We start from the raw sequence: 112,203 nt of genomic DNA, 5'->3' as shown, positions 1-112,203 counted from the left end.
ACTGGTCGGCGCCGGCTTCTCGCACCCGCACATCCGGATGCTGCTCGGCCAGGCCGGCCTCGGCCTCCCCGACCCGGACACCCTCGCCGTCCAGCTGACCAGCGCGCTCGACGGCCCCGCCCTGCTCTTCCTGACCGCCGACCGGCTGCCGCCCGAACCGTCCGGGCCCTGCGGCGGCGGCGAGCTCGACACCCGGCTCGGCGACAGCTGGCAGACGCTGGTCGAACGGCTCGCCCGGCGCTGAACGCGCGCCGCGGGGCGGGCGGGCACGCGAGAGGGGGACGGCCCGCAGGCCGTCCCCCTCTCGTCCCTCGTCCGTGCGCGGCTCAGGCGCCGGTCACCCAGATCATCTTGCGGCCGGTCTCGGCCGGGGCGGTGGGCTCCGCCAGGTCGATCCGGTCCAGCGCGTAGCCGAGCCGGCGCGGCACGGCGGCGCTGGCGGCGTTCGACTCGTCGCAGTGGATCTCGGCCCGGGTGATCCCGGGCAGGGCCAGCGCCGCGTCGGTCAGCGCGCGGGCGGCGGCGGTGGCCAGGCCGCGGCCGGTGTGCTCCCGGTGCACCCAGTAGCCGATCTCCAGCGCGCCGGGGCCGATCCGGCCGTGCAGGCCGAAGCCGCCGATCACCAGGGCCGGTTCCGCGTCCAGACCGAGCAGGTACATGAAGTCGGTGCCCCGGTCCCAGACCTGCTCGCCGCTGGCCGAGAGCTGCTCGCTCTCGGCCAGCGTCGGCACCGTGCGGGCCCAGGGCATCCACGGCCGCAGGTGGTCGAGGTTGGCGATCACCGCGGCGTTCAGCGCCGCGGCGTCCGCCAGCCGGCGGCGGCGCAGGTGCGCGCCGTTGCCGAGGGGCAGCAGCTCGGGCGGGCGGCCGGTGCTGACCGGGCGCACGGCGGTGTCAGGAGCGTCGGCGGAGTGGCTCATGAACGGAGTATGCGCCATGCACGAACCCGCCGACCAGCGGATATCCGGACCACCACCCGGCCGGTCGGTCGGTCAGAGCCGCACCATCACCTCGTCCAGCGGCTTGCGGACCAGGTCCGGCACCCGGGCGTCCTCGGCCGGGTAGCCGACCGGGATGACGTACGCCGCGCGCTCCTCCGCCGGGCGGTCGCAGACCTCGTTCAGGAAGCGCATCGGACTGGGGGTGTGGGTCAGCGTGGCCAGGCCCGCCTGGTGCAGCGCGGAGAGCAGGAAGCCGACCGCGATGCCCACCGACTCCTTGGTGTAGTACGGGCGCGGCGAGTTCGGGCCCTTGTGCACCTCGAACACCACGATCACGGCCGGCGCGTCCTCCAGGAACGGCTTGCGCCAGTCGGTGCCGATCGGGGCCAGCGCCGCCAGCCACTCCTCGGAGGCCCGGTGGTCGTAGAACTCGCGCTCCTCCGCCTCCGCGGCCTCCCGCAGCCGCCGCTTGCGCTCCGGATCGGTGATCACCACGAACCGCCACGGCTGCACGTGCGCGCCGCTCGGCGCCGTCGCCGCCGTCCGCACCGCCCACTCCAGCACCCCCTCGGGCAGCGGGCGGGTCGAGTAGTCGCGCACGGTGCGGCGCTGGTCCATCACGCGGTGGAAGTCCCGGCAGCGGTCGGTCGCCTCGTGGGCGGGGACGTGCATCGGGAGCAGCGGCGTCGTCGGGTGGGACGGCGCCGGGGAGGGGTCGAGGTCAGCCATGGGCGCCAGCACAGCACACCGCCGCCCCCGGCGGAAGACGGCCGGGGGCGGTTGGCGATCATCGGCAAGTACCGGCCCGGGCCGGGCTCCGGGCCCGGCCTCGCGCCGAACCCCGCGCCGGGGTTCGGCTCAGACCTCGCCGACCTTGCCGTCCGCGACCACCAGCCGGCGGTTGACCTGCACCGCCTCCAGCATCCGCCGGTCGTGGGTGACCAGCAGCAGGGTGCCGGTGTACGAGGCCAGCGCGGCCTCCAACTGCTCGATCGCGGGCAGGTCCAGGTGGTTGGTCGGCTCGTCCAGCACCAGCAGGTTCACCCCGCGGGCCTGCAGCAGCGCCAGCGCCGCCCTGGTCCGCTCGCCCGGCGAGAGCGTCCCGGCCGGGCGCAGCACGTGCACCGCCTTCAGGCCGAACTTGGCCAGCAGGGTGCGGACGTCCTCCGGGTTCAGCTCCGGCACGGCCGCCGAGAACGCCTCCAGCAGCGGACGCCCGGCGTCGCCGCCGAACAGGTGCCCGCGGGCCTGCTCCACCTCGCCGACCCGCACGCCCGAACCCAGCGCCGCCGAGCCCGAGTCCAGCTCCAGCCGGCCCAGCAGCGCCGCCAGCAGCGTCGACTTGCCCGCGCCGTTCGCGCCGGTGATCGCCACCCGGTCCGCCCAGTCGACCTGCAGGTCGACCGGGCCGAACGCGAACCCGCCGCGCTTCACCGCGGCCCCCCGCAGGGTGGCCACCACCGAGCCGGAGCGCGGCGCGGCGGCGATCTCCATCCGCAGCTCCCACTCCTTGCGGGGCTCCTCCACCACGTCGAGGCGCTCGATCATCCGCTGGGTCTGCCGGGCCTTCGCGGCCTGCTTCTCGGTCGACTCGGCGCGCTGCGCGCGGGCCTTCTTGTCGTTGTCGCCGCCCTTGCGGCGGGCGTTGCGGACGCCGTTCTCCATCCAGTTGCGCTGCATCTGGGCGCGGGCCTCCAGGCCCGCCTTGGTGTCCGCGTAGTCCTCGTACTGCTCGCGGGCGTGCCGGCGGGAGATCGCCCGCTCCTCCAGGTACGCCTCGTAGCCGCCGCCGTACACGTTCACCTGGCCCTGGTGCAGGTCGAGTTCGAGGACCCGGGTGACGGTGCGGGCCAGGAACTCGCGGTCGTGGCTGATCAGCACGGTGCCCGCGCGCAGGCCCTTCACGAACGCCTCCAGCCGCTCCAGGCCGTCCAGGTCCAGGTCGTTGGTGGGCTCGTCCAGCAGGAACACGTCGTAGCGCGACAGCAGCAGCGAGGCCAGGCCCGCGCGGGCCGCCTGGCCGCCGGACAGCGCCGTCATCGGCAGGTCGAGCGAGACCTTCAGGCCCAGCGAGCCGGCCACCTCCTCGGCGCGCTCCTCCAGGTCCGCGCCGCCCAGCTCCAGCCAGCGGTCCAGGCTCTCCGCGTACGCGTCGTCCGCGCCCGGGCGGCCCTCGACCAGGCCCTCGGTGGCCTCGTCCAGCGCGGCCTGGGCGGCCGCGACGCCGGTGCGGCGGGCCAGGAAGTCGCGCACCGACTCGCCCTCCCGGCGCTCCGGCTCCTGCGGCAGGTGGCCGACGTTCGCGGTCGGCGGGCTCAGCTTGAGGCTGCCGCCCTCCGGGGCGTCCAGCCCGGCGAGCAGGCGCAGCAGGGTGGACTTGCCCGCGCCGTTCACCCCGACCAGGCCGATCACGTCCCCGGGGGCGACGACCAGGTCCAGCCCGGAGAACAGCGTGCGCTCGCCGTGGCCGGCGGCGAGGTCCTTGACGACGAGAGTGGCAGTCATGATGACCACGATTCTAGGCGGCGGCGCGCGGCCCTCCGGACGGGCCCGGCGGGCGCCCCGCCAGGCGGGCCGGGCGGTCGGGACCTAATTCCGTTGCGGCGGCCGCCGGGGGTTCCGTACCCTCGAAGACGTCACAACCCCGCACGTCTGGAGAAGGCCGTTGCTCGTCTGAGGTCATGAGACACCGCGCCACGCCACACCCGTGTCCTTTCCGGGTCAGTAGGCGTGCGGGCGCGAGTGCGACCTCGGCTGGGCGGCGATCCACGGCTCCCGTGCGGGTTTTCTGCGTTCCCCCCGCGACGGCCCTTCTCGCTCCCGCGTCCCCGGTGTCTCCCGTGTTGCTCCCCCTTCCCTACGCGGCGACCTCCAGGAGGCCCCCATGGCGCAACCCACCACCTCGATCCTCTGCACCGACCTCGGCTTCGAGTGGCCCGACGGCCGCCCGGTGCTGAGCGGTTTCCACCTCGCCGTGGGCCCGGGCCGCACCGGCCTGGTCGGCCTCAACGGCGCCGGCAAGTCCACGCTGCTGCGGCTGATCGCCGGCGAGCTCACCCCCACCGCCGGCACCGTCCGGGTCGCGGGCGAACTCGCCTACCTGCCACAGGACCTGACGGTCGCCGCCGACCGCCGGGTCGACGAGACGCTCGGCATCCGCGCCCAGCGCGAGGCCCTGCACGCCATCGAGTCCGGAGACGTGGACGAGCGCCACTTCACCGCGGTCGGCGACGACTGGGACGTCGAGGAGCGCGCCCGCGCCACCCTCGACCGGCTCGGCCTCGACCAGCTCGACCTCGACCGCACCACCGGCGAACTCTCCGGCGGCCAGGCCGTCCTGCTGCACCTCGCCGCCCTGCTGCTGCGCCGCCCCGACGTCCTGCTGCTCGACGAGCCCACCAACAACCTGGACGGCCAGGCCCGGGCCCGGCTGTACGACGCGGTGGCCGGCTTCCCCGGCGTGCTGCTGCTGGTCAGCCACGACCGCGAACTGCTGGAGCGGGTCGACCAGATCGCCGACCTGCGGGACGGCGGGGTCACCTGGTACGGCGGCAACTTCAGCGCCTACCAGGAGGCGCTGGAGAACGCCCAGGAGACCGCCGAACGCCTGGTCCGCAACGCCGAGGCCGACGTCAAGCGCCAGAAGCGCGACCTGGTCGAGGCCAGTCAGCGGCTCGCCAAGTCCGCCGCCTACGGCAAGCAGCGCTCGGTCCGGCGCAACGACCCCAAGGCGCTGGCCGACAAGCTCCAGGGCAAGGGCGAGGAGACCGCCGGCCGGCTGCGCGGCATGCACACCGAACGCCTCAACGAGGCCAAGGAACGCCTCGCCACCGCCGAGGAGGCCGTCCGCGACGACGCCGAGATCCGGATCGACCTGCCCCGCACCGCCGTCCCGCCCGGCCGCACCGTCCTCACCCTGGACGGCGTCCGGCTGGCCCACGGCGGCCGCGGCCGGATCGACCTGGAACTGCGCGGCCCCGAGCGGATCGCCCTGGTCGGCCGCAACGGCTCCGGCAAGACCACCCTGCTGCGCACCATCGCCGGCGACCTCGCCCCCGCCGAGGGCCTGGTCGCCACCCCGGTCCAACTCCGCCACCTCCCGCAGCGGCTGGACGTGCTGGACGACGGGCGGACGGTCTTCCAGAACGTCAAGGCGCACGCCCCCGCCGCCACCGACAACGAGGTCCGGGCCCGGCTGGCGCGCTTCCTGTTCCGCGGCGCCCGGGCCGACCAGCCGGCCGGCACCCTCTCCGGCGGCGAGCGCTTCCGGGCCACCCTGGCCGCCCTGCTGCTGGCCGACCCGCCGCCGCAGCTGCTGCTGCTCGACGAGCCGACCAACAACCTCGACCTGGCCAGCGTCCGCCAGCTCACCCAGGCCCTGGCCGGCTATCGCGGCACCCTGATCGTCGCCAGCCACGACCGCCCCTTCCTCCGGGAGATCGGCATCACCCGCTGGCTGGAGTGGGACGGGGGTGAACTGCGCCCGACCGACCCGAGCTGACATTCCCGACCCGAGCTGACACTCCCGCTCCGAGCTGACACGCCCGCCCCGGCCGGGCCGACCGTCCCACCCCGGTGTCCGTACCGTGGGACGGTAGGCCCTCCGGGGCCGCCGGGAGGGCAGGATCAGGAACGGGCCCGGCCGCACCGCCGCCGCCCGCTCCCGTTCCGCCGCGCCCCCGTTCCACCCCGCTGTGCCCGCTGTGCCCGCTGTGTCCCGTTCTGCCGTTCCGCCCCGCTGTGCCGTTCCACCGCTGCCGTTTCCGTCGTTGCTCCCTGGAGGGTGCGCCGTGTCGCTGGTCGAGATCCCCGGTTCGAAGTCGGTCACGGCGCGCGCGCTGTTCCTGGCCGCCGCGGCGGACGGGGTCACCACCCTGGTGCGGCCGCTGGCGTCGGACGACACCGAGGGCTTCACCGAGGGCCTGCGCGCCCTCGGCTACCAGGTGGAGCGCGCCGAGCGGGAGTGGCGGATCACCGGCCGCCCGCAGGGCCCCGGCGTCGACGGCGCCTCGGTGTTCTGCCGGGACGGCGCGACCACCGCCCGCTTCCTGCCGACGCTGGCCGCCGCCGGGCACGGCACCTTCCACTTCGACGCCTCCGAGCAGATGCGCCGCCGCCCGCTCGGCCCGCTCACCACCGCGCTGCGCGACCTCGGCGTCCGGCTGGAGCACCGCGGCGCCGAGGGCCACCACCCGCTGAGCATCGAGGCGTCCGGCGTCGAGGGCGGCGAGGTCACGCTCGACGCCGGGCTGTCCTCGCAGTACCTGACGGCGCTGCTGCTGCTCGGCCCGCTGACCCGCACCGGCCTGCGGATCCACGTCACCGACCTGGTCTCCGCGCCGTACATCGAGATCACCCTGGCGATGATGCGCAGCTTCGGCGTCGAGGTCGCCCGCGAGGGGAACGTGTTCGACGTCCCGGCCGGCGGCTACACCGCCGCCCGGTACCCGGTCGAGCCGGACGCCTCCACCGCCTCGTACTTCTTCGCCGCCGCCGCGCTGACCGGCCGCGAGGTGACCGTCCCCGGCCTCGGGCGCGGCGCGCTCCAGGGCGACCTGAAGTTCGTCGAGGTGCTGGAGCGGCTCGGCGCGAAGGTCGAGATCGGCACTGACGCCACCACCGTCACCGGCGGCACCCTGACCGGCGGCACCGTCAACATGCGCGACATCTCCGACACCATGCCGACGCTCGCCGCGATCGCCCCGTTCGCCTCCGGCCCGATCCGGATCGAGGACGTCTACAACACCCGGGTCAAGGAGTGCGACCGGCTGGACGCCTGCGCCGACAACCTGCGCCGCCAGGGCATCGACGTCGCCACCGGCCGGGACTGGATCGAGATCCGCCCCGGCAGCCCGAAGCCGGTCGAGATCGAGACCCACGGCGACCACCGGATCGTGATGTCCTTCGCGGTGGCCGGCCTGCGCACCCCCGGCACCAGCTACGACGACCCGGGCTGCGTCCGCAAGACCTTCCCCGGCTTCCACGACGCGTTCGCCGCCTGGGCCGCCCAGCCCGAGGGCTGAGCCGCCCAGACGGCGGAGGGGGTGCGGGAGGGGCGGCGGGCGGGATCAGTCCTTCACCGCGCCGCCCAGGCCCGACACCATGTGCCGCTGGACCAGCACGAAGAAGACCAGCACCGGCACGGTCATCAGGGTCGAGGCGGCCATGATGCCGCCCCAGTCGTTCTCGTCCGGCTTGAAGAACACCATCAGCGCGGCCGGCAGCGTCTGGTGGTCGGTGTCCAGGATCAGCGTCTTCGCGAACACGAAGTCGTTCCACGCCGTGATGAAGGAGAACACGCTGGTCGCCGCCAGGCCGGGGGCGACCAGCGGGAACAGGATCCGCCACAGGATGGTGAACCGGCTCGCCCCGTCGATCCGGGCCGCCTCCTCCAGCGACTCCGGCACCGCCGCGACGAAGCCGCGCAGCATCCACACCGCGAACGGCAGCGAGAACGCCAGGTTCACCAGCATCAGCGAGCCCAGCGAGGACAGGCCGAACCCCGGTGCCACCGACCCGATGTCGCGCACCAGGAAGAACAGCGGGATGGTCAGCGCCTCCACCGGCACCATCTGCGCCACCAGGAACATGATCAGGATGGTGGTCCTGAACCTGAACCTGAACCGGGACAGCGCCACCGCCGCCAGGAACGCGATCGCGGCCGACACCACCACCACGACCACCGCCACCGCCAGGCTGTTCAGGAAGTACCGCCCGAACCCGGACACCCCCAGCGCGTTGCGGAAGTTCTCCAGCGTCGGCGCGAACGTCCACGGCCGCGGGTGCGCCGAGGTGATCTCGCCCTTCGGCTTCAGCGCCGACAGCACCATCCAGTACAGCGGGAACACCGTCAGCAGCGCCAGCACCACGGCGACCGCGTTGGCGCCCTGCCGCAGCACCCGGTTGTCGCGGCGCCTGGCCGCGAAGGGCTTGGTGGAAGGGGACGTGCTGCTCACAGTTCCTCCCCGGAGCGGCGCAGGCTGCGGATGTAGACGGCGGTGACGGCCAGCAGGATCAGCGTCATCAGGACGCCGATCGCCGCGCCGAGGCTGTAGTTCTCGGCGACGAACGCCTTCTGGTAGGCGTAGACGTTGAGGACCAGGTTCTGGCCGGCGATGCCGCCGCCGCCGGTCATCACGTAGATCTGGGTGAAGACCTTGAAGTCCCAGATGATCGACTGGATGACCACGATCACCAGCAGCGGGCGCAGCATCGGCAGCATGATCTTCCGGAAGATCGTCACCGTGCCGGCGCCGTCCAGCCGGGCGGCCTCGACCACGGAGTCCGGGATGGCCTGGATGCCCGCGTAGAGGGTGATCATCACGAACGGGAAGCTGTGCCAGACCACGACCACGGCGACCATCGCGAACGCCGACCACTTGTCGTACATCCAGTTGTGGCCCTGGGTGCCGAGCACCTCGTTGACCAGGCCGCTGTTGGTGTCCAGCAGGAACATCCACACCGTGGAGCCGGTCATCGCCGGCGCCGCCCAGGCGCCCAGCGCGCCGAACATCAGCATCAGCCGGGGCCACCGGCCGACCCGGGTCAGCAGCACCGCGCAGGTCGCGCCGACCGCCAGGGTGGTCAGCACGCAGAACGCGGCGAACGCCAGGGTCTGGCCGAGCACCGACCAGAACTGCGCGTCGCCCAGCACGTCGGAGTAGTTGGACAGTCCGACGAACTCGGTCGGCACCCCGCCGGACGCCTGCGGCTGCCCGAACTTGAGCACCGACAGCAGGCCCAGCTGGTACAGCGGGTAGCCGAACAGCGGGATCAGCACCACGGCGGCGGGCAGCAGCAGCCACAGCGGGACGGGGATCCGGGCCAGGAGCCCGGGGCGGCGGCGGGCCCCGGCGGGGGCGCCGCCCGCCGGGCGGACGGGGGAGTCCCCCTGGTCCGCCCGGGCGGTGACGGTCGTGGCAGGCATCGACAACTTCCGGTTCCTCTAAGGGACTTCGACTACGCGCCGACTACTTGCCGCTGAACGAGGCGTTCATCGCGGCCGCGGCCTCCTTGGTGGCACCGGCCACGTCGGACTTGCCGGTGATGACCTTCTGCAGCATGGTCGGCACCACGCTCTGGGCGTCGATCTTGGCCCAGGCGGCGTCCTTCGGGACGAACTTGGTGCCGGCCGCGATGGTGTCCGTGAACGGCTTCAGCCACGGCTGCTTCTGCACCACCTCGGCCCGCGCCGAGGTCAGCGTCGGCAGGTTGCCCATCGCGTCGAACAGCGCCAGCTGGTTCTTCTTCGACGCCAGCTCCTTGATGAAGTCGGCGGCCAGGCTCCGGTGCTGGGTCGACTTCATCACGCCCAGGTCGTTGCCGCCGGAGAACGCCGGGGCGATCTTCCCGGCCGCGGTGCCCGGCAGCGGCACGATCGCGTACTTGCCCTTCGCCGCGCCCGCCTCCACCGCGCTGCGCGAGGAGTTCGGCAGGATCGCCATGCCGGCCTTGCCCGCCGCGAACGCCTCGACGGTCTTGCCGCCGGTCAGGTCGGCGCACTGCTGCGCCGGGCAGATCGCGTCCGTGAACAGGTCGGTGTACTGCTTCACGCCCGCCTGCGACTGCGCCGAGTCGATCGACGAGGTGTACGCCGAACCGCTGCTGGTCGCCAGGTCGCCGCCGTTCGCCCAGACGAACGGCAGCGCGCCGAAGGTGTACTTGCCGCCGACCGCGATGCCCAGCAGGTCGCCGTGCGCGGCCCGGACCTTCTCCGCCGCCGACTTCAGCTCGTCGTACGTGGTCGGCGCCTGCAGGCCCAGCTCGGTGAACACGTCGGTCCGGTAGTACAGCGCGCGCACGCCCAGCCACCAGGGCAGGCCGTACGTCTTGCCGTCGACCACCGCGGTGTCCTTCAGGTCCTGCGGCAGGTCCTTGCCCTCCTCCCAGTTCGCCAGGTCGGAGGTGATGTCGGCCAGGCCGCCCGAGGCGGTGTAGCCGAACAGGTCGGTGTTGCCGAACTCCACCACGTCCGGCGCCGAGGACGGGTCGTTGAACGCGCCCTTCATCTTCTCGGCGCGCGGGCCCGCGTCGGTCGGGATGTACGACACCTCGACCTCGACGCCCGCGTGCTTGGCCTTGAAGTCGGCGACGGCCTGCGCCACCACCTGCTCCTTCGGCGCCCGGTTCGCCTCGTCGTACAGCCAGACCTTCACGGTGCCGGTCTGCTTGTCCGCGGAGGTCGCGGTCTTCGCGGTACCCGGCGCGCAGGCCGTGGCCACGGTGCCGGCCAGCACGGCAAGGGCGGCACCACGGGCCAGCTTCTTCATGCTCAACGTCATCTCCTCGCCGCAGCGGGACGCACCTGCGCACCCCGGGACGAACCGGGACATGCAGTGGGGGATCGGTGTGAGCGGGACGTTAGAAACTCTCCGGGCACGGCGACAAGAGCAGACCGCGAAAGTTCTGCACTGCAAAACGATGTGCTGCGGAACTGGCACCGAGCCCGGCCGGGCCGTAGCGTCACACCCCATGACCAGCACCGCCGCCGAGAGCCGACCCGCCGAGGGCCGGCCGGAACGCAACCAGTCCGCGTCGCTGCGCCGCGCCCTCGCGGTGCTCGAACACGTCCGGGACCACGCGGCGGCCGGCACCGACCTCAGCCTCACCGCGCTCGCCGACGGCCTGGAGATGTCCAAGTCCACCGTGCTGCGACTGGCCGCCCCGCTGGTCGACGCCCAACTCCTCGCCCGCGACCGCGACACCGGCCACTTCCGGCTCGGCCCCGGCGCCCTCCGGCTCGGCCAGGCCTACCTCGCCACCCTCGACCTGCGCACCGCCGCCTCCGAGGAGGCCCACCAGCTGATGCGCGAGGTCGGTGGCACCGTCCACCTCTGCGTCCCGGACGCCCCGTACGTCGTCTACGTCGACAAGGTCGAGAACGAGACCGCCGTCCGGATGGCCTCCCGGATCGGCAGCCGGGCCCCGATGTACTGCACCGCCGTCGGCAAGGCCATGCTCGCCTGGCTCCCCGAGGACGCCTTCGCCACCGTCGTCGCCGACGGCCTCCCCGCCATCACCACCCGCACCCTCACCTCCGCCGCCGCCCTGCGCGCCGACCTCACCCGGATCCGCAGCCGCGGCTACGCCGTCGACGACCGCGAGAACGAACCCGAGGTCCGCTGCATCGCCGCCCCCGTCTTCGACCACAACAACACCGTCATCGGCGCCATCTCCACCTCCGCCCTCACCTCCCGCATCACCGCCGCCCGCGCCCGCGAACTCGGCCCCGTCGTCGCCGCCACCGCCGCCCGCGTCTCCCGCACCATGGGCTCCACCCGCTGACCCGCCGCGCGCGGGCCGGGCTACACGGCGACCAGTCGAACCCGGTCCCCGCAGAGTCTGGCGAGGTCGTCGACGTCCGAGGTCAGCACCACCACCGGCCGCTGCTGCCGGAGGGCGAGCTCGGCCACCGCGGCGTCGATCGCGTACGTGTGGCCGTGCAGGCCGGCCGCGAGCAGCAGGGCGGACGCGGCCTTGGCCTCCTCCTCGCCGACGGGCGCGATCCGCAGGCCGGAGAGCAGCCACCGAAGCCTGGCGCGGTCGGTCCGTTCGTGGACCGCCTCGATGACGGTCAGCGCGCTGATCACCACCTCCAGGCCCCGGGCGCGGGCCTCCGCGACCAGTGCGACCACCGGCTCGCGGTCGGCCAGCAGCAGCGAGAGCCCCTCGGAGTCGAGCACCAGGGTGCCCTCGTGGCTCAGCTTGCGGCGGGCCATTCGCTCTCCCCGGCGAAGACCTCGTCGAACACCGCGCGGGCGCGCTCCTGCGCGGCGGCCGGGATCGGCCCGTTGCGGCGCTCGTAGTCGGCCAGGTACTCGTCCAGTATCCGGCCGCGCAGCTCGCGCTCGACGGCCGCGGCGACGAACGCCGAGAACTCGCGCTTCCCGACCCGGTCGCGGATCGCCGCCGCGGTGCCCTCGGGCAGCGAGAGGCTGACCCGGGTGGCCGGACCGTCGCCGATGCCGTACGTGCTCTCGCTCTCGGTCATGGACCGAGATTATCAAAGCAGTGGGAAATCGTCCCGGCGGCGCTCCGTCAGACCTCGGCGGGGGCCGGGGGCTGGGGGCGGCGGAGCTTGGTGCCGAGGCGGTCGAGGCCGATGACCAGGGCGCCGAGGACGGCGAACTCGGCGACGAGCTGGACCATCTGGAGGCCGACCCAGGCGTAGCCCTGCTCGGTCGGGTCGAGGAAGAAGTACGGGTAGCGGACCGGGAAGTCCGGGAAGAGGATGGCGCGGGTCTCGGTCAGGACCGCGTAGCCGAGCGGGTAGGAGAGCCAGAGCGGCAGGTCGCGCCAGCGGGAGGCGTTGCGCGGGGAGAACACCAGCCACTCGGCGAGGACCAGCAGCGGGGTGGTGTAGTGCAGGAAGAAGCTCGACCAGTGCTGCAGCCGGTCGGGGCCGGAGAACAGGCCGGGCAGCGGGTTCTCGCCGTGGTTGAGCAGCACGTGCGCGACGATGCCGGTGATGGTGATGTACAGGACGGCGGCGCCGCGCAGCCGGGGCGCCGGGGCGTCGGCGGTGTCGCGCCGGGCCGTCCAGTAGACGGCGCCGAGGAAGTAGCCGAGCACGATCACGTTGCTCTGGATGGTGAAGTACACCAGTGAGCTGTTGCTGAGGAAGATCCCCAGGAACGCGGACAGGACGATGGCGCTGCGCCACCAGGTGGCGGGACGGGCCCAGACGGTCATGCGGTTCACCGGACGTTCGTTTCGGCGGTGCCCCCCGTGGGCACGACAGATCGCCGCACTCTACCCGCCGGTTCGACGGTCGGAAAAGATCACCGGTCGGGGCGGTGCGGGCCGCCCGAGCCGCCCCCGGAAGGAAGCCCGGGGGAAGCCCGGCGGGGTTCAGAAGGAGAGCTGCGCCGGGGTGTGGGTGTGGCTCTCGACGCCCCGCGCGGCGTGGCCGATCAGCTGCCGGGCGAGGTCGTCGCAGGCCCGGGCGGCGGCGAGTTCCTCGCCGACGGTGCTGTCGGCCTCGTCGGCCGGGTTGCGGCGGGCGGTGCCGGTGCCGCGGGCGCCCGGGGCGCTGAAGCCGCTGAGCGCGGCGGTGCAGGTGGTGCGGGACTCGTCCTCGTCGAAGGTCAGGTCGACGATCCAGTGGTTCTGCATGGCGGTTCACCTTCCCGGCGCGCACCGGCGCCCGGGCGGCCGGCGCGCCTCGCTCCCTTCCAGCCTCCGTCCGGGGGCGGTCGGGCGTCAACCGGCCGCCGTCAGCGGGAGAAGCGCAGCTCGGGCCCGTCGACGGGCCCGGCGCCGAGCAGTCGGACGTCCTCGCGGTGGCCGGCCGGGGCGCGCCACGGGCCGCGGTCGCCCTGCCGGGGGAGCCGGTCGGCGGCCCGGCGCAGGTAGCCGGCCGCGGAGTCGAGCAGCGGACGCACCGGCATCGCCGGGTCGGCGGGTTCGGGGCGGCAGGACCGGTGGCCGTGCCGGTCCATGTGTGCCAGCAGCCGGCCGAAGTGGGCGCACAGCAGGTCGATCTTGAGCGTCCAGGAGGAGTTGGTGTAGCCCAGCGCGTACACGAAGTTGGGCACGCCGGAGAGCATCACGCCCTTGTAGGCGACGGTCTCGGCGGGCCGCACCGGCCGGCCGTCGACGGTCAGCTCCAGGCCGCCGAAGGCCCGGACGTCCAGGCCGGTCGCGGTGACCACGACGTCCGCCGCGAGCTCCCGGCCGGAGGCGAGCCGGACGCCCGCCTCGGTGAAGTGCTCGATCCGGTCGGTGACCACCGACGCCCGGCCGCTGCGGATCGCGGTGAACAGCTCGCCGTCGGGGGTCGCGCACAGCCGCTGGTCCCACGGGTCGTACGGCGGCCGGAAGTGCTCGTCCACGGGGTAACCGGGCGGCAGCAGGCGGGCGTTGGCCCGGCGGATGATCCGGCGGGCCAACGCCGGGTGGCGCCGGCAGAACGCCCAGGAGGCGCGCTGCCGCAGCAGGTTCCGGCGCCGGGCCAGCGCGTGGCCGCGGCGCTCGCCGAACAGCCGCTTCAGCGCGACGGCGACCGCGTCCCGGCGCGGCACCGGCATCACGTACGTCGGGGTGCGCTGCAGCATCGTCACGTGCCGGGCGGTGGCGGCCAGCGCCGGGACGAGCGTCACCGCGGTCGCGCCGCTGCCCACCACCAGGACGCGCCGGCCGGCGTGGTCGAGCCCGGCGGGCCAGTGCTGCGGGTGGACGACCGGGCCGGCGAACCGCTCCAGGCCGGGCAGCGCCGGGGCGTGGCCGCGGTCGTACCGGAAGTACCCGGCCGCGCAGAACAGCCAGCCGCAGGTCAGCGTGGTGCGCTCGCCGGTGCCGGTGTGCTCGACCACGACCGTCCAGCGCGCCGCCCCGCTCGACCAGGACGCGCCCACCACCCGCCGCCGGTAGCGGATGTGCCGCTCCAGGCCGTACTCGCGGACGGTCTCCCGCAGGTAGGCCAGGATCTGCGGGCCGTCGGCGATCGACTCCTCGCGGCGCCACGGCTTGAACGCGTACCCGAAGGTGTACAGGTCGGAGTCGGAGCGGACGCCCGGGTAGCGGAACAGGTCCCACGTCCCGCCGCAGTCCTCCCGGGCCTCCAGGATCGCGAAGCTCCGCCGCTCGGCCGCGACCGCGAGGTGCCGGCCCGCCCCGATCCCGGAGATCCCGGCCCCGACCACCAGCACGTCCAGGTGCTCGACCCGGCCGCGGGCCCACGGCCCCTCGACGGCGGCGACGGGTGCGGGACGGGCGGCAGGCACGGGGCGGCTCCCAGCGGGACGGGGACGGCGGACGGACCCTCCCATGATCGCCAACGGACCCGGCCGCCGCCCAGACCGGAAGCGGACAACACCGGGCCCGCCCGGCTGTCGGCCCCCGACCAGCCGGGCGGGCCCGGGCGGACGCGCTCAGGGAACGCGGAAGCCGCGGAACACCACGTCGGCCCGCCGGACGAAGCCCAGCCGCTCGTACAGCGCGAGCGCGCCGGTGTTGGCGGCGGCGACGTGCAGGAACGGGCGCTCGCCGCGGGCGCCGATCCGGGCCGCGAGCTCGCCGACCAGGTGCGCGGCCAGGCCGCGGCCGCGTGCCTCCGGAGCGGTGCAGACCGCCGACACCTCGGTGAAGCCCGGCGGGCGCAGGCGCTCGCCGGCCATCGCCAGCAGCGCGCCGCCGCCGTCCCCGTCATCGCCGTCGCCGTCGCCGTCGCGGACGCCCAGGTAGGTGCCGAGCTCACGGGTGCGCGGCCGGAACGGGCCGGGCCGGGTGCGCTCCACCAGCGCCAGCATCTCGGGCACGTCGGCGGCGCCCAGCTCGACCACCCGCAGCCCGGCGGGCAGCGCCGGACGCACCTCCCGGACCCGGACCAACTGGTGCCCGGCCAGCACGAATTCGGGCCCCCAGTCGGCCGGCGGCAGCGCCGGACAGCTGAACAGGTCGGCGAACTCGCCCGCGCCCAGCAGCCCGGCCAGGTCGTCCCAGGCGCCGGCCCCGGGCCGGACGCCGACGCTGCTGAAGCCCGCCACCTCCGGGTCGTAGCGCACCGCCCGCCCGCGCCGCCGCGCCAGGTGCGCGTGCGCCCCGGCCAGCGAGGCGCCCACCGGGTCGTCGAGGACGGCGGTGTCCAGCCCGCCGGGGCTATTGGAGTCGGTGTCGAGGTCGAGATCGCGCATGGGTCGCTGTCCTCCCGGTCGGATCGGTCACCCCATGGTCCCGCACCGGCCGGGGCCGCCACCCGTCTTTCCGGGCCCGTCGCAGGTGGGGGCGGTGGCCGGGTCCGGGCTCTTGTTACCGGCGAGTCACGTCCTTATCATCGCCACTGTGACAGCGTCGCTGTCAAACCCGGGAGGCGGTCGCCGATGACCCACGCAACACCCCCCGCCGGCCCCCTCGCGGGCGTGCGGGTGCTGGAGCTCGCGGGCATCGGGCCCGGGCCGTTCGCCACCATGCTGCTCGCCGACCTCGGGGCGGACGTGGTGCGGGTCGACCGCCCCGGCGGGCAGGGACTAGGGCCGGAGCCGGCCCGGGACCTGACCAACCGGAACAAGCGGTCCGTGCTGCTCGACCTGAAGACGGACGCGGGCGCGGCCGCCGTGCGCGACCTGGCGGCCCGGGCCGACCTGCTGGTCGAGGGCTGGCGCCCGGGCGTCGCCGAGCGGCTCGGCGTCGGCCCGGCGGACTGCCTGGCCCGCAACCCCGCGCTGGTCTACGGCCGGATGACCGGCTGGGGGCAGGACGGCCCGCTCGCCCCGCGCGCCGGGCACGACGTCACCTACCTGGCCACCTCCGGCCTGCTCGGACTGATCGGCCCGGCCGACGGGCCGCCGGCGATCCCGGCCAACCTGCTCGGCGACTACGCGGGCGGCTCGCTCTACCTGGTGGTCGGCCTGCTCGCCGCCCTGCACCACGCCCGCGCCACCGGCACCGGCCAGGTGGTCGACGCCGCGATCGTGGACGGCGCCGCCCACCTGTCCACCATGCTGTGGGCCCTCATGGACGCCGGACTCTGGCACGACCGCCGGGGCGTCAACCTGCTGGACGGCGGCGCCCCCTGGTACGGCACCTACCCGACCTCGGACGGCGGCTGGATGGCCGTCGGCCCGCTGGAGCCGCACTTCTACGCCGAGTTCGCCCGCCTGCTGGAACTCGGCCCGGACGCCCCCGACCAGTACGACCTGCCGCGCTGGCCCGAACTGCGCGCCGCCATCGCCGCCCGGTTCGCCACCCGCACCCGGGCCGAGTGGACGGAGCTGTTCGCCGGCCACGACGCCTGCGTGGCCCCGGTGCTGGCGCTCCGCGAGGCCGCCGAACACCCGCACCTGGCCGCCCGCGGCAGCTACACCGAGCACGGCGGCACCCCGCAGCCCGCCCCCGCCCCGCGCTTCTCCGCCACCCCCGCCGCGCTGCGCACCCCGCCCGCCGTCCCCGGCGCGCACACCGCCGAGGTGGCCCGCGACTGGGCCGTCCCCGCCCTGGAGGCCCTGGCCGCCCTGGACGCGCTGAAGGCCCTGGAGGCCCCGGCCGCCCTGGATGCCCCGGCCGCCGCCAACCCCCTTGCCCCGCAAGACTCCTGAAGGGACCAGCCCGTGCAGCGCGAGCTCTACGCCGAGGAGCACGAGGACTTCCGCGCCACCGTCCGGGCCTTCCTGGCCCGGGAGGTCACCCCGCACCACGCCCGCTGGGAGCGGCAGGGCATCGTCGACCGGTCGGCCTGGCTGGCCGCCGGGAAGGCCGGGCTGCTCGGCCTGGCCGTGGACGAGCGCCACGGCGGCGGGGGCAGCCCCGACTTCCGGTTCGCCGCCGTGCTGGCCGAGGAGTTCGTCCGGGCCGGGGCCAGCGGCCTGGCCGTCGGCCTGCACAACGACATCGTCGGCCCGTACCTGACCGGCCTGGCCACCGAGGAGCAGCGGGAGCGCTGGCTGCCCGGCTTCTGCTCCGGCGAGCTGATCACCGCGATCGCGATGACCGAGCCCGACACCGGCTCCGACCTGCAGGCGATCCGGACCACGGCGGTCGACGCGGGCGACCACTACCTGCTGAACGGCGCCAAGACCTTCATCTCCAACGGCATCCTGGCCGATCTGGTCGTGGTGGTCGCGAGGACCACCGCCGAGGGCGGCGCGCACGGCCTGAGCCTGCTGGCGGTCGAGCGCGGCGCGCCGGGCTTCGAGCGCGGCCGCAACTTCGACAAGATCGGCCAACACGCCCAGGACACCGCCGAGTTGTTCTTCCACGACGTGCGGGTCCCGAAGACCGACCTGCTCGGCGAGGAGAACCAGGGCTTCCTCTACCTGATGCGCAACCTCGCCCAGGAGCGGCTGGCCATCGCGGTCGCCGCGATCGCCGCCGCCGAGGCCGTCCTCGACGAGACCATCGGGTACGTCAAGCGGCGCACCGCGTTCGGCCGGCCGCTGGCCCGGCTGCAGCACGTCCGGTTCGAGATCGCCGAACTCGCCACCGAGTGCGCCGTCACCCGGGCCTTCGTGGACCGCTGCGTGCGCGAGCACAACCGGTACGCGCTCACCCCGGTGGACGCCTCGATGGCCAAGTGGTGGGCCACCGAACTGCAGAAGCGCGCCGCCGACCGCTGCCTGCAGCTGCACGGCGGATCCGGCTACCTGCGGGACAGCGCGGTCGCCCGGGCGTTCACCGACGGGCGCGTCCAGACCATCTACGGCGGCACCACCGAGATCATGAAAGAGATCGTCGGCCGCTCCCTGCTCTCCTGAACCCTCCCCGCCTGAGAGGCAGCCACACCGTGACCACCGAAGCGTACGTCTACGACGCGATCCGCACCCCGCGCGGACGCGGCAAGCAGACCGGGTCCCTGCACGGCACCAAGCCGATCGACCTGGTGGTCGGCCTGATCCACGAACTGCGCCGCCGGTTCCCGACCCTGGACCCGGCCGCGATCGACGACGTCGTGCTCGGCGTGGTCAGCCCGATCGGCGACCAGGGCTCCGACATCGCCCGGGTCGCGGCGATCGCCGCCGGGCTGCCCGACACGGTGGCCGGGGTGCAGGAGAACCGCTTCTGCGCGTCCGGCCTGGAGGCCGTCAACCTGGCGGCGGCGAAGGTCCGTTCGGGCTGGGAGGAGCTGATCCTGGCGGGCGGCGTCGAGTCGATGTCCCGGGTCCGGATGGGCTCCGACGGCGGCGCCTGGTTCGCCGACCCGATGACCGCGTACGAGACCGGCTTCATCCCGCAGGGCGTCGGCGCCGACCTGATCGCCACCATCGAGGGCCTGACCCGCACCGACGTGGACGCGTTCGCCGCCGAGTCGCAGGCCCGCGCCGCGAAGGCGCAGGCGGACGGCCTGTTCGACCGCTCGGTGGTGCCGGTGCGCGACCGCAACGGGCTGGTGGTGCTGGGCCGCGACGAGTTCATCCGCCCCGGCACCACGGTCGAGTCGCTGGCCGGCCTGAAGCCGTCCTTCGCCGACATCGGCGAACTCGGCGGCTTCGACGCCGTCGCGCTGCAGAAGTACCACTGGGTGGAGTCCATCGACCACGTCCACCACGCGGGCAACTCCTCCGGCATCGTGGACGGCGCCGCGCTGGTCGCGATCGGCTCGCGCGCGATCGGCGAGCGCTACGGCCTCACCCCGCGGGCCCGGATCGTCTCCGCCGCGGTCTCCGGCTCCGAGCCGACCATCATGCTCACCGGCCCCGCCCCCGCCACCCGCAAGGCGCTCGCCAAGGCCGGGCTGGACGCCGCCGACATCGACCTGGTCGAGATCAACGAGGCGTTCGCCGCCGTCGCGCTCCGCTTCATCCGCGAACTCGGCTTCCGGCCCGACCAGGTCAACGTCAACGGCGGCGCGATCGCGCTCGGCCACCCGCTCGGCGCGACCGGCGCGATGCTGATCGGCACCCTGATCGACGAACTGGAGCGCCGCGACCTGCGCTACGGCCTGGCCACCCTGTGCGTCGGCGGCGGCATGGGCATCGCCACCGTCATCGAGCGCGTCACCGCCTGAGCCACCCGCCCGCCCGCGCACCCGCCCGCGCACGTACTCGCGTACTCACGTACTCACCCAAGGACTTCGACGACATGACCGACGTGAGCAGCCCCATCCGCTGGGAGCAGGACCAGGACGGCGTGGTCACCCTCGTCCTCGACGACCCGGCCCAGTCCGCCAACACCATGAACGCCGCGTTCACCGACGCGCTGGAGGGAGTCGTCGAACGGCTCGCCGCCACGCCCGAGTTGACCGGCGTCATCGTCACCTCGGCGAAGAAGACCTTCTTCGCCGGCGGCGACCTCAAGCTCCTCGCCGCCGCCCGACCCGCCGACGCCGAACGGGTGTTCACCGACTCGATGCGGATCAAGCGGGCGCTGCGCCGGCTGGAGACGCTCGGCCGGCCGGTGGTCGCCGCGATCAACGGCGCGGCGCTCGGCGGCGGCCTGGAACTCGCGCTGGCCTGCCACCACCGGATCGCGCTGGACGCCCCCGGCAGCCGGATCGGCCTGCCCGAGGTCACCCTCGGCCTGCTGCCCGGCGGCGGCGGCGTCGTCCGCACGGTCCGGATGCTCGGCATCACCGACGCCCTGCTCAAGGTGCTCCTGCAAGGGCAGCAGTACCGTCCGGCGCAGGCCCTGGAGCACGGCCTGGTGCACGAAATCGCCGCCACCGCCGAGGAGATGGACGCCAAGGCGCGCGCCTTCGTCGCCGCGAACCCGACCGCCACCCAGCCCTGGGACGCCAAGGGGTACCGGATCCCCGGCGGCACGCCCAGCACCCCCGCGCTGGCCGCCAACCTGCCCGCCTTCCCCGCCAACCTGCGCAAGCAGCTGAACGGCGCGCCCTACCCGGCGCCGCGCAACATCCTGGCGGCGGCCGTGGAGAGCAGCCAGGTCGACGTGGACACCGCGTTCGCGATCGAGGCCCGCTACTTCACCGAACTGGCCTGCGGCGCCACCGCGAAGAACATGATCCAGGCGTTCTTCTTCGACATGCAGGCCGTCAACTCCGGTGCCTCCCGCCCGGGTTCGGTCGCCCCCCGGCAGGCCGCGAAGGTCGCGGTGCTGGGCGCGGGCATGATGGGCGCGGGCATCGCGTACGCCTGCGCCAAGGCCGGCCTCGACGTCCTGCTGAAGGACGTCACCCCGGAGGCCGCCGCCCGCGGAAAGGCGTACAGCGCGGGCCTGTTGGACAAGCAGGTGGCGCGCGGCCGGCTGACCGCCGAGCAGCGGGCCGCCTTCCTCGACCGGATCACCCCCACCGCCGAGGCCGCCGACCTGGCCGGCTGCGACACCGTCATCGAGGCGGTCTTCGAGAACCCCGAGCTCAAGCACAAGGTGTTCCAGGAGGTCCAGCACGTCGTCGCGCCCGACGCGCTGCTCTGCTCCAACACCTCCACCCTGCCGATCGGCCTGCTCGCCGAAGGCGTCGACCGGGCCGCCGACTTCGTCGGCCTGCACTTCTTCTCGCCGGTCGACAAGATGGCGCTGGTCGAGATCGTCCGCGGCCCGCGCACCGGCGACGAGGCGCTGGCCCGGGCCTTCGACCTGGTCCGGCAGATCGGCAAGACCCCGATCGTGGTCAACGACTCCCGCGGCTTCTTCACCTCCCGGGTGATCGGCCGGTTCCTCGACGAGGGCGTCGCGATGATCGGCGAGGGCCTCGACCCGTCCTCCGTCGAACAGGCCGCCGCCCAGGCCGGCTACCCCGCCAAGGTCCTCGCGCTGCTGGACGAGCTCACCCTCACCCTGCCGCGCCGGATCCGCGACGAGGCCCGCCGCGCCGTCGAGGAGGCCGGCGGCAGCTGGACCCCGCACCCCGGCGAGGCCGTCCTGGACCGGATGCTCGACGAGTTCGACCGCCCCGGCCGCAGCGGCGGCGCCGGCTTCTACGACTACGCCGACGGCCGCCGCACCCGGCTCTGGCCCGGCCTGCGCGAGCACTTCGCCCGCCCGGGCGCGCGGATCCCGTTCGAGGACATGAAGGAGCGGCTGCTGTTCGGCGAGGCGATCGACGCGATCCGCTGCCTCGACGAGGGCGTCCTCACCTCGGTCGCCGACGCCAACATCGGCTCCGTCCTCGGCATCGGCTTCCCCGCCTGGACCGGCGGCGTCCTCCAGTACGTCAACGGCTACCCCGGCGGCCCGGCCGGCTTCACCGCCCGCGCCCGGGAACTCGCCGCCGCCTACGGCGAGCGCTTCGCCCCGCCCGCCTCGCTGGTCGCCCTCGCCGAGGGCGGCGGCCGCTACTGACCGCCCGGCCGGCCCGCCCCCTCGTCCCGGGGGCGGGCCAGCTCCTCCGCCAGCGAGCGCTGGAACGCGGTCACCAGCGCCTGCACCACCATCGGCTGGATCCGGTCGGTCAGCTCCCGCATCCGCTCCAGCTCGGCCGGCTCCGGCCCGCTCTCCCGGTACGGGCGCCACACCGTGTCGCGGAACAGCCGGTGCAGGTCGTGCGCGGTCGCCCGGCTGTGCAGCCGCACCACCGCCCGGGCCGCCAGCAGCGTCTCCAGCGGGATCGGCACGTCCAGCACCCGCACCCCCAGCGGCAGCAGCCCCGGGTCGACCTTGAACACGTCCGGCTCCCCGGTGCGGTGCAGCGCGCCCATCGCCGCCAGCGAGTCCAGGTCGGCGTCCGACAGCGCCCGCCCGGCCCGCTGCTCGACCTGCTCCCGGCTCGCCTCCTCCGCCGACTCCGGCGTCCAGGAGGCCACCAGCGCCCGGTGGATCGCCAGGTCCAACGCGCCGACGTCCTGCGGCAGTTGCGCCAGGTACCGCTCGATCGCGGCCAGCGTCAGCCCCTGCCGCCGCAACTCCTCGATCAGCTCCAGCCGTCCCAGGTGCTCACCCCCGTACCACCCGACCCGCCGCGCCCCCAGCACCGGCGGCGGCAGCAGCCCCTTCGCCCCGTAGAACCGCAGCGTCCGCACCGTCACCCCGGCCCGCCCGGCCAGCTCCTCCACCGTCCACCGCGGCCCGTCCACCGCACCCCGCCCCTCGCCGCCACTGTGACACCGGAAGTGTCGCACCCGCCTCCGCCGCCGCACCAGGACCGGACGGTCAGCAGCTCGGCGCGGTCGAGTCGGTGATCCGGTACTGCTCGCGCTTCACCTGCACCGTCTCGCCCGTCCGGACGTCCCACAGCGCGGCCCAGTCCCCGGCGGCCGGGAACACCAGGTACGGGTGCTCCGGCACCAGGGCGGCGCCGTCCCAGCCCCCGTCGCTCACCGGGCGCAGACAGACCCGGCGCGGTGCGATGCCGAAGTACGGGGAGGGCTGGAGGCCGTTCCGCGCCCGCTGCTTGGCGGAGTCGGCGGCGTGTGCGGCGGGGGTGATGATCTGCGCCTGGTAGAGGGTGAGGGCCCCCGCGAAGCCGACGAACAGCAGCGCGGCAGCGACCGACAGCCCGCCGAACGTCTGGAAGGCGTGCATGTGCCGGGCGTAGCCGAGCAGGGAGACGGCGATCAGCGGGCCGCCCATCACCAGCAGCGCCCTGGCGTCGGCGGCCACCTGCCAGATCGCCGGGATCTGCGTGTCCTCGCGGTTCAGGCCGAAACCGTCGAGGTAGAGGGCGTGCATCGAGAAACCGAACCCGGGCAGCACGACCAGCACGAGCGGGAGCAGCGCGGGGATCAGCCAGGCGGCGGTGGCCTGCCAGGTCAGGCCGCGCAGGAGCAGGCGCAGCCCGTTGCCGAGGAACACGACGCAGGCCGTCATCAGTGCGGCGGGCCAGGCCTTGGGAGCGGAGGAGCCGATCAGGGCCGTGACCGCCGCCAGGGCCAGCGCGACGGCGGCGCCGACGGCACAGGCCGTGGACGTGCGGTGCGGCGGACCGGCCGCCCAGTGCGGGGAGTGGACGACCACGGCCCCGCACAGGACCCCGCCCAGGGCGACGGCCGACAGCCCCGCGGCCCAGGCCACGGCGCCGGAGGCCAGGCTGCCGAGCCCCAGACCGGTCAGCAGCAGCGCGATCAGGACCGAGGAGACCGCGATGGTCGCGGTCCGGGTCGACATCGGGAAGGCCCCGGTGTGGCCGCCGCGGTTCAACTCGGCCCCTACCGGATGCGGTTCGCCGTCAGCCGGGGGCGGCGCGGCACCGGGCAGGGGCCGGACCGCTTCCGCTTCCGCCCTGTCCCGAATGTCGGGGCCCGGCGGTAGGAACAGTTCGCGGCCGGTGTCGAACAGCCGGGTGCGTGCCATCAGCGGGCGCAGCCGAGGGGGCCCGGGGACCGGGCGCCGGGTGAGGTACCGGCCGCGCGGCGGTTCCTGCCGGACGAGTGGTTCCTGGAGCCGGAGGTCCACCTCCGCGGGACTCTGCCGGGCCAGTTCGTTCAGGACCAGGCGGGCGTGCAGAGCGGCCCCCACCCGCCAGCCTCCGACACCGGCCTCCACCAGCCAGCGGGCCTGCCGTGGCTCGTTCTCCTCCAGCACGGTCACCACCCAGCCGTGGCCCTCCAGCTTCGCCGCGAGGGCGGCCCGGCCGCCGGCCGTACCGGTGGCCTCCAGCTCCAGGTAGAACCAGTGGTCGAACGCCGCCATGCGCGCTCCTCTCGGTCGGGGAGCAGGAACCTACCCGACCGGTCCGACAGCGAACGGCACCGGTCAGCCCTGCGGGAGCAGTTCCGCGTGGTGGCGCCGGGTGACCGCCGGATGCGCGCGGGCGTATCCCTTCAGCTCGTTGAAACCGAAGTCGGCGTGCAGGGGGTTCGAAGGGTCCCGGGTGATGCCGGGGGCGTGCCGGGCGTGCGGGAAGTCGAGCGGCGCGATGTGGGCGTCCAGCCGGGGGTTGTAGAAGAACGGGACGGAGAAGCGCTCGCGGGCGCCGGGCGGCGAGACCACCCGGTGCGAGGTGGCCTTCAGGTAGCCGTCGGTGGCGACCTCCAGGAGCTCGCCGAGGTTGACGACGAAGGCGCCCTCCAACGGCGGGACGTCCAGGAAGGTGCCGTCGGGACGCTCGACCTGGAGGCCGCCCACGCTGTCCTGGAGGAGCAGGGTGACGAAGCCGTAGTCCTTGTGGGTGCCGACGCCCTGCGGCGGGCCGGCCGGGGCGCTGCCCGGGTAGCGGACCAGCTTGAGGTGCAGGTGCGGGTGCGGGCTGAACGCGTCGTCGTAGAAGTCGGGGCGGGCGCCGATCGAGGCGAGCAGCTCGTGCAGCAGGCGGCGGGCGACGCCGTCCAGCCGGTCGATCCAGTGCAGGGCGGCGGCGCGCAGCTCGGGGAGGGCCGCAGGCCACTGGTTGGGGCCCTCCAGCCACCAGTACGCGGGCTCGTCCGGGGCCGGGACGTGCGGCGGCAGCTCGGGGCCGATGTCCAGCTGGTCGCGCCAGTCCCGGCGGCCGGCGGTGTGCTCGTCGCCGGTACGGGTGTAGCCGCGGAAGTGCGGGGAGTTCAGGTTGCTGATCGCGAGCCGGTCGGCCTCCGGCAGGGCGAAGAACGCCCGCATCGCGGAGGTCAGCGCGGCCGTCTCGGCCGGGGTCACGCCGTGGCCGGTCAGCTGGAAGAAGCCGACGCCGGTCGCCGCCGCGCGCAACCCGTCGTGCAGGCGGGCCCGGTCGGCCGGGGTGCCGTCGGCGAGCGAGAGGTCGATCACGGGGAGGGCGGTGGGGTGCTGCTGCGTCATGGGGGTGCGTCCGCGGTGGTGAAGCCCCCCGGCGGGGCGGCGGGTCGCGCCGCGGCGGCCGGGGGAGACGGGAGCCCGCGCGCCCGGGGCGGGGCGTGGGGCCGGAGGGAGGGGGATGAGGTCAGCCGGAGCGTCGACAGGACATGCTCGTGACGCGGAGCAGGTCCACGTGGCGACGGCTGACGAGTAGGAGCACCCCACCCAGGCTACAACCCCCGGCGCGGAAGCTCCCGGCGCGGAAGCCCCGGCCGGGAAAGCCCCCGGCCCCGGGTCGGTGGCGGCCAGTAGGCGTCAGTGGCCGTCAGTAGCCCGTGGTGCCGTCGGCCCGCTCGCGGAGCAGGTCCGCGTGCCCGTTGTGGCGGGCGTACTCGGCGAGCAGGTGCACCAGGATCCGGCGCAGCGAGACCGGCTGCCCGGTGGCCTTGTGGATGCCGGTGGCGTCCAGCGAGGGGGCGGCGGCGACGATCCGGCGGGAGGTCGCCACCTGGGCCCGCCAGGTGGCGAGGGCCTGCTCGAAATCGCCGTCGAGGCGCTCGAAGTCCTGGTCCGGGTCGTCGTCCGAGTAGTACAGCAGCGGCACCGACTCGTCCCCGGCGAACTGGATCTGCAGCCACCACTGCTCGACCCCGGTCAGGTGCCGGAGCAGCCCGTGCAGCGACAACCCCGACGGCGGCACCAGCAGCTCCGACAGCCGCTCGACCGGGACGCCCGCGCACTTCAGGGCGAACGTCTCGCGGTGGAACTCGAGGTACGCGAGCAGCACTTCCCGCTCGTCGCCGACCAACGGCGGATCGGTGCGCCCCTCGGCACCGGCCCAGGCGGGCGAGAAGTTCTGCGGCGAGGTGGTGGGTTCTTCACTCATCCGCCCAGCCTGCCAGCCCCCACCGACAGCAGCCCCCACCGACAGCAGCCCGGCCGGACGCGTCCCGCCGGCCGGTCGGCGACTGGCGGGCCGGGGAGGGGGACGCGGACGACCGGGGTGCGGGGGCCGGGCCGTCCGTGCCGCTGAGAGCTGCGCCACCGGCAGTCGCGCCGCCGCCACCGCGGCTCAGTGCGACTCGGCGCGGCTCAGCGCGCGCCGGTACACCTGGCGGGAGCCGCCCTCCGGGCCCGGTGCGGCGGCCTCGGCGGGGGAGAAGCCCAGGCGCTCGTAGAACACCCGGGCGCCGCTGGCCACCGCGCCGGGGTGGTCCGCGCCGAAGGTCACCACCTCGACCGTCCGGACGCCGTCCGGGCAGCGGGCCAGCGCCTCGGCGACCAGCGCCCGGCCGACGCCCCGACCTCGGGCGGCGGCGTCCACCACCAGCCAGTGCAGGTGGCACACCGGCGGGCGTCGGCCGACCAGCAGACCGCCCAGCAGTGGTCCGTCCACCGCCGCTCCGGTCGCCACCAGGGCGCTGCCGCAGGCGAGTTGCTCCTCAAGGGCGGCGTGGAAGCCCGGCTCGCCGACCATCGGCCCGAACCACTGCTCGACCTGCCCGGCCAACCGCACCAGCTCGGCGGCGTCCCCCGGCCGACCGGCGCGCACCCGTACCTCCGCCATGCCCACTCCGCTCCGTCCCGTCCCGCCCTGTCCCGTCCCGCTCGGTCCCGCTCTGTTCCACCCGGGGCCGACCGGACTTGACCCTGACCCGTGGGTCAAGGGCTAGCGTTCCGGCACTTCCCGTTCGCGACTCCCCGAGGAGCCTGGCATGAGTGTGCCCGAAACCGTCCACGAGATCCGACTCGCCCGCCGTGCGCAGGGCCGTCCCGTCGCCGCCGACCTGGAGGTGGTCGAGGTGCCCGCGCCGCAGCCGGAGGAGGGACAAGTCCTGTTGCGCAACCGGTGGTTCGTGCTCTACCCCGGCCTGGCGACACTGCTCGGCGACACCCCGCCGAACACCCCGTTCCCGTCCGTCCCGACCGGCGGCACGCTGTTCGGGCCCGCCGTCGCCGAGGTGCTGCACGCCCCCGCCGGCAGCGGACTGCGTACCGGCGACCTGGTCTCCCACGTCAAGGGCTGGCGCGAGTACGCGGTCGCCGAACCGGCCGAACTGACCCTGCTGGACGGGGTGTTGCCCGATCCGGCGGCCTACCTCGCGCCCGGCTCGGTCGGCTACGCGGCGCTCGCCCTGGTCTCGCCCGTCCGGCCCGGCGAGACCGTCCTGGTCACCGGCGCGGGCGGCGCCGTCGGCACCCTGGCCGGCCAGACCGCCCGACTGCTCGGCGCGGGCACCGTCCTGGGCACCACCGGCTCTCCGGCCAAGGCCGCCGCACTGCGCCAACTCGGCTACGACGCCGTCCTGGTGGACGAACGGACGGCCCCCACCGGCGACGGCTCCGACCCCGGCTCCGACTCCGACTCCGACTCCGGCTCCGGCCGTGCCGAACGCTTCGCCGAGCAGCTCGCCGCCGCCGCGCCCGACGGCATCGACGTGCTGCTCGACACCGTCGGCGGCCACCAGGCCGAAGCCGCCCTCGCCGCCGCCCGCCCCGGCGCCCGCGCCTCCCTGATCGGCGTGCTGTCCGGCCAGTTCGCCGACGCCCCCGGCCACTCCGGCCGGCCCGCGCAGTCCGTGCCGCTGCGCCTGGACGCCTTCCAGCTCATCGTCCGGGGCATCAGGGTGGCCGGCCACGGCTCCGAGGGCCACGCCGCCGCGCAGGCCGCCTGGCTGCCCCGCTTCGGCGACTGGCTGCGGACCGGCCGGATCACCTTCCCGCACACCCGGATCACCGGCCTCGACCAGGCCCCCCGGGCCTTCCAGGAGATGACCGAGGGCCGCTACCTCGGCACCGTCCTGGTCGAGCTGTAGCCGGAATTCCCGGGCGGCCGACGGGGTTTCACCCTCCGAAGGGTGAGGGTCTCGTCGAGGAGAGGGCGCACGGGCATGCGGATCGGGGACGCGGCGGCCGCCGCCGGCACCACACCCAGGGCGCTGCGCCTGTACGAGCAGCGCGGCCTGCTGCCCGCGCCCGACCGCAGCTCCAGCGGGCAGCGCGTCTACGGCGAGACGGACGTCGCCCGGGTCCGGGTGATCCGCGGCCTGCTCGCCCTCGGCCTCACCCTCGGCGACCTGCGCGGCCACGCCGAAGCCGTCGACCTGCTGCTCGCCGACCCCGCCCGCCGCTGCGGCGCCAACCCCTCCGGCGGCCCGATCGTCCGCCACCGACTGGCCGCCCTGGACGCCGAGATCGCCCGCCTCACCCGGCTGCGCACCGCCCTCGCCCTGGCGGCGGAACGGCCGTCGGAGACCTGACGGCCCGGCCGCCGGGCCCGCCCGCCCGTCAGGCCGTGTGGTGCCGGGCCAGCAGGACGGCCTCGCGGCGGAGCGTCTCGTCGCCGGTGCGCTCCGCCGCGGCGAGCAGGTGGCCGGGGAAGGCGGCCTGCAACTCGGGATGCGGGGCGAGCAGGCCGTAGGTCGTCCAGAGCAGGTGCTCGCGGGTGAGCGCGTCGGGGCGGTGCGGGACGTACCAGACGTCGTCGAAGCGGGCGCGCAGCGACGGGTCGGTCAGCAGGCTCAGCAGCCGGGGCAGGTGGCGGACGGGGAGGTCCGGGTCGAGCACGGCGGAGGCGTGCACGGCGGCGACGTACAGCGCCGGGTGGTCCTCGGTCAGGGTCTCGGCGAGGACGGCCCGGGCCCCGGTGGTGCCGGTCATCCCGAGCGCGCGGACGAGGGAGAGCCGGACGGACGGGTCCGCCTCGATCCGCCACAGGCCCAGCAGGCACTCCGGGTCCGGGGCGAGCGGCAGCGCGGCGCGCCGGACCGCCGGGTCCCGGTCGGCGAGCAGCGGCAGGGTGTCCGGGCGGTGCCGCGCGGCCAGCTCGGAGTCGGCGCGCAGCACGCGGGCGAGCAGCACGGTCAGCGGCGCACGGACGGCCCCCATCCCCGGGTCCCGCGCCAGCGCGAGCAGCAGCGGGACGGCGACCGGCGCGGCGGAGGGCAGCGGCCGGCCCGGCTCCGGAACGAGGCAGTGCAGCAGCTCGCAGTCCTCCGGACTCGCCTCCGGCCCGGCCAGCGCCATCCGGTGCAGCACCCGCGGCACCATCGTCGCCGGGCTCGACCAGTGCGCGGTCTCCAACCCCTCCCACAGCGCGGCGTCCAGTTCCGTCAGCGGGATTTCCGTGGTCATGCTCTCTCCCCGTACTCCGTCGTGCGTGGTGAAGCCGTTCCCCCGTGAAGATCGCTGTCATTCTCGGCGGGGACCGCCGCGCTGTCGTGGGGATTCCCGCCCCGGGACGAAAACTTTGCCGAGGTGATGCGGAGGAGTGATGATGCGGCATCGATGTCGCGACATCCGTGGCGCGACACCGATGTTGCGACACGCATGTCGTGTCATCGATGTTGCGGCATGCGTGTCACGTCACGCGTGTCGTGTCATCGATGATGCGACATCGGTGACGCGACATGGATGACCCGGCATTGGTGTCGCGACATCGATGCCGCGTCAACTCATGACGTGACACCAATGCCGCGACACTGATGTCACGTCACCGATGTCACGTCACCGATGTCACGTCACCGATGCTGTGACACGCGTCCCGCGATACCGCCCCGCCCCGCCCCACCGCCCCGCCCCACCATCCCGCCCCGTCAGGCCCCGACGTACTCGGCGAGGTGTCGCCCCGTCAGGGTGCTCCGGTCGGCGACCAGGGCGGCGGGGGTGCCCTCGAAGACGATCCGGCCGCCGTCGTGGCCGGCGCCGGGGCCGAGGTCGATGATCCAGTCGGCGTGGGCCATCACGGCCTGGTGGTGTTCGACCACGATCACCGACTTGCCGGAGTCGACCAGCCGGTCCAGCAGGCCGAGGAGTTGTTCGACGTCGGCGAGGTGCAGGCCGGCGGTGGGCTCGTCCAGGACGTAGACGCCGCCCTTCTCGGCCATCTGGGCGGCCAGCTTGAGGCGTTGGCGTTCGCCGCCGGAGAGGGTGGTGAGCGGCTGGCCGAGGGTCAGGTAGCCGAGGCCGACGTCGGAGAGGCGCTTCAGGACGGTGTGCGCGGCGGGGGTGCGGGCGTCGCCGGTGCGGAAGAACTCCTCCGCCGTGTCGACCGACATGGCCAGCACTTCGGCGATGTCCCTGCCGCCGAGCCGGTACTCCAGCACCGCGGCCTGGAAGCGTCGGCCCTCGCACTCCTCGCAGACCGTCGCGACTCCGGCGATCATGCCCAGGTCGGTGTAGACCACGCCGGCGCCGTTGCAGGTCGGGCAGGCGCCCTCGGAGTTGGCGCTGAACAGGGCCGGTTTGACGCCGTTCGCCTTCGCGAAGGCTTTCCGGATCGGCTCCAGCAGGCCCGAGTACGTCGCCGGGTTGGACCGCCGGGAGCCCCGGATCGGGCTCTGGTCGATCGCCACCACCCCGTCCGGGACGGCTCCGCCGGCCAGGGCCGCGCCGTTCACCAGGGAGCCGTGCACCAGCGAGCTCTTTCCGGAGCCCGCGACGCCGGTGACCACCGCCAGCACGCCCAGCGGTACGTCCACGTCGACCTTGCGGAGGTTGTGCGCGTCCGCCCCGCGGATCTCCAGCACGCCGGTGGGTGTGCGGACTTCGGACTTGAGCGCGGCCCGGTCGTCGAAGTGCCGGCCGGTCACGGTGCCGCTGGCGCGCAGCCCCGCCACGCTGCCCTCGAAGCAGACCTCGCCGCCCGCCGAGCCGGCGCCGGGGCCGAGGTCGACGACGTGGTCGGCGATCGCGATGGTCTCCGGCTTGTGTTCGACGACCAGCACCGTGTTGCCCTTGTCGCGCAGCCGCCGCAGCAGCCCGTTCATCCGCTGGATGTCGTGCGGGTGCAGGCCGGTGGTCGGCTCGTCGAAGACGTACGTGACGTCGGTCAGCGAGGAGCCCAGGTGCCGGATCATCTTCACCCGCTGGGCCTCGCCGCCGGAGAGCGTCCCGGCCGGGCGGTCCAGTGAGAGGTAGCCGAGGCCGATGCCGGTGAACGAGTCCAGTACCTGGCCGAGCGAGGCGAGCAGCGGTCCGACCGTCGGTTCGTCCAACTCCCGTACCCAGTCGGCGAGGTCGCTGATCTGCATGGCGCAGGCGTCGGCGATCGAGATGCCCCGGATCTTCGAGGCGCGGGCGTCCGCGCTCAGCCGGGTACCGTCGCAGTCGGGGCAGGTGGCGAAGGCCACCGCCCGGTCGACGAACTCGCGGATGTGCGGTTGCAGGGCGGCCCGGTCCTTGCTGAGCATCGACTTCCGGATCCGCAGCACCAGGCCCTCGTAGGTCATGTTGATGCCGGCGATCTTCATCCGGGTCGGCTCCCGGTACAGGAAGTCGTGCCGTTCCCGTTCGCTGTACGCGTCGATCGCCTTGTCCGGGTCGACCAGGCCGGACTCGGTGTACAGCCGGTAGTTCCAGCCGCCCGACTTGTAGCCGGGGATGGTCAGCGCGCCCTCGTTCAGCGACTTCGAGCCGTCGTACAGCTGCCCCGGGTCGATGTCCGAGACGCTGCCCCGCCCCTCGCAGCGCGGACACATGCCGCCCGCCCGCCCGAACGTCCGCTTCTCGGTCTTCGTGCCCGCGCCGCGCTCCACCGTGATCGCCCCCGCGCCGTGCACCGTCGGCACGTTGAAGGAGAACGCGGGCGGCGGCCCCACGTACGGGTCGCCGAGCCGGCTGAACAGGATCCGCAGCATCGCGTTGGCGTCCGTCGCGGTGCCGACGGTCGAGCGCGGGTCGGCGCCCATCCGCTGCTGGTCGACGATGATCGCCGTGGTCAGGCCCTCCAGCACGTCCACCTCGGGGCGGCTCAGCGAGGGCATGAAGCCCTGGACGAAGGCGCTGTACGTCTCGTTGATCAGCCGCTGCGACTCGGCCGCGACCGTCCCGAACACCAGCGAGCTCTTGCCCGAACCCGACACGCCCGTGAACACCGTCAGCCTGCGCTTGGGCAGTTCCACGCTGACGTCCTTCAGGTTGTTCACCCGCGCCCCGTGCACCCGGATCAGGTCGTGGCCGTCCGCCGGGTGGTCCACGCCGACGCCGTTCCCGCCACCGCCGTCGCCGCCGCCGCTGTTCCGTGCCGCGCCGCTCATCGTCCTCGTCCCTCCGTCCGGCGGCGCCCGTGGCGACTCCGCCGCCCCGATCCAACCACCCGGAACCCGCGGGCACCGGGCCGCGTCCCTATAAAGCGCGGGTAAAGTGACCGGCCGGACCACCCGGGAGACGCCGATGCGGATACAGGAACGTGCACGGACGCGGGCGCGGACACAGGGACGGGTACGCGGACGGGCAGGCGGACGCGGGCGCTCGGCCGCCGCCACCGCGCTCGCCGCGCTGCTGCTGCTCGGCACCGCCGCCCCGCAGGCCGCCGCCGACCCGTCGCCCGCCGCGAGCGCGCCGTCCGCCGCAGGCGCGCCCGCCGCGCAGGGGCAGCTGCCCGACACCGCCACGCAGGCCGAGCGCCTCGCCGCCGCGCTGCGCCAGGACCCGGTCTACGTCTCGGTCGACCTGCCGCGCGAGACGCCGCGCTCGCTCGCGCCGCGGTTCGCCGAGATCGCCCGGCGGATCGGCGTCCCCACCTACGTGCTCGTGCTGCCCGACGCCGACGCCTCGCTGCTCGCCCAGGTGCACGACCGGCTGGGCGCGTCCGGCCTGTACGTGCTGGTCGAGCGGTACGGCGTGACCGCGACCGGCTTCGGCGTGGACCTGCCCGTCGACGACGCCGCACGGGTCGCCCGCCACACCGTCCCGTACGACGCCGGGCGGCTGGCCCAGTTCGAGGCTTTCGCCGAGAAGCTCGCCCTGGGCGCGGACCAGCTCGCCGCGCAGGTCCGCCAGATCTACGCGGACGGCGACCACGAGGTGCCCGAGCGGTACATCTCGGCCACCGACCGGCAGAACCAGAACCTGCTGATCGGCCTGGCCGTGGTGCTCGTCCCCGGCCTGCTGCTGGTCCTCGGCCTGTTCCTGGCCCGCCGCCGCGCCGACCTGCGCCCGGCCCCCGCCGCCGTCTCCGACGCGCCGCGCCGACCCGTCCGGCTGGACAAGAAGCCCGGCGTGAAGCCCGGCGCGAAGTCCGGTGCGAAGGCTGGCAAGGCACCCGCTTCCGCCTCCGCCCCCGGGTGGCGGTACGGCGTGCTGGCGGTGACGCTGGTGGCCACCGTCGCCGCCGTGGCGGGCGTGCTGCTGGCCGCGCCGCAGGTGTTCGCGCAGCGCGTGGACGGCCCCGACCTGCGGGTCACCCCGGCCGACCTGGCGGCCCGCAGCGAGGAGGCCGCCGCCGCGCTCACCGCGGGCGGCGTCTACCAGGACGCCGCCGCCCCGACCGTGCTGAGCCCCGCCCAGTTGGCGGCCGTCAAGCAGCGGACCGCCGAACTCGCCGCCAGCACACCGGTGTTCCTGCTGTTCACCGGCTCCGACAGCGACGACGAGAGCACCGGCGACGGCAGCCGGCTGCTCGCCCAGGTGCGCCAGCGCACCGGCCTGGACGGCGTGTACGTGCAGGTCGACCCGGTCGCCGGCTACTTCGAACTGGTCGAGTTCCGGACCGCCGCGACGGACGTCGAGACCCGGTTCCGGCGCGCCGAACTGCGCTACCCCGAGCGCGAGAACGGCAGCGGCGACCTGCGGATCCCGGAGCGGCTGAACCGCGTCCTGGACACCGTGGCCGCCGCCCGGCCCACCGGCCGGGAAGGCGACACCGGCGCCGGTTCCACCCTGCCCGAGCTGCACGACAACGCCCTGCCGCCGCTGTTCAAGGCCGACCTGGTGCCCGGCACCCTGCTCGGCGCGCTGCTGCTCGGCATCCTGACCCTGGTCGGCTGGGCCTGCTCCGCCGCCGTCCGGGCCGGCCGGGTCCGGCGCGCCGTCGCGGCCGCCGTCGCCGCGACGGCCGGAACGGACGCCGCGGACGCCGCGAGCGGTGTGAGCGGTCCGGGCGGCGCCCGGCGCGCCTCCGCCCACCCCACCGTCCGCCAACTGCGCGCCTGGGCCACCGAGGACGTCCGCGCCCTCGCCACCCGGCTCGCCGCCGCCGGGCCGGACGAACCCGGCCGCGCCCGCGCCTGGGACTGCCTGGACGCCGCCGGACTGCTGCTCGGCGAAGACGGCGAAGGCGGCGCGCACGGGACGCGGGGCGCGCGCGGAGCCCGCGGCGACGCCGACCCGGCCGACCTGGCCGCCGCCGTCGTGCTCGCCCAGGCCGGGCAGGCCGTCCTCGGCGGCCGGTCCGAGCAGCTGCTCTGCCGCGCCAACCCGCTGCACGGCCCGGCGACCGGCGGCCGGGTGCCGTCCTGGTTCGCCGAGCTCGGCCTCGGCCCCAAGGCCGCCCGGATCTGCCCCCACTGCCGGGAGTCCTTCCGCGCCGGCGGCGCCGACCGCCCCACCGCCGACCGGACCGCCCGCCGCTTCGCGGCCGACCAGCGCCTGCTGCGGGTACCCGATCCGGACGGCCGCACCAGCAGTGCCTGGCACGAGGCCGGGCAGGTGCTGCCCGCCGCCCTCGACGGCATCGACGCACTCGTTCTCAGGGCCAGGGAGTCCGCCAGTGTCCAGTGACCGCCGCCCCACCACCGTCCCCGCCCGCCCCGCGGCCGGCCCCCGAGCCCGGGCCCGGACCCGCTTCCGGAGCCGTCCGGCCGCGCTGCTGCTGGCCGGCGCCGCGCTGCTCGGCGGCGGCCTGAGCGCCGGCGGCGCCCTCGTCCTCGGCCCCGGGGCCGCCGTCGCCCGCGCCGCCGACGGCCCGGTCAGCAGCGCGACCGGGGAGAGCATCGCCGAGGCGCTGAAGACCGCCCCGGTGTACGTCGACCCCGGCTACGCCGCCGCCGTCACCCCCGACCAGCAGCAGCGGATCGCCGCGCAGATCGCCGCCACCGGCCTGCCGATCAAGGTCGTCCTGGTGCCGCTGCAGAAGGGCGACGCCTTCGGCGGCGACGCCAAGGCGCTGGCCGCCGTCGTGCGGGAGCGGCTCGGCCAGAACCCGCTGATCATGATCACCAGCGACGACTACGGCAGCTGGCTGAACGGCTACGAGTGGCCCGCCGACAACGCCCACCAGGCCCGCGACTCCGCCAACGCGGTCAGCATGATCAAGGAACTCAAGGACGCCGGACTCGCCGCCAAGGTCGGCCGGGCGATCGAACTGATCGGCACCGGCAAGGGCACCGAGGTGTACAAGGCCGAGTCCGACCGCCTCGACCGCGAGCGCTCGGCCCGCCCGCAGAACGACTACGGCACCGGCGCCGGGCCGGCCTCCTCCGCCACCGGACCGTTCGCGATCGCCGCCGCCCTGGTGCTCGCCCTGGCCGTCGGCGGCGGCCTGCTGCTCCGCGCCCGCCGCAGGCCCCGGCACACCGCGTTCACCTTCCCGGACGCGGTCTTCGCCGCCGACCGGGCCGCCGACGAAGCCGGACTGCGCCGCCAGGCCACCGCCGAGGTGCTCGCCCTCGGCGAAGCCCTGGACGGCGCCGACAGCGCCACCACCCCCGGCCTCGGCCGCGCCCTGGACGCCTACGACGCGGCCGGCCGGGTCCTCGACGGCGCCGACGGCCTGGCCGACCTGGCCGGCGTCCTCGCCCTCGCCGCCGAAGGCCGCGCCGCGCTCACCACCGAACCCCGGCTGCCGCTCTGCTTCTTCGACCCCCGCCACGACACCGCCGCCCGCCGCACCACCTGGCGGCCGGTCGGCCGCCGCGAACGCGTCGACGTCGCCGTCTGCGAGGACTGCGGCCAGGCCCTCAAGGCCCGCCGCTCCCCGCAGGTCCTCGCCGTCCGCGACGAAGGCCGCACCGTCCCGTACTTCGAGGTCCCCGCCGCCCGCAGCCTCTGGGCCGCCACCGGCTACGGCTCCCTGCTCTCCGGCCCCGACGACACCCTCGCCGCCCGCGTCGGCACCGGCGGCTTCAGCCGCACCACCCGCGGCCGCCGACCCGACGGCCCCCGGGACTGACCTCAACCCCCGTACGGGCTGTGCATGGTGAGGAAGTGGATGGTCAGGTCCTCGGCCAGGTAGTCCATCCGGCGCTCCCAGAACGCGCGCATGTGCGGGAGCGTCAGGTGGGCGTCCAGGTCGGCCTCGGTGCGCCACGCCTCGTAGAAGACGAACACGCCGGGCTCGTCCCGCTTCTCGTGGAAGTGGTACTCCAGGCACCCCGCCTCGGCGCGGGTCGGCTCGACGAAGGACAGCAGCAACTCCCGCAGCTCCTCGACGCGTTCGGGCTTCGGGCGGGCGGTGCCGACCAGGGTGAAGGGCTGCGCCACGGGGCTCCTCCTGAAGGTAAGAGTTCTGTCGTACCTCGGGACGCTAACCGGCGCGGCAGGTACGATGCAAGTCATACCTGTGGTGCGTGGGAGAGGCGGTGGGCGGTGCCCGACAGCGAAGGACACCCGGCGGTCGACGAGATCCGGCTCGGCGCGGTGCTGTCGGCCCTGGCCGACCCGCTGCGGCGGCGGGTCGTCCGCGAACTCGCCCTCGCCCCCGCCGACACCGCCCGCACCTGCAGCTCCTTCGCCCTCCCCGTCAGCAAGGCCACCGTCACCCACCACTTCCGCGCCCTACGCGAAGCCGGCCTGATCCGCCAGGTCGACCGCGGCAACAGCCGCGCCGCCACGCTCCGCCGCGCCGACATCGAACGGTGCTTCCCCGGGCTGCTCGCCCTGCTCACGGCCGAAGCCGCGACGGCCGAATAGCCCCGGACGCCCGGCTCGCCCCCGCGTACGCGTGCGCTCGCCCGTGCTCACGCGTGCAGGTCCACGGCCAGTCCGCGCCCGCCCCGTCGTCCCCGTCGTCCCCGCCGCCCGGCAGCGTCTCGGCGGCCAGGCCCAGCCCGGCCAGCCGCCCGCGCAGCCAGGCCGCCTCGGCGACCCTCCCCGCCACACCCGAACCGGCCAGCCGGCGGGCCAACCCGACCGCCTCCGGCAGCGACACCGGCCAGGACGCGCGGACGCGGATCTGCAGGTCGCGGAGTTCTCGTGGAGGGAAGCCCACGTTCCGGGCGTCGCTGGAGCTGGTGCAGCGGGGGCGGTCCGGACACGGCTGGCACTGGCTCTTGGTGAACCGGGCCACGATCAGGGGTGCCGCGGTGGGTGAGGAGGTCGGGTAGGGGCCGTGCCATCCGGCGCTGACCTGGCTGTTCGGGCAGGTGACCTGTCGGCGGTCGAAGTCGATGCGGAAGTCGTCGCGGTCGAAGCCCTCGTCTCGGCGGTGCTGGCGGGTGGGGTTGCCCGGTAGGGAGCCGCTGACGGTGACCTGGTGTTCGCGGGCAGCTCGTTCCAGGTGGACCAGGGGGGTGTAGCCGCCGTCGACCAGATGACGGCAGGCGGCAGTTCGCGACGAGATCGAACCCCGGGGGGCACATCGAAGCTCCGGTGGTTCAGGGCGACTTGGGAAGGTCACCCCGTTCAACCGGAGCTTCGTTGCGTTCGTGACGGGCGGATCCGGATCGCTCATACCGCCGTGACCAGCGAACTCATGTACTCATCAGGACTTTGAAACAGCCCTGGGCCCGCAGCTCCTAAGAACTCGTAACACGATCTTGCTGATCGTCGCTGGTGGGGCGTTACCGATGTGACGATTCGTCCGTTCGTGATGGCGTGAGCAGCAAGCCGTGGATGGTGGACGACGAGTTGTGGGCGCGGATCGAGCCGCTGCTTCCGGCGTGGCCGGAGCGGTCGCCGGGCCCGCGTCCGGTGGACGACCGGCTGTGGCTGCAGGGCATCCTGTTCGTGCCGTACACCGGCATCACCTGGCAGCAACTGCCGCTCGAGCTGGGCTTCGGCTCCGGGCAGACCCGCCGGCGGCGGCTCGGCCGCTGGCAGGAGGCCGGGGCCTTCGAGGCCCTGCACCGCATACTCCTGGCCGAGTTGAACGCGGCCGGCCCGATCGACTGGACGCGCGCCTGCGTGGACGCCTCCCACGTGCGCGCGAAAAAGGGGGCGAGGCAACCGGGCCCTCGCCGGTCGACCGCCGCAAGACCGGCAGCAAACACCACCTGATCAGCGACGGCGGCGGCATCCCGTTCCATGTCATCACCACCGCCGCCAACGTCAACGACGTCACCCAGGCCCTCGCACTGGTCGACGGCGTCCCTCCCGTGGCCGGCCGGGTCGGACACCCCCGAAAGCGCCCCGACGCCCTGCTCGGCGACAAGGGCCACGACAGCAACCCCAACCGCCAGGAACTGCGCAAACGCCGGATCCTGCCCGTCATCTCCCGCCGCGGCGAACCCGACATCATCGGCCTCGGCAAGCTCCGCTACGTCGTCGAGCAGACCTTCGCCCAGCTCCACCAGTTCAAGCGCCTCGCCGTCCGCTGGGAGAGGCGCCTCGACCTCCACAACGCGTTCGTCTCACTTGCCTGCGCACTCATCTGCTGGCGACGCCTCAACAACCCACCCTCATGATCGTGTTACGAGTTCTAATCAGCGGCCGAGTCGTCGTGAGGTGTCTGGCGGCCAGGTGACGTGAAACATCGACGGCAACCCAATCAGAGACATACCCAGCACCTCTGGATCCCAGGACCATACAACTGGCCTGCCCGACCCATCAACAACGTAGGACCCAATCAATTTCAGTAGCGGAACGCTTATCGCCAGCGAATTTCACTTATTCCACTATCAAGATCCTTCACTGTGCCGCCCTCAGAGAGACCTGGGGAGTTGGCCAGTTCAGTAGTCCGCATGAGCAGGCGATCTGGCGCTGGACCGCCCGGGATGCGGTCGTATAGGAAGAATCCATCCCAGTCGGACTCGGCGCTGCGTCCAGACCAGTCCACAATGACTCCTATGGTCTGCCCGGAGCCTTTCAAAGCCATCTGCACGATAGCGTCCTCGACACGCCTCTTCTGGTCTGCGGTCAAGCCATCTAGATCATAGGTCTGGATCTCACCCCCAAGCGGCTCATATCTGAACTGACAGGTTACATCGATATCAGCCGCGAGCCAAAACTGCACGTCCAGACTTGCGATCGCCAATCCTACAAGCTCCGAGATACACGACGGCGACATTTTCACCTGCTCGCCATCGACATTCAGTAGGATTCCAGTCTTGAGTGCAGGGTGCTCAAGACTGAGCCCCAGTCGCTCGAGAGCGGCGGTCATTGTAATGAATCCGGGAGCGTCGGTGCGACCGTTGCGATACCAGGAAATGTAAGCGTCGGACATTACTGGCACTCCATCTTGAAGGTGATGACATTCTCCATCCCGAACCACTTCTGCGCCTGCTTGATCACCGAATCCGGAGTCCCCTCCTCTAGATAATATACCGCCTTCACGCCGCGCTGATCTGCCTCATACTTAGAAATCTTCAGATTATTGCCAAGCTTGGCCATATCCTTGGCCTTCATGGGTCCCCCGGAAAATACCAGATCACCATTGGGTGCCACTACGTCGAGCCCAGAGCTCCCAATATTAGGCATTGTTATCGGAATGTCTTGCCCATTGGCCCCCTTGGTAATATATCCGCCCACAAGGCGACTCGAAACGGCTTTCGACCAGACAGTCGACTGCCGGCGGGCCGGAGTCGTTCCGGCTCCGCCGACCCGCCCGGAAAAGCCGGAAGCCCCCTGCGCGAGGGGGCTTCCGGAGGGCACTGGTGCCGGTGGGGTGTCAGGGGGTGTCGAAGTGGCCGGCGGCGGTGGCGGTGGTGAAGGTGTGCCAGGCGGTGGTGGTGACGAGGAGGGGTTGGCCGGTGGGGTTCTTGCTGTCGCGGATGGCGATGACGCCGTGGGTGGTGGCGTAGGTCTCGGCGATCTCGACGCAGTTCCCCTGGCCTTGTGCGTCGGAGTGGCTGGACTTCCGCCACTCGACGCGGTCCGTAGCCAGGTCGGTGGGGGACAGGCGGGGCGCGGTGCTCATGTTCGGAGATCCTCCATTGCGCTGCGGAGCCAGGGTTTCGACTCCTCCGGCGACAGGGCTGCCGCCTGGAGGAGATCGTAGGCGAGGGCGGCGGCCTGCACCTCGGCCTGGTTCTCCAGGAGTTGGCCGGTTCCGTAGCCCTCCGCGTAGACGACGCGCGGGGCGTCGAGGAAGTCGAGCAGGGTCACCGAACTGCCGACTCCGTGCGCCCCGGCCGAGAACGGGAGTACCTGGACGACGGCGTGCGGGCCGTCCGCCAGTTCCAGTACGTGGGCGATCTGCCGAGCCATGACGGCGGGGTCTACGACCTGTCGGCGGATGACGCTCTCGTCCAGCACGACCCATACGAGGGGCGGGTTTTCGCCGTGGAGCAGGGATTGGCGCGCGGCTCGGGTGGACCAGACACGTTCGATCTCCTCGGTGTCGGCGCGCGGCAGCCCCAAGCGGAGAGCGGCCAGGCCGTATTCCTCGGTCTGCCACAGGCCGGGAAACAGGCTGGCGGCGTACTCCCGCCTCTGGGAGGCGAGCGGTTCGAGTTCCATGAACCGTCGTGACCAGTCCGGGAACGCTTCCAGGTAGGCGAGTTTGAACAGGTGGCCGAAGATTCCGCCGGCGTCGAAGTACTCGTCGAGTTCTGCCGGGAGGCCCCGGGGGATGGGGCGTTCGGCGGTTTCGACGTCGGCGAGGACGGTTTTGGCGTGCCGGAGTTCGGCGGCGAGGTCGGCGAGGGAGAGGCCGCGTTCCTTGCGCATCCGGCGGAGGTGGAAGCCGAACAGGTCGCGGACCGAGCGTTCCGGGTGGAGGGTCCGTTCGTGGGCTGCCATGGTGTTCCCCCGCTCTCCGCAAAATTTTTGCGAACATTGCCTGGCTTCTCAGCGTAGCGCCGAAGGGTGACGCTTGCAGTGCAGACAGTAACCCTCGGCGAGGGTGATCTCACCACGGAGCAGCAAAACATGACGAACAGTCAGCCATGCCCTGACGGGCCCGCCGTCGTCCGCCGGAAGTCCAAGTACCCGCGCCGGGCCTCGAAGTTGACGATCCGAGTCTACCGGGTGGGGGTGGACGGCGGCCGGGTGCCGGTCTCGTTCCGGACGTCCGGCCCGGTGCTCTCGCCGCCGCTGGTCTCGGCGTTGAGTTGGCCGGCCTGTGGGTGCCCGCGCTGTGTCGGACGGGGGGGATGAGTGCGGTTCGGTCTGAACGGGCTTGGGGCGTAGCGGATTTCACCGGGAAGGACGGCAAGTGCGGTACGGCGGTGAGGAGTCGGCGGATTCCGGGCGGGCGGCGCGGGAGCGGGCCTGGGTGATCGCGGACGAGTTGGCGCGGGCGGGTGTGGGGGAGGTGCAGTTGATCGGTATCGCGGCCGGGTACCGGGTCGAGTTGCGGATGCGGGGGCCGGCGCCGGATCCGCTCGGGGTGCTGAAGGCCCTTGCGCTGGGCGACCGTTGGGGGCACCGGCACACGTCCCGGCCGCGCGACGGCGGGCAGGTCCGGGACGTGGTGTGGAGCGAGGTGCACCTGGGGGCGACCCCCGGGGCGCCGGTTCAGGGCGCGACGTAGCGCACGTTCTGCATCATGCCGAGGTCCTCGTGGTGCAGGTGGTGGCAGTGGGCGAGGGCGTGGCCGGTGAAGTCCTCGTAGCGGACCAGGAAGGTCACCGAGTCGCCGGGGGTGCCGCCGGCCAGGCCCACGGTGTCGTGCCAGACCGGGGGGTCGAGCGGGCGGCCGTTGCGGTGGGTGACCAGGAAGGGGTTGGTGTGCAGGTGGAAGGGGTGGTTGAAGCCGGGCGAGGTCTCGCCGGTGCGGACCGTCCAGCGTTCGGTGCGGCCGAGCGGGAGGACGTGGTTGACGTAGTCGGGGTCGTACAGCCCGTACGCCGGGTCGCGGCGCAGGTCGCCGCCGGGGTGCGCGGGCGGGGTGGGGTGGGTGCCCAGGACGCGGAAGGCGTCCGGGAAGGGCTGCGGGAAGACGCCGGGGTCGACGTGGAACAGCACCTCCCGGTCGGGGCCGGTGACGTCCCGCTCGTCGAGCGGCGGCCGCCCGGGCGGGAGGGTGCGCGGCAGCGTCATCGGCGGGTCGTACGGGGCTCCCGCCACCTCGACGGTCAGCAGCGGCCGCGCGACCCGGTCGGCGCGCAGCTCGTACCGGCCGGGGGCCCCGCCGCGGACCAGCACGTCGACCCGGTTGCCCATCACCAGCGGCACCTCCTCGGCGGGGACGGGCGCGGGCAGCGTGATGCCGTCCTGGGCGATCCGGTGCATCGTCAACTGCCCTTCCGGGCCGGTGAGTCGGAGGTTCAGTGCGGTGAAGCCGGTCGCCGCGACCAGGCGCCAGCGCTGCACCTCGCCGGGCCGCAGCGCCAGCACCGGGCCGACCGCGCCGTTCACGGTGAACACCGACGGCACCCCCGCCAGCCAGGCCCCCGCGTCGAACGGCGGCACCCGCCCGTCGCGCAGCTTGAGCTCGTTGACGCACAGCACCACGTCCGCCGCGGCCCGCACCTCCGGCACCTCGTCGACGTCCCCCTCCACCACGATCACCCCCGCCATGCCGCCGGCCAGTTGCTCGGCGGTCGAACCGTGCAGGTGCGGGTGGTACCAGTACGTCCCGGCCGGGTGGTCGGCCGGGACGCGCAGCACCGTGCGGTAACGCGGCTCCGGGTCACCGGGCGCGGCGCGCGGCGCGAACTCGCGCAGCACGTTGTCGGCCAGCCCGGCCGGGGAGACGTGCATCCCGTGCGCGTGCAGGTTGAAGCTGTGCGGGCGGTGCGGCATCCGGGCGCCGTGGCTGTTGCCGGCGGGGTGGGCGGGGTGGGCGGGGTGGACGGGGTTGGGCGGCAGGCCGTTGACGTGGGTGAGCAGCAGGGTGTCCCCGGCCCGGACCCGCAGCGTCGGCCCCGGGAACGCGCCGTTGTAGGCCCGGACGGTGACCCGGCCGTGGCCCGGCACCTCGACCTCCGCGTACCGGACGTCCAGCACCTGCTCCAGCACCGACGGCACCCGCTCCGGCGCCGGCCGCCGCCGCACGGTCACGGGCTGCGGGAAGGCCGCCGGGGCGGGGGCCGCCGCAGCTGTCCTGGCACCGACCGCCGAGGCGAGGCCGGCCGCCGCGACCGTCCTGAGCACCGACCGGCGACTGATCGCGTGATTGTCTCCCATAACCGGGCAATCTAGGACAGAACGGCGGCCGGTCCGGGTCCGCCGCACCGCACGGAAAAGCGCCTGGGCAAGCACATGCCGGGCCGCTACGGTGTGGGCGGCCCAACAGACCCGGGAGGACGCCAGTGAACCGACGCACCGTCAGAGCCCTTGCCCTCGCCGCCGCCACCGTTCTCGCCGCCCTCACCCTCGCGGGCTGCGGCGCCGACCGCTTCGGCACGGCCGCCGGGACGGTCGGCACCGCTGCCCGGTAGCGGCGGCCCGGCCCCACGGTGGGAGGTCCGCAGGCATCGCCCGCCACCGCGTTCCGTGCCGATCGGGTAGCGGAACGCGGTGGCGGAGCCGACTGGAGCCCGGAGGAACGGAGTTCAGTCCGTCGGGGGCTCGTCGGCGATGAGGTCCAAGAGCTGGTCGGGCGTGAGGGTGGCGAGGTCGACAGAGCGGTCCGCGTGGACGAGCCGGGCCGTCGCCCGCTCGGCGGAGAGCTGCCGGGCCCGCTCGATGAGCTCACCCGCGCGGCGGCGCTTGCGGATCCGATCGGTGATGTCCGCGACCGCGAGCGCGGCGGACGGGATCGACAGGAGCAGGGACGCCACCGCGACGGGGTCGACACCCTTGCTGCCCGGGCCGGCCGCCGACGCCGACGGGACGGCGTCGGCGGGGTGGCCCCAGTCGGCGGCGACCGCCGCGATGCTCTCCCGGGCGGCTTCGGCGTTCGGGCCGGCAATCTCGATGATCATGATTCCTCGTCTTCGCTGTCTTCGTCGTCGATGGTTTCCAAGAGCTCGTCGGCCCGGGCCAGGATGTGGGCTGTGTTGGTCATGGCGGCAGCGGCCCGGCACTCCTGGAGGACTTGTCGAGCTTGAGCCCGTGCGCCTGCGGCCAGCATCAACTGCCCCAGAATGATCCCGACGGCCGCGACACCGTCCGGCCGTTGCAGTTCCAGGAAGTACCGGAATGAGGTGACCAGTCTCGGCGCCGCTGCGTGGAGGTCCCGACGGCCCAGGTCGATTTGAGCTAGGCTCCAGTTCGCTGCTGCGATGCCATCGATGTCGCGGAGCTTTTCATTGACTCTCAGGCGCTTCAACTGCAGCTCTTCGGCTTCGTCGACTTGACCGCGCTGGTGCAGGGTGTCCGCGATCTGTCCCCAGGTGACCGCAGCTTCGCGGGTGTCGCCGATCCGTTCGAAGGCCGGCAGTTGGACCTCTTGGCGGATGCGCAGGGCTTCGTCGACTTGACCGCGCTGGTGCAGGGTGTCCGCGATCTGTCCCCAGGTGACTGCTGTGGAGCGGGTGTCGCCGATCCTTTCGTACTCCGGTAGTTCGACTTCTTGGCGGATGCGCAGGGCTTCGTCGACTTGACCGCGCTGGTGCAGGGTGTCCGCGATCCTTCCCCAGGTGACTGCTGTGGAGCGGGTGTCGCCGATCCTTTCGTACTCCGGTAGTTCGACTTCTTGGCGGATGCGCAGGGCTTCGTGGACCTGACCGCGCTGGTGCAGGATGTCCGCGATCTTTCCCCAGGTGATCGCGGCTTCGCGGGTGTCGCCGATCCTTTCGTACTCTGGTAGTTGGACCTCTTGGCGGATCCGCAGAGCCTTCTCTACCTCCCCACGCTGGTGCAGGATGTCCGCGATCCTTCCCCAAGTGACTGCTGTGGAGCGGGTGTCGCCGATCCGTTCGAAGGCTGGTAGTTGGACCTCTTGGCGGATCCGCAGAGCCTCCTCTACCTCCCCACGCTGGTGCAGGGTGTCCGCGATCCTTCCCCAAGTGACTGCTGTGGAGCGGGTGTCGCCGATCCGTTCGAAGGCTGGTAGTTGGACCTCTTGGCGGATCCGCAGAGCCTCCTCTACCTCCCCACGCTGATGCAGGGTGTCCGCGATCCTTCCCCAAGTGACTGTTGCGGAGCGGGTGTCGCCGATCCGTTCGTACTCCGGCAGTTGGACTTCTTGGCGGATGCGCAGGGCTTCGTCGACTTGACCGCGCTGGTGCAGGATGTCCGCGATCTGCCCCCAGGTGACCGCGATAGAGTGGGTGTCGCCGATCCGCTGGTACTCCGGTAGTTCGACTTCTTGGCGGATGCGCAGGGCTTCGTCGACTTGACCGCGCTGGTGCAGGATGTCCGCGATCTGTCCCCAGGTGATCGCGGCTTCGCGGGTGTCGCCGATCCGCTGGTACTCCGGTAGTTCGACCTCTTGGCGGATCCGCAGAGCCTCCTCCATCTCCCCGCGCTGCTCCAGGATGTCCGCGATCTTCCCCCAGGTGATCGCGGCTTCGCGGGTGTCGCCGAGGGCGGTGAACAGCTGCCGGGCCTGGTGGAGCAGGGTCTCGGCCCGTCCGGTTTCACCACGGGTGATCAGGCGGACGGCCTGGTCGTAGAGGACCGCGGCGTGCTCTGCCGGATCGGTCTGCTGCCCGCTGGTCTCGATCTGCCGGATCGCGCGGTCCAGCAGGGCGTCAGCCCGCTCGCCGTCGCCGCCGGTGACAGTCGCGTCGGCGACCGCGCGCAGCAGATGGAGGGGGACCGGGTGGTGGTGGCGGTCGAGCAGGGCGATCGTGCGCTGGCCGAGTTCGGAGGCTGCGGAAGCAGAGCCTTCCTGCAGGACCCTTACGGCAGCGGTGGCGCAGTCGGCGGTGATGGCGGGGTGGTCGGCGTCCAGAGCGAGGCGGGTCAGTTGCAGGTCCTGGTCGCCGTCGCGGGGGGTGCGGGGTGCGGTTCCGCCCCAGTGGGTGTGGAGGGGTTCGACGGCCAGGGCGGCGAGGGTGGTGCGTTCGTCTTGGCTGAGGGGGGCGAGGTGTCCGGCGGCCAGGGCGTTGACGGCCACGGCGGGAACCTCCCGCCGGTAGCTGTCCGGGAAGGAATCGAGGAGGCCGAGGCCGCGCAGGCGGGTGGCGGATCCGCCGACCGCTTGGGCGAGGGTGTCGACGACGGGTTGTGGGACGGGGAGGGTGAAGAGGGTGCAGGCGCGCAGGAGGGCGTGGTGGGCGGGGCCGGCCTGTTCGAGGAGGGTGTCCAGGGCCAGGTTCTCCAGGAAGGCGGCCAGGTCGGGATCGGATGCCGGGTCGCCCTGGCGCAGGTAGGTCTCCATCGCGGTGATGGCGGCTTCGACGCGGGCCGGGTCGACCTGTTCGCCGTAGGCCAGGCGCAGTCCGATGAGGTCTTGGAGGCCGGGGTTGCCGCGGCTGACGTCCATGGCGCGGCGGGCGAGGTCGGTGCGTTGGGTGGGTTGTGCGTTCCGGGTGGTGGCGAGGTCGTGCTGGCGGCGGCGGAGTTTGTGCCGGGCGGCGGGCGAGAGTGGTTGGAGTTGGACCGCCTCCAGGCGTCTTTCCAGGCCGTCGAGGGTGAAGGTGTAGCGGCTGGTGAGGACGAGTCGGCTGTCGGTGGTGGCCGGGTCGAACGCGGCCAGGACGTCGGCGAGCACCTGGGCGGCCCCGTCGTGGAGCCGGTGCGGGCCGTCGGGTTGGGCGGTCAGGACCTGTTCGAGGTCGTCGATGATCAGTAGGAGGGGCTTGCGGGTGCCCTGTGCCTGGGCGCAGGGGCCGGTCAGCAGGTCGACCAGGAGGGCCCGGAAGCGGTCGGGGTGTTCGCGGACGTCGGGGCGGCGGTCCCTGAGCAGGTCGCGGGCGTCGGGGATCGCTTCGACGGCGGTGGCGATGGCGTCGAGGACCGCCGCGCGGGTGTAGTCGCCGAAGACGACCGCGACGGCCCGGTCGGGGAGGCGGTCGGCGATCCGGGCGGCCAGGCTGGACTTGCCCATCCGTCCCTGCCCGTGGAGCAGGACGCCGCCCTTCTGGTGGCCGCGCAGGGCCCGCAGGGCCTGCTGGAGTTCGGGGCGGCGGCCGACGAACATGCCGGCTGCCGCGACCGGCACGTTGTGCTTGCGGTCCAGGAAGGCGGTGGTCGCGTGGTGCGCGGGCGCCATCCGGCGTTTGACGGTCCCGGCGACCAGCGGCCCGCCGCCCGCCGGTCCCAGCCACAGTCGTGCGAGGTGCCAGTCGGCGCGTACGTGTTCGTCGGGGCTCCGCAGCAGTTGTCGGCGGGCGGCGTCCACGGCCACGGCCACGGCGGCGTGGCGGCTGAGCTGGGAGTAGAGGTGTTCGGCGAAGAGGGTGGCGGCGCGGTCGCTGACCGATCCGTCCCAGCCGATCACCGCCGGGATCCCGGCGGCCACCAGCTCGGTGGCCAGCGAGTGCGCCACCGCCGCCCCCGCACCGGCGGCCGGGCCGCCGCGCCGGCCCGCGCCCGCGGGGAGGTGCCCGGCGACGTCCGCGCCGGTGGCCGTCAGGCAGGCCGACACGAACGCCAGCCGCGGTTTCGGCGTCAGCAGACCCACCAGTTCCCGCGCGCTGGTCGGACGCCCCTCCCCCAGGTCGTCCTCCAGCAGCAGGACCGGCGTGGCAGGAGCCCCGGGGCCCTCGCGCCAGTTGTGCAGCCCGTGGCACGACAGGTGCACCACCGGCATTCCGCCCAGCTCCGCCAGCCGCATCCCCAGCCGCTCGGGAGTGCCCGAGTCCTCGACGACCAGGTCGAGGCCCATCTCCCCGACCGCCCCGAGGATCGCCAACTCCTCCGCCTCGTAATCGAGTTCATGCTGACCCCGAGGAGCCGAGGCCATGAACGCGACCCCCAGCCGCCGATCGTCCAGCGGATCCGCCGGGCTCGGGCGGCCCAGCCGCCGCACCACCGCGAACTGTTCGGGCTCCTCGACCAGGAACCCGCCCCCGGGCACGGCCAACAGCTCGAACGGCGCCCGCAACAGCGCCCACTCCGCCACCGACGGCCGCCTCGGCCCCCGGACCTCGAACAGCACCGGCGACGGAGCCTCCTCCAGCAACCGCGCCAACCAACGGCGGTCCCCGTCCAACCAGCCGTACAACTCCCGCCCCAGCCCGAGGAGTACCTCCCGCCGGGAGCCGCCGCGCACCGCGTCCACGTACCGGTTCGCGACCCCGGTCAGCCAGTCGACGTCACCGTCCCGCAGCGGCCTGCGCGGACCGAGCCCGTCCCCGCCGACGACCAGCTCGAACCCGCCCTCCTCCACCACCAGCCCAGTGATCATCCCGTCCCCCAGACGCCGCATCCAGTCCGCGGCAGGACCACACCCCCCGTGCATAGTGCCACTCGGGTGGGCGGGTCGGGCACCGGAAGCGGAATCCTCCCGCCCCCACGGCCCACAGGGGCGGAACGGCGCCGGCCGGTCAGCCCTTCAGCGGGGCCCGGCCCGGGCCGGGTGGGCCGGCGAAGGTCTGGGCGAGCGGGAGCCAGGCGCGGGCGGTGGGGCCGGTGGCGGTCAGGGCGAGGTCGTCGGGGTGGCGGCGCTGGGTGACCAGCAGGCAGAAGTCCAGGGCCGGGCCGCTCACCCGGTCGGTGGCGTCGGCCGGGCCCCAGTGCCAGAACTCGCCTTCGGGGGAGATGAGTTCGAATCGGATCGGGTCGTCCGGGGCGGGGCGGCCGTGCGCGGCGAAGGCGAAGCCGACGGTCCGCACGCCCAGGTGCGCGACGTGCCGGAGGCGGGCGGTCGGGACGCGGACGGCGCCGAGCGCGTCCGCGACGTCCTGGCCGTGCGCCCAGGTCTCCATCAGGCGGGCCGTCAGCATCGACCTGGCCTTCATCGGCGGCCCGAACCACGGCAGCCGCACCCCGGCGGGCACCGCCGCCAGCGCCGCCGCGACCTCCGCCCGGCCCGCCCGCCAGCGGGCCAGCAGTGCCGCCGGGTCCTCCCCGGCGCCCTCCGCCGCGCCCCGGTCGACCGGGGAGACCGGAGAGGCCGCGTCGGACCCGGTCGCGTCCGGATCGGCCGTGAACGCCTCCGCCAGGGCGTGGGCGAAGGCGTCCGGGTCGTGGGCGGCGAGCAGCGTCCAGCGGTCCGTCCAGGCCAGGTGGGCGATCTGGTGCGCGACCGTCCAGCCGATCGCCGGGGTCGCCAGCGCCCAGCCGTCCGAGCCCAATCCGGCGACGAGCGCGTCGAGTTCGGCTCCTTCGGCCTGTAGGTCCGCGACCAACCCGTCGTCCATCCGGCGTCCCTTCCGTGGCTGTTGTCGCCCGTCCCCTACCCCGGCGGGGCGTCCGCGCACCCGAGCTGCCGGGTGAGGTACGCCGCTCCGGCGGCCAGCAGCGGGGGCAGCGGCGCGGTGGACGGGTGCCAGGGGGCCTCGTACTCCCAGCACGCCCAGCCGCCGGGCGGCAGCAGGCGCAGCGCGGCGGGGACGGGCAGGACGCCGCTGCCGAGCGGGAGCGGGGTGCGGTCGTCCGGGCCGGCCAGGTCCTTGACCTGGAGGTGGCCGAGGCGCGGGCCGAGCGCGGCCGCCGTGGCGGCGGGCGGCTCCCCGGCGAGGACGGTGTGCATGACGTCCCAGAGCGCGCCGACGGCCGGGTGCGGCAGCGGGTCGAGCAGCCGGGCCACCGCCCGCCCGGTCGGGTGCGAGTCGTGCGTCTCGACCAGGATCCGCACGCCGAGCCGCCCGGCGGTGTCCGCGACGGCGGCCAGCCGCCGCACCGCCCGCAGGTCGGCCCCGGCGGCGGGTCCTTCGCCGCCGCGCGGGAAGACCCGGACGGCGGGTGCGCCCAGGTCGGCGGCCAGCCGCAGGTGCGCGAGCAGCGCCGCGCCGACCGGTCCGTCCGGTCCCGGGGCGGCCACGCCCACGTACGAGGCCAGTGCGATCGGGACGACGCCGGCGGCGTCCAGGGCGCGGACGGCGTCCCGGCGCTCGGCGGCGGTCATCGCCGGGTGCACGGGTTGGCCGTCGGCGCAGCGGAGTTCGAGGCCCTGCCAGCCGTGCTCGGCGGCCAGCCGGGCGGCGTCGGCGAGCGGCAGGTCGGGGAGGCCGAGAGTGGAGAACGCGAGCGGCATCGGGCAAGGATATATTCAGGTCAAGAGAAAGTCCCGGCCGTCCGGGCGCCCGTACCGGGGAACCCGAGCGGGTCCGACCAGGTTCGAGGAGCACCCGGTGACCCAGACCCGTACCCCGGCCACCGCCACCACCCAGACCGTCGCACAGGTCAACCAGACCGTCCTGCTGGAGGTGCTGCGGCGGCACGGCACGCTCTCCCGGCAGCGGCTGGCCACCGAGAGCGGGCTGAGCACCGCGACCGTGCACCGGCTGGTCGAGGTGCTGCGGGCGGCCGGCCTGGTCGAGGTGGAGGCCGAGCGGGCGCCCTCCAGCGGCGGGCGGCCGCCGCAGCTGATCCGCTACAACGCCCGCGCGCAGACCGTGCTCGCGGTGGCGATGCGCCCGCGCCGGATCGTCGGCGTGGTGACCGACCTGGACGGCACCGTGCTGCACGAGGCCGAGCACTACTGGGAGTTCGCCGCCGGTTCGGGTTCGGCCGGCCCGGCCGGTCAGGCCGGCTCGCCCGGTGCCGGGCCCGCCGCCGAGCGCCCCCGTGAGATCACCGCCGCCGACCTGACCGGCCCGCTGCTGGCCCTGCTCGACGGCCTGCGCGGCTGGGCGGGCCGGCACGCGGGCGAGCCCCGGGCGCTGGTCGCGGGCGTGCCCGGGGTGGTCCGGGACCGCACCGGGCTGGTCGAGTTCGCGTCCGCGCTGGACTGGCCGGGGCTGCGGCTCGGCGCGCTGCTCCAGGAGCGGTACGGGGTGCCGGTCGCGGTCGAGAGCAACGTCAACCTGGTCGCGCTGGCCGTCCAGCGCACCGAGGCGGCCGCCGGGGTCGGCGACCTCGCGGCGGTGGTGGTCGGCATCGAGGTCGGCGCCGGGATCGTCCTGGACGGCCGGCTGCACCGCGGCCGACTCGGCTCGGCCGGGGCGCTCGGCTCCCTGATGTCCGGCCGCGACGCGCTCGACCGGCCGCTCGGCCGCACCGGCGACACCCAGGCCCGGATCGGCGACCACGCGGTCGACCGGCGGATCACCGAAGCGGGCCTCAGCGTCTCCGGCAGCCCGGCCGAACGGGTCGGCGAACTGTTCCGGCTCGGCCGGGACGGCAACCCGGCGGCCCTCCGGCTGATCGACGAACTCACCGACGACCTGGCCCTGTTGGTCGCCAACCTGAGCGTGGTGCTCGGCCCCGAACTGGTCGCCCTCGGCGGCCGGCTGTTCTGGGAGAGCGGCGGCCTGCTGCCCGCCGCGATCGAGAGCCGCCTCCAGGGCCGGATCCCGGCCCCGCCCCGGCTGATGGTCGTCCACACCACCACGACCGAGCTGGTCGGCGCGGCGGCGGCGGCCGTCCGCCTCGCGGACGGGGCGACGTTCATCACCCGCTGAGCCCGCCGGGCTTGCTGAGCCCGCCGGGCTCGCCGGGTGGGTGCCGAATGTTCCGAAATCTCCTTCCTGGCACCGGATATCCGGCATATCCGGTGCCGCCGCCATGGGTTCTCGATCCGTTTGTCGCCCCGTATGTCGGGCCCGCCCGATATCTGAACCCGCCCCCACCGTCCGGGATTCGGGGAAAAGCGTTGGTCAAATCGGCGGACTGGTAAGGTCCCTGGCAACAAGCCAAATCGGGGGGTTACGGCTTCTTGCCCGCTGTTCCCATGTCTCCGAATCACCGTGGACCGGGCGCCACCGCACGGGCAGGCCGACAACGGTTCTGCGGGAGCGCGCCCAAGAACTGGCGCAGCATGCGTACGAAGACCATGAAACTGACCGTCGCCGCCGTCGCCGCGGCCGCCGCCCTCTCGCTGGTGGCGTGCGACCCGGAGGGCGGGGACGCGACCGGCGACGCGGCGGGCGCGGGCGGCGGCTCCACCGCTTCGGCCCCGGCCGCCGGCGGCGGCACGGGCGGCTCCGGCGGGTCCGGCGGCTCCACCGCCTCCGCCGCGGCGGGCGGCAAGGGCACCGGCTCTGCGGGCGGGTCGACCGCGTCGACGGGTGCGGGCGCGGGGACGGCCGGTACCACCGGGGGCGGCGCGGCGGGCGGCACCGGGGGCGGCAAGCTGACGCAGGCCGCGCACCCGGTGAAGATCGGCCAGCCGGCCACGGTCGACTTCACCGACAAGCAGGCGAGTGTCACCACCAAGCTCCAGGTCACCGTCACCGGGGTCGAGATCGGCTCGATCAAGGACTTCCAGGACGCCAAGGCGTCCACCGCCAACCTGGACGGCCAGACCCTGGTCTACGTCAGCTACACCATCAAGAACGTCGGCGACGCGAGCCTCTCCTTCACCGCGCCGGACTCGAAGTTCGTCGTGGCCGACCCGACCGGCCGCAACGGAGTCTTCCAGACGCCTGTCGGCACGACGCCGATCGCCAAGTGCACCCCGGCGAAGTTCCAGGGCGTCAAGAAGGACATGGAAGTCAAGGGCTGCACCATCATCGGCCTGGCCGGCGCCAACAACACGCCCGCCCAGGTCGGCTACCTCGACCTGAACGACCGGCTCAAGCTCCAGGCGTCCTGGACGAAGTGACGCCCGCGCCCCGAGCGCCCGCGCCCCCCGCGACCACTCGTCGCGGGGGGCGTTTCGCTTCCCAGCAACCCCCAGCACCGATTGCCACCACCAGTCGCGACCAGCCGCCGACCTCTATTTCTCGATGTGATAGAAAGTCGGGGTGGGGGCCGCGCCGACCCGGCCCCGGAGATCGAGGGGGCCCGATGACCGCAGCCGTGTTCGCGATGGATCCGGCCCGCTTCGCCGACGTGTACGGGCCCGCGGCCCGGGCCCGGATCGCGGCGCGGGCCGAGGTGCTCGCCGATCCGGGCCACCCGGACGGGGTCTGGAGCGCCGAGCGGCTGGCCGCCGCGCCGCCGGAGCCGCTGAGCGGGGTGGAGGTGCTCTGCACCGGCTGGGGCGGCCCGGTGCTGGACGCCGGGACGCTGGCCCGGCTGCCGCGGCTGCGACTGGTGCTGTACGCGGCGGGTTCGGTGCGGCGGATCGCCGGGGAGGCGTTCTGGGCGGCGGGCGTGCCGATCGTCGCGGCCGCCCGCGCCAACGCGGTGCCGGTCGCCGAGTTCGCCGTCGCGCAGGCGGTCTACGCGCTGAAGGGCGGCTGGCGGCACGTCCTCGCCGCCCGGGCGGCCCGGGCGGCCGTCCCGGCGGCCCGCACGCCGGGCGCGTACGGTTCGACGGTCGGGGTGCTGTCGCTGGGCGAGGTGGGCCGGCTGGTCTGCGAGCTGCTGCGCGGCTACGACGTCGAGGTGCTCGCCCACGACCCGTACGCCGCGCCGCCGCCCGGGGTCCGGGCGGTCGGGATCGAGGAGCTGTTCGCGGCCTCCGACGTGCTGAGCGTGCACACCCCGCTGCTGCCGGAGACCCGCGGCCTGGTCGGCCGCCCGCTGCTGGCGTCGATGAAGCCCGGCGCCACGCTGCTGAACACCGCTCGCGGCGCCGTCCTGGACGAGCCCGCGCTGCTCGACGTGCTGCGCGAGCGCCCGGACCTGTTCGCGGTGCTCGACGTCACCGACCCCGAGCCGCCGCTGCCCGGCTCGCCGCTGTTCACCCTGCCCAACGTGGTGGTCACCCCGCACCTGGCGGGCAGCCGGGGGCTGGAGCGCCGCCGCCTCGGCGACCTGGTGGCGGCCGAGTTCGAACGCTGGACCCGGGGCGAACCGCTGCGCCACGCGCTCGACCCGCGCGGCTACGAACGGATGGCCTGACCCGTGACCGGAACCGCACGCCCCGACGTCCTGGTCGTCCTGACCGACCAGCAGACCGCCGACGCGATGAGCGCCGCCGGCAACCCGTACCTGCGCACGCCCGCGATGGACGCGCTGGCCGCAGCCGGCACCCGCTACACCGACGCGTACTGCGCCCAGCCGCTCTGCACCCCGTCCCGGGCCAGCCTGCTGACCGGCCGGGCGCCCAGCGCGCTCGGCGTCACCGGCAACAGCGGCGGCCCGGCGGACCCGCTGCTCGGGCGGTTGTTCCGGGACGCCGGGTACGACTGCGGGTACGGCGGCAAGTGGCACCTGCCCGAACTCGACCTGCCCGCGGGCCGGGGCTTCGAGCGGATCCACCCGGCGGGCGACGACGACGGGCTGGCCCGGGCCGCCGCCGCGTACGTCGGGGCCCCGCGCGAGCGGCCGTACCTGCTGGTCGCGTCGTTCCTGGAGCCGCACGGCATCTGTGAGTGGGCCCGCGGCCAGCCGCCGCGCACCGGCCCGCTGCCGCCGCCCCCGCCCGTCCCCGAACTCCCGCCGCTGCCATCGAACTTCCCGACCGCACCGTACGCCCCCGCGCTGCCCGACCTGGCCCGCCGGGCCCAGCCGCACACCCACCCCACCGCCGACTGGCACGAGGACGACTGGCGCCGCTACCGGCACGCCTACTACGCGCTGGTCGAACGGGTCGACCGGAACGTCGGCACGCTGCTGGCCGCGCTCCGGAAGGACCGCGACACCGTGGTGGTGTTCAGCTCCGACCACGGCGACGGCGCGGGCGCCCACCGCTGGAACCAGAAGTGGGCGCTGTACGAGGAGTGCGTCCGGGTGCCGTTCCTGCTGGCCGGCCCCGGCGTCCCGGCCGGCGCGGTCGACGGCCGGCTGGTCAACACCGGCCTCGACCTGATCCCCACCCTGTGCGACCTCGCCGGGATCGCCCCGCCACCCGGTTCGTCCGGCCCGTCCGATCCATCCGGCCTGCCCGGCCGCAGTGTCCGTGCGCCCGACCCGCACCCGTACGTCGTGGTCGAGACCCGCTGGGAGGGCCCGGGGCTGCAGAACGCGCTCGGCCGGATGGTCCGCGCCGGACGGCACAAGTACGTCTGCTACGCCTGGGGCGACCACCGCGAGCAGCTCTTCGACCTGGCCGCCGACCCCGGCGAACTGGTCAACCTCGCCGTGGACGCCCGCCACGCGGAGCCGCTCGACCGCTTCCGCCGCCTGCTGGCCGCGCACTGCGCGGCCGGCGCCGACCCGTTCGCCCGCTTCGTGCCGCCGCCCGCCGGGCCGCCGTGAGAAACGTCAGTGCCAGAGCCGGTCGACGCCGGTCGGGTTGGGGCCCTCGACCGGGCCGATGAAGTCCTCCAGCAGGCCGCGCAGCCGCTCGACCCGGGCCCGGTCGGCCATGAAGGCGAGGAACCCGGCGGGGCTGGTGTTGGCGTACGCGGACAGGGCGGGCCAGTTCGGGACGGTGATGTCGGTGCGGGCGGGCCACTGCGCGGAGGCGCGCTGGGCCTCGGTGCTGAGCCGGTAGCTCAGGTAGAGCTTGGCGGCGGCCGGGTGCGGGGCGGCGGCCAGGATCGCGCCCGGCTGGTACCAGGACTGGAAGAAGTCCTCGCGGGCGGGCAGGAAGCGCAGCGTGTCGCCCGCGCCCGGGTTGAGCGGGTAGGACGAGGTGAAGGTGGCGGCCCGCTCGCCGGAGGCGATCTTCGCCAGCGGGGTGGCGGTGCCGCGCACCCAGAGCGGGTTCTGCGCCTGGAGCTTCTCCAGCCAGCCGTAGCCGTGCCGGTCGATCAGCTGCTCGAACTGGTAGAGCACCGCGTCGTCGTCGTGCGGGTAGGTCAGCACGATCCGGTCCTTCAGTTCCGGCCGCAGGTAGTCGACGGCCTCGCGCGGCGCCCGGTCCGCGGGGATGACGGCGGTGTCGACGACGTTGGAGAACGCGAACGCGAACAGCGCGCAGTACGTGCCGTCCGGGTCGGCGTACGCCGGGTCGCCGTGCTCCGCCCCCAGGGGCCGGTACGGCAGCAGCAGGCCCTCGCGCTTCCAGTGCGGGAAGTCGTGGAGGGTCTGCAGGTGCACCACGTCGACCCGGTTCTCGCCGCGCAGGTGCAGGCCGTCGACCCGGGCGTTGTGGTACTTGCTCAGGTCGACGGTCACCTCGACGTCGATCTCCGGGAACCGCTCGGCGAACCCGGCGGTGTACAGCCCGGCCTGCTCCGGCGCGTCGCCGCCCGCGTAGACGACCAGCCTGCCGCCCTCGTCCTTCGCGGCCTCGTACAGCCCGGCCATCGCCACGTTCTCGTCCCGCTCGCTCATCGTGCCGTTCCTCTCGGACGCCGGGGCGGACGGGCCGCCCCGGCCGCCACCTCCCACGGTAGGAACAGCGGGCCGTCCGGGCACGCCCGGAGCGGGGGGCTACGGCCGGACGGCGATCAGCTCGCGCCCGCGCAGGGTGTACAGCGTGCCGTCCTCGTCCGCCGCCAGCCGGGCGCCGCTGTACCACTCGGCGTCCAGCCGGACCAGGACGGTCGGCGCCAGCGAGTCGCGGTCCAGCCGGAACAGCGTCCGCTCGCTGACGCCGTACAGCGTGCCGCCCAGCGCCAGCAGCCGCGGGTTGGCGGCGGAGACCGCCCGCAGGTCGGTCCGCCGGGCGACGGCCGGGACGAAACCGGGGCGGCCCGAGCCGCGCAGGTCGACGGTGAACGCCCAGCCGTCCACGGTCAGGCCGTACAGGGTGTGCCCGTGCACCGCCAGGCTGCTCACCCCGGCGCCCAGCGCACCGTCCAGCCGCCACAGCTCGCGGCCCGCCACCGGGTCCCAGCCGGCCAGCGTGCCGCGCGGACCGGTCGCCTTGGCGTTGTCGCCGCCCAGGAACGCCTGCCCGCGCCCGGCCGCCACCGCCCGGACCAGCTGCCCGGGGCCGAGCGGGTCGACGTGCACGGCCGGCGTGCCGCTGCCCGGCCGGTAGGTGACGAACGAGCCGCCGCCGGTGGTGTCGGCCTGCACGCCGAGCAGCAGCAGGCCGCTGTCGCCGTCCCAGCGGACCACCTGCGGACGGTTCTGCTCCTGCGGCAGCGCGGCCTCCCGCACCGGCACCGCGTCGCTGCCCGGGCGGTACCGCCAGATGCCCTGCGAGGAGTAGACACCCAGGTAGAGCGTGCCGTCGTCGAGGACCACGGTGTCCTTCGCCTCGCCCGGCACCGGCAGCTTGCGCACCGTGCCCGCCGCCAGGTCGTGCAGCGCCAGCGAGCCGTTCCCGCCGACGTACACCCGGCCGCCGCCGGCCGCCACCGACATGCCGAGCTGGGCGCCGCCGGGCGCCCCGGCCTCGATCAGGTCCCGGGTGGTGACCGCGTTCGTCGCCAGGTCGAGCGTCCACACCGTGCCGCCCTCGGTGACGCCCGCCAGCGTGCCGCCGTCCCGGCCCAGGCCCCAGGAGTTGCCGTCCGGCACCGGCACCGCGAGCTGCTCCAGCGCGCCGGTCGCCAGGCTCAGCCGCCACAGCACGCCGTGCTCGGTCGAGGTGAACCAGACCGTGTCGCCCTGGCGCTGGAAGTTGGTCACGCTCTTGCAGCCCGGCACCGGGAAGGACCGCAGCACCCGGTGGTCGGCCGGGTCGAGCAGCGCGACGTGCGCGGGCTGGCCCTCGGTGCTGACCGCCAGCAGGTCGTCGCCGAGCACCGTCACCCGGCGGATGATCACGTCGTCGCGCAGCTCCGGCGGGGTGATGTCGGCGACCGCGCCGGTCCGCCGATCGACGGCGAACAGGGTGGCCCGGGTCGCCCCGCCGCCGCCCGCCAGGTTGCTGCCCACCCCCAGGTAGGCGTGGGTGGCGGTGGCGGCGACCGCCCGGCCCTGGGTGGCGCCCGGCGCCGGCGAGGCCACCTCGGTGACGGCGCCGGTGGCCGGGCTCCACGCGTACAGGCCGGGCCCGGCGGCCCGGCCCTTCTGCCGCCCGGTCGCGTAGACCGTGCCGTCGGGCGCCACCGCGACGTCCCGGACGTCCGCGCCCGGCACGCTGCCCAGCGCGGTCACCGTGCCGTCGTAGCGGTACAGGTTGGCGGCCTGCGGCGCGTCCGTCACCCCCAGGTACAGCGCGCCGCCGAACGCCGCCGACCCCTGCACGAAGTTCCCGGTCGGCAGCACGGCGCTCGCCGTCACCCGCCCGGACGCCAACTCGTAGCCGACCACCCGGGCGGGCGAGAGGTTGCGCGAGCCGATCCACAGCGTCCCGCGCAGCAGGGTGGCGCTCATCAGCGGGAAGTCGGCGTTTCCGGGGCCCAGTTCGGTCACGGTGGGCGCGGGGCGGGCGGCGGCGGGCGAGCCCAGCGCGGTCAGCGCGGCCGCCGCGCCGCCGCCGATCAGCAGCCGGCGGCGGGACGGGGAAGAGGCGGACATGGTGCTCCCAACGGGCGTGCGGTCAACGGAGGTCGAAATACGAGGGCGGTTGCGCCCGACGGCGACGGGCTCGCGGTCAGGCCGGGTCGAGCGAGGGAACGGCGGCCGCGGCGAGCAGCTCCCGGGTGTACGGGTGGGCGGGCGCGGCGAACAGCTCGGCGGCCGGCCCGTGTTCGACCACCCGGCCGCCGCGCAGCACCAGCACCTCGTCGCACAGGTGCCGGACCAGCGCCAGGTCGTGCGAGACGAACACCAGCCCGACGCCGGTGCGTTCGCGCAACTCGCCGAACAGGTTGAGGATCTGGGCCTGCACCGACACGTCCAGTGCCGAGGTCGGCTCGTCCGCGACCAGCACCTCCGGCCCGACCGACAGCGCGCGGGCGATCGCCACCCGCTGCCGCTGCCCGCCGGAGAGCCGGTGCGGCCGGGCGTCCAGCACCGTCTCCGGCAGGCCGACCAGCTCGCACAGCCGCTCCGGGCCCGGCGCGTCGGCCAGTCCGTGCGCGGCCGGCGGCTCGGCCAGCGCCTCCCGGACGGTCATCCGCGGGCTGAGCGAGGCGTACGGGTCCTGGAACACGAACTGCACCCGGCGGCGCAGCGCCCGCTCCTCCGCCCGGCCCACCTCGTCCCAGCCGCGCCCGCCGACCCGGACCGTCCCGGACTGCGGGCGCAGCAGGCCGAGCAGCGCCCGGGCCAGCGTCGACTTGCCGGAGCCCGACTCGCCGATCACCCCGACCGCCCGGCCCGGCGCGGCCCGCAGGCTGACCCCCTCCAGGGCGGGCGGGCGGCGGCGGCCGTAGCGGACGGTCAGGTCGTCGGCGACCAGCACCGCTTCGGCCGCTTCTGGGGCAACAGCCTTGCGCAAAAATGGAGTTGAAGGGGCCTGCGCGGGGAGGCCGTCGGCCGGGTGGTGGCAGGCGAAGCCGTCGGCCGGGTCGCCGGTCCAGCCGGGCTGGCCGTCCGCGCAGCGTTCGGTGGCGGCCGGGCAGCGGGCGGCGAACGCGCAGCCGGGCGGCTGCTCGCCGGCGGCCGGGGGGCGGCCGGGGATGACGGTCAGCGGGTGGCCGGGCGGGGTGTCCAGCCGGGGGACGCCGGCCAGCAGGCCGGCCGTGTAGCGGTGCCGGGGGCGGGCCAACAGGCTTGCGGCGGGGGCCCGTTCGGCGGTCCGGCCGGCGTATGTCACCTGCACGGTGTCGCAGCTGCGGGCGACCGTGCCCAGGTCGTGGGTGATCAGCAGGACGGCGGTGCCGGTCTCGTCGCGCAGCCGCACCAGCAGGTCGAGGATCCCGACCCGGGTGGTCGGGTCGAGCGCGGTGGTCGGCTCGTCGGCGATCAGCAGCTCGGGCCGGTTGGCCATCGCCATCGCGATCAGGACGCGCTGCCGCATGCCGCCGGAGAACTCGTGCGGCCGGTCGCGGTAGCGGCGGGTGGCCTCGGCGATGCCGACCTGGTCGAGCAGTTCGAGCGCCCGGGCCTTCGCGGCGGCCCGGCCCGCGCCGTGCACCAGGGCGGCCTCGGCGAGCTGGCGGCCGACCGGCGTCCGGGGGTTGAGGTAGGCCAGCGGGTCCTGGAAGACCATGCCGATCCGCCGCCCGCGCACCGCCCGCATGCCGGGCTCGTCCAGCGCGAGCAGGTCGGTGCCGCCGAACCGGACCGTTCCCGCGGTGGTGCGGCAGCGCGGCGGCAGCATCCGGTTGACGGCCAGCGCGGTGAGCGTCTTGCCGGAGCCCGACTCGCCGACCAGGCCGAGGATCTCGCCCGGCCGCACGGTCAGGTCGACGCCGTGCACCACCTCGGCGCCGGCCGCCTCGACCCGCAGCCCGCGCACCTCCAGCAGCGGCCCGCCGACCGTCCCGACTACCGCCCGGTCGCCCGTGGTCACGGTCATCGCAGTCTCTCCCGGTTGAACGAGTCGGCGAGCAGGGTCAGCCCGAACACCAGCAGGCCGAGCAGCACGACCGGTGCCAGCGCGTAACCGGGCTGCAGGAACAGGTACTTGGAGCCGGTGTTGATCATCGTGCCGAGCGAGGGCGCGGGCGGCTGGACGCCCAGGCCCAGCACGCTCAGGCCACCCTCGATCTTCACCGCGTGCGCCATCGCCACCGCCAGCAGCGCGGTGGTGGCGTCCGCGACGTTCGGCAGCACGTGCCGGCGCAGGACCCGGCCGCGCGGCACCCCGAGCACCCGGGCGGCCACCACGTGGTCGCGGGCCAGCTGGCCGAGCAGCGCGGCGCGCGCCTGCCGGCCGAACGAGGGCAGCGCGCTGAGCACGATGGTGGTCACCACGGTGCCCAGCCCGGGGCGCAGCAGCAGCGCCAGCGCCAGGCCGAGCAGCAGCCCGTGGCAGCCCAGCAGCAGGTCGAACAGCCGCTGCACGGCCTCGCCGAGCAGCCGGTTCAGCCCGCCGAGCAGGCCCAGCAGGGTGCCGAGCGCCGCCGCCGCGGGCACCGCCAGCAGGCAGACCAGCAGCTCGGTGCGGACCCCGGCGAGCGCCCGGGCCAGCAGGTCGCGGCCGACCTCGTCGGTGCCCAGCAGGTGCGCCGCGGACGGCCCGGCCAGCGCCTGCCGCCCCTGCCGGTACGGGTCGGTGCCGAGCAGCAGCGGGCCGAGCAGCCCGAGCAGCACCACCAGCGCGACCAGCACCGCCCCGGTCCGGCCGCGCGGGGTGCGCAGCGCGGCGGGCAGCGCGGGGCGCCGGGGGAGCCGCCGGAGCAGCGGCGGGCGGCGCAGCGGTGCGGCGTCGGCGGTCATCGGGCCTCCCCGGTGCCGGCCCGGGCGATCCGCGGGTCGAGCCGTCCGACCAGCAGTTCCGAGCCGAGTTGGACGAGCACGGCGACGGCCACCGCGAGCATGATCAGGGTCTGCGCGACCGGGTAGTCGCGCTGGTTGATCGCGTCCAGCAGCAGCTGCCCGAGGCCGTGCCGGGCGAACAGCTGCTCGGCGACCACCGCCCCGCCGAGCAGCTCGCCCAGGTGCAGGCCGAACTCGACGCAGAACGGGGCCAGGCTGTTGGGCAGCACGTGCCGCAGCAGGATCCGGCGCGGCGAGGCGCCCTTGGCGACGGCGGTCAGCACGAACTCCTCCTGCCGGGTCCGCCGCAGCTCGGTGGCCAGCAGCCGGGCCAGCACCACCGAGCCGGGCAGCGCGAGCGCGACGGCGGGCAGCGCCAGGTACTGCACGGCCAGGTCGGGCGCCGCGAACAGGTCCTTCTCGCCGCCGGCCGGCAGCACCCGCAGCACCACCGCGAAGACGAACACGAACAGCACCGCCGTCACGTACACCGGCAGTGCCAGCAGCGCGGTCGACACCGGGTCGAGCACCCGGGCCAGCCGCGGCCGCCGCTCGGTGGCCAGCGCGGCGCCCAGCAGCAGCCCGAGCAGCAGCATCAACACCGCTGCGGCGAGCGCGAGTTGGACGGTGCTGCCGAGGCTCTGCCCGATCAGCCGGGTGACCGGCTCGCGGTAGTGGAAGGACAGCCCGGGATCGCCGGTGAGCAGGCCGCGCAGCCAGCCCAGGTACTGGACGGGCAGCGGCCGGTCGACGCCCAGGCCGCGGGCCAGCCGGTCGTGCTGCTCCTGGTCGGCCTCGGCGCCGAGCGCGGCCGAGACCGGGTCGCCGGGGGCGAGCCGCAGCAGCAGGAAGACGGCGACGGAGGCGAGCCAGAGCGTGGCCAGCGCTCCGGTCGCCTTTCTGGTCCAGTACGGCACGGGGGTGCTCCGGGGTCGGGTGGGACGGCGGTCCGGCCCGGCCCCGGGGAAGCGGGGCCGGGCCGGGCGCCCGGCGGATCGGGCGCGGTCAGGCGGATCGGGCGCGGTCGGGCGCGGTCAGGCGGTGCGGCGGGTGTCGTCGAGCCGCAGGTAGCCGAGCGCGCTGGTGGCCACGCCGCGCACCGCCGAGGCGAAGGCGTAGGTCTCCCAGGCGTGTGCCAGCGTGATGTGGAAGGACTGGGTCAGCAGGTACTCGGACAGCTCGTGGTTGACGTCCGCCCGGGCCCGCTCGTCCGGGGCGGCGAACGCCCGCTCCTGGAGCGCCGCGTACGCCGGGTCGGTGACGTGCGAGGTGTTCCGGCCGACCTGGAGCGGCCCGGAGACGGTGATCCCGCTCAGCGGGGAGACGCTGACCATGCCGTGGTTGGCGACGAACAGGCCCTCCAGGGTGCCCTGCTGGATCTTCGGCTGGAGCGCCGCGTTGTCCAGCAGCTGCACGTCGACGCCGAACCCGGCCTGCTCCAGGTCGTACTTGACCAGCTCCACCAGCGAGGAGAACAGCGGCGAGTTGGCGGCCGTCAGCGGCACCCGGACGCCCTCCGCGCCGGCCTCCCGGAGCAGCCCGCGGGCCTTCTCCGGGTCGTGCGCGTACCGCTTGACCTGGTCCGGGGTGACGCCGGGGGTGTTCGACGGCCAGGGCAGGCTGCTGGCCTCGGCGTAGCCGCCGTACACCTGGTCGACGATCCGCTCCCGGTCCACCGCGTACTGCAGGGCCTGCCGGACCCGCAGGTCGTCGAACGGCTTCGAGGCGGTGTTCACCCCGAGGAACGCCTGCTGGTACGAGGACTTCGCGGACTGCACGGTGAAGGCCGGGTTGCCCGCCAGCACCTTCAGGTCGCGGCCCGGCACCGCGCCGATCAGGTGCGACTGGCCGGACTGCAGCGCGGACAGCGCGGCCTGGCTGCCGGTCACCGAGCGGATGGTGACCGCCTCGAACCGCGGCCGGCCGCTCTGCCAGTAGCGGTCGTAGCGGGCCAGGTCGAGCTGGTTGCCGCCCTTGAAGGACTGCCAGCGGAACGGGCCGGTGCCGTTGACCTTGTCGGCGGCCTTCCCGTCCACGTAACTCCGGGCGTCCACCACCGGGTTGAAGGCCAGCGCGTCGAACAGGTTGCTGGTCGGCTTCGCCAGCGTCAGGGTGACCTCGTTCGGACCGCTGGCCTTGATGTCGGCCAGCCGCTCCAGCAGCGGCTTCACCTGCGAGGTCTTGGTGGCGCCGGTCAGCGAGAACACCACGTCGTCCGGGCTGAGCGCCCGCCCGTCGTGGAAGGTGACGTCCTCGCGCAGCTTCAGCACCACCTTCGTCCGGTCGGCGCTCCACTCCCAGGACTTCGCCAGCCACGGCACCGGCTGCAGGGTCTGCGGGTCGAGGTCGACCAGCCGGTCCAGCACCAGGTTGACGAAGACCGGGGTGTCCGGCCCGCGGTGCAGCAGCTGGGTCGGGTCGGGCGCCGCGCCGTAGACGATCTGCAGGTCCGGCGCGGACGCGGTGGCGGAGGCGGCGTCCGCCCCGCCGGCCGCGTCGTCGGTGGCGGAGCGGCAGCCCGCCGCCAGCAGGGCCGCCCCGGCGCTCAGGCCGAGGAACCCCCTTCGGTGCAGGCCGGTACGGCGGGCCGCGTCGCTCATGGTGGTGCTACCCCTTCGGGTCGGTGGCGGCTGTGCGCCGGGGGAGTGGTCAGAACTGGGTGACGGTGACGCTGTCGCTCCACGCCACCACGTCGGGCCCGCCGGTCGGGTACGGGATGCCCTTCGCCGGGTTCCAGTTGGCCCGGTAGATACCGGTCTTGAAGTACGGCGCCTGGTTCTGGTGGTAGTTGTTCAGGCCGCTGTACGAGCCGACCTGCACGCCGTCCCGGTAGACGGTGATCGCGCCGGGCGTGGTCGGGGTCGACCAGGTGACGTCGAACGCCCACTGGTTCCAGTGCCCGAACTGCACCGACCCGAGCGGGATCACCGCCTCGTCCACCGTCGACGGGTCGACCAGCCAGTGCACCTTCAGCCGCCAGGAGCCGTCCTTCACGGTCAGCGCGATCGGCGGCTTGGTGTCGCTGCCGTCCGCCAGCGGGTAGCCGTGCCACTGGGCGAGGATCGTCTCGGTCGGGGTCTGCACCCAGTCCGCCGGCAGGTAGTCGGCCAGCGCGAACCGGTAGCTCCCCCAGCCCAGCGCGTTCACCGCCACCTCCGCCCGGTACGAGGCGCCGTCGTCCGGCACGCTGAACCGGGCCGCCGAACCGCTGCCCCCGCCCGGCGCGGGCGCCACGGTGATCGAGCCGTTGCCGTCGACCCGCTGCCTGGTCCAGGCGGAGACCGAACCGGACTCGAAGTCGTCGGCGAAGACGGTGGTGGAGGCGGACGCGGGCCAGGCGGCACCGACCACGGCCAGTGCGGCGGCGGCCAGCGCCGTGCCCAGGCGTACTGCCTTGTTCATGGTGGAACTCCTCTACGGGTGTGCGGACTCGGACGACGGACCGGGGGTACGGCCGACCGACCCGGGCTCGGGTCAGCCGACCCGGCGACAGGAGCCGCCCGGTCCCACCCAGGTCGGGCTGGACCAGGCCCACTGGTCGTTCAGCTGCCGCACCCGCACGTGGTAGAAGTCGCCGTCGCCGTCCGGCCGTTCGTCGGTCAGGTCGATCCCGGCGGACAGCTCGGCGTCCGGCACCGCCCGGTCGAAGCGGTACGCGCCGGAGACGAACCCGCCGGTGAACCCGGTCCGTGCGCCCTCCCGCAGGTCGCCCACCGACCAGGACGTCTCGACGCCGTTGACCACCGCGGTCAGCCTGGTCCGGTCGTCGCCGTCGACCCGCAGCGAGAAGCCCTGGGTGCTGTCCGTCGAGGTGTTCGGATTGCCCTCGGTGACGGTGCGCAGCCGCAGCCCGCCCGGCCCGGTGCGCTCCCAGTCGGACGGCCGGTAGGTGGCCGGCTCCGCGTCGGCCGGGGCGACCGTCTCCGAACCGCGCAGCCGCGGCTGGACGTCCAGCAGCCGCCCGCCCTCGACCCGCAGCTCCACCTCCCAGCGCACCGCCTCCTCGCGGCGGCCCCAGCCGACCGCGAAACCCAGCGTGCCGGTGAACGCGTCCGTCGCGGCGGCCCCGGCGAGCAGCTCGGGCCGGCTGACCCGGTGCACCGGCACGCCGTTGCGCAGCAGCTCCACGTAGTCCAGCGCGTCCCGGCCCCGGACGTCGACCCGGATCCGCCGCTCGGCGGTCGGCGCCGCCTCGGCGCCCATCGGCGCGCCGTTCACCGAGGTGGCCAGCACGATCCGGTCGCCGGTGATCGCGTAGGTGCGGCGTCCCTGCACCGCGCCCCAGACCCCGTCCCGGGTCAACTCGTCGGCCCAGACGGCCAGTCGGCCGTGCCCGTGGCTGCCGGGGAAGGCGCTGTGGTGGTCGGTCGAGCCGATCAGCCCGAACCGGTGCCCCAGCCGCAGCCCGTGCAGCGCCGTCCCGACGGTGCCGCGCGGCCCCATCGTGTGCAGGTAGGCGCGCGGCGCCTCGTCCGACTCGGCGCAGCCGTGCATCGACACCATCTCCACCACCGGAGCGAACTCCTCGGTGAACGAAGCCCAGTTGACGCCCCGCCGGGTCGGCCCGTAGCCGATGTGGTGCGGCAGCGCCCAGGTCCGGGTGCCCTGCGCCGCCAGCTCGCGCAGCCGCACCCGCAGGCCCTCCAGGCTGCCCGCCCGGATGATCTCGCCGCGCGGCCCGTCGAAGTACACGCAGTGGTCGCCGTGCGCCAGGCTGTGCCACTCGAAGGACTGGAAGGTCACGAACCGGCCGTCCTGGTGCGCGGCCGCCGTCACCTCCTGGACGTGCTCCCACTGCCGCGCCAGCCGGGCGAAGCCCTCGGTGTGGTAGTCGACCAGGCCCGCCAGCTCCGGCGTCCGCTCCGGCAGGTCGTGCCACCAGCCGTGGCCGGTCACGCTGGCGAAGTCCAACTGCAGCCGGGCGTTGGCGTAGGCGTCCTCGACGCTGCCGTGGCCGTAGCTGATCCCGCAGTGGTTGTGCAGGTCGCCGACGTACAGCCCGAGCCCGGCGTACCCGGGGATGTCGGTGGTGGGAACGGTCATCGGCGGCCCGGCCTCCTTCTGCTTCGGCATTTCATCGACTATGAGAAGAAGTTAGCCGCTCCGGGGCGGGGTCGGTCAAGATCGACCCGGGGCACGTTGTGTGATCGCCATCGGGGGAAACATGTCCGTCACGAACGATCGGCAGGTGGAAGTGGGTCTGACCAGCGCAATCGCCCCGATTCTCCGTCCGCGCGCTCCGTCCGACTTCTCTTCGATCTGATAGAAAGTGGGCGAGTCAGTCGACCCGCACCCGCTCTCCCCACCCTGGACGGTCCCGATGCCGCACCCCGCCCCGCCCGCCGCCCCCGACCTCACCGGCTCCCACCTCGTCCGCGCCCCCGAACGCCCCGAACCCGGCTACTGGGCGGGCTGCCCCTCCGTCCGCTACGAACCCGACCGCGACCGCTTCCTGCTCACCTACCGCGAACGGCGCCCGCGCGGCACCGCCGGCGGCCCCGACCGGGGCTGGCGCTGCGCCGTCGCCGAGAGCACCGACGGCATCGAGTTCCACGACCTCTGGTCCGTCCGCAGCGACGAACTCCGCACCCCGTCGATGGAACGCCTCGCCCTGCTCCGCCGCGACGGCGAGTACCTGCTCCACCTCAGCTACGTCGACCCCGCCGACAACCGCTGGCGCATCGACGCCCTGCGCGCCCGCCGCCCCGAGGACTTCGACCTCGCCACCCGCACCCCCGTCCTCACCGCCGAGAACACCGGCACCGAAGGCGTCAAGGACCCCTACCTGCTCGACACCGGCGACACCGTCCACCTCTTCAGCACCGTCTCCCGGGCCCGCCCCCTCACCCCCGCCGAACGCGACCGCGCCCACGCCACCGCCGACATCCACACCACCGGCCTCACCGTCCAACCCACCGCCCGCGCCCAGTCACCCGACGGCCGCCACTTCACCACCGCCCCCGGCCGCGCCGCCGAAACCCTCGACGTCGGCCCGCCCGGCGCCTGGGACGCCTACGAATCCCGCATCACCGCGATCGTCCCCCACCCCCGGGCCGGCTGGCTCGCCCTCTACGACGGCTCCGCCGACGCCACCGGCAACTACGAGGAACGCTGCGGCCTCGCCACCTCCCCCGACCTCCACCACTGGCACCGCCTCACCCCCGACACCCCCTGGCTCCCCACCGCCCGCTACGCCGACCTCGTCGCCGCCCGCGGCCACTGGTACCTCTACTACGAACACACCCGCCCCGACGGCGCCCACGAACTCCGCACCGCCATCCTCGACACCATCGCCGACCTCCCCCCGACCCCGTAACCCCGCGACCCCGCGCGACGGCCCCCTCCCCGTTCCCGCCTCCCGTGTCCCACTCCGCGCACATGGTCTGATGAAACGTCAGGGTCGTGGCGTCGAGAGCGAGGCTGGTCGGGCATGCAGGTCGCGGTGATCGGGGCGAACGGTGCGATCGGCCGGTGCGTGGTGACCGAGGCGCTGGCGCGGGAGCACCGGGTGACGGCGGTGGTACGGCGGCCGGCGGAGTACCAGGGGCTGGCGATCAGCGTGGAGCGCGGGGACGTCCTCGATCCGGAGGACGTCGCGCGGGTCGCGGAGGGGCGGCAGGCGGTGGTGAGCGCGGTCGGCGGCGGGGACGGCCCGGGCCGGGGCCGGCTGGTGGAGCCCGCCGCGCACGCGCTGGTCGCGGGGCTGCGCCGACTCGGGGACGCCGCGCCGCGCCTGCTGGTGGTGGGCAGCGCGGGCAGCCTGCTCACCGCGTCCGGCACCCCGCTCTGGGACGAGCCCTCCGTCCCGCCCCGCCAGTTCGAGCTGATGCGCGCGCACGGCCGGGCACTGGACTACCTGCGCACCGTCCGCGACCTCGACTGGACGGTCCTCAGCCCCCCGCGGAACCTCCTCCCGGGCGAGCGCACCGGCAGCTACCGCCTCGCCGCCGACACCCTGCTGACCACCCCCGACGGCCTCTCCACCCTCTCCCTCCCGGACTTCGCCACCGCCCTGGTCGACGAACTCGAACACCCCGCCCACCACGGCGAACGCTTCACCTGCGGCTACTGACCCGCGCCGACCCACCCGGCGCGGACCGGCGCGCCCTCGCAGGGGCTGCGCTGCGGGCCGGCGTGGGCGCGGACGTCCTGGAGGAGGGCGTATTGGAGGACGCCGACCAGCAGGGCGGCGGGCAGGGCAGCGAGCAGCAGGCCGCCGGCCAGGCCGAGCGGGCGGGAGCGGTCCCGTCGCGTCCGGACGGCGAGCAGCAGGACCCAGAGTGTCGCGGCGGCGTTCAGCAGCAGCCCGGTCCAGGCCAGTACCAGTGCGTACCCGGGTACCCCGGGGCCGTCCAGGCAGCGCCGCATCAGTCGGGACACGCCGTTCTCGGCGTGCAGCGCGGGCCAGGCGCAGGCCCAGCCCGCGGCCATCACCGCCAGCGCGTACCTGCCCCGCAGTGGTCGTCCCGGCTCCGTCATTCCGTCCGTCCCCCCGTCGTGCCGACTCCCCGGCATTCTGTCGAACGCCGGGGAGCGGGAGGGGAGTCGGGGTCGGAGCCGGACCGGGGCCGGGGTCAGCCGAGTTGGATGGAGCGCTTGGCCAGGCCCATCCAGAAGCCGTCGATGACGCTGCGCTGGTCGCCGAGGTCGGCTTCGCCGGCGCCGAGGGTGACGAAGAGCGGGGCGAAGTGCTCGGTGCGGGGGTGGGCGAGGCGGCCGGCGGGGGCCTTGTGTTCGAAGTCGAGCAGGGCGTCGAGGTCGCGGGCTTCGAGGGCGCGGTGGCCCCAGTCGTCGAACTCGGCCATCACGGAGGAGATCCGGCCGTCGGGAGAGAGGGCGCGCAGGTTGTGGGTGAAGAAGCCGGAGCCGACGATCAGTACGCCCTCGTCGCGCAGCGGGGCGAGCTTGCGGCCGATCTCCATCAGCTTGCGCGGGTCGAGGGTGGGCAGCGAGACCTGGAGGACGGGGATGTCCGCGTCGGGGTACATCTCGACCAGCGGGACGTACGCGCCGTGGTCCAGGCCGCGGTCCGGCACGTCCTGGACGGGGGTGCCGGGGGCGTTCAGCAGTTTGCGGACGGAGGCGGCGAGTTCGGGGGCGCCGGGGGCGGCGTACCGCACCTGGTAGTAGTGCTCGGGGAAGCCCCAGAAGTCGTAGACCAGCGGGACGGTCTCGATCGCGCCGATCGCCAGCGGGGCCTCCTCCCAGTGCGCGGAGACCATCAGGATGGCCTTCGGGCGGGGCAGGTCGGCGGACCAGGCGGCGAGTTCGCCGGGCCAGATCGGGTCGTCGGCGAGCGGGGGCGCGCCGTGCGAGAGGTAGAGGGTGGGCATGCGCTCGGTGGTGGGGGTGCTCATGGGTCCGTCCTCCTGCTGCCGGCCTGTAGTTCAAATTTGAACCTTGTGCCTCCGAAGGTACACCCGAGTTCGAATTTGAACAACCGGAGTAGACTCCGGGGCATGGACGAACCCCGCTGGCTCAACGAGACCGAGATGGCCGCCTGGCGCGGGTTCGTCGCCGCCACCAACCTGGTCGCCCGCCGCCTGGAGCGCCAGCTCAAGGAGGACGCGGGGCTCTCCCACACCCAGTACGAGATCCTGGTGCAGCTCTCCGCCGCCCCCGGCGGCTCGCTCCGGATGACCGACCTGGCCGACCGCCTGATCACCTCCAAGAGCGGCCTCACCTACCAGGTCACCCAGCTGGAGAAGAGCGGCCTGGTCGCCCGCCGCTCCTGCCCGAGCGACGTCCGCGGCGTCTTCGCCGAGCTCACCGACCAGGGCTGGGCCGCCCTGCGCGCGGCCGCCCCCGGCCACGTCGCCGCCGTCCGCGAGGCCCTGATCGACGTCCTCACCCCGGCCCAGCTCGCCGCCCTCGCCGACAGCCTGGGCACCGTCAGCGACCGGCTGCGCGCCGCCGACTCCTGAGGCTGCCCGGACGCCCGGACGCCCGGACGCCCGGACGCCCGGACGCCCGGCGGCCCGGCCCGCCGGACCGTCCGGGCGGCCGGTCACAGCACCGCCGCCCGGACGCACAGCACGTCCGGCAGGTGGGAGGTGAGCAGCGACCAGTGCCCACCGCCGTCCGCGGAGCCGTAGACCTCGCCGTTGCGGTTGCCGAGGTAGACGCCCGCCGGATCGCCGTCGTCGGTGCACAGCGCGTCGCGCAGCACCACCCCGTAGTGCTCCTCGGCGGGCAGTCCGGCGCTCAGCGGCTGCCAGCTGCCGCCCGCGTCGGTGGTCCGGAACACCCGGCAGCGGCGGTCGGCCGGCAGTCGGGAGGTGTCGGCCTCCAGCGGGAACAGGTACGCGGTGCCCGGGTCGTGCGGGTGCGCGGCGACGCCGAAGCCGAAGTCGGCGGGCAGGCCGTCGCTGATCGGCCGCCACGACCGCCCGGCGTCGTCGCTGCGGTACACCCCGCCGTGGTTCTGCAGGTAGAGCCGGTCGGGGTCGCCGGCGTCCCGGGCGATCTTGTGCACGCACTGGCCGAACTCGGGGAACCGCTCCGGCAGGAAGTCGGCCCGCAGCCCGGTGTTGGACGGCTGCCAGCTCGCGCCGCCGTCGGCGCTCCGGTAGGCGCCGCCGGAGGAGACCGCGACCAGCAGCGCCGCCGGGTCGCGCGGGTCGGTGACCACCGTGTGCAGGCCCTGGCCGCCGTAGCCCGCGCCCCACCGCTCGCGCTGCGGGTGGTCCCAGAGCGCGTCGACCAGCTCGAAGCTCTCGCCGCCGTCGGCGGAGCGGAACAGCGCGGCCGGCTCGGTGCCCGCGTACACCACCCCCGGCGCCTCGTCGCCGGCCGGCTGCAACTGCCACACCCGCTCCAGCGAGGCGCCCGTCCGCTCCGGGAAGCGCAGCGCGGGCCGGGCGGGCCGCTGCCAGCTCGCGCCCAGGTCGTCCGACCAGGACACGGCGGGCCCCCAGTGGCTGCTGTCCGCCCCGACCAGCAGCCTGGTCCGGCCGCCGCGGCGGTCGATGCCCACCGCGTAGATCCCGTTCATCGCGAAGTGCGGGCCGCTGAACTCCCACTTCTCGCGGTCCGGGCTGCTGCGGCCCAGGAACAGGCCCTTCTTCGTCCCGACGGCCAGCAGGCCGCCCCGACCGTCCGGGCCGCCCCGGCCGTTTCGGTCGTCCGCCTCGTTCCGTACGTCGTTTCGTGCGTCGTTCCCCGCGCCGTTCCGTGCGTCGTTCATCGTTGCCCACCCGTCCGGAGGTTCGCTCGTGCGTGGTCCCGCAGCAGTGTGACGCAGGTCACTGACAATCACGCCCCGGTGCCCGTCCCGCCGACCGGGAATGCCCGCCGCCCCGCAGATGGTTTACAATTCAACAACAGGGAGGGCGTCCCGCCCCGAACGCCCCAGACGGAGGAGGACCCGATGGCATCCACGATCGACCTGCGCCGCGCCGACGAGCGCTACCGCACCCGGGCCGGCTGGCTGGACTCCAAGCACTCCTTCTCCTTCTCCCGGCACTGGGACCCGGCCAACACCCACTTCGGCCTGCTGCTGGTCTCCAACGACGACACCGTCGCCCCCGGCACCGGCTTCGACACCCACCCGCACCGGGACATGGAGATCATCACCTGGGTGCTCGACGGCGGCCTGGTCCACCAGGACTCCGAGGGCCACAACGGCGTCATCTACCCCGGCCTCGCCCAGCGGATGAGCGCCGGCAGCGGCATCCTGCACAGCGAGAAGAACGACTCCTGGACGCTCACCGGCGAGCCCGCCCACCGGGACCCGGTCCACTTCATCCAGATGTGGACCATCCCCGACACCGCCGGCATCGCCCCCGGCTACGAGCAGCTCGACATCAACGACCAGCTCGCCCGCGGCGGTTGGACCACCCTCGCGTCCGGCATGGGCAAGCACGCCAACCAGCGCGCGATCGGCATCCGGCAGAAGCACGCCGCCCTGCACGTCGCCCGCCTCCGCCCCGACGAGACCCTCGAACTCGCCACCGCCCCCTTCGTCCACCTCTACACCGCCCGCGGCGAGGCCGCCGTCGAAGGCGCCGGCCTGCTCCACCAGGGCGACGCCCTGCGCATCACCGCCGCCGAGGGCCAGCGCGTCACGGCCGGCCCCGAGGGCGCCGAACTCCTCCAGTGGGAGATGACCGCCACCCTCGACTGACCCGCAGTACCCACCCCACAGGCGGGGTGGGCACGGGTGATCGTTGACGCCTTGACACCGTCATGGTGTCATGGCTGCATGCTCTATGAGACGCCGGCGCTGCACGACATCGACGAAGCCGTGCTCGCGGAGATCGATGACATGCGCGACCGGCTGCGCCTGCACCTGCGCACGACCCGCCGCTGGGAAGGCCAGCTCCGGCGCAACCTCACCGCACGGGCCATCGCCGGATCGAACACGATCGAGGGCTACGCGGCGAGCGTCCCGGACGTCGAGGACATCATGGTCGGCGAAGCCCCGATCGAGGCGAGCGACACCGTCACCGCCGAGATCGAGGGCTACCGGCAGGCGATGACCTACATCCAGCGCCTGGCCGAAGCCGGGGAGGACTTCGCCTACAGCAAGGAACTGCTCAACGCCCTGCACTTCATGATGCAGGGTCACCACCTGCTCAAGCGCCCCGGGTGGTGGCGCACCGGCCCGGTCTACGTCACCTCGGCGGAAGATCCCACCATCGCGGCCTACACCGCACCCGACGCCGTGCTGGTGCCCGGGCTCACCGCGGAACTGGCCGAGTGGCTCAACGGCGGAGACCTGGACGCGCCGGCGCTGGTCCGGGCCTCGATGGCCCACCTCAACCTGGTCGCCGTCCACCCCTGGGCGGACGGCAACGGCCGGATGTCCCGTGCCCTGCACACCCTCGTGCTGGCCCGGGAGGGTGTCGTGGCGCCGGAGTTCTCCGGCATCGAGGAGTGGCTGGGCCGGGCCCGCAACACCTACCGCTACTACGACGTCCTCGCCGAGGTGGGAGGGCCGGTGTGGAGCCCGGAACGCGACACCCTGCCCTGGATCCGCTTCTGCCTGCGCGCCCACCACCAGCAGGCCCAGGCCGTCGAACGCCAGGTGAAGACGACCCGCGAGGTCTGGAGCGCCCTGGACGAAGCGGTCGAACGGCAGGGCCGGCCCGATCGGATGCTCTACGCGCTCTATCCGGCGGCCATGGGCAACCGGGTCCGCCGCGCCACCTACCAGGCCGACGCCGAGTTGAGCGAACAGCAGGCCCAGCGCGACATCCGCGAACTCGTCCGGGCCGGCTGGCTCGCCGCCAAGGGCGAGGCCCAGGGGCGCTACTACACCGCCGGCCCCGACCTGCCCGAAGGGATCACCGCCGAGGCGCGCAGGCCCCAGCCCCTGCGCGAGCCGTACCAGGGGCACTGAGCCGGTCCGCCCTCCACGCGCGTCCGTGGTCGGACGCCGTGCCCCGGGGCGGGGCGGGGACGCGGAAGGGGCGCCCGGGGTGAGCCGGGCGCCCCTTCGGCGCGGGGTGGGGCGATCAGTCCTGGGTGGCCTTCTGGGCGGCCACGCCGGCGTGGACCTCCGCCATGTCGAGCTTCCGGGCCTGGGCGATCAGGTCTTCCAGGGTGGCCTCGGGGAGGGCGCCGGGCTGGGCGAAGACCAGGACGCCCTCGCGGATGATCGCCAGGGTCGGAATCGACCGGATGTCGAACGCCGCGGCGAGCTCCTGCTGGGCCTCGGTGTCGACCTTCGCGAAGGTGATGTCCGGGTGCTTGTCGGACGTCCGCTCGAAGACCGGCGCGAACTGGCGGCACGGGCCGCACCAGGCCGCCCAGAAGTCGATCAGGACGAACTCCTTGTTGTCCTCACCCTGGACCACCTCGTCGAAGTTCTCCTTGGTCAATTCCACCGTGCTCATCATCGCCACCTGCCTCTCGCGTACCTGGCCCCGCGGTCCGGGCCCTTCGCCCGGCACAACCCCGTCACCAGCGGAACTATTCCGACGGCCGCGAGCGGTGAACACCCCGGCCGCGCCGTACGTACCCCCGGGCGAACCGGTCGAACCGGGACCGGAACGCACCCTCCCGGACGGGAGCACGCCGATGACCAGCACCAGCCGGACCCGCCGCCGCACCCTGCTCGCCGCCGGCACCCTCGCCGCCGCGGCCGCCCTGCTGGCCGGCTGCGGCGGTGGCGGTGGCTACTCGGCCGGCCGCACCGGGAACCCCGGGCCGAGCCAGGGCACCCTGACGACCGCGCACGACCCCGTCCTCGGCACCCTGGTCACCGACGGCCAGGGCCACACCCTCTACCGCTTCGACCGGGACGGCGACAGCCCGTCCGCCACCCACTGCACCGACGCCTGCGCCACCCGGTGGCCGCCCGAACTCGCCAACGGCAGCGGCGGCGCCGACCTCAAGGGCATCGACGCCAAGCTGGTCTCCACCGTCACCCGCCCCGACGGCAGTCGCCAACTCACCCTCTCCGGCTGGCCGTTGTACCGCTACGCCCCCGACACCAAGCCTGGCGAGACCAAGGGCCAGGGCGTCGACGGCACCTGGTTCGCCAGCACCCCCGACGGCGGCAGGGCGATGCCGGTCCCGACGAACGGCGGCACGCCGAGTACACCGGGCACGCCGGGCATGATGCCGACCGGCGGCTACTGAGCGCGGCGCGATGGCCGCGATGGCCGGCAGCGGCGGGACGGACGGGGGAGCGGGCCGTGGGGTGCGGCGCGGGCGCCCGAGCCGCACCCCTGGCACGGTTATCGACACCCGCCGGGCCGGACTTGAGACGCCACGGCGCCCGCGCCCGCCCCGTACGCCCCCGGCCCGCACGCCCCCGATCGCCGCGCCCCGGCTCGCGCGTGAGGATGGCGCCGTGGCCGACCCCCCGCGCGGCACCGGCCCCCGCGGCAGCGCCGAGGAGCAGGTGATGCGCGCCCTGTACCGCGAACACGCCGGAGCGCTGTACGGGATGGTGCTGCACCTGGTCGGCGGCGACCGGCAGCGCGCCGAGGACGTCGTCCAGGAGACCCTGGTGCGCGCCTGGCGCCACCTCGACCGGCTCGACCCGGCCCGCGGCAGCCCCCGCCCCTGGCTGGCCACCATCGCCCGCCGGATCGTCATCGACGGCCACCGCGGTGCCCGGGCCCGTCCGCGCGAGGTGCCGGAGAGCGCGCTCGACCGGCTCCCCGACCCGGACGCGCCCGCCGCCGACGACGAACTCGACCGCGCGCTGCGGCTGATCACGCTCACCGACGCGCTCGACTCGCTGTCCGCCGCGCACCGCGCCGCGATCACCGAGACCTACCTGCGCGGCCGCACCGCCACCGAGGCCGCCGCCGTCCTCGGCGTCCCGCCCGGCACCGTCCGCTCCCGACTGCACTACGCCCTGCGGGCCCTGCGGCTCGCCCTGGAGGAACGGGACGCCACGCCATGACCACCCAGCACCGCCCCGACGACCCGCCGGACGACCCGCACCCAGGCCCGCACCCAGGCCCGCACGCCGACCTCGGCGCCCACCTGCTCGGCGTCCTCGAACCCGACCGCGCCGCCCGCTTCGCCGACCACCTCGCGCACTGTCCGCGCTGCGCCGCCGAGGCCGCCGACCTCGCCCCCGCCACCGCGCTGCTCGCCGAACTCGCCGCGGACGCGGACCCTTCCGCGGCCCCTTCTGCGGCCCCGACCGAGTCGGCGGGGGAGGAGCGCCTGCTCGCCCGGGTGGCCGGCGAGCGGCGGCGGGCCCGGGTGCGGCGGCTGGTGCTGGCGGCCGTCGCGGCGGTGCTCGCGCTGGGCGGCCCCGCGGTCACCTGGGCGGCGCTGGACGGCGGTCCGGCCGCGCCCGTCGCCGCCCAGCGGTTCGGCGCCACCGACCCGGCCACCGGGGTGTCCGCCGCGGTCGGCGTCGACCCGGCCGCGTGGGGCAGCCGGATCACCCTCGACCTGTCCCACGTCCCCGGCCCGCGGACCTGCGAACTCGTCGCCGTCGGCACCGACGGCACCCGGCAGACCGTCACCACCTGGACCGTCCCGCCCACCGGCTACGGCGCCACCACCGACCTGCGCACCGGCGGCGGCAGCGGGCTGGCCCCCGGCGCGATCAGCCGCTTCGAGGTCCGCGCCGGAACGGCCGTCCTGGTCACCGTCCCCGTCCGGTGAACCGGCCCGGCCGCCCGGCCGCCCGGCCGCCCGGCGCACCGGAGCGGCACACTGGAGGGGAGGAGGCCACGCGGGCCCGGGCACCGCCCGCCGCGGGGCGCGTGGACGGCGGCGATGAACGACTTCCCCCTGCTCTGCCCGCGCTGCGGCCGGCCGCAGCGGGTCCTCCGCCAGGACGACCCGCACCGGCCCGTGCGCGTGGTGCACACCGAGACCGGACGCGAGACCTGCGCGGACGAGGACGAACCCGCCAGCGAACCACCCACCGACCCCGAACGGTCCGGGCTCGACCGCTGCTGACCCGGAACCGCCCCCCGCTCCCGCCTGGCCGCCCGGGCCGGCCGGGCGCACCCTGGTAGGGACCGGTCCGAACGCCCCGCACGCACCCGGGAGGTGGCGGCCATGATGAGGACGCTGGTCGGATGGCACATCGAGATGGAGTTCCAGGAGGACGGCGACCGCACCAGGGCCGCCGCCCTGGTCCGCCTCTCCGACGGCACCGAACTGCGCGGGCACGGCAGTTCCACCCGGCACCACGACGACAGCCCGCAACTGCGGGTCGGCGAGGAGGTGGCCGGTGCCCGCGCGCTCAACGACCTCGCCATGCAACTGCTCGGCAAGGCCCACGACGAGGTCACCCGCCCCACCGGCGACCCGATGGCCCCGCTGATGTGGCGCGACGTGACCTGACCGGAGCCCGGCCTCAGAGCTCGCCGAGCGGCACCGCCGGATCGGCCAGCCGCTCCGCGTCCACCGGCCGCCCGGAGCGCACCAGTTCGCGGATCGGATCGGTGACGTCCCAGACGTTGACGTTCATGCCCGCCAGCACCTTCCCGCCCGCCAGCCAGAACGCGATGAACTCCCGCCCGGCGACGTCGCCCCGGAACACCACCCGGTCGTAGCCGCCGGGCTCCGCGTAGCCGGTGTACTCCATGCCCAGGTCGTACTGGTCAGTCGAGTGGACACCCCAGCACATCGTCTGACGTGCGGGGATTCCCGACCGACCGGAGACTGTGGTCATGGCCGAGGCCGTCCAAGAAGAAGTTGATCTCTACCTGCGGAAGTCCAAGAAGGTCCGCACGGAGGACCCGCGCGACCTGCTGTCGGTGCAGACACAGGAGGAGTTGGGCCGGGCCTGGGCCGACAAGAACGGCAAGAGCGTCCGCAAGGTCTGGGTGGACAACCTGTCGGCGTGGTCGGACGTGAAGCGGCCCGAGTTCGACAACGCCGTGTCGGACGTGCTGGCCGGTGAGGTCCCGATCCTGTGGTGCGCGTTCCTGGACCGCTTCACCCGCAAGGGCGCGGAAGAGATCGTGCCCATCCTGGGCAAGGCCCGGGTGATCTTCGACTACGAGGGGCTGGACAGCTCGATCGAGCGGGACCGCCGGTGGATTCTCGACCGGGCCGAGCAGGCCCGGGAGTTCTCCCAGCGCCTCAGCTTCAACCTGCGCTCCACCAAGGCCACCCAGCGCAAGGCGGGCAAGTGGCTGGGCAAGGTGCCGTACGGCTTCGACCTGGACGGCCCCGACACGCGGAAGCTGGTCAACAGCGCCGACACCTGGCGGTACGTGCTGCACGTCTTCGAGAGCCTGGCGCTCGGCGTGCCCGCCCGGATGCTGGTCCGCGCGCTCAACTCGGGCCCCCACCCGATCCCTTCGCCGGGCGGCGGGGAGTGGCAGGCGTCCACCATCTCCAAGATGGTGTGGCACCCCGTCTACGAGGGCTGGCAGGTGATGGTCGCCCAAGGAGCCACCACCGGTGAGGACGCGGTGTTCCGCCACCCGGAGACGGGGGAGCGCGTCAGCGTGCTCGCCCCCGGCGCGGAGCCGGTCCCGCCCGACACCGTGCGCAAGGCCCGCGCCGCCATGCGCGGCCACATGCGCTACGAGACGCAGCCGAGCAGCCGGAAGTACCACCTGCTGACCGATCTCGCGCGCTGCGCCGGGTGCCGTGGCGCAGCCTCCGGCGGCAGGAGCCATGTGTGCGCCCGCCACGCCGCCGGAAAGTCCTGCCCGGCCCCGGTGAGCGTGAAGCGGACGACCCTGGAGCAGTACGTCACGCTCGCGTGGTTCTCCCGGGTCAACTCCGGGGACGCGGAGGACGAACTGCTGTGGATCGCTGCGGAGCGCTACGCGGGCCTACAGGACCCGGCGGGGGCCGAGGCGCTGGCGGAGGCCCTGGCCGCCGAGAAGGCCGCCCGAGTGCGTGTGCAGCGCATCGCCGAGCAGCAGGCGGCGGGCATGTACGACCCTCCGTTCGACGTCCACCTACCCCGCCTCCAGGCCGAGGCCCGCGCGGCACTCCAGACGGTCACCGAGCAGGTTGCGGCGTGCGCGCCGAAGCGACTGGACATCGGATGGTTGCTGGAGCACGAACAGACCGAGGAGGCATGGGAAGCGGCGGACCTGCCGCTGCGACGGGACCTGCTGCGCCTGGCCATTCGGCGGGTGGTGGTGGCCAAGGGCGTTCGAGGTCAGAACGGCCTCAGCCCGGACCGGGTGGAGATCCACTGGCTGGACCTACCGGACCCGTGGGAGGTGAGGGAGGAGCTTCCTGCGCTCTGAGTGCTGCCATCACAGGCCCCGTCGGGTACCGCCCGGCGGGGCCTCGCTGTGTTCGGCCCCGCTGCGGGCCGCTCGCGCAGCTCGGGGGGCGAAAAACATCCCCCCTCTGATAACTCCCTTTACACGTATGAAGAGTTACTGAGAGGGGCAGTTTTTTGCCCCTGGAAGAGGGGTAGAAAACACACCCCCGGACCAGACTTCCTCTACGCATGTAGGGAGTTACCGGAGGGGGGTGGTTTTTCGCCCCGTAGGGTTGTTACCCGCCGCAGCTATACACAAGTAGAAGAAGTGAGGGCCTGACGGCCCGCCAGCTTCGCGCGTCGCGGTACCGGCGCGGTTCTGATCTCGGCCTTCGCCGGTCGAGCGGGCACCGTGCCGGGTGCTGCTCCCGGCGGGGGCCGTTTCTTCGTACCGGCCCGTCGTGGCTTCCCCCGACCCCCTCCTGCCGTGCTTCTTCCGGCGGGAGGGCGGCGCGCCGCCGAGTGGTCTCCCCGGGTCTCTCTCCTGCCCGTGGTCGAGCGTTCCTCGGCGGTGCGCCCCTCTCGTTCCCTGACCGGCCGACAGGCCGGTTTCCCCTCCGGCGGGCTCGCCGGTCTCTCTCATTTCCCGTTCGGCCTGCACAGGTGCAGGTGTGATCTCTGGAGTCCTCTGTGTTCGATTCGGTTCGCATGCGCGATCGGCGCAAGCGCCTGGGGCTGACGCTCGCTCAGCTCGCGGTGCCGCTCGGTGTCCACGAGGCGACCGTGGGCCGCTGGGAGGGCGGTGCGGTGGAGCCCTCGGTGTCGCGGGTGGTGGCGCTGGCCGCCGCGCTGCGGGTGCCGTTCGAGGCGCTGCTCAAGCCCGTTCCCGCTTCTGTGCGGCGGGTGTACTCCGCTGCTGAGGCCGTGCGCTGTCGGCAGCCCGGGGCGGTCCGTGGAGAGGCCGGGCGGGCTGCCAGGCCGTTCCCGTACGCGGGTGCTGCCGCTGTCCGCCAGGTGGCGGCATGAGTGCCGTCGTGCGGGCCCTGGAGGCCGCTTCCGTTGTGCAGCCCGCCCCGCCGGTCGGCCGCCTGGTCAAGGCCGCGCCCGAGCCGGTGGAGGCCGCTCAGGGGCCGTCCGGGGGCTCGCCCGGCGCTCCTGCCGGTCGGCCCGGGGTGACGCCCGCCGAGTTGGAGAACTGGCAGCTTCGTGCGGCGCTGGCCCACGGCATCCCGGCCGACCACGCGCAGCGCCTCACTGGCGGCTCGCCGGCCGAGGTGATGGCCGACGCGGAGAGTTTCGCCCGGACGATCCGGGAGGCCAGGGGGCCGGTCCTGCGGACCCGTCCGACGCCGGTCATGGGCGGGGGATCGAACCTGCCGGTCGGCGAGTTCAGCGCGGCCCGGTTCGCCGCCGCCATCCTCAAGCGCCGGTACGGCGCGTGAAACACGCCCCCAACACTCCTACTCAGAAAGGCCGTTGAATGGCCAACATACTCGGTGCCGAAAGCCCTGTCGCGGCGGTGGGCGTCGCCCTGCTCAAGCAGCTCGGCGTCCTCGCCCCTCTGGTCTACCGCGACGCGGAGAAGGACTTCGGGGGCCGCTCCGGCACCACGGTCTCCATCCCCGTGCCCCACGCGATCCCGGCCGCCGACTTCGACGGCGTGAACAAGTTCTCCGCTGCCGGTGAGGACCTGGTGGAACTCAAGATCACCGCCTCGCCCTACAGCGCGGTGCCGATCACCGACGAGGAGAACACGTTCACGCTGATGAACTACGCAACACAGGTCCTCGCCCCGCAGGTTGACGGTGTGGCGCGGGCGCTGGAGGCGGTGGTGGCGAAGCCGATGAACGCTCTCATCGCGGCGGTGAAGGACACCGACACCGCGCAGGTCATCGACCCCGCACGGGCGTTGGACTTCGTGGCCGACGCCTCGGTGATGCTGGATCAGCGGGACATCCCGGACGAAGGCCGGTACCTGGTGGTCGCACCGGAGATCAAGGCGTTCTTCCTCAAGGACGAGGGGCTGCGGCAGGCCGACAAGGCCGGTGGCACCGACGAACTGCGCCGGGGGCAGATCGCGGACGTGCACGGCTTCAAGGTCATCGCGTCCAACCAGATCAAGGGCGGCGCGGTGGCGTTCGTCCGGGAGGCGTTCGCTCTCGCGGTCCGGGCACCCCGGGCGATGGAGGGTGCGGCCTGGTCGCAGGCCGAGGTGCAGGACGGCTACGCGCTGACGGTGACGCGGGACTTCGACCTGTCCAGCCATTCGGACGTGTCGCTGGTGAAGTCGTTCGGCGGCGCGAAGCTGGTGGACGCCAACCGGGCCGTTGCCTTCAAGCTGAAGGCTTCCTGACGTGCCGTCGGTACTCGGGGAGCCCCTGCGGCTGGCCTATCGGTGAGGGGCAGTCGGGAACAAGGGGGCGGTGGGCGATGAGCGGCGAGGGTGTCCGACCAAGGGGCCTGGCACTCGGCTCACCAGGGCGAGGCGAGGCGGTGCCGCTGTGCGGGCGGCCGGGCTGTCGATTCGTCCGGCGTCGGCGCGCCGACCGGTCGGCGGACCGCTACTGTTCCGCGCCGTGCCGTCAGTGGGTTCGGGCGGTCGAGCGGCTGGAGGCGCGGCCGGTCGGCACCGAGCGCTCCGCGCAGGCCGACCGGTTGGTGTCGGCGCTCGTTGCCCTGGACGCGCGTACGCGTCCCGCCGATCGGTTGAGCCGCGCGGCCATGTCGGCGGTGCTGCCTCCCGCATGAGCGGAGCGCTCGCACGCCGCGCCGCGATGCCCGCCGACTCGGCTGCCTGCAACGGAACCTGTCACAGCGGAGCTTGCCGCAAGCGCAATGCGCAGAGCACTGGGGCCGGTGCAGAGGCCGGAAGGGCCCAGCGCCCTCCGGGGGTGGGGGGTGACCCCCTCCGCGAAGGCTTCCGCTGCACCACGTCAAAGCGAGAAAAGCCGTGCGTGCGCCCGCCGGTTCCACTTCCCATGCGAGTAACGAGGTACCACGTTGAGTAATCGTCAGTTGGCGTCGGCGGACCTGCTCACTGCCTGGTCCGAGGCGTTCGATCTGACCCCCGAGGCACTGCACGCTGTCGGACTGGCAGGTGAACACCTGGACACCGCAGAGGCGTTGGATGCGCAGGTAGAGCGGGATGGCCTGATGGTGCCCGGTGACCGGGGCGGCATGAAGCTGCACCCAGCCGTCGCCGAGGCCCGCCACCAGCGCGCCGCCGCCGTCGCGGTGTTGCGCGCGATGGTGCCTCCGCCACCCGAGGACGCCGAGGCCGAGCGGCTGTCCAAGTCCGCGCAGGCCCAGCGTGCCGCCCGTGCGCGTTGGAGCCGGGGATGATCCGGCGGACCGGGCGACGGCCCCTGTCAGTGTCACTGGACCCGGCCGTGGACGCCGGGCGCGCGGCCGAGATCCACGAGGATCACGCGCTGTACAACCGGCTGCGGGGCGGTGAGAGCGAGCCGGTGAGTTGCCCCTGCGGATGCCTTCCTGTCGTCCCGTCAGGTTCCGGCCGGCAGCGGGCGCGGGGTCCGGTGATCCCCCGGTGACCGGGTGACAGATCGTCCCGCCCGCAGCATGCTTGGTGCCCTGACTGATCCGAGGGGAGAAGTACATGGCGCGGCGCTTGCGCGTGATCGGCAGCACCTCCGGGGTGGGGGACTGTCCGACGCTGTACGATGACGTGGACAGCGGCGAGGTGTTGGTGCAGGGTGACGCGGTGACGGACCCGCAGGACGTGGCGCAGCTCAAGCACATCAAGGACGGCGAGGCGTTCGTGGTGGTGCCCCGCGAACTGCTGGTGAACTTCGCGCCGAGAGAGGCCGTTCACGTGCCCGAGTTCGTGCCGCAGCAGAAGATCACCGAGTTCATCAACGACGGCTTCGAGCACACCGCTTGGCGGCTGGAGACCCGGACCGGCTACCTGTCGGACAAGCAGATGCCGTCGTACGCGGAGTTCCTGGCGACCGGCGACACCGCCGGGGAAGTCGGACACCCGTGGTTCGACAACGTGCGCCGCATGGTCGGCAAGGGCAAGCGGTTCGAGCGGGTGCGGCTGGTGGACAACCCGCCGACCGAGGGACAGCGCTACCTCCTGGCGTGTGCCCGGACGAACGTCGCGGCCGGTGAGGACATCCGCTGCATGTGGCGCTCGGACGCCGGGGCGGCTGGCCTTGACGGGCTGTCGGACTTCTGGCTGTTCGACTCCCGGACGGTGGCGCGGTTCCACTTCGAGGGTGAGCGCACGGTGGGCATGGAGCTGATCACGGACCCGTTGGAGGTGCTGCGGGCCTGCCAGGCGCGGGACGCCGCGTGGCACCACGCCAAGCCGTACGCCGAGTTCCTGACTGAGGTACCGTCCGCCATGTGAGCACGGACTTTCAGCAGGCCAGGGCGGCGCTCGGGGCCCGCATGCGGGAGCTGCGGGAGTCGTGCGTACAGCCGGGTGGCCGCAGGCTGTCCGGCCGGGCGCTCGCCGCCCGGCTGGGCTGGCCGCAGTCTAAGGTCAGCAAGCTGGAGAACGGCCGCCAACTCCCCACCATGGCGGACGTGAGGGCCTGGGCGGAGGCAGTGGGCCACCCGGAGGCCGTGGCCGAACTGGCGGGCCGCCTACGGACGGTGGAGACGCAGTACCGGTCGTACCGGCGGCAACTCGCCGGTGGGGCCGTCCCGGTGCAGGAGGCCCACGCCGCGCAGGGCGCGCGGACGAGGGTCCGCCGATCGTTCGACCTGACATTGGTCCCGGGCCTGTTGCAGACGGCCGGGTACGCCTGGGCGGTGCTGGAGCGGTTCCGGACGATCCACCCGTCCATCCGGGACGTGGGTGCCGCCGTGGACAAGCGGATGGAGCGACAAAGCGTCCTCCGGGAGCGTGACCGGTCGTTCCACTTCCTGCTCTGGGAAGGCGCGTTGGTATCGCGGCTGGCGTTGGACGCCGTGATGCTCGATCAGCTCGAATGCCTGGTTCCGTGGCTGGCCCAGCCTCACGTGCGCCTCGGGATCGTCCCGTTCGATGCGGCGTTGGAGGTACCCGCCATGGTCGGGTTCAGCATCCACGACGACACCTTGGTGATCACGGAGTCCTACCACGCGGAGATGTGGTTGGACGACCCTGCGGACGTGGCGATCCACCGCAGGACGTGGGACGCGCTGGAGGCGTCCGCGCTGTACGGGGCCGACGCCCATCGGGTGATCGTCCGCGCAGCTCGGCGGCTGCGCGAGAATCATTGAGAATCACTCGGCTCTTGGGCAACCGGCCGGTCCTAGCTTCCTGCTGACGGGATTTCACCGCAGGTAGGGAGCGAGCGTGGGCAGGATGCCGACCCAACAGCGCCAGCGAGGCCGTGCCACGAAAGCGGAGATGGCCAGGATGCTGGCCGACTACCGGGGCAACGCCGCCCGCAGGGCCGAAACCCGCTACCCGCTGCCCCTCGACTGCCCGTGCCCGCACCCGGCGTGCCAGGCGCAACGCGCTTGGCTGGAAGGCTGGTTGGCGGAGCAGGAGGCCCGGCGTGCCTGAATCCGAGGAGCAGAAACCGGAACCGGACAGCGCCCCTGACAGCACGTCGGCCGAGGCGGAGGACTCGCCCACCATGGCGCGGCTGCGCCCGGAGGTACGCCGGATCAACGGGCGGTCGGAATGGCTGTGACCGCCCCGATAGGCGAGCCGCCCCCGCGCCGCCGACGCGGCATCCCGCGCCGACCCCCGACCCGGAGACGAACCGTGGACCGACCCGACGACCACCGGCCCGAGACCGAGCGGACCCCGCCCCGAGGCATGCAGCAGGACGGGGACGCGCTGCCCACCATCGAGGCCCCGGAGCCCCCGCGCTGGCTGCCCGCGCACCGCTCGTGCGTCCGGGACGAGGAACCGCCGGGGGAGTAGCCCGCACAGACGGCCCCGCCGCCGAGGGGAAAGGGTCTCCCCAAGGGAATCCGGCGGCGGGGCTGCCCACCCCGGCCCCGTGCCGTGCACCCCCGGACCGGCACGGGGCCGGACACCACACCGAGGAACGATGGACGCACGCGAGCGCCTGCGGGCAGAACTGGCCGGACTGGAACCGGCGGAGTTCGAGCGCCGAGCGGCACGGCTCAGGCCCCGGGACGCGGGTCTCACGGAGGCGGACGGCGAGCACCTGCCGTATGTGGTCGCGGCCCTCCGGCGGGAGCTGGGCCACCCGGAGCCGAGGGCCAGCACGGGCGCGTACTGGGTCGGTGTCGGCCTGCTGCTCGCCCTGGTGGCCCTGCTGATCATCCGGGCCGTGGCGGGGCACTGACTGGGCCGTGCCGGGCTCAGACGTCGGTCAGGGGCACCCCGGGGTCGGCGAGCCGGTCGGCATCGACCGGGCGGCCGGAGCGGACGAGTTCCCGGATCGGGTCGGTGACGTCCCAGACGTTCATGTTCATCCCGGCCAGCACCCGGCCGCCCTTCAACCAGAACGCCACGAACTCGTTGGCCTCCACGTCGCCCCGGAAGACCACCCGGTCGTAGTCGCCGGGCTCCACGTAGCCCGTGTATTCCATGCTCAGCTTGTCCCGGGAGGGCACGTCCTCGTTAGGATGCCGGGGTGTCCACTCGGCATCGGTGAAGAAGTACGGGACGCGGTCGTACACGGCCGCCTTGCCGAGCATCGAGGCCGCCGCCACGGCCGGCTGGTTCAGCGCGTTCGCCCAGTGCTCGACCCGGACCGGCCGGCCGAACAGCGGGTGGAAGGCGTTCGCCACGTCGCCCGCCGCGAACACGTCCGGGTGCGAGGTGGCCAGGTGCTGGTCGGTCCGCACCCCGTTGTCCACGGCCAGGCCCGCCGCCTCGGCCAGCGCCGTGTTCGGGCTGATCCCGACGCCCACCAGCAGCACGTCCGCCGGGACGGTGCTCCCGTCGCCCAGCCGCACCCCGTCCGCCCGCAGCTCCTCGACCCGGACGCCGAACCGCAGGTCGACGCCGTGCGCCCGGTGCAGGTCGGCGAAGACCCGGGCGGCCTCCCGGCCCAGCACCCGCAGCAGCGGCAGCTCGGCCGCCTCCAGCACCGTCACCTCGGCGCCGGCCGTGCGGGCCGCGGCCGCCGCCTCCAGGCCGATCCAGCCCGCGCCGACGATCACCACCCGGGCGCCCGGACGGAACGCCGCCCGCAGCCCCTCGCTGTCGCCGACCCGCCGCAGCGTCCGCACGAAGTCGCCGTCGCCGCCCGGCACCGGCAGCGCGCGCGGCGCCGAACCCGTCGCCAGCAGCAGCTTCGAGAACGGCAGCCGCTCGCCGTCCGCCAGCGTCACGGTGTGCCCGCCCGGGTCGACCGCGGTGGCCGCCGCGCCCGTCCGCAGCACCACCTCGTGCCGCTCGTACCAGTCGGCCGGGTGGACGTAGATCTTCTCCTTCTCCTCCTTGCCCAGCAGGTACCCCTTGGAGAGCGGCGGCCGCTCGTACGGCCGCTCGGCCTCGTCGCCGACCAGGGTGACCGGCCCCCGGTAGCCCTCCGCCCGCAGCGCCTCGGCGGCCTTCGCCCCGGCCAGGCCCGCCCCGACGATCACGATCCCGGTGTCCATGCCCACGTCCCTTCTGGCGGCGGCGTCCCCTTGTACGCCCTCCTGCGCCCGACCATGGCACCGGCCCGCGCCCGACCGGGGGAACCGCGCCGGTGCGCGGTCCGGCGGGCCGCCGATCCGCCCGCGAGGCGGTACCGGCCCCGGGCCGGACGGCGGCCTAGGCTGGGGCGGGTCCGGCCGCCCCGGCCGGCGGAGCGTCGAAGGGAGCCCGCGGGATGGTGGAGCGAACGGCCACGGTGCGCTGCGTACCCGCGGTGCCGTGCTGGGTCGGCCTGACCGCGCGCAGCCTCGCGGCCGCCCAGGACTTCTACGGACCGCTGCTCGGCTGGGAGTTCACCCCCGGCCCGGACCGCTGGGGCCGCTACCTGCGGGCCGTCGTCGACGGCGTCGAGGTCGCCGGGTTGAGCGAGCTCGCCACCGACTGGGAGCGCCCGGTCGCCTGGACCACCTACTTCGGCATCGAGAGCGCCGACCGCGCCGCCGACGGCGTCCGCGAACGCGGCGGCACCCTCGCCGTCGGCCCGCTCGCCTTCGACGCCGGCCGGGTCGCCCTCGCCGCCGACCCGTTCGGCGCGACCTTCGGCATCTGGGAGGGCGACGCCCAGGGCGGCGGCGACGGCGCCGGCACCCCCCGCCCCGCGCTCCCCGGCGCCCCCGCCTGGATCGAACTGCGCACCGCCGACCCGTTCGCCGCCGCCCTCTTCTACGGCGAGGTGTTCCGCTGGGACGGCCGCGACCCGGCCCGGTTCGAGGTCCGCTACGAGCACGAACGCGTCGTGCTGCGCTCCGAGGACCGCAGCGTCGCCGCGCTGCGCGCCGCGAAGGACCTCGCCCCGCACTGGGAGGTCTTCTTCGCCGTCGCCGACACCGACGGCGCCGCCCGCCGGGCCGCCCGCCTCGGCGGCCGCGTCCTCGACGGCCCCGCCGACTCCCCCTACGGCCGGGTCGCCCGGCTCGCGGACGCGGAGGGCGGGCACTTCTCGGTGCTGGGGCCCGCGATCTGACCCGTCCGGAACGGGGACCGGCGGGGCCGCGCGCTCGGCGCTCAGCGGGCGAGCGTCGGCAGGAAGAGCCGGTGCATCGCTTCGGGCAGCTCCGCCGGGTGGCTGATCGGGCGGGGGAAGTCGAAGCGGGCGTCCAGCACGCTGTGCGGGCCGAGCAGGCGCAGGCGCAGGCCGTGGCGGTCGAGGGCGATCGGGCGGACCGCGTGCGGGTGTTCGCCGGCGGGCCAGTTGCGGGGCGGGCCGTCCGGGAGGTCGAGGGCGCTCGCGCCGAGCAGCAGGAGTTGTTCGGCGTGCGCGGCGGCCAGGTGCTGGAGCAGGCCGGCCTCCTCGGCGGCGACCGGGTCGCTGCTCGCGGCGGCCACCTCGGCCGGGTCGACGCAGCACTCGGAGCCCCACAGGTCGTCCAGTGCCAGGTGTTCGGGGACGAGCCGGAGCAGGACGCCGTCGTGGCCGTGGTGGTGCGGGAAGAGCGCGGCGGGGTGTTCGCCGGGGGAGCGGGAGAGCAGGCCGCGGACCGCGAGTCGGCCGCGGACGCGGTGCGGGACGGCGACGGGGGCGACGTCCACGCAGTCGAGCGCGGCGGCGAGCGGCTCGCGGGCGAGGGCGGTGATCCGGTGCAGCGCGGACTCGCGGCCGACCAGGAGCGCCACCGTCCCGTCCGGTCGCGGCGCGCAGGCGGCCAGCGGGGGCAGGCCGGGGCGGGCGGCGAGGTCGGCGCCGCGGACGTCCAGGACCACGGAGGAGGCGAACTCCAGCAGGGTGCGGGCGCGTTCGGCGGCGGACGGGCGGCGGGCGGGCTGGGGCAGCACCAGAAGCCTCCTTCTTGGTTAGGTAAGGCTAACCTAATAGAGGAGGAGGTGGGGGGTCCAGGGGGCGGGCCGGGTCAGTCGCCGATCCGCCCGTCCGGCGCGCCCAGCATCCGCAGCACCAACTGCCCGTACCGGCGCCCCAGCTCCTCCGGGGTCTCGCTGCTGCGCTCGGTGTACCAGCGCGAGACGTCGATGCCGAGCGAGGTGACCGCGCGGGCCGCCGTGCGCTGGTCCGGGACGCGGAACAGGCCGGCGGCGGCCCCGGCCGCGATGATCCGCAGCACCGTCTCCTCGATCCGGACCCGCAGTTCGGCGACGGCCGCGAAGTCCTCCTCCGGCAGCGCGTGCAGCTCGTGGTTGATGATCCGGCCCAGGGTGTGGCCGCGCGCGTGCCAGGCGGTGAACGACTCGGCGAGGGCGCGCATCCGCTCCACCGGGTCGGTGCCGGCCGCCTCGGCCCGCTCCACCAGCTCCAGGGCGACCCGGTGGCCGGTGCGGGAGATCTCGGCGAGCAGCGCCGCCTTCGACGGGTAGTGGATGTACAGCGCGGCCGGGCTCATCCCGGCGGCGGTGGCGATGTCCCGGGTGGTGGTGGCGTGGTAGCCGCGGCGGGCGAAGGAGTCCACGGCGGCCAGCAGCAGCCGCCGGGCGGCCTCGGTGCGCTCCCCGTCGCCGGGCCAGAGCGCGGCGGTGGCTGGGTCGATCATGGAACCATCCTCCCAGACTGGTCCGACGCGGACCGGCGGGCCGGACCGGCGCTCCGCGGCGCGGGTCGTGGCATGGGCCGTGGCGCGGGCCCTGGCGCGGGTCGTGGCGTGGGACGGGCCGGCGGGTCGGTGTGCGGCGGGTCGCCGGTTGACAGTGTCGCCCGCCGCAAAGATGCTAAGCAAGCGCTTAGTCACATCCGGTCCGAGAGGTGCGAGGTACGGCGATGGCAGTGTCGTTCGAGGGCAAGGTGGCCGTGGTCACCGGCGCGAGCCGGGGCATCGGGTTCGGCATCGCCCGGGAGCTGGTCCGGCGCGGGGCGAGGGTCTGCCTCACCGCGCGCACCGAGGAGACCCTGGCCGAGGCCGTCGCGGCCCTCGGCGGCCCCGCCCACGCGATCGCCGTCCCCGGCAGGTCCGACGACCCGGCGCACCAGGACGAGGCCGTCGCCCGCGTGCTGGACGCGTACGGCCGCCTCGACCTGCTGGTCAACAACACCGGCATCAACCCCGTCTACGGTCCGCTGCTGGACACCGACCCGGCCGCCGCCGCGAAGATCCTCGCCGTCAACGTGCTCGCCCCGCTCGCCTGGACCCGGCGCGCGCACGCCGCCTGGATGGCCGAGCACGGCGGCGCCGTCGTCAACGTCGCCTCCATCGCGGGCATCCGGACCTCCGGCGGCATCGGCATGTACGGGGTCTCCAAGGCCGCGCTGATCCGCCTCACCATGGAGCTCGCCGCCGAACTCGGCCCCGGCGTCCGGGTCAACGCGGTCGCGCCCGCCGTCGTCAAGACCAGGTTCGCCGAGGCGCTCTACGCGGGCCGCGAGGAGGAGGTCGCCCGCGCCTACCCCCTCGGCCGCCTCGGCCTCCCCGAGGACGTGGCCGGCGCCGCCTGCTTCCTGCTCTCCGAGGACGCCGGCTGGATCACCGGCCAGACCCTGGTCGTCGACGGCGGCATCACCCTCGGCGGCGGGCTGTAGCCGCCGGCTACCGGTACTTCGCCAGCTCGCGGCGGGCCAGCGACCGCCGGTGCACCTCGTCGGGGCCGTCGGCCAGCCGCAGGGTGCGGTTGCCGGCCCAGAGCTGGGCGAGCGGGGTGTCCTGGCTGACGCCGGCCGCGCCGTGCGCCTGGACGGCCTTGTCGAGGATCCACTCGACGGTGGACGGGACGGCGATCTTGATGGCCTGGATCTCGGTGTGGGCACCCCGGTTGCCGACGGTGTCCATCAGCCAGGCGGTCTTCAGGACCAGCAGCCTGGCCTGCTCGATCCGGACCCGGGCCTCGGCGATCCAGTCCCGGACCACGCCCTGGTCGGCGAGCGGACGGCCGAACGCCACCCGGGAGTTCACCCGGCGGCAGGTCAGTTCGAGGGCGCGTTCGGCGATGCCCAGGGCCCGCATGCAGTGGTGGATCCGGCCGGGGCCGAGGCGGGCCTGGGCGATGGCGAAGCCCGCGCCCTCCGCGCCGATCAGGTTCGCGACCGGCACCCGGACGTCCTCGAACACCACCTCCGCGTGGCCGCCGTGGTCGTCGTCCGGGTAGCCGAACACCCGCATGCCGCGCACCACCCGCACGCCCGGGGTGTCGCGCGGGACGAGCACCATCGACTGCTGGCGGCGGGGCTCGGCGGCCGGGTCGGTCTTGCCCATCACGATGAGGACCTTGCAGTCCGGGTTCATCGCCCCGGTGATGTACCACTTGCGGCCGTTGACCACGTACTCGTCGCCGTCGCGCTCGATCCGGGTGGTGATGTTGGTGGCGTCCGAGGAGGCGACGTCCGGTTCGGTCATCGCGAACGCCGAGCGGATCTCGCCGTCGAGCAGCGGCCGCAGCCAGCGCTCGCGCTGGGCGGGGGAGCCGAACTGGGCGAGCAGCTCCATGTTCCCGGTGTCGGGGGCCGCGCAGTTGAGCGCGGGCGGGGCCAACAGGACGGAGCGGCCGGTGAGTTCGGCCAGCGGGGCGTACTGCAGGTTGGTCAGCCCGGCGCCGCCCTCCCCCGGGAGGAAGAGGTTCCACAGGCCGCGGGCCTTCGCGGCGGCCCGCAACTCGCCGACCACCGGGGGGATCGACCACGGTGCGCGGTCCGGGTCGGCGAGCTGGGCGGCCAGCACCGGTTCGGCGGGGTAGACGAACTCGTCCATGAAGGCGGTGAGTTCGGCGATGAGCCCGGTGGTCCGGGCGTCGTGGGTGAAGTCCACCGGGTCAGCCCTCCAGCGATTCGTGGCCGAACCCGACGAACAGCGGCACGAGTTCGCCGACCCGGTCGAAGCCGGTGCCGACCGTGCCGCCCCGGGTGTAGCGGTAGTGGATGCCCTCCAGGACGACCGCGAGCTTGAAGGAGGCGAAGGCGGTGTACCAGCCCAGGCCGGAGACGTCCCGGCCGGAGGCGTCGGCGTAGCGGCGGACGAGTTCGGCGGGAGCGGGGAAGCCGGGGGCGAGGGCCGCGCCGGGGAGCAACCCGTCGAAGCGGCGGGCGAGTTCGGTGTACATCACCAGCAGGCCGAGGTCGGTGAGCGGGTCGCCGACGGTGGACATCTCCCAGTCCAGCACGGCCGCGATCCGGTCCTCGGCGTCCACCAGGACGTTGTCCAGCCGGTAGTCGCCGTGCAGCAGCGCGGGCGCGGGGGAGGGCGGCAGGGTCGCGGCGAGGCGCCGGTGCAGCTCGTCCGCGCCGGGCAGCTCGCGGCTCCGCGAGGCGTCCAACTGCTTTCCCCAGCGGCGCAGTTGGCGCTCCAGGAAGCCCTCGGGGCGGCCGAAGCCGGCCAGTCCGAGCGCGTCCGGGTCGAGGCCGTGCAGGGCGGTCAGGGTCTCCACCAGCCGGACGCCCAGCGCGTGCACCCGGGGCTCGCCGAGCGCGGCGAGCGCCTCCGCGTCCCGGTGGGCGGTGCCCGGGACGTACTCCATCAGGTAGAACGGCGCGCCGATCACCGCCGGGTCCTCGACCAGCAGCACCGGCCGGGGCACCGGCACGGCCGTCCCGGCGAGGGCGCCGAGCACCCGGTGCTCGCGGCCCATGTCGTGCGCGGTGGCCAGCACGTGGCCGAGCGGCGGGCGGCGCAGCACCCAGCGGTCGGTGCCGTCCTCGACCAGGTAGGTCAGGTTCGACCGGCCGCCCTCGAACAGCCGGGCGGTGAGCGGTCCGGCGGGGGGTGCGGGCAGCGCGGTGTCGAGGTGGGCGCGGAGCCCCTCCAGGTCCAGCCCGGGCGGAGCGGTGGTGGTCATCGGAGGCACCTCGCAGGGGATCGAAACGTGCTGACTAAGCGCTTGCTTAGGATCGGCCCGGCGGGGACACTTGTCAACGAGCGCCGAACGGCCGCCCCCACGCGGCCGCCCGCCCGGAACGGCGTCCCGGGCGGGCGGTCTCCTCGGTTCCTTTTCCGGGGCGGGCCGCTCAGCCGGCCAGCGCGGCGGCGACCCGGTCGCCGAGCGTCCGGTCGACGTTGCGCCAGTACTCCAGCGCGCGCTCCAGCACCGGCGCGGAGACCCCGTCCGCCAGGTGCCCGGCGATGTTGGCGACCAGCCGGTCGCGCGCCGCGTCGTCCAGCACGTCCCGCACCAGCGTCCCGGCCTGGCCCCAGTCGTCGTCCTCGCGGTGCAGCGGCGACGCCTCGCGGACCATCGCCCCCGCCACGTCCCACCCCAGCGGCGCGCCCCACAGCGACGGGTCGGCGGCCGGCCCGCCGTACGAGTTCGGCGCGTACGGCCGGGCGGTGCGGGCCGCGTCGAAGCGCATCGGCCCGTCCTTGGCGTACGAGTGCACCGGCACGTGCGCCCGGTTCGGCGGCAGCTGCGCGTAGTTCGGGCCGATCCGGTACCGGTGGGTGTCCGGGTAGGAGAAGATCCGGCCGAGCAGCATCTTGTCCGGCGAGACGCCGATGCCCGGCACCAGGTTGGACGGCTCGAACGCGGCCTGCTCGATGTGGACGAAGTGGTCCTCCGGGTTGCGGTTCAGGGTGAACCGGCCGACCTCGATCAGCGGGTAGTCGCCGTGCGGCCACACCTTCGTCAGGTCGAACGGGTTGAACCGGTAGTCCCACGCCTCGTCGAACGGCATCACCTGCACGTGCAGCGTCCAGGACGGGTGCTCGCCGCCCTCGATCGCCTCGAACAGGTCGCGCCGGTGGTAGTCGCCGTCCGTGCCGGCCAGCCGGTCGGCCTCCGCCTGCGGGAGGAACGCGTTCCCCTGGTCGGTCTTGAAGTGGTACTTCACCCAGAATCTGGCCCCGTCCGCGTTCACCCAGCTGTAGGTGTGCGAGGAGAAGCCGTCCATGTGCCGCCAGCTCCTCGGGATGCCCCGGTCGCCCATCAGCCAGGTCACCTGGTGCGCCGACTCCGGGGAGAGCGTCCAGAAGTCCCACTGCATGTCGTGGTCGCGCAGCCCGTTGTCCGGGCGGCGCTTCTGCGAGCGGATGAAGTCCTGGAACTTGATCGGGTCGCGGACGAAGAACACCGGCGTGTTGTTGCCGACCACGTCGTAGTTGCCCTGCTCGGTGTAGAACTTCAGCGCGAAGCCGCGCGGGTCCCGCCAGGTGTCCGGCGAACCCAGCTCGCCCGCCACGGTCGAGAACCGGGCCAGCAGGTCGCACCGCTTGCCCGGCTGGAACAGGTCCGCGCGGGTGAACCGGCTGACGTCCTGCGTCACTTCGAAGGAGCCGTACGCGCCGCTGCCCTTCGCGTGCACCACCCGCTCCGGCACCCGCTCCCGGTTGAACTGGGCCATCTTCTCGATCAGGTAGTGGTCGTGCAGCAGGATCGGACCCGCCGCGCCCGCGGTCAGCGAGTCGGCGTCGCTCTCGACCGGGACGCCCGCGTTGTTCGTGGTGAAGGGGACGTGCTGGGACATCGGGGGAATCCTCCTCGGGCACCCCGCCCGGGGGCGCCGTAGCCGCGCGGCGGCGAGGGTCGGCCACCGCGACTTCCCCCACTCGAACACCGCCCCGGCCCGCCCACAACCGCAGCTCCGCCGTCCGCCGGGGCGGTCCCGAGACCGGCCGAGAGGTCGGCCGAGGGGCCGGGCGAGGGGCCGTCGGCTCAGCCCTCCTGCGAACCGTCGCCGCCCCAGCCGGAGCCGCTGTCGGCCCCGGAGCCGGCCCCGGAGCTGTCGGCGGGCGGGTCGGCCGGGGCTTGGGCCGGGGGTACCTCGACCGGCACCTGCACGGGTGGCTGGACGGGGGTCTGCGCGGGCGTCTGGGCGGGCGTCTGGGCCGGGGCCTGGACGGTGGCCTGCGGGTCGGGCTGGGCGTTCGGGTCGGCCGGGGTGCTCGCCCCCGCCGACGCGGCCGCCCCCGCCGACGCCCCGGCGCCCGGCACCGTGCCGCCCCGCCCGCGCAGCGTCGCGATGTCGACGCCGACCGGGTCGCCCAGCGAGGTCACCGCGTAGAACGTGCCGCGCGGGTCCGCCACCGTGTGGCCGGCGGTCTCGCCCGGGCCGCGGTCGCCGGTGTAGCGGTACAGCGGGTGGCCCTTGTAGAGCACCTGCGCGCTCCCGTCCGGCAGGGCCGCCGCGCCCAGCAGCCCGTCGTCCACGCCCGGGCCGGCCAGCGGGAAGCCCGGGGTGGTCACCGGCGGCCAGGACTTCGCGCACTCGGCGAGGCAGCTCGCGTGCACCGAGTCGTCCGCGCCGTACAGGTACAGGGTGCGGCCCTGGTCGTCGACCAGGATCGGGCCCAGGCTGCCCACACCGGCCAGCGCCACCCGGGTGCCCACCGAGGACGCGAACGCCGACACCGAGGGCTGCGACCCCGCCGACGGCGCCGTCGCGGACGGGGAGTCGGCGGCCGGCGGGGCGTTCAGGTCGGCGGGGGCCGCGCAGCCCGCGGCGGAGAGGGCGGAGAGGGCGGACAGCGACAGGGCGGCGACGGCGGCGGCACGGCGGGTACGGGGCATCGGGGCTCCAGGGGTCGGCGCGGCACTGGAACACCATCCACTCCCGCCGCCCGCCGCCCGGCCACTCCAGAGCCGGGCCGCTCCGCACCAGGGGGGACGCCGTTGCCCCGGAAGGCCCACCCGGCGGCGGGGCCCTCACCGCCGCCGGGCGGGCCCCGCACCGCGCCCGGGCCTCACCGCCCGGGCCGCGCGCCCGGGGCCGACCGGGCGTGGGCGGCCACGGCCGCCGCCTCCGCCGGGCCCAGCGGCCCGCCCCGGACGGCCGCCGCGTTGGCGAGGAAGTGCTCGGGCCGGGAGGTCGCCGTCAGGACGGTGGTGACCTGGGGGTGGGCGAGCACCCAGCGCAGCAGTGCCTCGGGCCAGCTCGCACAGCCCAGTTCGCGCAGGAAGCCGTCCGGCGGGGGCGACGCCAGCAGCGCGCCCTCGCCGAACGGCCGCATCACGATCACGCCGATCCCGGCCGCGGCGGCGGCCGGGAGGACGTCCTCGGCGAGGTCGGGCTCCGCCGCGTTCATGTTGACCTGGACGAAGTCCACCAGGTCGGCGGCGAGGACGTGGGCGAGGTCGGCCCGGCTACCACCCAGGCCGAAGGCGTGGTCGAACTGGTAGGTGACGCCGCTGAAGCGGACCCGGCCGGCTGCCTTCTGCCGGTCCAGCCAGTCCAGGTTGGCCCGCCACCCGTTGAGGTTGTGCACCTGGAGGAGGTCGATGCCGGAGCGCGCGTAGCCCGCGAGCTGGCGGGCGAAGACCGCTTCGACCGCCGCGGGATCGGTGTCCCAGATCTTGGTGGCGACGAAGAACGACGGGTCCGCGCGGAGTTGTCGCGCGAGCCGGGCCTCGGCGTCGGAGTAGACGGGGGCGGTGTCCACCAGCGGGGCGCCGACCGTGCGGGCGGTTTCCAGCAGGTCCGCGAGCCGGTCCGGGCCGATCCCGTCGATCGTTCGCCAGGTGCCCAGTCCGAGGACCGGTAGGTCGACACCGGCCTTGCGGGCCGGGCGCGTGGGCACGGTGGAGGTCATCGGTGGTCCCTTTCACTGGGGCCGACGGCCGGGCGGGTCCTCGCGGCCGGGCGGGGCCTCTCAGCCGGAGGCCGCGCCCTCGCCGATCCGCTCCGCCGCCGGCGCGGGGCTGGTGACCTGCGCGGCGTCGAGGAGTCCGGGGAACCGGGCCTCCAGGTCGTCGCGGCGCAGGGTGATGATGCGGGTCGTGCCCCGGACCTCGGTGTGCATCACACCGGATTCGCGCAGCACCTTCAGGTGGTGCGAGAGCGTCGACTTGGCGATCGGGTAGACCAACTGGCCGCAGGAGCGGGAGCCCTCCAGGAACATCACGTGCGCGATGTCCCGGCGGATGGGGTCGCTGAGCGCGTGCAGCACCCGGTCCAGGGAGAGATCGGACCGGTCGGGGTGGTGGAGCGGACTGCGCACGGGTGGCCTCCTTCGGGCGGTCGCCGCCAGGGCCGCGCCCTGCCGGCGAGTGCCGCCGGACCCGACAGCCTGGTTCAACGTTCTACGATTATAGAAGGACCGGGCGGTTCGGGCGTCCGGTCACCCGCCGGGCAGCAGCACGAGCTTCCCGCCGACGCCGCCCCGGCGGGAGTGCGCGAGCGCCTCGCCGGCCCGCTCCAGCGGGTAGCGGGCGGCCACCGGCAGCTCGAACGGGGCCGTGCCGATCAGGTCGAGGGTGCTCGCCAGCTCCAGCGGGAGGTGCTCCAGCAGCGGGATCCCGAGGGCACGGGCCGAGGGGTCCGGGACGATCGTGACCCGGCGGCCGGCGCCGGTGACGAACCGGGCCGCCGCCCCGGTGGACTCCGGGCCGCCCGCGCAGTCGACCGAGGCGTGGAACGGCGCGTGCTCCACGAGGCGTCGCGGCAGCCCCTCCCCGTACGCGACCGGGGTCGCCCCCGCGGCGCGCACCAGGCCGTGGCGGGCGGGCGAGGCGGTACCGACCACCTCGCCCGCGCCCAGCAGCAGGGCGAGCCGCACCACGGCCAGGCCCACGCCGCCGGAGGCGCCGTGCACCAGCAGCCGCTCCCCGGGCCGCAGCCCCACCCGGCGCAGGGCCGAGTACGCGGTGCCGGCGGCCACCGGCAGGACGGCGGCCTGTTCGTCGGGGAAGCGGTCGGGGCAGAGGGTGAGTTCGTCGGCCGCCTGCGAGGCCGCCACGGCCTCGTACTCCCGGAACGCGCCGGGCCGGCCGTGCCGGATGACACGGTCGCCGGCCCGGAACCGGCGCACTCCGGCGCCGACCTCCACGACCACGCCCGCCGCCTCGACCCCGAGGCAGCCGCCGGGCAGGCGCACCGGGACGTGCTCGCGGACCTCGCCGGAGAGGATCTTCCAGTCGATCGGGTTGACGCCGATCGCGGTGTACCAGACGACCACCTGGCCGGGCCCGGCGACGGGGTCGGGCACCTCGGCCGGGTACAGCTCCCCGGGGTCCCCGTACCCGTCGAAGAGGACGGCGGTGCTCACGCGCCCGCCTCCCGCTTCCGGAAGGTGCCGACCGCCGCGTACACGCCGAGTGAGACCAGGTAGGCGGCGACGGTGAACCCGGCCACGCCCCAGAACCCCGGGGCGTCGGCGAGGAGCACCCCGCCGACGGCGCCGCCGACGGTGGTGCCCACGTACATAGCCGAGTTGGAGAGCGAGGAGACGGTGCCCCGGGCGGTCTCGGTCTGCGACTGCAGGACGCTCATGAAGACCGGGAAGAGAGCGCCGCCGACCATCATCACCAGGGCCAGCAGGACCAGCGCGACCGCCAGGTTCGGGGCGAGCGGGACCAGGCAGTACAGGGCGGCCATGCTCAGCACCCCGACCAGCAGGGACCGGTGCAGGCCCAGGCGCGCTACCAGGCGGCTGCCGGTCAGGGAGCCGATCACGTTGCCCGCGCCCACCGCCATCATCGCGGTGCCGACGGAGGCGACGCTCAGCCCGAAGTCCTCGGTGAACCAGGACCCGTAGAAGGAGATCGCCTCGAAGTTGCCGGTCTGGAAGACCAGGTAGGCCAGCAGGTACCAGCGCAGCCGTCCGGCGCCCAGCACCGTCCGGTAGGTGCCGAGGACGGCCTTCGCCCCGCCGGTCGCGCCGGGCCGGCCGGGCACCGAGGGGAACAGCCGGGCGAGCAGCAGCCACAGGGCCGCCGAGAGGCCGCCGATGGCCCAGAACGGGACGTGCCAGGAGCCCGCGGCGAGCCAGCTGCCGAGGGGGATGCCCGCGAACTGGGCGATGGACAGCCCCGCGGTGGCGAAGCCCATGGTCCGGACGATCTCCTGGGGCTTCACCAGCACCGGGATGGACGCCCAGATCTGCGGGGAGACGAACGCCGCGCTCACGCCGGCGAGGAACCGGAAGGCGATCATCATCCAGAACCCCTGCGCGAACCCGCACAGCGCGGTCATGACGACGAACCCGGTCAACCCGGCCAGCAGCACCTGGCGCCGGTCCCGCCGGTCCGAGATCGGCCCCGCGATCAGCGCGAAGAGGGCGTAGCCCAGGGCGTAGGCGCTGACCATCCAGCCGGAGGCGTCGGAGCTGACGTCGAACGCCCGGGTCAGCGTCGGCAGCAGCGGCGCGACGAGGAAGGTGTCCGTCCCGATGACGAACATCGTGGCGAACGCCAGGAGGGAGACGGACCGCGAGGAGCGGGCGGCCGGCGGCGGGGTCGGCGCCGGGCCGACGGGGGAGGAGACGGGTGGGGTAGTGGTCATGTCATCATCACCGCCCAGGAGCGGTTCAACTTCCCTTCGAGCATGTGCAGTGCCTGCACTGCGATGAACCCCTCGTCGGTGGTCTCCGAGGGGGCGCCGGGCGCGCGGGAGAAGCCTCCGTCGGCGCTCTGGCGGGCGGTGATCCAGCGGACGCAGGCCCCGGTGTCGGCCGGCCGCGCGCCCAGCATGTAGAGCCCGCCGATGGCGTGGTACGAGCCGACGAAGCTCTCCGCGCCGTCCGTCCGGTAGCGGAAGCCGCCGGCCGCGGTCTGCAGCCCGCGCAGCCACCGCACGCTCCGCTCGGAGTGCGGCGGGCGGAGGCCGAGCGCGATCAGGGCTCCGATCGCGCGGAAGGTGGCGAAGGTGTCGGACGGGGAGCCGGGCCGGTTCCCGTAGCCGCCGTCCTGGTTGCGGCAGGAGAGCAGGTAGGCCACCAGGTCGTCCTCCCGCTCGGGGCGGGCGTCCAGGGCGACGAGGGTCAGGGTGGCGAGGTGGGAGTGCCAGGCGTCGCCGGGGAAGCCGGGCGCGTTGCCGAACCCGCCCTCCGGGCGCTGGCATGACCGCAGGAAGGCCACGCAGGCGTCCCGGTCGAACCCGGGGTGGTCCGCGCCGCCCAGCACGACGGCGGTCAGCACCGCGCAGTAGGTGGTGAACGTCTCGGAGGGCAGGCCGGGTTGCTCGCCGAAGCCGCCGTCCGGGTTCTGCGTGGCGAAGACGCCGGTGAGCACGCCGGGCGTGTTCGGCACCGGCTCGTCCAGGGCCAGCAGGTCGGAGACCACGTGCAGCACCGAGAAGGTCTGCGCGGTGCGGTCGGAGCGCAGGCCGAGCGGGGACCGGTAGGGGGTGAGGCCGTACCCCAGGCCGGAGGCGGTCGAACGCAGCCAGCGGAGGTAGTGGTCGAGGTCGACGAGCCCCTCGGACAGCCGCCCGGTGGTGACGTGCCCCAGGTCGTTGTCGAACGGATCCGGCTCCGGGCGCTCGACCAGCTCCGGCGCGGCGGGGAAGGCCACGGTCCGGTCGCCCAGGGCGGCCAGGGCCAGCAGCTGGGTGCGGGCGTGCTTGGCGTGGAACGGGACGTACGTGGTGTTGCCGACGGCGAAGGAACCGGCGGTGCGGGCGGGCACCATGACGTGCCGGGCCAGCGGGACGGTCGGGTCGGTCGGGGTGGAGAACCAGCTGCCCTGGCCGTGGAACACGCCGCCGGCCACCGGGTCGGAGTACCGCTCCAGCTCGGCTTCCGCCTCCTGGGCGAGGGCCTTGAGGACCGCCCCGTCCGCCTCGCCCGGGTCGTCGAGCGCGGCGACGGCCCGGGCCGCCAGGGCGAGGAGCGCGTGGTCGGCGACGAACTTCGCGGGGAACGGCGAGTCGGGGTGGCCGTGCAGGGCGGCGACCGCGTCGACCCGCACCGCGGAGTCGGCGGAACTGCGGTCCCAGTAGCCGCCGGTGCCGACGTGCCGGTGGTGCTCGTGGACGTGGGCCAGGACCCGCCGGGCCAGGTCCGCGGCGCCGGCGCGGCCGCGCCGGTGGAGCGCCGCCCAGGCCAGGGCCGCCAGCGCGGACGAGCCCGTCCGGTGGCCGCGGAGCGTGTCGGGCGCCCCGCGCGGCGTCAGCCGGTCCCAGGCCGCGTCGCCGTGGACGTAGCGCTCCAGCCGGTCGGCCGCCGCGTCGAGGAAGGCCGAACCGGTGGCCGGGGTCAGCGCGTCGGCGGCCAGCACCAGGACGGCGGTCTCCTCCAGCGGGCCGGACTCGTCCAGGACCGCGTCCGCAGAGCGGTCGAGCCGGGCCGGCCAGTCGTGGCGGAGGACCGCTTCCGCCACGCGCTCCCAGTGGCCGCCGGCCTCGGCGCGCAGCGCGTCGTCCCCGGTCAGCGTCCCGGCCCGGTGCAGGGCCCAGGCGGCGAGCGCCTGCGCGGAGGGGGTGCGGACGTCGCCGATCGGGTGGGGCGCGCCGGTGACGTCGATCAGCTCGCGGAAGCCCGGCAGCTCCGGGTCCGCGAACTCCCTGAGGGAGTCGAGGAGTCGGCCCGCCAGGGCGGCGTCGTCGGGGCCCGGGAGGGTCAGGAGCGCCAGCGCGGCGTCCCGGAGGGTGCGGTCGGGGGTGATCACATCGGCGGAGTCCCGGCCGAGCACGGCCGGGACGCGGGCCACCTCGTCCAGGACGTGCTGCCGGACGAAGGAGCGGAGGGAAGGAGGACTGGTCATCGGGTTCCTTTTGGATCCGGGGCGCCCGAGTCGGGCGCCCGCTCCCGAAATTTCGTTATTCGAAGAACTTCGAAACATGGGGAGCGTAGCAGATGTCGCGACGGGATGGCACTGGCAGCAAAGGGAGTTGGGGGCAGCGGGCGGGAGGCGGGAGGCGGGGTCAGTGGGCCGGTGGCGGCTGGTGGGGGTCCTCCGCGGTGGAGACCACTCCGGCGCTGAAGCCGCCGGCGGGCACGTCGCCGACGACGACGGCGCCGGGGGCGACGACCGCCCCGTCGCCGAGCGCGCAGGGGCCGACGATCGTCGCCCCCGCGCCGATCACCACCCCGGAGCCGATCCGGACCGGGCCCTCCTGCCAGGGCAGGGAGCGGCGGCTCGGGTCGTGGCCGCTGGAGACGACCAGGACGCCGTCGCCGAGCTCCACCCCCGGCCCGATGTCGATGCCGCCGGATCCTTCGAGGATCGCCCCCGCGCCGATCCCCACCTGCCCGCCGACGCGTATGCCCCCGCGCGGTGACGGTCCGTCCGGGCGGCCCATGGTGATCACCCCCGCGCCCAGCCGGACGCCGGGGCCGCCCGAGACGGCCGCGTCGAGGAAGCCGCCCCCGTCCGAGGTCCAGCCGGCGGGCAGCGGCACCCGGCCCGCGTCGGCCCGGGACCGGACCCGCTCGACGATGGCGGTGAAGTCCGGGGCCTCGTCCTCCCGCGCCTCCCGGTCGCGGAGCCGGCGGGCCGGGCGCCCCACCACGATCACGTCGGACGGGACGTCCGCGACGACGTGCGCCCCCGCGGCGACCACCGCCCCGGCGCCGATTCGGACCCCGGGCTCCACCACGGCCCGCGCGCCGATCCAGGCCCCGGCCCCGATCGTGACGGGGGCGGCCCCCGCCCGCCCGACCCGGGCCAGCGAGGCGATCTGCGAGCCGCCCGCCACCCGGACCCCGTCCAGCCGGCAGCGGAAGCCGACGAACACCCCGCCCGCGAGGGTGGAGCCGCCGAGTGCCGTGCCGAACCGTATCCAGCTGCCGGGTCCGACGGTCGTGCCGGGCCCCAGCACGGTGCCGTCCTCCATGAGAGCCGAATTCGAATACCGTTGCATGCGGCCCGAAAATAGTGTCGCCGAGTCGGGTCCGCAACCCCTATTCGGAGTTCCCCGACCATTGTTCTCCGTGCGACCCATCCGGAATCGGAGCCACTCATATTCGGGTCCGTCGGGGGGAGGGGAAGGCCCGCGCCCGAAGTGTGACCAGCGTCACAATCCATCGAGCTTGAGTATGGCTAGTATGGGCTCGCTGGCATGTTCGAGGTTCTACGATCTTTGAGCATGGCCTTGAGCCGCAATCACATGCAGGCTCGGCGTGCGCGGGGGGCGCGGGGGATAGCCTGACAGGCGATGCCTTTTCGTTCTCCCTTCCTTATTTCCCTGGACTGCGCGATGTACCGCAGTACATATCCAGTGGCATCGTCGAAGGGCGAATGTTTCATGCACATACTGGTGACCGGTGGCGCCGGTTTCATCGGTGGAAATTATGTGAGAAGACTTCTCGACGGCCGGTCGGCCCTCCCGGTGGACCGGGTGACCGTGCTCGACAAGCTGACGTACGCGGGCAACCTCGCCAACCTCGCCCCGGTGGCGGACCATCCCGGACTGCGGGTCGTCGAGGGCGACATCGCCGACCCGGACCTCGTCCCGAAGCTGCTCGGCGGCGTCGACGCGGTCGTCAACTTCGCGGCCGAGACCCACGTCGACCGCTCCATCCGGGACCCGGCGGAGTTCGTCCGGACCAACGTCCTCGGCACCCAGAACCTGCTGGACGCCGCACGGGCCGCCCGGCTGCCGAGGTTCGTCCAGGTCTCCACGGACGAGGTCTACGGTTCCATCGACGAGGGCGCCTGGACCGAGGAGTGGCCGCTGGCCCCCAACTCGCCCTACGCGGCTGCCAAGGCGGGGGCCGACCTGCTCGCCCTGGCCTGCGCGCGGACCCACGGGCTCGACCTCTCCGTCACGCGCTGCAGCAACAACTACGGCCCGTACCAGTTCCCCGAGAAACTCGTCCCGCTCTTCGTCACCACCCTCCTGCGGGGCGGGACGGTGCCGCTGTACGGCGACGGCCTCAACGTCCGGGACTGGCTCCACGTCGACGACCACTGCCGGGGCATCGACCTCGTCCTCGCCGAGGGCGGGCCCGGAGAGGTCTACAACATCGGCGGCGGCCGGGAACTGGACAACCGCAGCCTCACCGGGCTGATCCTCGACGCCTGCGGCGCCGACTGGTCCGCCGTCCGCCAGGTCGCCGACCGCAAGGGCCACGACCGCCGCTACGCGCTGGACGACTCCAAGCTGCGCGCCCTCGGCTACCGCCCCGAAGTCGCCTTCGAGGACGGCCTCGCCCAAACCATCGCCTGGTACCGGGAGCACCCCGACTGGTGGCGGCCGCTGCTGCCCGTCACCGCGGCGTCCGCGCCGTCGGCCTGAGCCCGAGCGCCGCCGGCCGACCGCCCCACCGCACCCGCCCGGGGCCCGGCGTCCGACGGAGCCGGTGACCCGCACCAAGAACCCCGAAGGGGAGACCATTGCGAGGCATCATCCTCGCGGGCGGCTCCGGCACCCGCCTGCGCCCACTCACCGACGTGCACTCCAAGCAGTTGCTCCCGGTCTACGACAAGCCGATGATCTACTACCCGCTCTCCGTGCTCATGCAGGCCGGCATCACCGAGGTCCTCGTCATCTCGAGCCCCGAGCACCTCGGCAGCTACCGGGCGCTGCTCGGCGACGGCGAACGCCTCGGCATCTCGATCGCCTACGCCGTCCAGCGGAGACCGGGCGGCATCGCCGAAGCCCTCGTCATCGGCGCCCCGTTCACCGACGGCCGGGACGTCTGCCTCATCCTCGGCGACAACATCTTCCACGGGCACCGGCTGCCCGACCTGCTCCGCGCCGAGGCCGCCCGCCTCGACGGCTGCACCCTCTTCGGCCATCGGGTCGGCGACCCGGAGCGGTACGGAGTGGCCACCGTCGACGGGTCGGGCCGGATCCTCACCCTGGTGGAGAAACCCACCGCCCCCGACTCCGACCTCGCCGTCACCGGCCTGTACATGTACGACGCGGACGCGAGCCGCCGGGCCGCCGAACTCGCCCCCTCCGACCGCGGCGAGCTGGAGATCACCGACCTCAACCTCACCTACGTCCGCGAGCACCGGGCCCGCCTGGTCACTCTGGAGCGCGGCTCGGCCTGGTTCGACACCGGCACCCACGACAGCCTGCTGGAGGCCGCGGTGTTCGTGCAGGCGCTGGAGAAGCGCCAGGGCATCCGGATCTCCTGCCTGGAGGAAGTCGCCTACCGGATGGGCTACATCGACCGCGAGCGACTGGCCCTGCTCGGCAAGGAACTCTCCCCCTCGTCCGGCTACGGACGGTACGTGATGGAGCTGGCGGGCGCCTGAACCGCCCGCCCCCGCACCCCCACCCGCCCGTACCCCGTACGTCCCCACACTCCTCGAAAGGCGTCAAGATGAAGGTCCTCCACCTGCCGGCCGAGACCGGCACGGGTCACAACATGCGGGCCCTCGCCGTGGCCGCGAAGCTGCGGACCCTGTTCCCCGGGTCGGAGCAGCACGTGCACCTCGGCTCCAAGGGCCCGCTGTTCACCCCGATGTTCGAGGAACTCGGCGTGCACGTGCACACCGCCTCCGAGCAGCGGGACCACGCCAACACCTCGCAGCTCACCAGAAGTTTCGACTGGAGCTCCTACGTCACGGGCTACCTCGACCGCACGTTCATCAGCGGCGACCGGATGCTCGCCGCGGTCGCGCTGATCGGCTCGATCCGGCCCGACGTCGTGGTCAGCGACTTCAACGTCGCCGCGTGCCTGGCCGCCGAGGTCTCCGGCGTCCCCTACGTCCTGGTCACCGAGCGCTACGACTTCACCCTCGGCCAGATCAGCAACGCCACCCTGCTGGAGGCCGGCTTCGTCCTCGACGACCCCGAGGAGATCGACGCCATCCGGACCTCCCTCACCACGCTCTTCACCTGGGTGACCCGCCGGGCCCGCGCCGTCCTCACCGACAAGCCCAGCGTCCCCGAACTCGACCGGGGCACCCCGGTGCTGGAGGCCATCGCGGCCGGCAACGGCCACGTCGTCGGCCCGATCGTCCGCGACGAATGCGCCGCCGACCCGGCGCCGCGCGCGGAGATCGACGCCCGCTTCGGTCTGCACGGCGCCGAGTACGCCGTCGTCGGCTTCGGTGGCACCACCATGTTCACCGAGAACAAGGAACGGCTGCTCCGGGAGTACCTCACCGCCTTCGAGAAGCTGCGCACCGACCACCCGAGCGCCCGACTCGTCGTGATCGGCCGCCAGACGTTCACCGAAGAGGTCGACGGAGTGGTCTTCCTCGACTACGTCTCCGACTGGCACTCCCTGGTCAAGCACGCCAAGGCCGTCCTCTCGCCCCCCGGCTGGCTCTCGGTCACCGAACTCGCCGTGATGGACGCCCCGGTCGCCTACGTGCTGAGCGGCCGGGACGAGTACCACGAGCGGGAGGCCATGACCCGGCTCGACCACCTCGGGTACACCACGGCCACCGAGCCCGACGCCGACACCCTGTTCGCCATCCTGCGCACGGCCTTCGACGAGCCGGAGACCTTCCGCGGCCGGGCGGCGGAGGCGTCCCGGGCCATCGCACCGACGGGCAACGGGGCCGAGGCGGCCGCGAAGCTGATCGGCCAGGTGGTCGCCGAGGCCGCCGCCAACCGCGAACCCGCCGAAGCGCACTGACCCGGCCCGCCGCTGCCCGCACCGGCCCGCTGCCCGCACCGGCCGTACGCGCCGCCGCGCCCGCACCGGCCCACTCACCGTCCACGCCACGAGACCGCCACGACCCAAGGGTGTTTCGATTGTCCGCGTATCCCGAATTTGCCGAGGCCCTCGCGCTGCCGTCGGCGACCCGCATGATGCTGCGCAACGAAGGCTCCACGACCGTGCTGCTGCAGTCACTCATGGACTCCCCGCTCTCCGCCGAGGTGCTGCCCGACCTCGACCCGGCCGCCGTACGGGCCTCCGGCCACCTCGCCGAGGTCTTCGGCCCCGGCCCGCACCCGGACCTGCGGATCCGCCGCTCCCGCCTGCGGGACCGCGCGGGCACCGTGGTCAGCGAGAACCTGATCACCTTCCGCGAGACCGACGCCGCCCACGTCATCCCCCGGGACGACACCCCCTTCGGCCTGCACACGCACGGCCTGGGGCTGTACGAACGCCGCCGCATCTTCGCGGCCGGCCTCACCGTCGAACGCTTCGGCCTGTTCCCCGCCGGCGCTCCCGGCCGCGTCTACGAGATCGCCTTCTCGGACCGCACCACGGTCCTCGTGCACGAGGTGTTCAACCCGCGCCTGGTGAGCACCGCCGCCGGGGCCGGGGCGCCACCGGTCACCGCACCCGCCGACCACCAACCCCGCTGGCCCGACCCCCGGGAGACGGTTCGGGTCCGGCGGGTCCTCGCCCACGCTGACCCGCTCGTCCCGATGGCGGAAGCCCGCGCGCTGCGCACCGAACTCGCCGGCCCGTCGTTCCTGCTCCAGGGCGGTGACTGCGCCGAGACCTTCGCCGACAACACCCCCCGCTCCGTCCGCAACCGCGTCGACCTGCTGCGCGCCATGTCCGAGCGGATCGCCCAGGGCGCCAGGGCGCGGGTCGTCACCGTCGGGCGGATCGCCGGCCAGTACGCCAAGCCGCGCTCGTCATCCGTCGAACGGCGCGGCACCACCTCCCTGCCCTCCTACCTGGGCGACGCCGTCAACGCCACCGCTTTCACCAGGGACGGCCGCACCCCCGACCCGAAGAACCTGCTGCGCGCCTACCGCGAGTCGGCCAAGACCCTGTCCTTCCTGGCCGGTTCGGGGGTCTACACCTCCCACGAGGCCCTGCTCCTCGACTACGAACTCCCGCAGGTCCGCACCTCGCCGGTCGACGGTGCCCGCTGGTCCCACTCCGGCCACCTGCTGTGGATCGGTGAGCGCACCCGGTCCCTCACCGGCCCGCACATCGGATTCGCCGCCGGCATCGCGAATCCGATCGGCGTCAAGATCGGCCCCGGCTGCACCCCGGACGAACTCCTCGCCCTGCACACGGTCCTCAACCCGGCCAACGTCTCCGGCCGACTCACCTTCGTCCTCCGGATGGGCCGGGCCCTGGCCTACGAACGCACCCGGGAACTGCTCGCGGCGGCCTCCGCCGAGGGCCTGGCCGACCGCTTCGTCAGCGACCCCATGCACGGCAACGGGGTCACCAGCCCGGGCGGGGTGAAGACCCGCAGCATGCGCGCGATCCAGGAGGAACTGACCGGGTTCTTCGCGGCCTGCCGGGAGACCGGCACCCCTCCCGGCGGTGTCCACCTGGAACTCTCCGGGGACGACGTCACCGAGTGCGTGGACGCGGACCTCGACGACGACTGGCTCGGACGCCGCTATCGCAGCTCGTGCGACCCCCGCCTCAACCCCTCCCAGTCCCTCCGACTGGCCGACCTGATCGCCTCCCTCCTCGTCCCCGCGGCCCCCGTCCTCAGCCTGACCGCCTGACCGCCTGACCGCCTGACCGCCTGAGCCCTTCCCGCGGTGCGTGCCGGTCTCGGCCGCCCGTCCCCGACAGGGGCGGGCCAGCCGGGGGCGCCCTCCGCTGCCCGCTGCCCGGTGGCCACCCCCACTGCGGCGCCGGTCAGCCGTCCCCGTCCGGCGGGTGCGTCCAGACCGTGCGGTCGCCGCCGCGCCACGCCACCAGGTCCGGATCGTCCAGGTCCGGTTCGGCGACGCCCGCGTGCCGGATCAGCTCGACCACGTCGGCGGGGCCGTGCGCCCGGCCGACCGTCCGTCCGTAGATCTCCACCCGCCGGTACGGCCGTTCCCCGCGGGTCGGCGGGCGGACCACGACCGGCGGGCGGAATATGTCTCCGGACTCGCTCATGCCTCCAGTGTCCCGCGTCCGGCGGGCAACGTCCCGGCGGCGTCACCGCACGCGCCCGGACGGACACGTATCGTGGTCGCCCGTGCACGCCAACCGCCCCGCCCTCGCCCCCGGCGGCCTGCCGCTGCTCGGCCACCTGCCGGCGCTGCTCTCGCGGCCGCTCGCCTTCCTCGACACCCTGCCCGCGCACGGCGACCTGGTGCGGATCCGGGTCGGGCCGCGCGAGATGTACGTGGCCAGCGGGCCGGAGGCGGTGCGGCGGGTGCTCACCGACCGGACGGGCTACGACCGGACCGGGCCGCTGTACGGGAAGATCCGGGCGTTCCTCGGCAACGGGCTGGCGTCCTGCCCGCACGCCGACCACCCGCGGCTGCGCCGGATCGTGCAGCCGGCCTTCCGGCCCGGGCTGCTGCCGCACTACGCCGGGGCGATGACGGCCGAGACCGCCGCGCTGCTGGCCGGCTGGCGGCCCGGGCGGGCCGTCGACGTCACCCGCGAGGCGTTCCGGCTCACCACCGCCGTCGCCGTCCGGACGCTGTTCTCCGCCGGGCTGGAACCGCCCGCCGCCGAGGCCCTGCGGGCGGCGCTGGACGTCCTGCTGCGCGGGATCTACCTGCGGGTGGTGCTGCCCGCCGCCGACCTGCTGCCCACCCCCGCCCGGCGGAACTACCGCCGGGCGCTGGCTACGTGGCGCTCCGGCGTGGCCGCGATCATCGCCGACCACCGGGCCCGCGGCATCGACCGGGGCGACGTGCTGGCCCTGCTGCTGGCGGCCCGCGACGAGCACGGGCGGCCGCTGGCCGAGGACGAACTCGCCGACCAGGTAGCCACCCTGGTGCTCGCCGGAGCCGAGACCACCTCCTCCGCGCTGGCCTGGTCGCTCCGACTGGTCGCCGAACACCCCGAGGTGGAACGGAAGTTGCACGCCGAGGTGGACGCCGTCCTGCCGGACGGCCGGCCCGCCGAGTGGTCGGACCTGCCCCGACTGCCGTACGCGGCACGGGTGATCGACGAGGCGCTGCGGCTCTACCCGCCCGCCTGGGCGATCAGCCGCACCACCACCCGCCCCGTCGAACTGGACGGCGCCGAGCTGCCCGCCGGGGCCCTGGTGGTCTGCTGCCTCTACCTGCTCCAGCGCCGCCCCGAACTCTTCCCCCGGCCACAGGAGTTCGACCCGGACCGGTTCGCGGACGGCGGCATGCCCCGGGGCGGCTACCTGCCGTTCGGCTTCGGCGCGACCAAGTGCCTCGGCGACCGCTTCGGCCTCGCCGAGGCCGTCCTCGCCCTGGCCACCGTCGCCGCCCGCTGGCGGCTGCGCCCGGCCGCCCCCGGGCCGGTGCGCCCGGTGCCCCGGCTGGTGCTGTCGCCCGGGCCGCAGCCGATGCTGCCGCGGGCGCGGCGCTGAGCCGACGCGTCGGGGGCGTCAGCGGGCCAGCAGGTCGACGGCGGTGCGGAAGGCGGGGGGCAGGGCGGCGGCGAGCGGGACGATCCGCGGGCCCAGCCAGGGCTGGTGGCGGGCGGTGAGCAGGGCGGCGGTGAGCAGGCGGTAGGGGCGGGTGGTGCGCCGCCAGGCCCGTTCGTAGGCGGCGGGGCGGCCGGCGGCCAGGCAGCGGACGGCGGCCTCGGCGGAGGCCAGGGCGAGTGCGACGCCCTCGCCGGTGAGGGCGTCCAGGTAGCCGGCCGCGTCGCCGACCAGCAGCACCCGGCCGTGCACCCGGGCGCCGGCCCGCTGGCGCAGCGGCCCCGCGCCGCGCACCGGGCCGACCGGGGGCGCGTCGCCGAGTCGCGCCAACAGGGCCGGGAACGCCGAGAGTTGGCGGTCGAACGGGAGCCGCTCGCCGCTCAGCACGGCGACCCCGACCGTGCCGTCCCCGACCGGCGTGACGTACGCCTCCGCGTGCCGCGACCAGTACACCTCGACCAGGTCGCTCCACGGCTCCAGCGCGAAGTGCCGCCGCTGCCCGTACCGGGCCGGCCGCCCGGCGGGGGCGGGCCGGTGCAGGCCCAGGGCGCGCCGGACGGGGGAGTGCAGGCCGTCCGCCGCGACCAGGTGGCGGCCGGTCAAGTCGCCCACGGTGACCGCGTGTTCGGTGAGGACCAGCCCTGCGGAACGGGTCGCCAGGCGCGGGACGCCGAGCCGGTCGGCGCGGGCGGCGAGCGCGGCGTGCAGGGCGGTGCGGCGCACCCCCAGGCCGTGGCCGGCCCGGAACCGGGCCTCGGCGCGGCGGGTGCCGTCGGCGGACAGGTAGCGGATGCCCGCGAACGGCCGGCCCTCGACCTCGACGCCGAGCCGCTCCAACGCCCGTACCGCGCCCGGCATCAGGCCCTCGCCGCAGGCCTTGTCGATCGGGGTCGCGCGCGGCTCCAGCACGGTCGCGGACAGGCCCGCGCGGGCGGCGTGGATCGCGGTGGCCAGCCCGGCCGGGCCGCCGCCGACCACCAGCAGGTCGATCACGCCGCCGCCGTCCGGCAGCGGGCCAGCGCGGCGTCCTCGCAGCGCAGCCGGGTGGCCAGCAGCCAGCCGTCCAGCAGGGTGAAGCAGAGCGCGGTGGCCCACGCGGTGTGCACCAGCGGCAGTGCGAAGCCCTCCACCACCACCGCCAGGTAGTTGGGGTGCCGCAGCCACCGGTACGGCCCGCCGGAGACCAGCGGCAGGCCCGGGACGACGATCACCCGGGTGTTCCAGCGCGGCCCCAGCGTCCGGATGCACCACCAGCGCAGCCCCTGCGCGCCCAGCGCCAGCGCCAGCATCGGCCACCCCAGCCGGGGCACGAACGGCCGCTGCGCGTAGTGGACTTCGAGCAGGCAGCCGGCCAGCAGCGCGGTGTGCAGCAGCACCATCGCCGGGTAGTGCCCGCGCCCGTGCTCGACGCCGCCCCGGGCCAGGCTCCAGGCGGCGTTGCGGCGGGCCACCAGCAGTTCCGCCAGCCGCTCCGCGGCGACCAGCGCGATCAGGACGGTGTACGCGATCATCAGCCGATCTACCAGCGCAGGAGGACGAGTTCGGAGCTGAAGCCGGGCCCGAGGGCCAGCACCAGGCCGTACGAGCCGGGCGGCGGCGGGCCGGCCGCGAGCACGTCCCGCAGGATGTGCAGCACGGACGCCGAGGAGAGGTTGCCGCAGCGCGCCAGCGAGGCCCGGCTCGGGGCCAACGCGGTGGCGGGCAGGCCGAGTTCGTCCTCCAGCACGTCCAGTACCCGGGGCCCGCCCGGGTGGCAGACCCAGGCCGTCACGTCGCCCGGCTTGAGGTCGTGCCCGGCCAGGAAGGACGACACCTCCTCGCCGACGAACAGCCGCACCAGCTCCGGGAGTTCGGCGCCCAGCAGGATCCGGAAGCCGGAGTCGCCGACCTCCCAGCCGAGCAGCCGATCGGTGCCCGGGTAGAGCCGGCTGCGGGTCGCCACCACCTCGGGCCCGGCGCACTCGACGTCCGCGCCGACCGCGACCAGCGCGCCCGCGCCGTCCCCGAACAGCGCGGTGGCCAGCAGGTTCGCCGCCGAGCCGTCGGCCCGTTGCAGGGTCAGCGAGCACAGCTCGGTGGCCATCAGCAGCGCCGCCCCGTCCGGCCGGCCCGCCAGCAGCCCGTCCAGCGCCGCGAGGCCCGCCGCACCGCCCGCGCAGCCCAGCCCGAACAGCGGCAGCCGCCGGACGTCCCCGCGCAGGCCCAGCCGGGGGGCGAGTCGGGCCTCCAGCGAGGGCGCGGCGATCCCGGTGACGGTGGTGGAGACCACGAAGTCGATCCGCTCGGGCGGCAGTTCCGCCGCGCGCAGGGCGCCGGTGGCGGCCCGCTCGGCGAGTTCGGCCGCGGCCGCCAGCCAGGCGTCGTTGGCCCGGCCGAAGCCGTCCAGCTCCGGGTAGCGCTCCAACGGGAAGGCCAGGTGCCGGAACTCGACGCCCGCGCCCGCCGCGAACCGCTCCGCGAGCGCCCGCCCCGGCCCGTCGCCGTCCGGGCGCAGCGCCGCCACCGCTCCGGTCAACTCCCGCTGCCCGTAGCGGTGGGCCGGGAGCACCCCGTGCACAGCCGCGATCCGCGTCACCGGCCCAGGATAGGGAACACCCCGCCCGAACCGGGCAATTCGCCCGACCCGGGCGCGTCATCGGGCGTGCCCCGTAGAGGTGACGGATGGTCAGGAGGGCGCGCCGGAACGGATCGACCGCCGCTCCCGGCCCGTCAGTCGTGCACCGCGAGGGCCGCCGCGAACCAGGTGACCGGTTTGGTGTCGGTGCGGGCGTTCGCCCAGGCGGCGAGCCGGGCGGCGGTCGGGTGGTCGGGGAGCAGGCCGTACGGGGTGGTGGTGACGGCGAGGTCGCGCACGGCGTCGCGGTACAGGTCGTTGCAGAGCCAGGTGTGCAGCAGGCCGACGTCGTAGCCGAGCACCTCCCAGCCGAGCACCCGGCCGGCCGGGGCGGGCGGGTGCGGGTGGTCCGGGAGCAGGACGGGCTCGTGGGCGTGCGGGTGGGCGGCGCGGATCTCCTCGGCCAGCACGGCCGCCGAGTCGGCGGGCAGGCACAGCGAGCAGAGCCGGCCCTCCGGCGGCAGCGCGCCCCCGCAGGCGGCGAGCACCTCGGCGGGGGAGCCGAACCAGCAGTGCTCGTCGTCGTCGGAGGGCAGCCGGTCGGTCAGGCAGTCGGAGGCGGTCAGCAGCCCCTCGGTGGTCGGCAGGCCGTAGCCGGAGACGGGTTCGAGCCGGAGGGCGAAGTACGCGGCGGCGGTCAACGGCGGAGCGCTCATGTGACCAGTCGTATCAAAGGAGAGGGGGTAGGGGGTGCGAGGGGGCGGGGGTCAGAGCCGCAGGGTGTTCCAGCCCCGGGTGATCTCCGCCCGCAGCTCCTCCTGCGGCGCGTCGGTCAGCAGCGCCAGCAGCGCCGCGCCGTCGGCGGGCCGGTCCGCCGGCTCGGGGGTGAGCGCGCGGGTGACGACGGCGGCCAGCGCCGGGTCGAGGGCCCGCACGGCGGCCAGCGCGGACGGCTCCGGGCCGGTGTCGAGGATCCGGCGGATCACCCCGGCGGTGCTGGTCGCGGCGAACGGGCTGTCGCCGTGCGCCGCGCACACCACGCAGCACGCCCAGGCCCAGACGTCCGCCGCCGTGCCGACCCGCTCGCCGTCGAACTGCTCGGGCGCCATGTAGGTGAGCG

General features: G+C 74.3%; 108 protein-coding genes and 1 pseudogene (2 of these 109 running past the window's edge). 47 read left to right on the top strand and 62 right to left on the bottom strand.

The features are described 5' to 3' along the window. Window positions 1–244 carry the 3' portion of a TetR/AcrR family transcriptional regulator gene (locus KSE_RS09370; RefSeq protein ID WP_033259370.1) on the top strand. 398 nt of this gene lie to the left of the window's left edge, so only the last 244 of its 642 coding nucleotides appear in the window; its start codon lies off the left edge, out of view; it ends in the stop codon at window positions 242–244. A gap of 82 nt (window positions 245–326) precedes the next feature. Here the strand turns inward: KSE_RS09370 and KSE_RS09365 are convergent, their stop codons facing one another. The 3 genes from KSE_RS09365 to KSE_RS09355 all read right to left on the bottom strand — a co-directional run bounded on the left by KSE_RS09365 (window position 327) and on the right by KSE_RS09355 (window position 3,446). Next, window positions 327–920 (bottom strand): GNAT family N-acetyltransferase, encoded by a 594-nt coding sequence (locus KSE_RS09365; RefSeq protein ID WP_014135049.1) that lies wholly within the window; start codon window positions 918–920, stop codon window positions 327–329. A 72-nt stretch (window positions 921–992) separates the two neighbouring features. After that, window positions 993–1,670, bottom strand: coding sequence for a nitroreductase family protein (locus tag KSE_RS09360; protein ID WP_014135048.1), 678 nt, complete (start codon window positions 1,668–1,670; stop codon window positions 993–995). Between the two features lie 129 nt (window positions 1,671–1,799). Continuing rightward, entirely contained in the window at window positions 1,800–3,446 is a 1,647-nt protein-coding gene (locus tag KSE_RS09355; RefSeq protein ID WP_033259380.1) for an ABC-F family ATP-binding cassette domain-containing protein, read from the bottom strand. A gap of 379 nt (window positions 3,447–3,825) precedes the next feature. On the opposite strand from KSE_RS09355, the gene KSE_RS09350 reads away from it, so the two are divergent. Continuing rightward, the gene (locus tag KSE_RS09350; RefSeq protein WP_014135046.1) at window positions 3,826–5,442 is read left to right on the top strand and encodes an ABC-F family ATP-binding cassette domain-containing protein; all 1,617 of its coding nucleotides are present in this window, start codon (window positions 3,826–3,828) and stop codon (window positions 5,440–5,442) included. Between the two features lie 289 nt (window positions 5,443–5,731). Next, window positions 5,732–6,964: a 3-phosphoshikimate 1-carboxyvinyltransferase gene (aroA, locus tag KSE_RS09345; protein WP_014135045.1), complete on the top strand. Its 1,233-nt coding sequence runs from the start codon at window positions 5,732–5,734 to the stop codon at window positions 6,962–6,964. Between the two features lie 45 nt (window positions 6,965–7,009). Here the strand turns inward: aroA and KSE_RS09340 are convergent, their stop codons facing one another. The 3 genes from KSE_RS09340 to KSE_RS09330 are packed head-to-tail and all read right to left on the bottom strand — an operon-like array spanning window position 7,010 to window position 10,210. Beyond that, entirely contained in the window at window positions 7,010–7,840 is an 831-nt protein-coding gene (locus KSE_RS09340; protein WP_231873350.1) for a carbohydrate ABC transporter permease, read from the bottom strand. Between the two features lie 53 nt (window positions 7,841–7,893). Then, on the bottom strand, window positions 7,894–8,868 hold the full coding sequence (locus tag KSE_RS09335) for a carbohydrate ABC transporter permease (RefSeq protein ID WP_014135043.1): 975 nt from the start codon (window positions 8,866–8,868) through the stop codon (window positions 7,894–7,896). 43 nt (window positions 8,869–8,911) lie between these two features. After that, complete coding sequence (locus KSE_RS09330; protein ID WP_033259368.1) at window positions 8,912–10,210, bottom strand: sugar ABC transporter substrate-binding protein; 1,299 nt, start codon at window positions 10,208–10,210, stop codon at window positions 8,912–8,914. A gap of 202 nt (window positions 10,211–10,412) precedes the next feature. Between KSE_RS09330 and KSE_RS09325 the strand changes: the two genes are divergently transcribed. Then, window positions 10,413–11,225: an IclR family transcriptional regulator gene (locus KSE_RS09325; RefSeq protein WP_014135041.1), complete on the top strand. Its 813-nt coding sequence runs from the start codon at window positions 10,413–10,415 to the stop codon at window positions 11,223–11,225. Between the two features lie 20 nt (window positions 11,226–11,245). Here KSE_RS09325 and KSE_RS09320 read toward each other — a convergent pair whose 3' ends face one another. The 6 genes from KSE_RS09320 to KSE_RS09295 form a co-directional block, all read right to left on the bottom strand. Then, complete coding sequence (locus tag KSE_RS09320; RefSeq protein WP_014135040.1) at window positions 11,246–11,659, bottom strand: hypothetical protein; 414 nt, start codon at window positions 11,657–11,659, stop codon at window positions 11,246–11,248. After that, entirely contained in the window at window positions 11,641–11,931 is a 291-nt protein-coding gene (locus KSE_RS09315) for a hypothetical protein (RefSeq protein ID WP_014135039.1), read from the bottom strand. The genes KSE_RS09320 and KSE_RS09315 overlap by 19 nt, the downstream gene beginning before the upstream one ends. 47 nt (window positions 11,932–11,978) lie before the next feature. After that, window positions 11,979–12,632: a Pr6Pr family membrane protein gene (locus KSE_RS09310; protein WP_014135038.1), complete on the bottom strand. Its 654-nt coding sequence runs from the start codon at window positions 12,630–12,632 to the stop codon at window positions 11,979–11,981. Between the two features lie 159 nt (window positions 12,633–12,791). Beyond that, entirely contained in the window at window positions 12,792–13,055 is a 264-nt protein-coding gene (locus KSE_RS09305; RefSeq protein WP_014135037.1) for a DUF1876 domain-containing protein, read from the bottom strand. A 101-nt stretch (window positions 13,056–13,156) separates the two neighbouring features. Further along, a complete protein-coding gene (locus KSE_RS09300; protein WP_014135036.1) occupies window positions 13,157–14,665 on the bottom strand; it encodes a flavin-containing monooxygenase in 1,509 nt (502 codons plus the stop codon). 147 nt (window positions 14,666–14,812) lie between these two features. After that, window positions 14,813–15,574, bottom strand: coding sequence for a GNAT family N-acetyltransferase (locus tag KSE_RS09295; RefSeq protein ID WP_014135035.1), 762 nt, complete (start codon window positions 15,572–15,574; stop codon window positions 14,813–14,815). Between the two features lie 186 nt (window positions 15,575–15,760). On the opposite strand from KSE_RS09295, the gene KSE_RS09290 reads away from it, so the two are divergent. From KSE_RS09290 to KSE_RS09275, 4 genes are all read left to right on the top strand, one after another. Continuing rightward, window positions 15,761–16,975, top strand: a complete 1,215-nt coding sequence (locus KSE_RS09290; protein WP_014135034.1) for a CaiB/BaiF CoA transferase family protein — start codon at window positions 15,761–15,763, stop codon at window positions 16,973–16,975. 12 nt (window positions 16,976–16,987) lie between these two features. Next, window positions 16,988–18,130, top strand: a complete 1,143-nt coding sequence (locus KSE_RS09285) for an acyl-CoA dehydrogenase family protein (protein WP_014135033.1) — start codon at window positions 16,988–16,990, stop codon at window positions 18,128–18,130. A 29-nt stretch (window positions 18,131–18,159) separates the two neighbouring features. Beyond that, the gene (locus KSE_RS09280) at window positions 18,160–19,380 is read left to right on the top strand and encodes an acetyl-CoA C-acetyltransferase (protein ID WP_014135032.1); all 1,221 of its coding nucleotides are present in this window, start codon (window positions 18,160–18,162) and stop codon (window positions 19,378–19,380) included. Between the two features lie 74 nt (window positions 19,381–19,454). Next, on the top strand, window positions 19,455–21,617 hold the full coding sequence (locus KSE_RS09275; RefSeq protein WP_014135031.1) for a 3-hydroxyacyl-CoA dehydrogenase NAD-binding domain-containing protein: 2,163 nt from the start codon (window positions 19,455–19,457) through the stop codon (window positions 21,615–21,617). Here the strand turns inward: KSE_RS09275 and KSE_RS09270 are convergent. The 5 genes from KSE_RS09270 to KSE_RS09250 all read right to left on the bottom strand — a co-directional run bounded on the left by KSE_RS09270 (window position 21,611) and on the right by KSE_RS09250 (window position 26,526). Continuing rightward, window positions 21,611–22,348: a MerR family transcriptional regulator gene (locus KSE_RS09270; RefSeq protein ID WP_014135030.1), complete on the bottom strand. Its 738-nt coding sequence runs from the start codon at window positions 22,346–22,348 to the stop codon at window positions 21,611–21,613. The two genes, KSE_RS09275 and KSE_RS09270, sit on opposite strands and share 7 nt — an antisense overlap. Window positions 22,349–22,424: 76 nt before the next feature. Next, window positions 22,425–23,903 (bottom strand): hypothetical protein, encoded by a 1,479-nt coding sequence (locus KSE_RS09265; protein ID WP_014135029.1) that lies wholly within the window; start codon window positions 23,901–23,903, stop codon window positions 22,425–22,427. A 63-nt stretch (window positions 23,904–23,966) separates the two neighbouring features. Continuing rightward, the gene (locus KSE_RS09260) at window positions 23,967–24,983 is read right to left on the bottom strand and encodes an isopenicillin N synthase family dioxygenase (protein WP_014135028.1); all 1,017 of its coding nucleotides are present in this window, start codon (window positions 24,981–24,983) and stop codon (window positions 23,967–23,969) included. Between the two features lie 301 nt (window positions 24,984–25,284). Next, a complete protein-coding gene (locus KSE_RS09255; protein WP_014135027.1) occupies window positions 25,285–25,845 on the bottom strand; it encodes a DinB family protein in 561 nt (186 codons plus the stop codon). A gap of 186 nt (window positions 25,846–26,031) precedes the next feature. Then, window positions 26,032–26,526 (bottom strand): GNAT family N-acetyltransferase, encoded by a 495-nt coding sequence (locus KSE_RS09250; RefSeq protein ID WP_014135026.1) that lies wholly within the window; start codon window positions 26,524–26,526, stop codon window positions 26,032–26,034. Window positions 26,527–26,674: 148 nt separating this feature from the next. Here KSE_RS09250 and KSE_RS09245 point away from each other — a divergent pair, with 148 nt between their 5' ends. Both KSE_RS09245 and KSE_RS09240 read left to right on the top strand, forming a co-directional pair. Then, on the top strand, window positions 26,675–27,775 hold the full coding sequence (locus KSE_RS09245) for an MDR family NADP-dependent oxidoreductase (RefSeq protein WP_033259367.1): 1,101 nt from the start codon (window positions 26,675–26,677) through the stop codon (window positions 27,773–27,775). A gap of 75 nt (window positions 27,776–27,850) precedes the next feature. After that, complete coding sequence (locus tag KSE_RS09240) at window positions 27,851–28,219, top strand: MerR family transcriptional regulator (RefSeq protein ID WP_014135024.1); 369 nt, start codon at window positions 27,851–27,853, stop codon at window positions 28,217–28,219. A gap of 28 nt (window positions 28,220–28,247) precedes the next feature. Here the strand turns inward: KSE_RS09240 and KSE_RS09235 are convergent, their stop codons facing one another. Further along, window positions 28,248–29,093, bottom strand: coding sequence for a HEAT repeat domain-containing protein (locus tag KSE_RS09235; RefSeq protein WP_014135023.1), 846 nt, complete (start codon window positions 29,091–29,093; stop codon window positions 28,248–28,250). A gap of 461 nt (window positions 29,094–29,554) precedes the next feature. Continuing rightward, window positions 29,555–31,996, bottom strand: coding sequence for an ATP-binding cassette domain-containing protein (locus KSE_RS09230; RefSeq protein ID WP_014135022.1), 2,442 nt, complete (start codon window positions 31,994–31,996; stop codon window positions 29,555–29,557). A 136-nt stretch (window positions 31,997–32,132) separates the two neighbouring features. On the opposite strand from KSE_RS09230, the gene KSE_RS09225 reads away from it, so the two are divergent. Together KSE_RS09225 and KSE_RS42750 are read left to right on the top strand one after the other, a co-directional pair. Further along, entirely contained in the window at window positions 32,133–34,460 is a 2,328-nt protein-coding gene (locus KSE_RS09225; protein ID WP_033259366.1) for a hypothetical protein, read from the top strand. Continuing rightward, window positions 34,450–35,850: a hypothetical protein gene (locus KSE_RS42750; protein ID WP_014135020.1), complete on the top strand. Its 1,401-nt coding sequence runs from the start codon at window positions 34,450–34,452 to the stop codon at window positions 35,848–35,850. The genes KSE_RS09225 and KSE_RS42750 overlap by 11 nt, the downstream gene beginning before the upstream one ends. A 2-nt stretch (window positions 35,851–35,852) precedes the next feature. On the opposite strand, the gene KSE_RS09215 is transcribed toward KSE_RS42750, so the two are convergent. After that, window positions 35,853–36,161, bottom strand: coding sequence for a putative quinol monooxygenase (locus KSE_RS09215; RefSeq protein WP_014135019.1), 309 nt, complete (start codon window positions 36,159–36,161; stop codon window positions 35,853–35,855). A gap of 105 nt (window positions 36,162–36,266) precedes the next feature. Between KSE_RS09215 and KSE_RS09210 the strand changes: the two genes are divergently transcribed. Next, window positions 36,267–36,590 (top strand): ArsR/SmtB family transcription factor, encoded by a 324-nt coding sequence (locus KSE_RS09210; protein WP_014135018.1) that lies wholly within the window; start codon window positions 36,267–36,269, stop codon window positions 36,588–36,590. On the opposite strand, the gene KSE_RS44450 is transcribed toward KSE_RS09210, so the two are convergent. Next, complete coding sequence (locus KSE_RS44450; protein WP_231873148.1) at window positions 36,562–37,296, bottom strand: hypothetical protein; 735 nt, start codon at window positions 37,294–37,296, stop codon at window positions 36,562–36,564. The genes KSE_RS09210 and KSE_RS44450 overlap by 29 nt on opposite strands. A 215-nt stretch (window positions 37,297–37,511) precedes the next feature. On the opposite strand from KSE_RS44450, the gene KSE_RS39810 reads away from it, so the two are divergent. After that, window positions 37,512–38,302 (top strand): IS5 family transposase gene (locus KSE_RS39810; RefSeq protein ID WP_106437631.1). Its coding sequence is split into 2 segments (ribosomal slippage): window positions 37,512–37,827 and window positions 37,827–38,302, totalling 792 coding nucleotides; the frame shifts between segments, so codons are not numbered across the junction. Window positions 38,303–38,484: 182 nt separating this feature from the next. Here the strand turns inward: KSE_RS39810 and KSE_RS42045 are convergent. From KSE_RS42045 to KSE_RS09180, 4 genes are all read right to left on the bottom strand, one after another. Next, a complete protein-coding gene (locus KSE_RS42045; protein WP_148283078.1) occupies window positions 38,485–39,060 on the bottom strand; it encodes a hypothetical protein in 576 nt (191 codons plus the stop codon). After that, the gene (locus KSE_RS09190; RefSeq protein WP_033258014.1) at window positions 39,060–39,242 is read right to left on the bottom strand and encodes a hypothetical protein; all 183 of its coding nucleotides are present in this window, start codon (window positions 39,240–39,242) and stop codon (window positions 39,060–39,062) included. The genes KSE_RS42045 and KSE_RS09190 overlap by 1 nt, the downstream gene beginning before the upstream one ends. A gap of 262 nt (window positions 39,243–39,504) precedes the next feature. Next, window positions 39,505–39,753: a DUF397 domain-containing protein gene (locus KSE_RS09185; RefSeq protein WP_014135014.1), complete on the bottom strand. Its 249-nt coding sequence runs from the start codon at window positions 39,751–39,753 to the stop codon at window positions 39,505–39,507. Beyond that, window positions 39,750–40,577, bottom strand: a complete 828-nt coding sequence (locus tag KSE_RS09180) for a helix-turn-helix domain-containing protein (RefSeq protein ID WP_014135013.1) — start codon at window positions 40,575–40,577, stop codon at window positions 39,750–39,752. The genes KSE_RS09185 and KSE_RS09180 overlap by 4 nt, the downstream gene beginning before the upstream one ends. A gap of 415 nt (window positions 40,578–40,992) precedes the next feature. On the opposite strand from KSE_RS09180, the gene KSE_RS09175 reads away from it, so the two are divergent. Beyond that, complete coding sequence (locus KSE_RS09175) at window positions 40,993–41,310, top strand: hypothetical protein (protein WP_014135011.1); 318 nt, start codon at window positions 40,993–40,995, stop codon at window positions 41,308–41,310. Here the strand turns inward: KSE_RS09175 and KSE_RS09170 are convergent. Continuing rightward, window positions 41,295–42,908, bottom strand: a complete 1,614-nt coding sequence (locus KSE_RS09170) for a multicopper oxidase family protein (protein WP_014135010.1) — start codon at window positions 42,906–42,908, stop codon at window positions 41,295–41,297. The two genes, KSE_RS09175 and KSE_RS09170, sit on opposite strands and share 16 nt — an antisense overlap. 125 nt (window positions 42,909–43,033) lie before the next feature. Between KSE_RS09170 and KSE_RS45730 the strand changes: the two genes are divergently transcribed. Beyond that, a complete protein-coding gene (locus tag KSE_RS45730) occupies window positions 43,034–43,162 on the top strand; it encodes a hypothetical protein (RefSeq protein ID WP_255518938.1) in 129 nt (42 codons plus the stop codon). A gap of 114 nt (window positions 43,163–43,276) precedes the next feature. Here KSE_RS45730 and KSE_RS09165 read toward each other — a convergent pair whose 3' ends face one another. The 4 genes from KSE_RS09165 to KSE_RS09150 form a co-directional block, all read right to left on the bottom strand. Beyond that, window positions 43,277–43,648 carry a hypothetical protein gene (locus KSE_RS09165; protein ID WP_014135009.1) on the bottom strand — a complete coding sequence of 124 codons (372 nt, stop codon included), beginning with the start codon at window positions 43,646–43,648 and terminating at the stop codon, window positions 43,277–43,279. Continuing rightward, on the bottom strand, window positions 43,645–47,964 hold the full coding sequence (locus tag KSE_RS09160) for a CHAT domain-containing protein (RefSeq protein WP_014135008.1): 4,320 nt from the start codon (window positions 47,962–47,964) through the stop codon (window positions 43,645–43,647). Before KSE_RS09160 ends, KSE_RS09165 begins: the two co-directional genes overlap by 4 nt. Before the next feature lie 139 nt (window positions 47,965–48,103). Then, complete coding sequence (locus tag KSE_RS09155; protein ID WP_014135007.1) at window positions 48,104–48,919, bottom strand: TIGR03084 family metal-binding protein; 816 nt, start codon at window positions 48,917–48,919, stop codon at window positions 48,104–48,106. Window positions 48,920–48,954: 35 nt separating this feature from the next. Then, the gene (locus tag KSE_RS09150) at window positions 48,955–49,755 is read right to left on the bottom strand and encodes a sugar phosphate isomerase/epimerase family protein (protein WP_014135006.1); all 801 of its coding nucleotides are present in this window, start codon (window positions 49,753–49,755) and stop codon (window positions 48,955–48,957) included. A gap of 97 nt (window positions 49,756–49,852) precedes the next feature. On the opposite strand from KSE_RS09150, the gene KSE_RS09145 reads away from it, so the two are divergent. From KSE_RS09145 to KSE_RS09130, 4 genes are all read left to right on the top strand, one after another. Then, complete coding sequence (locus KSE_RS09145; protein ID WP_014135005.1) at window positions 49,853–51,124, top strand: ROK family transcriptional regulator; 1,272 nt, start codon at window positions 49,853–49,855, stop codon at window positions 51,122–51,124. A 356-nt stretch (window positions 51,125–51,480) separates the two neighbouring features. Next, a complete protein-coding gene (locus tag KSE_RS38275; protein ID WP_014135004.1) occupies window positions 51,481–52,266 on the top strand; it encodes a hypothetical protein in 786 nt (261 codons plus the stop codon). A 185-nt stretch (window positions 52,267–52,451) separates the two neighbouring features. Then, entirely contained in the window at window positions 52,452–53,453 is a 1,002-nt protein-coding gene (locus tag KSE_RS09135) for a hydroxyacid dehydrogenase (RefSeq protein WP_014135003.1), read from the top strand. A gap of 3 nt (window positions 53,454–53,456) precedes the next feature. After that, entirely contained in the window at window positions 53,457–54,752 is a 1,296-nt protein-coding gene (locus tag KSE_RS09130) for a sulfatase family protein (protein ID WP_014135002.1), read from the top strand. A gap of 6 nt (window positions 54,753–54,758) precedes the next feature. Here the strand turns inward: KSE_RS09130 and KSE_RS09125 are convergent, their stop codons facing one another. From KSE_RS09125 to KSE_RS09090, 8 genes are all read right to left on the bottom strand, one after another. After that, window positions 54,759–55,775 (bottom strand): ABC transporter substrate-binding protein, encoded by a 1,017-nt coding sequence (locus tag KSE_RS09125; RefSeq protein WP_014135001.1) that lies wholly within the window; start codon window positions 55,773–55,775, stop codon window positions 54,759–54,761. Between the two features lie 99 nt (window positions 55,776–55,874). Continuing rightward, the gene (locus KSE_RS09120) at window positions 55,875–57,857 is read right to left on the bottom strand and encodes an NHL repeat-containing protein (protein WP_014135000.1); all 1,983 of its coding nucleotides are present in this window, start codon (window positions 57,855–57,857) and stop codon (window positions 55,875–55,877) included. 76 nt (window positions 57,858–57,933) lie between these two features. Then, on the bottom strand, window positions 57,934–59,745 hold the full coding sequence (locus tag KSE_RS09115; protein WP_014134999.1) for a dipeptide ABC transporter ATP-binding protein: 1,812 nt from the start codon (window positions 59,743–59,745) through the stop codon (window positions 57,934–57,936). Beyond that, entirely contained in the window at window positions 59,742–60,608 is an 867-nt protein-coding gene (locus tag KSE_RS09110) for an ABC transporter permease (RefSeq protein ID WP_014134998.1), read from the bottom strand. Before KSE_RS09110 ends, KSE_RS09115 begins: the two co-directional genes overlap by 4 nt. After that, the gene (locus tag KSE_RS09105; RefSeq protein ID WP_014134997.1) at window positions 60,605–61,564 is read right to left on the bottom strand and encodes an ABC transporter permease; all 960 of its coding nucleotides are present in this window, start codon (window positions 61,562–61,564) and stop codon (window positions 60,605–60,607) included. The genes KSE_RS09110 and KSE_RS09105 overlap by 4 nt, the downstream gene beginning before the upstream one ends. Before the next feature lie 117 nt (window positions 61,565–61,681). Next, window positions 61,682–63,247: an ABC transporter substrate-binding protein gene (locus KSE_RS09100; RefSeq protein WP_014134996.1), complete on the bottom strand. Its 1,566-nt coding sequence runs from the start codon at window positions 63,245–63,247 to the stop codon at window positions 61,682–61,684. Window positions 63,248–63,296: 49 nt separating this feature from the next. Beyond that, window positions 63,297–64,049, bottom strand: coding sequence for a polysaccharide lyase (locus tag KSE_RS09095; RefSeq protein ID WP_014134995.1), 753 nt, complete (start codon window positions 64,047–64,049; stop codon window positions 63,297–63,299). Between the two features lie 72 nt (window positions 64,050–64,121). After that, entirely contained in the window at window positions 64,122–65,720 is a 1,599-nt protein-coding gene (locus KSE_RS09090; protein WP_014134994.1) for a CehA/McbA family metallohydrolase domain-containing protein, read from the bottom strand. Between the two features lie 196 nt (window positions 65,721–65,916). Between KSE_RS09090 and KSE_RS09085 the strand changes: the two genes are divergently transcribed. Both KSE_RS09085 and KSE_RS09080 read left to right on the top strand, forming a co-directional pair. After that, complete coding sequence (locus tag KSE_RS09085) at window positions 65,917–66,963, top strand: glycoside hydrolase family protein (RefSeq protein ID WP_231873147.1); 1,047 nt, start codon at window positions 65,917–65,919, stop codon at window positions 66,961–66,963. Window positions 66,964–67,077: 114 nt separating this feature from the next. Next, a complete protein-coding gene (locus KSE_RS09080) occupies window positions 67,078–67,719 on the top strand; it encodes an NAD(P)-dependent oxidoreductase (protein WP_014134992.1) in 642 nt (213 codons plus the stop codon). Here the strand turns inward: KSE_RS09080 and KSE_RS09075 are convergent. Beyond that, entirely contained in the window at window positions 67,713–68,126 is a 414-nt protein-coding gene (locus KSE_RS09075; protein WP_014134991.1) for a hypothetical protein, read from the bottom strand. The genes KSE_RS09080 and KSE_RS09075 overlap by 7 nt on opposite strands. Window positions 68,127–68,221: 95 nt before the next feature. Further along, window positions 68,222–69,004, bottom strand: a complete 783-nt coding sequence (locus KSE_RS09070) for a dioxygenase family protein (RefSeq protein WP_014134990.1) — start codon at window positions 69,002–69,004, stop codon at window positions 68,222–68,224. Between the two features lie 102 nt (window positions 69,005–69,106). Here KSE_RS09070 and KSE_RS09065 point away from each other — a divergent pair, with 102 nt between their 5' ends. Further along, window positions 69,107–69,571, top strand: a complete 465-nt coding sequence (locus KSE_RS09065) for a MarR family winged helix-turn-helix transcriptional regulator (RefSeq protein WP_014134989.1) — start codon at window positions 69,107–69,109, stop codon at window positions 69,569–69,571. Between the two features lie 83 nt (window positions 69,572–69,654). On the opposite strand, the gene KSE_RS09060 is transcribed toward KSE_RS09065, so the two are convergent. Beyond that, entirely contained in the window at window positions 69,655–70,833 is a 1,179-nt protein-coding gene (locus KSE_RS09060; RefSeq protein ID WP_014134988.1) for a WD40/YVTN/BNR-like repeat-containing protein, read from the bottom strand. A gap of 183 nt (window positions 70,834–71,016) precedes the next feature. Here KSE_RS09060 and KSE_RS09055 point away from each other — a divergent pair, with 183 nt between their 5' ends. Together KSE_RS09055 and KSE_RS09050 are read left to right on the top strand one after the other, a co-directional pair. After that, a complete protein-coding gene (locus KSE_RS09055; protein WP_014134987.1) occupies window positions 71,017–71,772 on the top strand; it encodes a pirin family protein in 756 nt (251 codons plus the stop codon). Between the two features lie 78 nt (window positions 71,773–71,850). Next, a complete protein-coding gene (locus KSE_RS09050) occupies window positions 71,851–72,990 on the top strand; it encodes a Fic family protein (protein WP_014134986.1) in 1,140 nt (379 codons plus the stop codon). Window positions 72,991–73,105: 115 nt separating this feature from the next. Here the strand turns inward: KSE_RS09050 and trxA are convergent, their stop codons facing one another. Beyond that, a complete protein-coding gene (gene trxA, locus KSE_RS09045) occupies window positions 73,106–73,495 on the bottom strand; it encodes a thioredoxin (protein ID WP_269450288.1) in 390 nt (129 codons plus the stop codon). Window positions 73,496–73,670: 175 nt separating this feature from the next. On the opposite strand from trxA, the gene KSE_RS38270 reads away from it, so the two are divergent. The 5 genes from KSE_RS38270 to KSE_RS09020 all read left to right on the top strand — a co-directional run bounded on the left by KSE_RS38270 (window position 73,671) and on the right by KSE_RS09020 (window position 76,418). Next, window positions 73,671–74,234 carry a hypothetical protein gene (locus KSE_RS38270; protein WP_148283077.1) on the top strand — a complete coding sequence of 188 codons (564 nt, stop codon included), beginning with the start codon at window positions 73,671–73,673 and terminating at the stop codon, window positions 74,232–74,234. A gap of 214 nt (window positions 74,235–74,448) precedes the next feature. Beyond that, window positions 74,449–75,009: a sigma-70 family RNA polymerase sigma factor gene (locus KSE_RS09035; RefSeq protein ID WP_014134983.1), complete on the top strand. Its 561-nt coding sequence runs from the start codon at window positions 74,449–74,451 to the stop codon at window positions 75,007–75,009. Next, complete coding sequence (locus tag KSE_RS09030) at window positions 75,006–75,728, top strand: zf-HC2 domain-containing protein (protein ID WP_014134982.1); 723 nt, start codon at window positions 75,006–75,008, stop codon at window positions 75,726–75,728. The genes KSE_RS09035 and KSE_RS09030 overlap by 4 nt, the downstream gene beginning before the upstream one ends. A 114-nt stretch (window positions 75,729–75,842) precedes the next feature. Next, complete coding sequence (locus tag KSE_RS09025) at window positions 75,843–76,028, top strand: hypothetical protein (protein ID WP_014134981.1); 186 nt, start codon at window positions 75,843–75,845, stop codon at window positions 76,026–76,028. A gap of 102 nt (window positions 76,029–76,130) precedes the next feature. Next, window positions 76,131–76,418: a DUF1876 domain-containing protein gene (locus KSE_RS09020; RefSeq protein WP_014134980.1), complete on the top strand. Its 288-nt coding sequence runs from the start codon at window positions 76,131–76,133 to the stop codon at window positions 76,416–76,418. 13 nt (window positions 76,419–76,431) lie between these two features. Here KSE_RS09020 and KSE_RS09015 read toward each other — a convergent pair. Further along, window positions 76,432–76,683 (bottom strand): annotated as a pseudogene (locus KSE_RS09015) (oxidoreductase C-terminal domain-containing protein); the annotation flags it as partial. A gap of 64 nt (window positions 76,684–76,747) precedes the next feature. Here KSE_RS09015 and KSE_RS09010 point away from each other — a divergent pair. From KSE_RS09010 to KSE_RS08970, 10 genes are all read left to right on the top strand, one after another. Next, the gene (locus tag KSE_RS09010; protein WP_014134978.1) at window positions 76,748–78,292 is read left to right on the top strand and encodes a recombinase family protein; all 1,545 of its coding nucleotides are present in this window, start codon (window positions 76,748–76,750) and stop codon (window positions 78,290–78,292) included. Window positions 78,293–78,942: 650 nt separating this feature from the next. After that, complete coding sequence (locus KSE_RS38265; protein ID WP_014134977.1) at window positions 78,943–79,278, top strand: helix-turn-helix domain-containing protein; 336 nt, start codon at window positions 78,943–78,945, stop codon at window positions 79,276–79,278. Beyond that, a complete protein-coding gene (locus KSE_RS09000; RefSeq protein ID WP_014134976.1) occupies window positions 79,275–79,694 on the top strand; it encodes a hypothetical protein in 420 nt (139 codons plus the stop codon). The genes KSE_RS38265 and KSE_RS09000 overlap by 4 nt, the downstream gene beginning before the upstream one ends. Before the next feature lie 38 nt (window positions 79,695–79,732). Beyond that, window positions 79,733–80,605, top strand: coding sequence for a P22 phage major capsid protein family protein (locus KSE_RS08995; protein WP_014134975.1), 873 nt, complete (start codon window positions 79,733–79,735; stop codon window positions 80,603–80,605). Window positions 80,606–81,252: 647 nt separating this feature from the next. Beyond that, the gene (locus KSE_RS08990) at window positions 81,253–81,594 is read left to right on the top strand and encodes a hypothetical protein (RefSeq protein ID WP_014134973.1); all 342 of its coding nucleotides are present in this window, start codon (window positions 81,253–81,255) and stop codon (window positions 81,592–81,594) included. A gap of 274 nt (window positions 81,595–81,868) precedes the next feature. Further along, window positions 81,869–82,624 carry a DUF6879 family protein gene (locus KSE_RS08985; RefSeq protein ID WP_014134971.1) on the top strand — a complete coding sequence of 252 codons (756 nt, stop codon included), beginning with the start codon at window positions 81,869–81,871 and terminating at the stop codon, window positions 82,622–82,624. Further along, window positions 82,621–83,484, top strand: a complete 864-nt coding sequence (locus KSE_RS08980) for a helix-turn-helix domain-containing protein (RefSeq protein ID WP_014134970.1) — start codon at window positions 82,621–82,623, stop codon at window positions 83,482–83,484. The genes KSE_RS08985 and KSE_RS08980 overlap by 4 nt, the downstream gene beginning before the upstream one ends. A gap of 281 nt (window positions 83,485–83,765) precedes the next feature. Beyond that, the gene (locus tag KSE_RS42745) at window positions 83,766–83,903 is read left to right on the top strand and encodes a hypothetical protein (RefSeq protein WP_157850049.1); all 138 of its coding nucleotides are present in this window, start codon (window positions 83,766–83,768) and stop codon (window positions 83,901–83,903) included. A 74-nt stretch (window positions 83,904–83,977) separates the two neighbouring features. Beyond that, window positions 83,978–84,139, top strand: a complete 162-nt coding sequence (locus KSE_RS42740; protein ID WP_014134968.1) for a hypothetical protein — start codon at window positions 83,978–83,980, stop codon at window positions 84,137–84,139. A gap of 130 nt (window positions 84,140–84,269) precedes the next feature. Then, the gene (locus tag KSE_RS08970; RefSeq protein ID WP_014134967.1) at window positions 84,270–84,530 is read left to right on the top strand and encodes a hypothetical protein; all 261 of its coding nucleotides are present in this window, start codon (window positions 84,270–84,272) and stop codon (window positions 84,528–84,530) included. A gap of 16 nt (window positions 84,531–84,546) precedes the next feature. Here the strand turns inward: KSE_RS08970 and KSE_RS08965 are convergent, their stop codons facing one another. Beyond that, window positions 84,547–85,794: an NAD(P)/FAD-dependent oxidoreductase gene (locus tag KSE_RS08965; protein WP_014134966.1), complete on the bottom strand. Its 1,248-nt coding sequence runs from the start codon at window positions 85,792–85,794 to the stop codon at window positions 84,547–84,549. A 215-nt stretch (window positions 85,795–86,009) separates the two neighbouring features. Between KSE_RS08965 and KSE_RS08960 the strand changes: the two genes are divergently transcribed. Beyond that, on the top strand, window positions 86,010–86,798 hold the full coding sequence (locus tag KSE_RS08960) for a VOC family protein (RefSeq protein ID WP_014134965.1): 789 nt from the start codon (window positions 86,010–86,012) through the stop codon (window positions 86,796–86,798). Between the two features lie 41 nt (window positions 86,799–86,839). Here KSE_RS08960 and KSE_RS08955 read toward each other — a convergent pair whose 3' ends face one another. Beyond that, a complete protein-coding gene (locus KSE_RS08955) occupies window positions 86,840–87,607 on the bottom strand; it encodes a DUF2470 domain-containing protein (protein WP_014134964.1) in 768 nt (255 codons plus the stop codon). 74 nt (window positions 87,608–87,681) lie between these two features. Beyond that, the gene (locus KSE_RS08950) at window positions 87,682–88,314 is read right to left on the bottom strand and encodes a TetR/AcrR family transcriptional regulator (RefSeq protein ID WP_014134963.1); all 633 of its coding nucleotides are present in this window, start codon (window positions 88,312–88,314) and stop codon (window positions 87,682–87,684) included. A gap of 224 nt (window positions 88,315–88,538) precedes the next feature. Between KSE_RS08950 and KSE_RS08945 the strand changes: the two genes are divergently transcribed. Then, window positions 88,539–89,294 carry an SDR family oxidoreductase gene (locus KSE_RS08945; RefSeq protein WP_033258007.1) on the top strand — a complete coding sequence of 252 codons (756 nt, stop codon included), beginning with the start codon at window positions 88,539–88,541 and terminating at the stop codon, window positions 89,292–89,294. A 7-nt stretch (window positions 89,295–89,301) separates the two neighbouring features. Here KSE_RS08945 and KSE_RS08940 read toward each other — a convergent pair whose 3' ends face one another. From KSE_RS08940 to KSE_RS43595, 10 genes are all read right to left on the bottom strand, one after another. Continuing rightward, the gene (locus KSE_RS08940; RefSeq protein ID WP_014134961.1) at window positions 89,302–90,513 is read right to left on the bottom strand and encodes an acyl-CoA dehydrogenase family protein; all 1,212 of its coding nucleotides are present in this window, start codon (window positions 90,511–90,513) and stop codon (window positions 89,302–89,304) included. A gap of 4 nt (window positions 90,514–90,517) precedes the next feature. Next, window positions 90,518–91,537 (bottom strand): phosphotransferase family protein, encoded by a 1,020-nt coding sequence (locus KSE_RS08935; protein ID WP_014134960.1) that lies wholly within the window; start codon window positions 91,535–91,537, stop codon window positions 90,518–90,520. Between the two features lie 169 nt (window positions 91,538–91,706). Then, on the bottom strand, window positions 91,707–93,158 hold the full coding sequence (locus tag KSE_RS08930; protein WP_014134959.1) for a catalase: 1,452 nt from the start codon (window positions 93,156–93,158) through the stop codon (window positions 91,707–91,709). A 188-nt stretch (window positions 93,159–93,346) separates the two neighbouring features. Further along, window positions 93,347–94,201 carry a COG4315 family predicted lipoprotein gene (locus tag KSE_RS45725; RefSeq protein ID WP_014134958.1) on the bottom strand — a complete coding sequence of 285 codons (855 nt, stop codon included), beginning with the start codon at window positions 94,199–94,201 and terminating at the stop codon, window positions 93,347–93,349. Between the two features lie 173 nt (window positions 94,202–94,374). Then, window positions 94,375–95,220 carry an aldo/keto reductase gene (locus tag KSE_RS08920; RefSeq protein ID WP_014134957.1) on the bottom strand — a complete coding sequence of 282 codons (846 nt, stop codon included), beginning with the start codon at window positions 95,218–95,220 and terminating at the stop codon, window positions 94,375–94,377. A 60-nt stretch (window positions 95,221–95,280) separates the two neighbouring features. Continuing rightward, window positions 95,281–95,628 carry an ArsR/SmtB family transcription factor gene (locus KSE_RS08915; RefSeq protein ID WP_014134956.1) on the bottom strand — a complete coding sequence of 116 codons (348 nt, stop codon included), beginning with the start codon at window positions 95,626–95,628 and terminating at the stop codon, window positions 95,281–95,283. A 120-nt stretch (window positions 95,629–95,748) separates the two neighbouring features. After that, a complete protein-coding gene (locus KSE_RS42040; protein WP_014134955.1) occupies window positions 95,749–96,675 on the bottom strand; it encodes an alcohol dehydrogenase catalytic domain-containing protein in 927 nt (308 codons plus the stop codon). Continuing rightward, window positions 96,672–97,910, bottom strand: coding sequence for an MFS transporter (locus KSE_RS08905; RefSeq protein ID WP_014134954.1), 1,239 nt, complete (start codon window positions 97,908–97,910; stop codon window positions 96,672–96,674). Before KSE_RS08905 ends, KSE_RS42040 begins: the two co-directional genes overlap by 4 nt. Continuing rightward, window positions 97,907–100,111: a prenyltransferase/squalene oxidase repeat-containing protein gene (locus KSE_RS08900; protein ID WP_014134953.1), complete on the bottom strand. Its 2,205-nt coding sequence runs from the start codon at window positions 100,109–100,111 to the stop codon at window positions 97,907–97,909. The genes KSE_RS08905 and KSE_RS08900 overlap by 4 nt, the downstream gene beginning before the upstream one ends. 160 nt (window positions 100,112–100,271) lie before the next feature. Next, on the bottom strand, window positions 100,272–101,183 hold the full coding sequence (locus KSE_RS43595; RefSeq protein WP_014134952.1) for a DapH/DapD/GlmU-related protein: 912 nt from the start codon (window positions 101,181–101,183) through the stop codon (window positions 100,272–100,274). 411 nt (window positions 101,184–101,594) lie between these two features. Between KSE_RS43595 and rfbB the strand changes: the two genes are divergently transcribed. From rfbB to KSE_RS08870, 4 genes are all read left to right on the top strand, one after another. After that, on the top strand, window positions 101,595–102,587 hold the full coding sequence (gene rfbB / locus KSE_RS08885) for a dTDP-glucose 4,6-dehydratase (RefSeq protein ID WP_014134951.1): 993 nt from the start codon (window positions 101,595–101,597) through the stop codon (window positions 102,585–102,587). Window positions 102,588–102,685: 98 nt separating this feature from the next. Beyond that, entirely contained in the window at window positions 102,686–103,555 is an 870-nt protein-coding gene (gene rfbA / locus KSE_RS08880) for a glucose-1-phosphate thymidylyltransferase RfbA (protein WP_014134950.1), read from the top strand. A 68-nt stretch (window positions 103,556–103,623) separates the two neighbouring features. Further along, window positions 103,624–104,889, top strand: coding sequence for a glycosyltransferase family 28 protein (locus KSE_RS08875; RefSeq protein ID WP_014134949.1), 1,266 nt, complete (start codon window positions 103,624–103,626; stop codon window positions 104,887–104,889). A 173-nt stretch (window positions 104,890–105,062) separates the two neighbouring features. Continuing rightward, window positions 105,063–106,685, top strand: coding sequence for a 3-deoxy-7-phosphoheptulonate synthase (locus KSE_RS08870; protein WP_014134948.1), 1,623 nt, complete (start codon window positions 105,063–105,065; stop codon window positions 106,683–106,685). 136 nt (window positions 106,686–106,821) lie between these two features. On the opposite strand, the gene KSE_RS08865 is transcribed toward KSE_RS08870, so the two are convergent. Continuing rightward, window positions 106,822–107,067 (bottom strand): hypothetical protein, encoded by a 246-nt coding sequence (locus KSE_RS08865; RefSeq protein ID WP_014134947.1) that lies wholly within the window; start codon window positions 107,065–107,067, stop codon window positions 106,822–106,824. 82 nt (window positions 107,068–107,149) lie between these two features. On the opposite strand from KSE_RS08865, the gene KSE_RS08860 reads away from it, so the two are divergent. After that, entirely contained in the window at window positions 107,150–108,472 is a 1,323-nt protein-coding gene (locus KSE_RS08860) for a cytochrome P450 (RefSeq protein ID WP_014134946.1), read from the top strand. Window positions 108,473–108,490: 18 nt separating this feature from the next. On the opposite strand, the gene KSE_RS08855 is transcribed toward KSE_RS08860, so the two are convergent. From KSE_RS08855 to KSE_RS38250, 5 genes are all read right to left on the bottom strand, one after another. Further along, entirely contained in the window at window positions 108,491–109,522 is a 1,032-nt protein-coding gene (locus tag KSE_RS08855; protein WP_014134945.1) for an NAD(P)/FAD-dependent oxidoreductase, read from the bottom strand. Next, complete coding sequence (locus KSE_RS08850) at window positions 109,519–110,040, bottom strand: isoprenylcysteine carboxyl methyltransferase family protein (RefSeq protein ID WP_014134944.1); 522 nt, start codon at window positions 110,038–110,040, stop codon at window positions 109,519–109,521. The genes KSE_RS08855 and KSE_RS08850 overlap by 4 nt, the downstream gene beginning before the upstream one ends. An 8-nt stretch (window positions 110,041–110,048) precedes the next feature. Continuing rightward, complete coding sequence (locus tag KSE_RS08845) at window positions 110,049–111,104, bottom strand: type III polyketide synthase (RefSeq protein WP_014134943.1); 1,056 nt, start codon at window positions 111,102–111,104, stop codon at window positions 110,049–110,051. Between the two features lie 134 nt (window positions 111,105–111,238). After that, a complete protein-coding gene (locus KSE_RS08840; RefSeq protein WP_148283076.1) occupies window positions 111,239–111,799 on the bottom strand; it encodes a hypothetical protein in 561 nt (186 codons plus the stop codon). A gap of 51 nt (window positions 111,800–111,850) precedes the next feature. After that, window positions 111,851–112,203: the final stretch of a serine/threonine-protein kinase gene (locus KSE_RS38250; RefSeq protein WP_051055144.1), read on the bottom strand. 1,378 nt of this gene lie beyond the right edge of the window; 353 of the gene's 1,731 nt are visible here — the last part of the coding sequence; its start codon lies off the right edge, out of view — the gene reads right to left on this strand; the stop codon is at window positions 111,851–111,853.

Origin of the sequence: Kitasatospora setae KM-6054, from assembly GCF_000269985.1 — a bacterium.
In the GTDB taxonomy this organism is placed as follows: domain Bacteria; phylum Actinomycetota; class Actinomycetes; order Streptomycetales; family Streptomycetaceae; genus Kitasatospora; species Kitasatospora setae.
This window is presented reverse-complemented; position numbering and strand designations above follow the sequence as displayed.

Bases quoted from the DNA above. Each gene is read 5' to 3' on its own strand.
- KSE_RS09365 (WP_014135049.1), bottom strand. From the start codon at position 920: ATGAGCCACTCCGCCGACGCTCCTGACACCGCCGTGCGCCCGGTCAGC.
- KSE_RS09360 (WP_014135048.1), bottom strand. From the start codon at position 1,670: ATGGCTGACCTCGACCCCTCCCCGGCGCCGTCCCACCCGACGACGCCG.
- KSE_RS09355 (WP_033259380.1), bottom strand. From the start codon at position 3,446: ATGACTGCCACTCTCGTCGTCAAGGACCTCGCCGCCGGCCACGGCGAG.
- KSE_RS09350 (WP_014135046.1), top strand. From the start codon at position 3,826: ATGGCGCAACCCACCACCTCGATCCTCTGCACCGACCTCGGCTTCGAG.
- KSE_RS09335 (WP_014135043.1), bottom strand. From the start codon at position 8,868: ATGCCTGCCACGACCGTCACCGCCCGGGCGGACCAGGGGGACTCCCCC.
- KSE_RS09330 (WP_033259368.1), bottom strand. From the start codon at position 10,210: ATGAAGAAGCTGGCCCGTGGTGCCGCCCTTGCCGTGCTGGCCGGCACC.
- KSE_RS09325 (WP_014135041.1), top strand. From the start codon at position 10,413: ATGACCAGCACCGCCGCCGAGAGCCGACCCGCCGAGGGCCGGCCGGAA.
- KSE_RS09320 (WP_014135040.1), bottom strand. From the start codon at position 11,659: ATGGCCCGCCGCAAGCTGAGCCACGAGGGCACCCTGGTGCTCGACTCC.
- KSE_RS09315 (WP_014135039.1), bottom strand. From the start codon at position 11,931: ATGACCGAGAGCGAGAGCACGTACGGCATCGGCGACGGTCCGGCCACC.
- KSE_RS09310 (WP_014135038.1), bottom strand. From the start codon at position 12,632: ATGACCGTCTGGGCCCGTCCCGCCACCTGGTGGCGCAGCGCCATCGTC.
- KSE_RS09305 (WP_014135037.1), bottom strand. From the start codon at position 13,055: ATGCAGAACCACTGGATCGTCGACCTGACCTTCGACGAGGACGAGTCC.
- KSE_RS09295 (WP_014135035.1), bottom strand. From the start codon at position 15,574: ATGCGCGATCTCGACCTCGACACCGACTCCAATAGCCCCGGCGGGCTG.
- KSE_RS09290 (WP_014135034.1), top strand. From the start codon at position 15,761: ATGACCCACGCAACACCCCCCGCCGGCCCCCTCGCGGGCGTGCGGGTG.
- KSE_RS09275 (WP_014135031.1), top strand. From the start codon at position 19,455: ATGACCGACGTGAGCAGCCCCATCCGCTGGGAGCAGGACCAGGACGGC.
- KSE_RS09265 (WP_014135029.1), bottom strand. From the start codon at position 23,903: ATGGCGGCGTTCGACCACTGGTTCTACCTGGAGCTGGAGGCCACCGGT.
- KSE_RS09260 (WP_014135028.1), bottom strand. From the start codon at position 24,983: ATGACGCAGCAGCACCCCACCGCCCTCCCCGTGATCGACCTCTCGCTC.
- KSE_RS09255 (WP_014135027.1), bottom strand. From the start codon at position 25,845: ATGAGTGAAGAACCCACCACCTCGCCGCAGAACTTCTCGCCCGCCTGG.
- KSE_RS09250 (WP_014135026.1), bottom strand. From the start codon at position 26,526: ATGGCGGAGGTACGGGTGCGCGCCGGTCGGCCGGGGGACGCCGCCGAG.
- KSE_RS09245 (WP_033259367.1), top strand. From the start codon at position 26,675: ATGAGTGTGCCCGAAACCGTCCACGAGATCCGACTCGCCCGCCGTGCG.
- KSE_RS09240 (WP_014135024.1), top strand. From the start codon at position 27,851: ATGCGGATCGGGGACGCGGCGGCCGCCGCCGGCACCACACCCAGGGCG.
- KSE_RS09235 (WP_014135023.1), bottom strand. From the start codon at position 29,093: ATGACCACGGAAATCCCGCTGACGGAACTGGACGCCGCGCTGTGGGAG.
- KSE_RS09230 (WP_014135022.1), bottom strand. From the start codon at position 31,996: ATGAGCGGCGCGGCACGGAACAGCGGCGGCGGCGACGGCGGTGGCGGG.
- KSE_RS09225 (WP_033259366.1), top strand. From the start codon at position 32,133: ATGCGGATACAGGAACGTGCACGGACGCGGGCGCGGACACAGGGACGG.
- KSE_RS42045 (WP_148283078.1), bottom strand. From the start codon at position 39,060: ATGTCCGACGCTTACATTTCCTGGTATCGCAACGGTCGCACCGACGCT.
- KSE_RS09190 (WP_033258014.1), bottom strand. From the start codon at position 39,242: ATGAAGGCCAAGGATATGGCCAAGCTTGGCAATAATCTGAAGATTTCT.
- KSE_RS09185 (WP_014135014.1), bottom strand. From the start codon at position 39,753: ATGAGCACCGCGCCCCGCCTGTCCCCCACCGACCTGGCTACGGACCGC.
- KSE_RS09180 (WP_014135013.1), bottom strand. From the start codon at position 40,577: ATGGCAGCCCACGAACGGACCCTCCACCCGGAACGCTCGGTCCGCGAC.
- KSE_RS09170 (WP_014135010.1), bottom strand. From the start codon at position 42,908: ATGGGAGACAATCACGCGATCAGTCGCCGGTCGGTGCTCAGGACGGTC.
- KSE_RS09165 (WP_014135009.1), bottom strand. From the start codon at position 43,648: ATGATCATCGAGATTGCCGGCCCGAACGCCGAAGCCGCCCGGGAGAGC.
- KSE_RS09160 (WP_014135008.1), bottom strand. From the start codon at position 47,964: ATGATCACTGGGCTGGTGGTGGAGGAGGGCGGGTTCGAGCTGGTCGTC.
- KSE_RS09155 (WP_014135007.1), bottom strand. From the start codon at position 48,919: ATGGACGACGGGTTGGTCGCGGACCTACAGGCCGAAGGAGCCGAACTC.
- KSE_RS09150 (WP_014135006.1), bottom strand. From the start codon at position 49,755: ATGCCGCTCGCGTTCTCCACTCTCGGCCTCCCCGACCTGCCGCTCGCC.
- KSE_RS38275 (WP_014135004.1), top strand. From the start codon at position 51,481: ATGCGTACGAAGACCATGAAACTGACCGTCGCCGCCGTCGCCGCGGCC.
- KSE_RS09135 (WP_014135003.1), top strand. From the start codon at position 52,452: ATGACCGCAGCCGTGTTCGCGATGGATCCGGCCCGCTTCGCCGACGTG.
- KSE_RS09125 (WP_014135001.1), bottom strand. From the start codon at position 55,775: ATGAGCGAGCGGGACGAGAACGTGGCGATGGCCGGGCTGTACGAGGCC.
- KSE_RS09120 (WP_014135000.1), bottom strand. From the start codon at position 57,857: ATGTCCGCCTCTTCCCCGTCCCGCCGCCGGCTGCTGATCGGCGGCGGC.
- KSE_RS09115 (WP_014134999.1), bottom strand. From the start codon at position 59,745: ATGACCGTGACCACGGGCGACCGGGCGGTAGTCGGGACGGTCGGCGGG.
- KSE_RS09110 (WP_014134998.1), bottom strand. From the start codon at position 60,608: ATGACCGCCGACGCCGCACCGCTGCGCCGCCCGCCGCTGCTCCGGCGG.
- KSE_RS09100 (WP_014134996.1), bottom strand. From the start codon at position 63,247: ATGAGCGACGCGGCCCGCCGTACCGGCCTGCACCGAAGGGGGTTCCTC.
- KSE_RS09095 (WP_014134995.1), bottom strand. From the start codon at position 64,049: ATGAACAAGGCAGTACGCCTGGGCACGGCGCTGGCCGCCGCCGCACTG.
- KSE_RS09090 (WP_014134994.1), bottom strand. From the start codon at position 65,720: ATGCCGAAGCAGAAGGAGGCCGGGCCGCCGATGACCGTTCCCACCACC.
- KSE_RS09080 (WP_014134992.1), top strand. From the start codon at position 67,078: ATGCAGGTCGCGGTGATCGGGGCGAACGGTGCGATCGGCCGGTGCGTG.
- KSE_RS09075 (WP_014134991.1), bottom strand. From the start codon at position 68,126: ATGACGGAGCCGGGACGACCACTGCGGGGCAGGTACGCGCTGGCGGTG.
- KSE_RS09070 (WP_014134990.1), bottom strand. From the start codon at position 69,004: ATGAGCACCCCCACCACCGAGCGCATGCCCACCCTCTACCTCTCGCAC.
- KSE_RS09065 (WP_014134989.1), top strand. From the start codon at position 69,107: ATGGACGAACCCCGCTGGCTCAACGAGACCGAGATGGCCGCCTGGCGC.
- KSE_RS09060 (WP_014134988.1), bottom strand. From the start codon at position 70,833: ATGAACGACGCACGGAACGGCGCGGGGAACGACGCACGAAACGACGTA.
- KSE_RS09055 (WP_014134987.1), top strand. From the start codon at position 71,017: ATGGCATCCACGATCGACCTGCGCCGCGCCGACGAGCGCTACCGCACC.
- KSE_RS09050 (WP_014134986.1), top strand. From the start codon at position 71,851: ATGCTCTATGAGACGCCGGCGCTGCACGACATCGACGAAGCCGTGCTC.
- KSE_RS38270 (WP_148283077.1), top strand. From the start codon at position 73,671: ATGACCAGCACCAGCCGGACCCGCCGCCGCACCCTGCTCGCCGCCGGC.
- KSE_RS09030 (WP_014134982.1), top strand. From the start codon at position 75,006: ATGACCACCCAGCACCGCCCCGACGACCCGCCGGACGACCCGCACCCA.
- KSE_RS09025 (WP_014134981.1), top strand. From the start codon at position 75,843: ATGAACGACTTCCCCCTGCTCTGCCCGCGCTGCGGCCGGCCGCAGCGG.
- KSE_RS09020 (WP_014134980.1), top strand. From the start codon at position 76,131: ATGATGAGGACGCTGGTCGGATGGCACATCGAGATGGAGTTCCAGGAG.
- KSE_RS09010 (WP_014134978.1), top strand. From the start codon at position 76,748: ATGGCCGAGGCCGTCCAAGAAGAAGTTGATCTCTACCTGCGGAAGTCC.
- KSE_RS09000 (WP_014134976.1), top strand. From the start codon at position 79,275: ATGAGTGCCGTCGTGCGGGCCCTGGAGGCCGCTTCCGTTGTGCAGCCC.
- KSE_RS08995 (WP_014134975.1), top strand. From the start codon at position 79,733: ATGGCCAACATACTCGGTGCCGAAAGCCCTGTCGCGGCGGTGGGCGTC.
- KSE_RS08985 (WP_014134971.1), top strand. From the start codon at position 81,869: ATGGCGCGGCGCTTGCGCGTGATCGGCAGCACCTCCGGGGTGGGGGAC.
- KSE_RS08970 (WP_014134967.1), top strand. From the start codon at position 84,270: ATGGACGCACGCGAGCGCCTGCGGGCAGAACTGGCCGGACTGGAACCG.
- KSE_RS08965 (WP_014134966.1), bottom strand. From the start codon at position 85,794: ATGGACACCGGGATCGTGATCGTCGGGGCGGGCCTGGCCGGGGCGAAG.
- KSE_RS08960 (WP_014134965.1), top strand. From the start codon at position 86,010: ATGGTGGAGCGAACGGCCACGGTGCGCTGCGTACCCGCGGTGCCGTGC.
- KSE_RS08950 (WP_014134963.1), bottom strand. From the start codon at position 88,314: ATGATCGACCCAGCCACCGCCGCGCTCTGGCCCGGCGACGGGGAGCGC.
- KSE_RS08945 (WP_033258007.1), top strand. From the start codon at position 88,539: ATGGCAGTGTCGTTCGAGGGCAAGGTGGCCGTGGTCACCGGCGCGAGC.
- KSE_RS08935 (WP_014134960.1), bottom strand. From the start codon at position 91,537: ATGACCACCACCGCTCCGCCCGGGCTGGACCTGGAGGGGCTCCGCGCC.
- KSE_RS08930 (WP_014134959.1), bottom strand. From the start codon at position 93,158: ATGTCCCAGCACGTCCCCTTCACCACGAACAACGCGGGCGTCCCGGTC.
- KSE_RS45725 (WP_014134958.1), bottom strand. From the start codon at position 94,201: ATGCCCCGTACCCGCCGTGCCGCCGCCGTCGCCGCCCTGTCGCTGTCC.
- KSE_RS08920 (WP_014134957.1), bottom strand. From the start codon at position 95,220: ATGACCTCCACCGTGCCCACGCGCCCGGCCCGCAAGGCCGGTGTCGAC.
- KSE_RS08905 (WP_014134954.1), bottom strand. From the start codon at position 97,910: ATGACCACTACCCCACCCGTCTCCTCCCCCGTCGGCCCGGCGCCGACC.
- KSE_RS08900 (WP_014134953.1), bottom strand. From the start codon at position 100,111: ATGACCAGTCCTCCTTCCCTCCGCTCCTTCGTCCGGCAGCACGTCCTG.
- KSE_RS43595 (WP_014134952.1), bottom strand. From the start codon at position 101,183: ATGGAGGACGGCACCGTGCTGGGGCCCGGCACGACCGTCGGACCCGGC.
- rfbB (WP_014134951.1), top strand. From the start codon at position 101,595: ATGCACATACTGGTGACCGGTGGCGCCGGTTTCATCGGTGGAAATTAT.
- KSE_RS08875 (WP_014134949.1), top strand. From the start codon at position 103,624: ATGAAGGTCCTCCACCTGCCGGCCGAGACCGGCACGGGTCACAACATG.
- KSE_RS08870 (WP_014134948.1), top strand. From the start codon at position 105,063: ATGATGCTGCGCAACGAAGGCTCCACGACCGTGCTGCTGCAGTCACTC.
- KSE_RS08865 (WP_014134947.1), bottom strand. From the start codon at position 107,067: ATGAGCGAGTCCGGAGACATATTCCGCCCGCCGGTCGTGGTCCGCCCG.
- KSE_RS08850 (WP_014134944.1), bottom strand. From the start codon at position 110,040: ATGATCGCGTACACCGTCCTGATCGCGCTGGTCGCCGCGGAGCGGCTG.
- KSE_RS08840 (WP_148283076.1), bottom strand. From the start codon at position 111,799: ATGAGCGCTCCGCCGTTGACCGCCGCCGCGTACTTCGCCCTCCGGCTC.